At 65.5% G+C, this 113,457-nt stretch carries 107 protein-coding genes and 1 pseudogene (2 of these 108 only partly in view); 68 read left to right on the forward strand and 40 right to left on the reverse strand.

Annotated elements, in window-relative coordinates; genetic code table 11:
* Positions 1 to 351, forward strand: partial view of an Obg family GTPase CgtA gene (gene cgtA / locus ACOOHP_RS09205; protein ID WP_420466146.1) — the final stretch only. It extends 756 nt beyond the left edge of the window; only the last 351 of its 1,107 coding nucleotides appear in the window; the start codon falls outside the window, past its left edge; the stop codon is at positions 349 to 351.
* A 16-nt stretch (positions 352 to 367) separates the two neighbouring features.
* Positions 368 to 1,492: a glutamate 5-kinase gene (gene proB / locus ACOOHP_RS09210; protein WP_420466147.1), complete on the forward strand. Its 1,125-nt coding sequence runs from the start codon at positions 368 to 370 to the stop codon at positions 1,490 to 1,492.
* A 79-nt stretch (positions 1,493 to 1,571) separates the two neighbouring features.
* Here proB and rpsT read toward each other — a convergent pair whose 3' ends face one another.
* Positions 1,572 to 1,835: a 30S ribosomal protein S20 gene (gene rpsT, locus ACOOHP_RS09215; protein WP_420466148.1), complete on the reverse strand. Its 264-nt coding sequence runs from the start codon at positions 1,833 to 1,835 to the stop codon at positions 1,572 to 1,574.
* Between the two features lie 316 nt (positions 1,836 to 2,151).
* Between rpsT and murJ the strand changes: the two genes are divergently transcribed.
* The 6 genes from murJ to gyrA all read left to right on the forward strand — a co-directional run bounded on the left by murJ (position 2,152) and on the right by gyrA (position 11,885).
* A complete protein-coding gene (gene murJ, locus ACOOHP_RS09220; protein ID WP_420466149.1) occupies positions 2,152 to 3,702 on the forward strand; it encodes a murein biosynthesis integral membrane protein MurJ in 1,551 nt (516 codons plus the stop codon).
* 58 nt (positions 3,703 to 3,760) lie between these two features.
* Positions 3,761 to 4,702, forward strand: a complete 942-nt coding sequence (locus tag ACOOHP_RS09225; RefSeq protein ID WP_420466150.1) for a bifunctional riboflavin kinase/FAD synthetase — start codon at positions 3,761 to 3,763, stop codon at positions 4,700 to 4,702.
* A gap of 59 nt (positions 4,703 to 4,761) precedes the next feature.
* Positions 4,762 to 7,533: an isoleucine--tRNA ligase gene (gene ileS / locus ACOOHP_RS09230; protein WP_420466964.1), complete on the forward strand. Its 2,772-nt coding sequence runs from the start codon at positions 4,762 to 4,764 to the stop codon at positions 7,531 to 7,533.
* Positions 7,534 to 7,544: 11 nt separating this feature from the next.
* On the forward strand, positions 7,545 to 8,060 hold the full coding sequence (gene lspA, locus ACOOHP_RS09235; RefSeq protein WP_420466151.1) for a signal peptidase II: 516 nt from the start codon (positions 7,545 to 7,547) through the stop codon (positions 8,058 to 8,060).
* A gap of 1 nt (position 8,061) precedes the next feature.
* Complete coding sequence (gene ispH, locus ACOOHP_RS09240; protein WP_420466152.1) at positions 8,062 to 9,009, forward strand: 4-hydroxy-3-methylbut-2-enyl diphosphate reductase; 948 nt, start codon at positions 8,062 to 8,064, stop codon at positions 9,007 to 9,009.
* A gap of 182 nt (positions 9,010 to 9,191) precedes the next feature.
* Complete coding sequence (gyrA, locus tag ACOOHP_RS09245; RefSeq protein WP_420466153.1) at positions 9,192 to 11,885, forward strand: DNA gyrase subunit A; 2,694 nt, start codon at positions 9,192 to 9,194, stop codon at positions 11,883 to 11,885.
* A 63-nt stretch (positions 11,886 to 11,948) separates the two neighbouring features.
* Here the strand turns inward: gyrA and ACOOHP_RS09250 are convergent, their stop codons facing one another.
* A complete protein-coding gene (locus tag ACOOHP_RS09250; RefSeq protein ID WP_420466154.1) occupies positions 11,949 to 12,326 on the reverse strand; it encodes a limonene-1,2-epoxide hydrolase family protein in 378 nt (125 codons plus the stop codon).
* A gap of 274 nt (positions 12,327 to 12,600) precedes the next feature.
* Here ACOOHP_RS09250 and ACOOHP_RS09255 point away from each other — a divergent pair, with 274 nt between their 5' ends.
* The 15 genes from ACOOHP_RS09255 to ACOOHP_RS09325 all read left to right on the forward strand — a co-directional run bounded on the left by ACOOHP_RS09255 (position 12,601) and on the right by ACOOHP_RS09325 (position 26,804).
* Entirely contained in the window at positions 12,601 to 12,789 is a 189-nt protein-coding gene (locus ACOOHP_RS09255) for a CopG family transcriptional regulator (RefSeq protein WP_420466155.1), read from the forward strand.
* A gap of 35 nt (positions 12,790 to 12,824) precedes the next feature.
* Entirely contained in the window at positions 12,825 to 13,235 is a 411-nt protein-coding gene (locus ACOOHP_RS09260; RefSeq protein ID WP_420466156.1) for a type II toxin-antitoxin system VapC family toxin, read from the forward strand.
* Positions 13,236 to 13,267: 32 nt separating this feature from the next.
* Entirely contained in the window at positions 13,268 to 14,350 is a 1,083-nt protein-coding gene (gene serC, locus ACOOHP_RS09265) for a 3-phosphoserine/phosphohydroxythreonine transaminase (protein WP_420466157.1), read from the forward strand.
* A gap of 99 nt (positions 14,351 to 14,449) precedes the next feature.
* Positions 14,450 to 15,625 carry a phosphoglycerate dehydrogenase gene (locus ACOOHP_RS09270; protein WP_420466158.1) on the forward strand — a complete coding sequence of 392 codons (1,176 nt, stop codon included), beginning with the start codon at positions 14,450 to 14,452 and terminating at the stop codon, positions 15,623 to 15,625.
* A gap of 286 nt (positions 15,626 to 15,911) precedes the next feature.
* Positions 15,912 to 17,003 carry a prephenate dehydratase gene (pheA, locus tag ACOOHP_RS09275; protein ID WP_420466159.1) on the forward strand — a complete coding sequence of 364 codons (1,092 nt, stop codon included), beginning with the start codon at positions 15,912 to 15,914 and terminating at the stop codon, positions 17,001 to 17,003.
* Positions 17,003 to 18,160, forward strand: coding sequence for a histidinol-phosphate transaminase (gene hisC / locus ACOOHP_RS09280; RefSeq protein WP_420466160.1), 1,158 nt, complete (start codon positions 17,003 to 17,005; stop codon positions 18,158 to 18,160). Before pheA ends, hisC begins: the two co-directional genes overlap by 1 nt.
* Positions 18,157 to 19,020 (forward strand): prephenate dehydrogenase, encoded by an 864-nt coding sequence (locus ACOOHP_RS09285; RefSeq protein WP_420466161.1) that lies wholly within the window; start codon positions 18,157 to 18,159, stop codon positions 19,018 to 19,020. Before hisC ends, ACOOHP_RS09285 begins: the two co-directional genes overlap by 4 nt.
* A gap of 7 nt (positions 19,021 to 19,027) precedes the next feature.
* The gene (locus ACOOHP_RS09290; RefSeq protein WP_420466162.1) at positions 19,028 to 19,792 is read left to right on the forward strand and encodes a TerC family protein; all 765 of its coding nucleotides are present in this window, start codon (positions 19,028 to 19,030) and stop codon (positions 19,790 to 19,792) included.
* A gap of 14 nt (positions 19,793 to 19,806) precedes the next feature.
* Positions 19,807 to 21,099: a 3-phosphoshikimate 1-carboxyvinyltransferase gene (gene aroA / locus ACOOHP_RS09295; RefSeq protein WP_420466163.1), complete on the forward strand. Its 1,293-nt coding sequence runs from the start codon at positions 19,807 to 19,809 to the stop codon at positions 21,097 to 21,099.
* Between the two features lie 399 nt (positions 21,100 to 21,498).
* Positions 21,499 to 22,188, forward strand: a complete 690-nt coding sequence (cmk, locus tag ACOOHP_RS09300) for a (d)CMP kinase (RefSeq protein WP_420466164.1) — start codon at positions 21,499 to 21,501, stop codon at positions 22,186 to 22,188.
* Between the two features lie 126 nt (positions 22,189 to 22,314).
* Positions 22,315 to 23,994, forward strand: a complete 1,680-nt coding sequence (gene rpsA / locus ACOOHP_RS09305; RefSeq protein ID WP_420466165.1) for a 30S ribosomal protein S1 — start codon at positions 22,315 to 22,317, stop codon at positions 23,992 to 23,994.
* Between the two features lie 118 nt (positions 23,995 to 24,112).
* Positions 24,113 to 24,418, forward strand: a complete 306-nt coding sequence (locus ACOOHP_RS09310; RefSeq protein ID WP_420466166.1) for an integration host factor subunit beta — start codon at positions 24,113 to 24,115, stop codon at positions 24,416 to 24,418.
* 1 nt (position 24,419) lies between these two features.
* The gene (locus tag ACOOHP_RS09315) at positions 24,420 to 24,713 is read left to right on the forward strand and encodes a LapA family protein (RefSeq protein WP_420466167.1); all 294 of its coding nucleotides are present in this window, start codon (positions 24,420 to 24,422) and stop codon (positions 24,711 to 24,713) included.
* On the forward strand, positions 24,706 to 25,881 hold the full coding sequence (locus ACOOHP_RS09320; protein ID WP_420466168.1) for a tetratricopeptide repeat protein: 1,176 nt from the start codon (positions 24,706 to 24,708) through the stop codon (positions 25,879 to 25,881). The genes ACOOHP_RS09315 and ACOOHP_RS09320 overlap by 8 nt, the downstream gene beginning before the upstream one ends.
* 539 nt (positions 25,882 to 26,420) lie before the next feature.
* On the forward strand, positions 26,421 to 26,804 hold the full coding sequence (locus tag ACOOHP_RS09325) for a YMGG-like glycine zipper-containing protein (protein WP_420466965.1): 384 nt from the start codon (positions 26,421 to 26,423) through the stop codon (positions 26,802 to 26,804).
* Between the two features lie 292 nt (positions 26,805 to 27,096).
* On the opposite strand, the gene acnA is transcribed toward ACOOHP_RS09325, so the two are convergent.
* From acnA to ACOOHP_RS09340, 3 genes are all read right to left on the reverse strand, one after another.
* Entirely contained in the window at positions 27,097 to 29,757 is a 2,661-nt protein-coding gene (gene acnA / locus ACOOHP_RS09330) for an aconitate hydratase AcnA (RefSeq protein ID WP_420466169.1), read from the reverse strand.
* 402 nt (positions 29,758 to 30,159) lie between these two features.
* Positions 30,160 to 31,041 carry a hypothetical protein gene (locus ACOOHP_RS09335; RefSeq protein WP_420466170.1) on the reverse strand — a complete coding sequence of 294 codons (882 nt, stop codon included), beginning with the start codon at positions 31,039 to 31,041 and terminating at the stop codon, positions 30,160 to 30,162.
* 378 nt (positions 31,042 to 31,419) lie between these two features.
* Entirely contained in the window at positions 31,420 to 31,872 is a 453-nt protein-coding gene (locus ACOOHP_RS09340) for a DUF6918 family protein (RefSeq protein ID WP_420466171.1), read from the reverse strand.
* A 16-nt stretch (positions 31,873 to 31,888) separates the two neighbouring features.
* Between ACOOHP_RS09340 and ACOOHP_RS09345 the strand changes: the two genes are divergently transcribed.
* Positions 31,889 to 33,280: an ABC1 kinase family protein gene (locus tag ACOOHP_RS09345; protein ID WP_420466172.1), complete on the forward strand. Its 1,392-nt coding sequence runs from the start codon at positions 31,889 to 31,891 to the stop codon at positions 33,278 to 33,280.
* Between the two features lie 3 nt (positions 33,281 to 33,283).
* On the opposite strand, the gene ACOOHP_RS09350 is transcribed toward ACOOHP_RS09345, so the two are convergent.
* A complete protein-coding gene (locus tag ACOOHP_RS09350; protein ID WP_420466173.1) occupies positions 33,284 to 33,574 on the reverse strand; it encodes a hypothetical protein in 291 nt (96 codons plus the stop codon).
* An 11-nt stretch (positions 33,575 to 33,585) separates the two neighbouring features.
* A complete protein-coding gene (locus ACOOHP_RS09355) occupies positions 33,586 to 33,783 on the reverse strand; it encodes a DUF4169 family protein (RefSeq protein ID WP_420466174.1) in 198 nt (65 codons plus the stop codon).
* A gap of 112 nt (positions 33,784 to 33,895) precedes the next feature.
* Here ACOOHP_RS09355 and ACOOHP_RS09360 point away from each other — a divergent pair, with 112 nt between their 5' ends.
* A complete protein-coding gene (locus ACOOHP_RS09360) occupies positions 33,896 to 34,780 on the forward strand; it encodes a DMT family transporter (RefSeq protein ID WP_420466175.1) in 885 nt (294 codons plus the stop codon).
* Between the two features lie 10 nt (positions 34,781 to 34,790).
* Here the strand turns inward: ACOOHP_RS09360 and ACOOHP_RS09365 are convergent, their stop codons facing one another.
* Positions 34,791 to 35,477 carry a glutathione binding-like protein gene (locus ACOOHP_RS09365; protein ID WP_420466176.1) on the reverse strand — a complete coding sequence of 229 codons (687 nt, stop codon included), beginning with the start codon at positions 35,475 to 35,477 and terminating at the stop codon, positions 34,791 to 34,793.
* Between the two features lie 161 nt (positions 35,478 to 35,638).
* Between ACOOHP_RS09365 and ACOOHP_RS09370 the strand changes: the two genes are divergently transcribed.
* The 6 genes from ACOOHP_RS09370 (at position 35,639) to ACOOHP_RS09395 (ending at position 41,959) form a co-directional block, all read left to right on the forward strand.
* Positions 35,639 to 36,226 carry a TetR/AcrR family transcriptional regulator gene (locus tag ACOOHP_RS09370; protein WP_420466177.1) on the forward strand — a complete coding sequence of 196 codons (588 nt, stop codon included), beginning with the start codon at positions 35,639 to 35,641 and terminating at the stop codon, positions 36,224 to 36,226.
* A gap of 22 nt (positions 36,227 to 36,248) precedes the next feature.
* On the forward strand, positions 36,249 to 37,097 hold the full coding sequence (locus ACOOHP_RS09375; protein WP_420466178.1) for a redoxin domain-containing protein: 849 nt from the start codon (positions 36,249 to 36,251) through the stop codon (positions 37,095 to 37,097).
* A gap of 59 nt (positions 37,098 to 37,156) precedes the next feature.
* Entirely contained in the window at positions 37,157 to 37,843 is a 687-nt protein-coding gene (locus ACOOHP_RS09380) for a glutathione S-transferase family protein (RefSeq protein ID WP_420466179.1), read from the forward strand.
* Positions 37,844 to 37,861: 18 nt separating this feature from the next.
* Entirely contained in the window at positions 37,862 to 38,461 is a 600-nt protein-coding gene (locus ACOOHP_RS09385; RefSeq protein WP_420466180.1) for an LON peptidase substrate-binding domain-containing protein, read from the forward strand.
* 5 nt (positions 38,462 to 38,466) lie between these two features.
* Complete coding sequence (locus tag ACOOHP_RS09390) at positions 38,467 to 40,515, forward strand: site-specific recombinase (RefSeq protein ID WP_420466181.1); 2,049 nt, start codon at positions 38,467 to 38,469, stop codon at positions 40,513 to 40,515.
* 88 nt (positions 40,516 to 40,603) lie between these two features.
* Positions 40,604 to 41,959: a WS/DGAT/MGAT family O-acyltransferase gene (locus ACOOHP_RS09395; RefSeq protein ID WP_420466182.1), complete on the forward strand. Its 1,356-nt coding sequence runs from the start codon at positions 40,604 to 40,606 to the stop codon at positions 41,957 to 41,959.
* Between the two features lie 79 nt (positions 41,960 to 42,038).
* On the opposite strand, the gene ACOOHP_RS09400 is transcribed toward ACOOHP_RS09395, so the two are convergent.
* The 12 genes from ACOOHP_RS09400 to gspG all read right to left on the reverse strand — a co-directional run bounded on the left by ACOOHP_RS09400 (position 42,039) and on the right by gspG (position 51,231).
* Positions 42,039 to 42,821 (reverse strand): SDR family oxidoreductase, encoded by a 783-nt coding sequence (locus ACOOHP_RS09400; protein ID WP_420466183.1) that lies wholly within the window; start codon positions 42,819 to 42,821, stop codon positions 42,039 to 42,041.
* Positions 42,818 to 43,681, reverse strand: a complete 864-nt coding sequence (locus tag ACOOHP_RS09405; RefSeq protein ID WP_420466184.1) for an alpha/beta hydrolase — start codon at positions 43,679 to 43,681, stop codon at positions 42,818 to 42,820. Before ACOOHP_RS09405 ends, ACOOHP_RS09400 begins: the two co-directional genes overlap by 4 nt.
* Positions 43,682 to 43,766: 85 nt before the next feature.
* Positions 43,767 to 44,837 carry a tRNA 2-thiouridine(34) synthase MnmA gene (gene mnmA / locus ACOOHP_RS09410; RefSeq protein ID WP_420466185.1) on the reverse strand — a complete coding sequence of 357 codons (1,071 nt, stop codon included), beginning with the start codon at positions 44,835 to 44,837 and terminating at the stop codon, positions 43,767 to 43,769.
* 12 nt (positions 44,838 to 44,849) lie between these two features.
* Positions 44,850 to 45,305: an NUDIX hydrolase gene (locus ACOOHP_RS09415; protein WP_420466186.1), complete on the reverse strand. Its 456-nt coding sequence runs from the start codon at positions 45,303 to 45,305 to the stop codon at positions 44,850 to 44,852.
* Positions 45,302 to 46,075: a type II secretion system protein N gene (locus ACOOHP_RS09420; RefSeq protein WP_420466966.1), complete on the reverse strand. Its 774-nt coding sequence runs from the start codon at positions 46,073 to 46,075 to the stop codon at positions 45,302 to 45,304. Before ACOOHP_RS09420 ends, ACOOHP_RS09415 begins: the two co-directional genes overlap by 4 nt.
* A complete protein-coding gene (gene gspM, locus ACOOHP_RS09425) occupies positions 46,075 to 46,620 on the reverse strand; it encodes a type II secretion system protein GspM (protein WP_420466187.1) in 546 nt (181 codons plus the stop codon). Before gspM ends, ACOOHP_RS09420 begins: the two co-directional genes overlap by 1 nt.
* Entirely contained in the window at positions 46,617 to 47,816 is a 1,200-nt protein-coding gene (gspL, locus tag ACOOHP_RS09430) for a type II secretion system protein GspL (protein WP_420466188.1), read from the reverse strand. The genes gspM and gspL overlap by 4 nt, the downstream gene beginning before the upstream one ends.
* 28 nt (positions 47,817 to 47,844) lie before the next feature.
* Positions 47,845 to 48,870, reverse strand: a complete 1,026-nt coding sequence (gspK, locus tag ACOOHP_RS09435; RefSeq protein WP_420466189.1) for a type II secretion system minor pseudopilin GspK — start codon at positions 48,868 to 48,870, stop codon at positions 47,845 to 47,847.
* Positions 48,867 to 49,721, reverse strand: coding sequence for a type II secretion system minor pseudopilin GspJ (gene gspJ / locus ACOOHP_RS09440; protein ID WP_420466190.1), 855 nt, complete (start codon positions 49,719 to 49,721; stop codon positions 48,867 to 48,869). The genes gspK and gspJ overlap by 4 nt, the downstream gene beginning before the upstream one ends.
* Positions 49,718 to 50,098 (reverse strand): type II secretion system minor pseudopilin GspI, encoded by a 381-nt coding sequence (gene gspI / locus ACOOHP_RS09445; RefSeq protein WP_420466191.1) that lies wholly within the window; start codon positions 50,096 to 50,098, stop codon positions 49,718 to 49,720. The genes gspJ and gspI overlap by 4 nt, the downstream gene beginning before the upstream one ends.
* The gene (gene gspH, locus ACOOHP_RS09450) at positions 50,095 to 50,682 is read right to left on the reverse strand and encodes a type II secretion system minor pseudopilin GspH (protein ID WP_420466192.1); all 588 of its coding nucleotides are present in this window, start codon (positions 50,680 to 50,682) and stop codon (positions 50,095 to 50,097) included. The genes gspI and gspH overlap by 4 nt, the downstream gene beginning before the upstream one ends.
* 96 nt (positions 50,683 to 50,778) lie before the next feature.
* Positions 50,779 to 51,231: a type II secretion system major pseudopilin GspG gene (gene gspG, locus ACOOHP_RS09455; RefSeq protein WP_420466193.1), complete on the reverse strand. Its 453-nt coding sequence runs from the start codon at positions 51,229 to 51,231 to the stop codon at positions 50,779 to 50,781.
* Positions 51,232 to 51,291: 60 nt separating this feature from the next.
* On the opposite strand from gspG, the gene rrtA reads away from it, so the two are divergent.
* The 11 genes from rrtA (at position 51,292) to ACOOHP_RS09510 (ending at position 60,349) form a co-directional block, all read left to right on the forward strand.
* The gene (rrtA, locus tag ACOOHP_RS09460) at positions 51,292 to 51,876 is read left to right on the forward strand and encodes a rhombosortase (protein ID WP_420466194.1); all 585 of its coding nucleotides are present in this window, start codon (positions 51,292 to 51,294) and stop codon (positions 51,874 to 51,876) included.
* Positions 51,873 to 52,799, forward strand: a complete 927-nt coding sequence (gene fabD / locus ACOOHP_RS09465; protein ID WP_420466195.1) for an ACP S-malonyltransferase — start codon at positions 51,873 to 51,875, stop codon at positions 52,797 to 52,799. The genes rrtA and fabD overlap by 4 nt, the downstream gene beginning before the upstream one ends.
* Positions 52,800 to 52,811: 12 nt before the next feature.
* Positions 52,812 to 53,549 (forward strand): 3-oxoacyl-ACP reductase FabG, encoded by a 738-nt coding sequence (fabG, locus tag ACOOHP_RS09470; protein ID WP_420466196.1) that lies wholly within the window; start codon positions 52,812 to 52,814, stop codon positions 53,547 to 53,549.
* Positions 53,550 to 53,664: 115 nt separating this feature from the next.
* On the forward strand, positions 53,665 to 53,907 hold the full coding sequence (acpP, locus tag ACOOHP_RS09475; RefSeq protein ID WP_420466197.1) for an acyl carrier protein: 243 nt from the start codon (positions 53,665 to 53,667) through the stop codon (positions 53,905 to 53,907).
* A 35-nt stretch (positions 53,908 to 53,942) separates the two neighbouring features.
* Entirely contained in the window at positions 53,943 to 55,187 is a 1,245-nt protein-coding gene (gene fabF / locus ACOOHP_RS09480) for a beta-ketoacyl-ACP synthase II (protein ID WP_420466198.1), read from the forward strand.
* A 13-nt stretch (positions 55,188 to 55,200) separates the two neighbouring features.
* Positions 55,201 to 56,511: an aminodeoxychorismate synthase component I gene (locus tag ACOOHP_RS09485; RefSeq protein WP_420466199.1), complete on the forward strand. Its 1,311-nt coding sequence runs from the start codon at positions 55,201 to 55,203 to the stop codon at positions 56,509 to 56,511.
* The gene (gene pabC, locus ACOOHP_RS09490; RefSeq protein WP_420466200.1) at positions 56,508 to 57,326 is read left to right on the forward strand and encodes an aminodeoxychorismate lyase; all 819 of its coding nucleotides are present in this window, start codon (positions 56,508 to 56,510) and stop codon (positions 57,324 to 57,326) included. The genes ACOOHP_RS09485 and pabC overlap by 4 nt, the downstream gene beginning before the upstream one ends.
* Entirely contained in the window at positions 57,323 to 58,342 is a 1,020-nt protein-coding gene (gene mltG, locus ACOOHP_RS09495; RefSeq protein ID WP_420466201.1) for an endolytic transglycosylase MltG, read from the forward strand. The genes pabC and mltG overlap by 4 nt, the downstream gene beginning before the upstream one ends.
* Positions 58,339 to 58,962, forward strand: a complete 624-nt coding sequence (tmk, locus tag ACOOHP_RS09500) for a dTMP kinase (RefSeq protein ID WP_420466202.1) — start codon at positions 58,339 to 58,341, stop codon at positions 58,960 to 58,962. The genes mltG and tmk overlap by 4 nt, the downstream gene beginning before the upstream one ends.
* 2 nt (positions 58,963 to 58,964) lie before the next feature.
* On the forward strand, positions 58,965 to 59,987 hold the full coding sequence (gene holB, locus ACOOHP_RS09505; RefSeq protein WP_420466203.1) for a DNA polymerase III subunit delta': 1,023 nt from the start codon (positions 58,965 to 58,967) through the stop codon (positions 59,985 to 59,987).
* Positions 59,984 to 60,349 carry a PilZ domain-containing protein gene (locus ACOOHP_RS09510; RefSeq protein WP_420466204.1) on the forward strand — a complete coding sequence of 122 codons (366 nt, stop codon included), beginning with the start codon at positions 59,984 to 59,986 and terminating at the stop codon, positions 60,347 to 60,349. The genes holB and ACOOHP_RS09510 overlap by 4 nt, the downstream gene beginning before the upstream one ends.
* A gap of 13 nt (positions 60,350 to 60,362) precedes the next feature.
* Here the strand turns inward: ACOOHP_RS09510 and ACOOHP_RS09515 are convergent, their stop codons facing one another.
* Positions 60,363 to 61,424, reverse strand: coding sequence for a cyclic nucleotide-binding domain-containing protein (locus tag ACOOHP_RS09515; protein ID WP_420466205.1), 1,062 nt, complete (start codon positions 61,422 to 61,424; stop codon positions 60,363 to 60,365).
* A gap of 168 nt (positions 61,425 to 61,592) precedes the next feature.
* Here ACOOHP_RS09515 and dksA point away from each other — a divergent pair, with 168 nt between their 5' ends.
* Positions 61,593 to 62,447, forward strand: a complete 855-nt coding sequence (dksA, locus tag ACOOHP_RS09520) for an RNA polymerase-binding protein DksA (RefSeq protein WP_420466206.1) — start codon at positions 61,593 to 61,595, stop codon at positions 62,445 to 62,447.
* Between the two features lie 180 nt (positions 62,448 to 62,627).
* Here the strand turns inward: dksA and ACOOHP_RS09525 are convergent, their stop codons facing one another.
* Complete coding sequence (locus ACOOHP_RS09525; RefSeq protein WP_420466207.1) at positions 62,628 to 63,530, reverse strand: LysR family transcriptional regulator; 903 nt, start codon at positions 63,528 to 63,530, stop codon at positions 62,628 to 62,630.
* Positions 63,531 to 63,649: 119 nt separating this feature from the next.
* On the opposite strand from ACOOHP_RS09525, the gene ilvD reads away from it, so the two are divergent.
* Complete coding sequence (gene ilvD / locus ACOOHP_RS09530; RefSeq protein ID WP_420466208.1) at positions 63,650 to 65,506, forward strand: dihydroxy-acid dehydratase; 1,857 nt, start codon at positions 63,650 to 63,652, stop codon at positions 65,504 to 65,506.
* Between the two features lie 187 nt (positions 65,507 to 65,693).
* Complete coding sequence (locus ACOOHP_RS09535) at positions 65,694 to 66,995, forward strand: acyl-CoA dehydrogenase family protein (protein WP_420466209.1); 1,302 nt, start codon at positions 65,694 to 65,696, stop codon at positions 66,993 to 66,995.
* Here the strand turns inward: ACOOHP_RS09535 and ACOOHP_RS09540 are convergent.
* Both ACOOHP_RS09540 and ilvB read right to left on the reverse strand, forming a co-directional pair.
* The gene (locus tag ACOOHP_RS09540) at positions 66,992 to 67,786 is read right to left on the reverse strand and encodes an enoyl-CoA hydratase (RefSeq protein ID WP_420466210.1); all 795 of its coding nucleotides are present in this window, start codon (positions 67,784 to 67,786) and stop codon (positions 66,992 to 66,994) included. The two genes, ACOOHP_RS09535 and ACOOHP_RS09540, sit on opposite strands and share 4 nt — an antisense overlap.
* A gap of 78 nt (positions 67,787 to 67,864) precedes the next feature.
* Complete coding sequence (gene ilvB / locus ACOOHP_RS09545; RefSeq protein WP_420466211.1) at positions 67,865 to 69,706, reverse strand: biosynthetic-type acetolactate synthase large subunit; 1,842 nt, start codon at positions 69,704 to 69,706, stop codon at positions 67,865 to 67,867.
* 199 nt (positions 69,707 to 69,905) lie between these two features.
* Between ilvB and ilvN the strand changes: the two genes are divergently transcribed.
* The 4 genes from ilvN (at position 69,906) to pssA (ending at position 72,944) form a co-directional block, all read left to right on the forward strand.
* Positions 69,906 to 70,400 (forward strand): acetolactate synthase small subunit, encoded by a 495-nt coding sequence (gene ilvN, locus ACOOHP_RS09550; RefSeq protein ID WP_420466212.1) that lies wholly within the window; start codon positions 69,906 to 69,908, stop codon positions 70,398 to 70,400.
* 63 nt (positions 70,401 to 70,463) lie between these two features.
* Complete coding sequence (ilvC, locus tag ACOOHP_RS09555) at positions 70,464 to 71,480, forward strand: ketol-acid reductoisomerase (RefSeq protein ID WP_420466967.1); 1,017 nt, start codon at positions 70,464 to 70,466, stop codon at positions 71,478 to 71,480.
* 79 nt (positions 71,481 to 71,559) lie between these two features.
* Positions 71,560 to 72,171: a hypothetical protein gene (locus ACOOHP_RS09560; protein WP_420466213.1), complete on the forward strand. Its 612-nt coding sequence runs from the start codon at positions 71,560 to 71,562 to the stop codon at positions 72,169 to 72,171.
* Positions 72,172 to 72,173: 2 nt separating this feature from the next.
* On the forward strand, positions 72,174 to 72,944 hold the full coding sequence (gene pssA / locus ACOOHP_RS09565; RefSeq protein ID WP_420466214.1) for a CDP-diacylglycerol--serine O-phosphatidyltransferase: 771 nt from the start codon (positions 72,174 to 72,176) through the stop codon (positions 72,942 to 72,944).
* Between the two features lie 82 nt (positions 72,945 to 73,026).
* Here the strand turns inward: pssA and ACOOHP_RS09570 are convergent, their stop codons facing one another.
* Positions 73,027 to 74,181, reverse strand: coding sequence for a formylglycine-generating enzyme family protein (locus tag ACOOHP_RS09570; RefSeq protein ID WP_420466215.1), 1,155 nt, complete (start codon positions 74,179 to 74,181; stop codon positions 73,027 to 73,029).
* Positions 74,182 to 74,284: 103 nt separating this feature from the next.
* Positions 74,285 to 75,871 carry a serine/threonine protein kinase gene (locus ACOOHP_RS09575; RefSeq protein WP_420466216.1) on the reverse strand — a complete coding sequence of 529 codons (1,587 nt, stop codon included), beginning with the start codon at positions 75,869 to 75,871 and terminating at the stop codon, positions 74,285 to 74,287.
* Positions 75,872 to 76,366: 495 nt separating this feature from the next.
* On the opposite strand from ACOOHP_RS09575, the gene leuA reads away from it, so the two are divergent.
* The 5 genes from leuA (at position 76,367) to ACOOHP_RS09600 (ending at position 81,388) form a co-directional block, all read left to right on the forward strand.
* Positions 76,367 to 78,070 carry a 2-isopropylmalate synthase gene (gene leuA / locus ACOOHP_RS09580; protein WP_420466968.1) on the forward strand — a complete coding sequence of 568 codons (1,704 nt, stop codon included), beginning with the start codon at positions 76,367 to 76,369 and terminating at the stop codon, positions 78,068 to 78,070.
* A 43-nt stretch (positions 78,071 to 78,113) separates the two neighbouring features.
* Positions 78,114 to 78,656, forward strand: a complete 543-nt coding sequence (locus ACOOHP_RS09585; RefSeq protein WP_420466217.1) for a GNAT family N-acetyltransferase — start codon at positions 78,114 to 78,116, stop codon at positions 78,654 to 78,656.
* A 72-nt stretch (positions 78,657 to 78,728) separates the two neighbouring features.
* On the forward strand, positions 78,729 to 79,577 hold the full coding sequence (locus tag ACOOHP_RS09590) for a uracil-DNA glycosylase (protein WP_420466218.1): 849 nt from the start codon (positions 78,729 to 78,731) through the stop codon (positions 79,575 to 79,577).
* Between the two features lie 8 nt (positions 79,578 to 79,585).
* The gene (gene rimI / locus ACOOHP_RS09595) at positions 79,586 to 80,053 is read left to right on the forward strand and encodes a ribosomal protein S18-alanine N-acetyltransferase (protein WP_420466219.1); all 468 of its coding nucleotides are present in this window, start codon (positions 79,586 to 79,588) and stop codon (positions 80,051 to 80,053) included.
* Positions 80,054 to 80,134: 81 nt separating this feature from the next.
* The gene (locus tag ACOOHP_RS09600; RefSeq protein WP_420466220.1) at positions 80,135 to 81,388 is read left to right on the forward strand and encodes an MFS transporter; all 1,254 of its coding nucleotides are present in this window, start codon (positions 80,135 to 80,137) and stop codon (positions 81,386 to 81,388) included.
* Here ACOOHP_RS09600 and ACOOHP_RS09605 read toward each other — a convergent pair.
* From ACOOHP_RS09605 to ACOOHP_RS09615, 3 genes are all read right to left on the reverse strand, one after another.
* Positions 81,363 to 83,327, reverse strand: a complete 1,965-nt coding sequence (locus tag ACOOHP_RS09605) for a transglutaminase TgpA family protein (RefSeq protein ID WP_420466221.1) — start codon at positions 83,325 to 83,327, stop codon at positions 81,363 to 81,365. The genes ACOOHP_RS09600 and ACOOHP_RS09605 overlap by 26 nt on opposite strands.
* Positions 83,324 to 84,352, reverse strand: coding sequence for a DUF58 domain-containing protein (locus ACOOHP_RS09610; protein ID WP_420466222.1), 1,029 nt, complete (start codon positions 84,350 to 84,352; stop codon positions 83,324 to 83,326). The genes ACOOHP_RS09605 and ACOOHP_RS09610 overlap by 4 nt, the downstream gene beginning before the upstream one ends.
* A 97-nt stretch (positions 84,353 to 84,449) precedes the next feature.
* Positions 84,450 to 85,361, reverse strand: a complete 912-nt coding sequence (locus ACOOHP_RS09615; RefSeq protein ID WP_420466223.1) for an AAA family ATPase — start codon at positions 85,359 to 85,361, stop codon at positions 84,450 to 84,452.
* A 122-nt stretch (positions 85,362 to 85,483) separates the two neighbouring features.
* Here ACOOHP_RS09615 and ACOOHP_RS09620 point away from each other — a divergent pair, with 122 nt between their 5' ends.
* Together ACOOHP_RS09620 and ACOOHP_RS09625 are read left to right on the forward strand one after the other, a co-directional pair.
* Positions 85,484 to 87,043, forward strand: a complete 1,560-nt coding sequence (locus tag ACOOHP_RS09620; protein WP_420466224.1) for a DUF3336 domain-containing protein — start codon at positions 85,484 to 85,486, stop codon at positions 87,041 to 87,043.
* Entirely contained in the window at positions 87,040 to 87,480 is a 441-nt protein-coding gene (locus ACOOHP_RS09625) for a hypothetical protein (protein WP_420466225.1), read from the forward strand. Before ACOOHP_RS09620 ends, ACOOHP_RS09625 begins: the two co-directional genes overlap by 4 nt.
* Before the next feature lie 14 nt (positions 87,481 to 87,494).
* Here the strand turns inward: ACOOHP_RS09625 and ACOOHP_RS09630 are convergent, their stop codons facing one another.
* The gene (locus tag ACOOHP_RS09630) at positions 87,495 to 90,458 is read right to left on the reverse strand and encodes a valine--tRNA ligase (RefSeq protein ID WP_420466226.1); all 2,964 of its coding nucleotides are present in this window, start codon (positions 90,456 to 90,458) and stop codon (positions 87,495 to 87,497) included.
* Between the two features lie 243 nt (positions 90,459 to 90,701).
* Between ACOOHP_RS09630 and ACOOHP_RS09635 the strand changes: the two genes are divergently transcribed.
* Positions 90,702 to 91,391, forward strand: a complete 690-nt coding sequence (locus ACOOHP_RS09635; protein ID WP_420466227.1) for a phosphoadenylyl-sulfate reductase — start codon at positions 90,702 to 90,704, stop codon at positions 91,389 to 91,391.
* Positions 91,392 to 91,451: 60 nt separating this feature from the next.
* Here the strand turns inward: ACOOHP_RS09635 and ACOOHP_RS09640 are convergent, their stop codons facing one another.
* Positions 91,452 to 91,829: a rhodanese-like domain-containing protein gene (locus ACOOHP_RS09640; protein ID WP_420466228.1), complete on the reverse strand. Its 378-nt coding sequence runs from the start codon at positions 91,827 to 91,829 to the stop codon at positions 91,452 to 91,454.
* A 109-nt stretch (positions 91,830 to 91,938) separates the two neighbouring features.
* Here ACOOHP_RS09640 and ACOOHP_RS09645 point away from each other — a divergent pair, with 109 nt between their 5' ends.
* The 7 genes from ACOOHP_RS09645 (at position 91,939) to ACOOHP_RS09675 (ending at position 98,916) form a co-directional block, all read left to right on the forward strand.
* Positions 91,939 to 92,706 (forward strand): DUF3450 domain-containing protein, encoded by a 768-nt coding sequence (locus tag ACOOHP_RS09645; RefSeq protein ID WP_420466229.1) that lies wholly within the window; start codon positions 91,939 to 91,941, stop codon positions 92,704 to 92,706.
* Positions 92,707 to 92,776: 70 nt separating this feature from the next.
* On the forward strand, positions 92,777 to 94,177 hold the full coding sequence (locus ACOOHP_RS09650; protein WP_420466230.1) for a MotA/TolQ/ExbB proton channel family protein: 1,401 nt from the start codon (positions 92,777 to 92,779) through the stop codon (positions 94,175 to 94,177).
* On the forward strand, positions 94,170 to 94,709 hold the full coding sequence (locus tag ACOOHP_RS09655) for a MotA/TolQ/ExbB proton channel family protein (protein ID WP_420466231.1): 540 nt from the start codon (positions 94,170 to 94,172) through the stop codon (positions 94,707 to 94,709). The genes ACOOHP_RS09650 and ACOOHP_RS09655 overlap by 8 nt, the downstream gene beginning before the upstream one ends.
* A 4-nt stretch (positions 94,710 to 94,713) precedes the next feature.
* On the forward strand, positions 94,714 to 95,118 hold the full coding sequence (locus ACOOHP_RS09660; protein ID WP_420466232.1) for an ExbD/TolR family protein: 405 nt from the start codon (positions 94,714 to 94,716) through the stop codon (positions 95,116 to 95,118).
* Positions 95,119 to 95,233: 115 nt separating this feature from the next.
* Positions 95,234 to 95,968, forward strand: coding sequence for an energy transducer TonB (locus ACOOHP_RS09665; protein ID WP_420466233.1), 735 nt, complete (start codon positions 95,234 to 95,236; stop codon positions 95,966 to 95,968).
* A 15-nt stretch (positions 95,969 to 95,983) separates the two neighbouring features.
* Complete coding sequence (locus ACOOHP_RS09670) at positions 95,984 to 96,280, forward strand: excalibur calcium-binding domain-containing protein (RefSeq protein WP_420466234.1); 297 nt, start codon at positions 95,984 to 95,986, stop codon at positions 96,278 to 96,280.
* A gap of 80 nt (positions 96,281 to 96,360) precedes the next feature.
* Positions 96,361 to 98,916: a DUF1329 domain-containing protein gene (locus tag ACOOHP_RS09675; RefSeq protein ID WP_420466235.1), complete on the forward strand. Its 2,556-nt coding sequence runs from the start codon at positions 96,361 to 96,363 to the stop codon at positions 98,914 to 98,916.
* Between the two features lie 13 nt (positions 98,917 to 98,929).
* Here the strand turns inward: ACOOHP_RS09675 and ACOOHP_RS09680 are convergent, their stop codons facing one another.
* The 6 genes from ACOOHP_RS09680 to ACOOHP_RS09705 all read right to left on the reverse strand — a co-directional run bounded on the left by ACOOHP_RS09680 (position 98,930) and on the right by ACOOHP_RS09705 (position 105,871).
* Complete coding sequence (locus ACOOHP_RS09680; protein ID WP_420466236.1) at positions 98,930 to 100,159, reverse strand: diguanylate cyclase; 1,230 nt, start codon at positions 100,157 to 100,159, stop codon at positions 98,930 to 98,932.
* Between the two features lie 344 nt (positions 100,160 to 100,503).
* Entirely contained in the window at positions 100,504 to 101,691 is a 1,188-nt protein-coding gene (locus ACOOHP_RS09685) for an ABC transporter permease (protein ID WP_420466237.1), read from the reverse strand.
* On the reverse strand, positions 101,691 to 102,854 hold the full coding sequence (locus ACOOHP_RS09690) for an ABC transporter permease (RefSeq protein ID WP_420466238.1): 1,164 nt from the start codon (positions 102,852 to 102,854) through the stop codon (positions 101,691 to 101,693). Before ACOOHP_RS09690 ends, ACOOHP_RS09685 begins: the two co-directional genes overlap by 1 nt.
* Positions 102,855 to 102,981: 127 nt before the next feature.
* Positions 102,982 to 103,668, reverse strand: a complete 687-nt coding sequence (locus tag ACOOHP_RS09695) for an ABC transporter ATP-binding protein (RefSeq protein ID WP_420466239.1) — start codon at positions 103,666 to 103,668, stop codon at positions 102,982 to 102,984.
* A gap of 10 nt (positions 103,669 to 103,678) precedes the next feature.
* Positions 103,679 to 104,905, reverse strand: a complete 1,227-nt coding sequence (locus ACOOHP_RS09700; protein ID WP_420466240.1) for an efflux RND transporter periplasmic adaptor subunit — start codon at positions 104,903 to 104,905, stop codon at positions 103,679 to 103,681.
* Between the two features lie 111 nt (positions 104,906 to 105,016).
* Positions 105,017 to 105,871 (reverse strand): DUF4382 domain-containing protein, encoded by an 855-nt coding sequence (locus ACOOHP_RS09705; RefSeq protein ID WP_420466241.1) that lies wholly within the window; start codon positions 105,869 to 105,871, stop codon positions 105,017 to 105,019.
* A 191-nt stretch (positions 105,872 to 106,062) separates the two neighbouring features.
* Here ACOOHP_RS09705 and ACOOHP_RS09710 point away from each other — a divergent pair, with 191 nt between their 5' ends.
* Positions 106,063 to 107,382: a hemolysin family protein gene (locus ACOOHP_RS09710; protein WP_420466242.1), complete on the forward strand. Its 1,320-nt coding sequence runs from the start codon at positions 106,063 to 106,065 to the stop codon at positions 107,380 to 107,382.
* Between the two features lie 148 nt (positions 107,383 to 107,530).
* On the opposite strand, the gene hisD is transcribed toward ACOOHP_RS09710, so the two are convergent.
* Both hisD and hisG read right to left on the reverse strand, forming a co-directional pair.
* Positions 107,531 to 108,829, reverse strand: a complete 1,299-nt coding sequence (hisD, locus tag ACOOHP_RS09715) for a histidinol dehydrogenase (RefSeq protein WP_420466243.1) — start codon at positions 108,827 to 108,829, stop codon at positions 107,531 to 107,533.
* A gap of 60 nt (positions 108,830 to 108,889) precedes the next feature.
* Positions 108,890 to 109,531: an ATP phosphoribosyltransferase gene (gene hisG, locus ACOOHP_RS09720; protein WP_420466244.1), complete on the reverse strand. Its 642-nt coding sequence runs from the start codon at positions 109,529 to 109,531 to the stop codon at positions 108,890 to 108,892.
* A gap of 245 nt (positions 109,532 to 109,776) precedes the next feature.
* Between hisG and ACOOHP_RS09725 the strand changes: the two genes are divergently transcribed.
* Positions 109,777 to 110,589, forward strand: a complete 813-nt coding sequence (locus tag ACOOHP_RS09725) for an NUDIX hydrolase (RefSeq protein ID WP_420466245.1) — start codon at positions 109,777 to 109,779, stop codon at positions 110,587 to 110,589.
* A 496-nt stretch (positions 110,590 to 111,085) separates the two neighbouring features.
* Here ACOOHP_RS09725 and ACOOHP_RS09730 read toward each other — a convergent pair whose 3' ends face one another.
* Positions 111,086 to 111,994, reverse strand: a complete 909-nt coding sequence (locus ACOOHP_RS09730; protein WP_420466246.1) for a DNA-binding protein — start codon at positions 111,992 to 111,994, stop codon at positions 111,086 to 111,088.
* Positions 111,995 to 112,117: 123 nt separating this feature from the next.
* Here ACOOHP_RS09730 and ACOOHP_RS09735 point away from each other — a divergent pair, with 123 nt between their 5' ends.
* Positions 112,118 to 113,221: a site-specific integrase gene (locus ACOOHP_RS09735; protein ID WP_420466247.1), complete on the forward strand. Its 1,104-nt coding sequence runs from the start codon at positions 112,118 to 112,120 to the stop codon at positions 113,219 to 113,221.
* Positions 113,222 to 113,384: 163 nt separating this feature from the next.
* Positions 113,385 to 113,457 (forward strand): annotated as a pseudogene (locus tag ACOOHP_RS09740) (transposase) (its annotated part continues 282 nt past the right edge of the window); the annotation flags it as partial.

The following is a 113,457-nucleotide window of genomic DNA, read 5'->3' on the forward strand; positions in this document are numbered from 1 at the left end:
GCGCCGCTGGCGCAACAGATTCGCACCATCCAGGACGAGTTGCGCGCCTTCAGCTCAGAGGTGGCGCAGCGCGAACAGTGGCTGGTCTTCAACAAGTGCGATCTGATCCCTGCCGACGAAATCGAAGCCGTCGTCGCCGCGGTGCTGGGCGATCTGGACTGGCACGGCCGGCACTTCGTGATCTCTGCGGTGACCCGCGCGGGCTGCGAAGCTCTGTGCGCGCAGGCCATGCGCTGGATCGAATCGCAGGCGCCGCGTTCCGAGCAGGACCTGATGGACGATGAAATTTCCGCCGCGGCTGCGGCGGCACCGGATGCCGAGGCCGGTGACGAGGACCACCGCCCGGCCTGAATCGTCGACTGCAGACATGAATCGCCAACGTCTGATCGCTGCGCGCCGCTGGGTGGTGAAGATCGGTAGCTCCCTGGTCACGGCCAAGGGCCGGGGCCTGGACCACGAGGCGATCCGCGACTGGTGTCAGCAGATCGCCGAGCTGCGTTCGGGAGGGCGGCAGATCGTTCTGGTGTCCTCGGGAGCGGTCGCCGAGGGTATGGCCCGACTGGGCCTGTCCAAGCGTCCCGGCGTGCTGCCCGAACTGCAAGCCGCGGCCGCGGTTGGCCAGATGGGTCTGGTGCGAGCCTGGGAACTGGGCTTTGAATCCCATGGCCTGCGCGCCGCGCAGGTCTTGTTGACGCACGAGGATGTGGCCGATCGCGAGCGTTATCTCAATGCGCGGGCGACGCTCAAGGCGATCCTGGATTTCGGCGCCATCCCGGTCGTCAACGAAAACGACACCGTTTCCACCGACGAGATCCGCCTGGGCGACAACGACACCTTGGGGGCGATGACCACCAATCTGATCGAGGCCGAGCTACTGGTCATCCTCACCGATCAGGACGGCTTGTTCGAAGCCGATCCGCGTCTGAATCCGCACGCGAAGCTGGTTTCGGAGATCGAATTATCCGCGCCACAGCTCAGCGCCATGGCCGGCGAAAGCAAGGGTGAGCTGGGCCGCGGCGGCATGCGTACCAAGCTGTCGGCCGCGCGTATTGCCGCGCGGTCCGGGGCCTGTACCGCCATCGCGCACGGTCGCGCGTCCAAGGTGCTGGCTCGACTGGCGGCGGGAGAATCGATCGGCAGTCTGCTGTTGCCGGACATCGGCGTGATGGCGGCGCGCAAGCGCTGGATCGCCGGTCAGCTGCAAGCCCGTGGCCGCTTGAAACTGGATGCAGGTGCCGCCGAGGTGCTGCGTCAGAACAATGGGCGCAGCCTGCTGCCGGTCGGCGTGACGCAGGTGGAAGGCGAATTCGAACGCGGGGACCTGGTGATCTGTCTGGACCCGCAAGGCGTGGAGGTGGCGCGCGGTCTGAGCAACTACGCGTCGTCCGAGGCGCGGCGCATCCTGGGCGCAAAACGCGGGGAGATTCTCGGTCGGCTGGGCTATCCGGGCGCCGAGGAGCTGATCCACCGCGACAACATGACGGTGGTTTGAGCAGCGCAGGAAAAGCTGCCCGACTGCGTCCACAAAAAAGCGCGGGGGCGACCCGCGCTTCTCAACGCCGTCGGACCACTCAGGCGAGCGCGACGATACGCGCGGTCAGGCGGCTCTTGTGACGAGCGGCCTTGTTCTTGTGGATCATGCCGCGATTGGCGTAGCGGTCCAGTACCGGAACCATTTCCGCATAAGCGGTCTGGGCGGCGGCCTTGTCATTAGCGTCTAGCGCTTTGACGACCTTCTTGATGGTGGTGCGGATCATCGAGCGCTGTCCGGCATTGCGCGCGCGGGCCTTGACGGCTTGGCGGGCGCGCTTCTTTGCGCTGGCGGTGTTGGCCAAAACTGACTCCTGAAATCGGTTGAGCGAAGCGGGTTACGAAGGGCGAAGCAAACCGGCTGCGAATGGCGCGGGCAATCGGGTCACGTCACTGACAAAAAAATAGCGCGGCAGTATTGTATCCGGCCCAATGCTTGTCAACGCTGCGCTGCCCTTGGCGACCGCCAGGAAGGTTCGCAGGATTCGTCAGGCTCCGCGTTGCCAGAGACCTCTTTTTCGGCTCTTGAGCGGCCGCTAAAGAAGACCGTCGCCGTGCCCTGGGTGACAATCGCAGCTCACGAATACTCACTTTCTCCCGCACGGCCCCGCCCATCGGTTCATGTCTTCCTCGCGGCTACTCAAATCGACCGGTGTGGTGGGCCTGATGACGCTGATCTCGCGCGTACTGGGCTTCGTCCGCGACATCCTCTTCGCCGCCTTCTTCGGCGCGGGCCCGGTCATGGACGTGTTCCTGCTGGCGCTGAAGATCCCCAATTTCGGTCGCCGCGTGTTCGCCGAGGGGGCGCTGTCGCAAGCCTTTGTGCCGGTCTTTACCGAGGTCAAGGCCAATGGCCAGCCCGAGGACGTGCGCGATCTGTTCAACGCGGTGGCGGGCACCCTCGGCGGGGTGCTGGCGATGATCACCTTGGTCGGCTGTCTGGCGGCACCGCTGCTGGTGTGGCTGTTTGCGCCGGGGATCGCCGCGGACGCCAGCCGCCATGAACTGGCCAGCGACCTGCTGCGCTGGACCTTCCCTTACTTGATGCTGATCTCGCTCACCGCGCTGGCCGGCGCGGTCCTGAATACCTACGGACGCTTCGCGGTGCCGGCGGGCACGCCCATCATCCTCAACCTGTGCCTGATCGGCGCCGCGTTCGTGGACTCCGAATCGGTGCGGGTGCTGGCCATTGCGGTGTTCGTGGCTGGTGTGGTCCAGCTCGGATTTCAGCTGCCCTGGCTGGCGCGCATCGGTCTGTGGCCGCGACCTCGCTGGGGCGGCCGCGATCTGCGGGTGCGTCGCGTCGTGCGGCTGATGGGGCCGATCGTGTTCGGCTCTTCGGTGGCGCAGGTGAGCCTGCTGCTGGACACGATTATCGCGTCGCTACTGTTCGCCGGGAGCCTGAGCTGGCTGTATTTCGCCGATCGTCTGATGGAGTTTCCGCTGGGCATCTTTTCGCTGGCGGTCGCCACCGTGATTCTGCCCAGCCTTTCGGCCGAACACGTGGCGCAATCGCCGCAGCGCTTCAGCGCTACCATCGATTGGGCGTTGCGCGTCCTGCTGCTGCTGGCGGTGCCGGCTACCGCAGGCCTGCTCCTGCTTTCGGGGCCGTTGGTGAGCACCCTGTTCCAACACGGCCAGTTCGGCGCTCGTGACCTGGACATGACGCGCTGGGCGCTGATGGCATATGCCTTTGCCTTCCTCGGCATCTCGCTGGTGAAGGTGTTGGTTCCCGCGTTCTACGCGCGCCAGCAGACCATGGTGCCGGTGCGCTACGGGGTGATTGCGCTCAGCGCCGGCATGGCGTTGAGCCTGGCTCTGGTCGGGCTGTGTCTTTGGAAAGACCTGCCTGCGCCGCATGTCGCGCTGGCGGCGGCGACCTCGGCCAGTTCGCTATTCAACGCCGTGCTGCTGCTAAGGCGCCTGCGGCGCGATGGCATTTATCTGCCGGTGCCGGGCTGGGGCGCTTACCTGCTCAAACTGGCGACGGCGGTGATGGTGATGAGTGTGGTGGTGATCTGGTTATCGGGCCCCTTGTCGGCCTGGAGTGCAGCAGACCTGTCGGACCGGGTGCTGCGGCTGCTGGGCATGATCGTTGCCGCGATCCTGTCCTATTTCGGCGTTTTGGCGCTGCTCGGCATGCGTCCGTCGCACCTGCGCATGAGTGCATGAGCGCGGCCGCGTTGTTGCGCCGCGGCATGCGGTGGTCGCGCGCCGATATACTTTGTCGATGACCGAGCCCCTGCGTATCGAACTGGTCCGTGGCCTGCACAACCTGCGCGCACGTCACCACGGCTGCGTGATGACGGTGGGCAAGTTCGATGGGCTGCACCGCGGTCATCAGGAGTTGCTCGAACAGACCGCCAGCCATGCCCGGGCGTCGGGGCTGCCAGCGGTGGTGATGAGCTTCGATCCGTCGCCGCGAGAGTTCTTCTCGCCCGAGCAGGCTCACCCGCGAATCAGCACCCTGCGCGACAAACTGCTGGCGTTGCAGCGGCACGGCATCGAACGGTTGGTGCTGGTGCGTTTCGATCGCCGCATTGCCGACATTCCGCCCAAGGCCTTTCTCGAAGAGATCCTGCTCGACCGCTTCGGCGCCCGCGCCCTGATCGTGGGTGACGACCTGCGCTTCGGCCGCGCCCGTGCGGGCGACATCCGCTATCTGCAGAGCCGGGCGGACGAACTGGGTTACACCGTGGTGGCGGTCGACACGATCACCGTGCAAGGCGAACGATCCAGCTCCAGCGCCTTGCGCGAGGCCTTGCAGGCCTGCGACTTTGCGCGCGCCGAGCGCTTACTGGGGCACGCCTACCGCATCACCGGGCGCGTGCGCAAAGGCCTGCAACTGGGCCGCAAGCTGGACATGCCGACCGCCAACATCGCCATCCATCGCACCTTGGCGTTGCCGCTGGGCGTTTATGCCGTGCGCGCCAACTGCGATGGTCAGCGTTGGGACGGTGTTGCAAGTCTGGGTATCCGCCCCACCCTGGGACTGACGCAGTGCCTGCTGGAGACTCACCTGTTCGACGTCCAGGTCGATCTGTACGGCCGCGTGCTGGAAGTCGAATTTGCCCACCACCTGCGCCCCGAGCTGCGCTTCGAATCGGTCGACGCGCTCAAGCTGCAAATGCACGAGGACGCCGCCGTCGCGCGGCGCCTGCTGAACTCCTGAACATCCGAAATCCAGTGGACTACAAGCAAACCCTCAACCTGCCGGAAACCGCGTTTCCGATGCAGGCCAACCTGGCCAAGCGCGAACCGGAGTTCCTGGCTCGCTGGCAAGCCGAAAACCTGTACCGGCAGATCCAGGATGCGACGCGCGATGGTGCGCCGTATCGCTTTGTCGACGGACCGCCTTACGCCAATGGCGATATCCATATCGGGCACGCGGTCAACAAGGTGCTCAAGGACATCATCGTCAAGTCGCGCCGGCTGGCCGGCCGCCACGCGCCGTTTGTGCCCGGCTGGGATTGCCACGGCCTGCCGATCGAGCTGCAGGTCGAGAAAAAGCACGGCAAGGTCGGCGACAAGCTGGACGCGGCGGCATTCCGCGCCAAGTGCCGCGAATACGCGCAGCAGCAGATCGACAGCCAGCGACAGGACTTCAAGCGCCTGGGCGTGCTGGCCGATTGGGATCGGCCCTACCTGACCATGGACCCGCGCTTCGAGGCCGAGCAGTTGCGCTGCCTGGCGCAGATCGTCCAGCGCGGTCACGTCGTGCGCGGATTCAAACCGGTGCATTGGTGCCTGGACTGCGGCTCCTCGCTGGCCGAAGCCGAGGTCGAGTACGAGGACAAGAAGTCGTTCGCGATCGACGTGCGGTTCGACAGTGCGGACCCCGCCGATCTGGCACGGCGGTTTGGGGTGCGCGATGCAACCGGTGCCGGCTTCGTCATCTGGACGACGACCCCCTGGACGTTGCCGGCCAATCAGGCGATCGCCGTCAACCGTGCGCTGCGCTACGCGCTGGTGCGGATGGAGCGGGGGGGGCTGGTGGTGCTGGCGGCCGAACTGGTCGAAGGCGTCGCGCGCCGCTGGGACGACACTGCACAGGTGCTGGCAACCACTGAAGGCGCCGCGCTGGAGGGTGCGCACGCCCAGCATCCGTTTGCCGACCGCGTCGTTCCGCTCGTCTGCGGCGACCATGTCACCACCGAAGCCGGTACCGGCCTGGTGCATACGGCGCCCGCGCACGGCGTGGAGGACTATGTTGTCGGGTTGGAATATCGGCTGCCGGTGAACAACCCGGTACAGTCCAATGGCGTTTTCGCCGCCGACGCACCGCTGGTGGCCGGGATGCACGTGCGCAAGGTCGACGAATTCATCCTGCAGGCGCTGGAAACGCGTGGCGCCCTGGTGAAGCGCGCGGCGCTGACGCACAGCTTTCCGCATTGCTGGCGTCACAAGACGCCGCTGATCTTTCGCGCCACGCCACAGTGGTTCGTATCCATGGACACCAAGGGTCTGCGGCCGCAGGCGCTCGAGTCGATCGCCGCAACCCAGTGGATCCCGGCCTGGGGCGAGGCGCGTATCCGCGAGATGGTGGCCAATCGTCCGGACTGGTGCATCTCTCGGCAGCGCACCTGGGGGGTGCCGATGGCGGTGTTCGTACATCGTCAGAAGCAGGAGTTGCATCCCGACACCGTGTCGCTGCTTGCGCGCATCGCCGACCGGGTGGAACGCGACGGGTTGGAAGCCTGGTTCGGCTCGGCGCCCAGCGACTGGGGCGTGGACGAAGCCCAGTTCGAGAAGTGCACCGACACCCTCGACGTCTGGTTCGATTCGGGTGTGGTGCACCAGTGCTGGTTCAAGGCTCTGGAGCCGGAGTTGCTCGACGAGCACGGCGCGGCGCCGATCGGCGATCTGTATCTGGAAGGCTCGGACCAGCACCGCGGCTGGTTCCAGTCGTCCTTGCTCACCAGCACCGCCATGCACGGCCGCGCGCCGTATCGCGCGGTGCTCACCCACGGCTTCACCGTGGACGAGCAGGGTCGCAAGATGTCCAAGTCCATGGGCAACGTGGTGGCGCCGCAGCAGGTCACCAAGACCCTCGGCGCGGACGTGCTACGCCTGTGGGTGGCCGCCAGCGATTATTCCGGCGAGATCGCCATCTCCGACAAGCTGCTCACGCGCATGGCGGACGCTTATCGGCGCATCCGCAACACCGCGCGCTTTCTGCTCGGGAATCTGCACGGATTCGATCCGGCCGCCGATGCGCTACCGGCATCCGAACTGGTTGCGATCGACGGCTGGGCACTGGCACAGGCGGCTGCGATGCAGGCCGAGCTGGCCAAGGCCTATGAAGACTGCGCGTTTCACGTGGTCTACCAGAAACTGCACAACTACTGCGTGGTGGACCTGGGCGGCTGCTATCTGGACATCCTCAAGGACCGCCTCTACACCACCGGGACCAAGAGCCTGCCGCGACGCTCGGCGCAGACCGCGATGTGGCACATCCTGGAGGCGCTCGTGCGCTGGATCGCCCCGGTGCTTTCGTTCACCGCCGACGAGATCTGGCAGCTCGTTCCTGGTCCGCGCAAGGGTCCGGTGTTCGCCCAGCGCTGGCACGACCTGCCGAGCGGGAACGGCGCCAACGCACTGGACTGGGCGCGACTGCTGTCCGCCCGCGAGGCCGTGCGCAAGGCGCTGGAGGGTCTGCGCGTTGACGGCAGGATTGGCTCCGGCCTGTCGGCAGATTTGCATCTGTATGCCGACGGCGAGTTGGGTGCGGCGCTGCGCCGCCCCGGCGACGAGCTGAAGTTCTGGTTCCTGACCTCCGCGGTCGGCGTCCACGCCGTGGCAGAGGCGCCGCCGGAGGCGCAGCGGCACGAGCTCGATGACGGCTCGATCCTGCTGCTGGTTGCCAGCGCGACACCCCACGCCAAGTGCGAGCGTTGCTGGCACCAGTGCGCCGACGTCGGCGCGCATCCGAATCACCCGAAGCTGTGCGGTCGCTGCGTGGTCAACGTCGACGGCCCCGGCGAAACGCGGCGCTATCTCTAGGGACGGCCGACATGACCTTCCGTTACGCGAATGTGCACTGGTTGTGGTTGTCGGCGGCGATCATGCTCGCCGACCAGATCACCAAGCAGATGGTGATTATCGGCATCCAGCGTTTCGAGAGCGTTGCGATACTGCCGGTGCTGAACCTGGTTCATCTGCAGAATCGCGGCGCTGCGTTTTCCATGATGAGCCAGATGCCGCCGTGGTTCTTCGTGCTGCTGGGCGTGGCGGTGGCGGTTGGAATCCTGATCTGGCTGCGGCGCCACCCGACGGGAGAGCGCATGGTGGCCTGTGGGCTGGCGCTGATCCTGGGCGGTGCGCTGGGCAATGTGATCGACCGCGTGCGGTTGGGCTACGTGACCGACTTCATCGATTTTCATCTCGGCGGCTGGCACTTTGCAGCGTTCAACATCGCCGATGTGGCCATCACCGTGGGGGCCGGCCTGCTGCTGCTGGACATGCTGCTGCAGACCTTGCGCGAACGCGCGCAGGCGCGCAGCGCGGGTCGGGACGAGGAAGCGGGCTGAGATGGACATCCTGCTCGCCAATCCACGCGGCTTCTGTGCCGGCGTGGACCGCGCGATCGAGATCGTGGAGCGGGCGCTGGAGGTGCTGGGCGCGCCCATCTATGTGCGCCATGAGGTGGTCCACAACCGCTTCGTGGTCGACGATCTGCGCGCCAAGGGCGCGGTGTTCGTCGAGGAGATCGACGAAATCCCTGCTGGCGCGACGTGCATCTTTTCCGCGCACGGGGTCTCCCAGGCCGTGCGTGCGGCTGCGCAAACGCGGGCCCTGACCGTGTTCGACGCCACCTGCCCGCTGGTGACCAAGGTGCATATCGAGGTCAAGCGCTATTCGCGCGAAGGTCGTGAGGTGGTGTTGATCGGGCATGCCGGACACCCCGAGGTGGAGGGCACCATGGGCCAGTTCGACGCCACCCAGGGCGGCGCCATCCATCTGGTGGAAACCGCGGCCGACGTGGCCGCGCTGCCGGTGGCGAACCCGGCGCACCTGGCCTATGTGACCCAGACCACCTTGTCCATGGACGACACGGCCAGGGTGATCGACGCCCTGCGGGCCCGCTTTCCGCTGATCCAGGGGCCGCGCAAGGACGACATCTGCTACGCCACCACCAACCGTCAGGACGCGGTGAAGGAACTGGCGGCTCGCTGCGAGGTGTTGCTGGTGGTGGGTTCGCGCAACAGTTCCAATTCCAACCGTCTGCGTGAACTGGCGGAGTCGCGTGGCACGCCGGCCTATCTGATCGACGGCCCCCAGGACATCGACCCGCAGTGGATTGCCGGGCGCCGCAACGTCGGCGTCACCGCCGGGGCCAGTGCCCCGGAAGTGCTGGTGCAACAGGTGGTGGCGCGCCTGCAGGATCTGGGTGGTACGGCTCCGAGCGAGCTGTCGGGGCAAACCGAGTCCATCGTGTTTGCGCTGCCCCCAGCGTTGCGGCGGGCGGTCGGTAGCTGATCGTCGGCGGGTGCCGGGGCGGGCATGCCGCGGCCGTTGCACCGACAATGTTCACGGGCCCTGGAACATTGCCCGAAATTCCGCTTTCAAGGCGGTCTATGTGCTAGAATTCTTTCAGTTTTAGCCCCCAAAAAGCACCATAGACCGGGCCGCCCTGCGGGCGCGGCCCAAAGGGCCTGTTGATGAGCGATTTTGCGAAGGAAGTCCTCAGCGTCAATCTCGAGGACGAGATGCGCCGTTCCTACCTCGATTACGCCATGAGCGTGATCGTGGGTCGTGCCCTGCCGGACGCGCGCGACGGCCTCAAGCCGGTGCACCGACGCATCCTGTATGCGATGAGCCAGCTCAACAACACCTGGAACCGTCCATACATCAAGTGCGCACGTGTGGTCGGCGACGTCATCGGCAAATACCACCCGCACGGCGACAACGCCGCGTATGACGCGCTGGTGCGCATGGCGCAGGATTTCTCGCTTCGCTATCCGCTGGTGGACGGGCAGGGCAACTTCGGCAGCGTCGACGGCGACCCGCCGGCGGCCATGCGCTACACCGAGTGCCGCATGGCACGTCTGGCCTCCGAGCTGCTGGCCGACATCGACTCCGATACCGTCGATTTCGTCCCCAATTACGACGAGAAGGACGTCGAGCCGCTGGTTCTGCCCACGCGCATTCCACAGTTGCTGGTCAACGGATCGGCCGGTATCGCGGTGGGCCTGGCCACCAACATTCCGCCGCACAATCTGGGTGAGGTCATCGACGGCTGCGTCGCACTGGTCGACAACCCGGCCATCGACATTGCCGGGCTGATGAAACTGATCCCGGCGCCGGATTTTCCCACCGCCGGTTTGTTGCTGGATGCCCATGGCCTGATCGACGCCTACAACACCGGCCGCGGCCGCATCGTGCTGCGTGCACGTACGCATTTCGAGGACGTTTCCGCCGACAAGCAGGCGATCATCGTCACCGAGCTGCCCTACCAGGTGAACAAGGCGCGCCTGCAGGAGCGCATCGCCGAGCTGGTCAAGGAAAAGAAGATCGAGGGCATCACCGCGATCCAGGACGAGTCGGATCGCGACGGCATGCGCGTGGTCATCGAGCTCAAGCGAAACGAGAATGCCGAGGTGGTGCTGAACAATCTGTTCCAGCAGACCGGCCTGCAGGTGACGTTCGGCATCAACATCGTGGCGCTGGAGGGCGGTCAGCCACGCACGCTGAACCTGAAGGAACTGCTGGAAATCTTTGTGCGCCATCGCCGCGAGGTGGTGACTCGGCGCACGCGCTACCTGCTGCGCGAGGCGCGCAAGAAGGCGCACATCCTGGAAGGCCTTGCGGTGGCACTGGCCAACATCGATGCCATGATCGAGTTGATCAAGCGTTCGCCGAATACTGCGGAGGCCAAGGCCGGTTTGATGGGTCGGGTGTGGGACGCCGGTCTGGTCACCACGCTGCTCGCCCGCGCCGACGCGCAGGCCTCGCGACCCGAGGATCTGGCCGACGAGTTCGGCATTGTCGACGGCGGTTATCGGCTGTCCGACGCGCAAGCCCAGGCGATTCTGGACATGCGCCTGTTCAAGCTCACCGCGCTGGAGTCGGACAAGATCCACGACGAATTCAGGGAACTGCTGACGGCAATCATCGATTACCTCGACATTCTCGCTTCGGAGCCGCGGCTGCTGTCGGTGATCCGCGCCGAGCTTCTGGCGGTCAAGGAGCAATACGGCGACGAGCGCCGCACCGAGATTACCGAGCTGGCCCTCAACATTGCGCGCGAGGACCTGATTCCGCCGCAGGACATGGTGGTCACCCTGTCGCACGAAGGCTATGTCAAGGCGGTGCCGCTGGCCGAATACCAGGCACAGAAGCGCGGCGGCCGCGGCAGGCTGGCGGCGGGCACCAAGGAAGAGGATTTCATCGACCGCATCTGGTCGGCGCATTCGCACGACTGGCTGCTGTGCTTCGGCTCTACCGGCAAGGTCTACAAGCTGCGCGTGTTCGAATTGCCGGCAGGATCGCGCGGTTCGCGCGGGCGCCCATTCGTCAACCTGCTGCCGCTGGAACCTGGCGAGCGCATCAGCGCGGTGCTGCCGATCAAGTCCTTCGACGACCCCGGCAAGTTCATCTTCATGGCGACCCGTCTGGGCACGGTGAAAAAAACCGAGCTGACTGCTTTCGGCAACATTCGCTCCAACGGTCTTATCGCGGTGGACCTGCGGGTGGACGATGCCTTGGTGGGCGTGGCCCTGACCGACGGCAGCAACGACGTACTGCTGTTCAGCGACGCCGGCCGCGTGATCCGTTTCAACGAGGGTGACGTTCGCAGCATGGGCCGCACTGCGACCGGTGTGCGCGGCATGCGCCTGCTCAAACGAGGGGAGGGCAGCGTGGACGACGCCGCCGCCGACGAGGCCGCAGACCGCGATACCGATACCGACGAGCAGGGCGCGGACGATGCCCCAGCGCCGGTGGCGGCCGGTGGTGCCACGGTCATCGCGCTGATCGTGGCCGACGGCGGCGAGATCCTCACCGTGTCCGAATACGGCTACGGCAAGCGCACGCCCATCGATCAGTTTCCGCGCCGTGGCCGCGGCGGGCAGGGCGTGATCGCGCAGGCGCTATCCGACAAGACCGGCGACCTCGTGGGCGCGATCGAGGTCGACGATGGACATCAGGTCATGCTGATTTCCGAGGCCGGCATCCTGATCCGCTTCAAGACCACCGACGTGCGCAGCATGAGCCGCAATACCCAAGGTGTGAGGCTGATGCGTCCCACCGACGGCGACCGGCTGGTGGGTCTGGACCGGATCGAGTCCGAGGACGGCGACGCGGTGGAAGATGATGACGGGGCCGCACCGGATCCGGGCAACGGGGAAGGCTGAACAGGGCGCGGCGACGGTCCAGGGGGCGACCTGCCCCCCGGTACCGGTGTTCCAGCTGGTTCGCTAACCTTTGAACGGCGCGGTGTCGAAGTAATCGCGCCATGCAGCGATCTTGCCGTCTCGCACCTCGAGTACGCCCATCACCCGCAGCGCCAGGCGCTTGGTGCCCTGGCTGTCGTAGAGATCGTCGATCCGTTCGGTCAGCACCGTATTGCCGACCGCAGCAATGGCCAGCATCTCGACCGTCAGACGATCGAAGTCCATCTGGTCGACAAACCCTTGCATCACCGCCAGCGCCTCCGCCGGGCTGTTGGCCAGGGTCAGGCCGACGTTCTCGTACACGCAGTCGGGCGTCATGTACTCAGGAATGGCCTTGCGAAAACCCTGGGATGTTTCCCAGCCCTGGAAGAACTTCTGCACGGTTTGTATTGGGTCAGACATGGAGACTCCTGTAAGCATGGGCGGTGGCCGCGTGGGCCGGTTCGATCTTACCGGGCAATCCCGCAGATGATCCCGTCGATGCCCTGGAAGTCCGGATTGAAGTCGGAGCGAATGCGGCGATGGCACGCGCTTCGCGCGCAAGGCGCTCGAAGCTCCCCCACTGCGAATTTTGCGGCGGCGCACGAGCCGGCCGCTTGCTCCGGCAGAGCCCGGAAGCACATCAACAGACCATTGCAGGCCCTGACTAACAGCACCTGTTATGCGATTATGGGCGATGAATTTCAGCGTTCATTTCGACGCCGAGACCTTGGCGCGCCTCAACACGGCGGTGGAGCGCGGCGGGGTGACGCGCAACCGGGTCATCGTCCGCGCGGTGCAGGAATGGCTGACTCGCAACGAAGCCGAAATCTGGCCCGATTTTCTGTTGGAGCACCTGCGGAATCCCGCACCCGACCTCGATTAGGGCGCGGTCGAATTTCAGCTTTGGAAGCCGGCCCGATGAGATATCTGCTGGATGGCGGCACCCTGGCGGCGGCGGTCAAGGGCCGCCTGCCGGTGGTGCTGCGACTGGCACAGTTGTCGCCGCGCGAGGTGGCGATGTCGGTGATCGGCCGGATGCAGGTGGAGATCGGGCTACGCGCCCAGCCGCGGGCGCAGGCCCGTCACGGTCGGTTGCTGCGTGAGTTTTCGCAAAGCCTGCACGTGATCGACTTCGGTGACCTCGAATCCAGGCAAGCGGCCACCGTCGGGGCTTATCTGGCGGCGGCCGGAGAGTCCATCGGGGCACTGCAACTGATGCTGGCAGCCCAGGCCATGACCCACCGCTGCACCCTGGTCTGCGACGATATTGAGCCCTATCGCATGGTGGCGGGCCTGGATGTGGAAAACTGGCTCGATCAGAATCAATAAATTACATTAAGAATATCGGAAAAATAATTGATATGAATAGAATAATTAACTTCAGCGCCGGTCCAGCTACGTTGCCGCTACCGGTGCTCGAACAGGTCCGGCAAGACCTGCTCGACTGGAACGGGTCCGGCATGTCTGTGATGGAAATGTCCCATAGAGACAAAGAGTTCATGAGCATTGCTCAAGAATCTGAAAAGATACTCAGAAGGATCGCTGAAATTCCTGATAATTATAAAGTTCTGTTCATGCAGGGCGGCGCCACGGCGCAGTTCGCCCTGATTCCGTTGAATCTGCTGCGGGGCAAGGCCGGTGCCGATTACGTCGTCACCGGGGACTGGGGCAAGAAGGCGCTCAAGGAGTGCGGCAAGTACGGCAAGGCCCGGGTGGCGGCCAGTTCCGAGGCGGACAAGTTCACGCTTATCCCAGACCGCACAGGCTGGGCGCTCGATCCTGATGCAGCCTATGTGCACATCACGCCCAACGAAACCATCCACGGCGTGGAATTTCACTATGTGCCCGATACCGGCAGTGTCCCGCTGGTGGCGGACATGTCGTCCAACATCCTGTCGCGGCCGCTGGAGGTTTCCAAGTACGGGCTCATCTATGGCGGGGCGCAGAAGAACATCGGCCCGGCTGGCCTCACGCTGGTCATCGTGCGCGAGGATCTGATCGGCCACGCCGCGCCGGTCACTCCCGGGGTGTTCGACTACAAGGCGGTGGCCGACAACGAGTCCATGCTCAACACCCCATCCTGCTTTGCCTGGTACGTGTCGGGGCTGGTGTTCAAGTGGATCGACTCGCAAGGAGGACTCGCTGTCGTCGGCGAGCGCAATGCGCGCAAGGCCGCGCTGCTGTACGACTACCTCGACAGCCAGGATTTCTACAGCAACCCGGTGGCCCGGAAGGACCGGTCGTGGATGAATGTGCCATTTACCCTCGCCAATCCGGACCTCGACGCCGAGTTCCTGAAAGGCTCGGTCGCGGCGGGCATGCGCGGCCTGAAGGGACATCGCGCAGTAGGCGGCATGCGTGCTTCGATCTACAACGCCATGCCGGAAACGGGCGTGGCGACGCTGGTCGAATACATGAAGGAGTTTGTGCGGATGCGCGGGTGAATCCGTGAGGCGTGAGGGGTCAGGCGTGACGCAAAGTCACCTTCACCTCTTCTGTGTCTCGCTGCTGCGCCTATCTCCTTACGCCTCACGGACTAACCCATGTTCAAAATCCAGACCCTCAACAACATCTCTGTCCTTGGTCTCGAGCGCCTGCCGCGCGAGCACTACGAAGTGGCGTCGGATATCGGCCATCCCGATGCGGTGATGGTGCGCTCGGCCGACATGTACAAGCTGGAGATTTCCAGTTCGGTCAAAGCCATCGGCCGCGCCGGCGCCGGCACCAACAACATTCCGGTGGCCGCGATGAGCAAGCGCGGCGTGCCGGTGTTCAACGCCCCGGGCGCCAACGCCAACGCGGTCAAGGAACTGGTCATCGCCGGCCTGCTGTTGGCGGCACGCAACATCGCCCCGGCGCTGGATTTCGTGCGCAAACTGGAGGGCGACGACAAGGCGCTGCACGAGGCGGTGGAAGCCGGCAAGAAGAAGTTTGTCGGCTTCGAACTGCCGGGACGCAGCCTGGGCGTGATCGGTCTGGGCGCCATCGGTGTCAAGGTCGCCAATGCGGCGATCGAGATGGGCATGGAAGTCTGGGGCTTCGATCCGGCCATGACCGTCAACAACGCCTGGAAGCTCGACGCGCGGGTGCGGCAGGCGCTGTCGGTGGACGACCTGATGGCGCGCTCGCAATGCGTGTCGGTTCACGTACCGCTGCTGGAAGCCACCCGCGGTCTGGTCAACGCTGAGCGGCTCAAGCTGCTGAAAAAGCAAGGGGTGATCCTCAACTTTGCGCGCGAGGCCATCGTCGACGAAGCGGCCGTGATCGAGTCACTGAACAGCGGCTCGCTGCATGCCTATGTCTGCGACTTTCCCTCCAACGCGCTCAAGGGACATCCCAGAGTGATCGCGACGCCGCACCTGGGCGCCTCGACCGGCGAGGCGGAGGACAACTGCGCGGTGATGATCGCCGACCAGCTCCGCGAATTTCTGGAGCGCGGCAACATCTCCAACTCGGTGAATTTTCCGGAGGCCGTATTACCTCTGTTGCCGGGCAAGACGCGCCTGTGCATCTCCAACGCCAACGTACCCAACATGGTCGGTCAGATTTCCACCACCCTGGCCAAGCACCAGCTCAACATCGCCGACCTGCTCAACAAGTCGCGCGGCGACATCGCCTACACCCTGGTCGACGTCGATTCCGCGGTGCCGGCGGCGGCGGCCGAGGCGATTGCGCGGATCGAGGGCGTGCTCAACGTGCGGATGATCCCCGGCGTGTAGGGGTCTACAATCGGTGTCGTTTCGGCCTGGGAGATTGCGTTCAAACACGCCGCCAGCGAGCTGGCGCTACCGAAGTCTGTCGAAGATTTTGTCGGCGAGGGGAGGACCGTTTTCAAGCTTGAGGCGTCGGTGTTCGACGAGCGCTGCGCCTGTCACCTCCATCGCCTGCCCCAGGCTCACCGCGCCCGCTTCGACTGGATGCCGATCTGCCAGGCGATCAAGTGCGACCTTACCTCTTTATGCCAGCTCCGATGATTCGCAAATCCCCAATCAAGACCCTCTGGCAATGAAGACCCTGGCCGAAGCCCGCGATGCCATCGATGCCCTGGATCAGCACATCCAGCGTCTGATCTCCGACCGCGCGCGCATCGCCCAGCAGGTGGCGCGCATCAAGCAGAAGCAGGGCGACACCGGCGATCACTACCGTCCCTCGCGCGAAGCCGAGGTGCTGCGCCGCGCAATGGAGCGCAACCGCGGTCCGGGGGGCGGGCCGCTGACCGACGAGGTCATCGCGCGCCTGATGCGCGAGATCATGTCGGCCTGCCTCTCGCTGGAGTCGCCGCTGACGGTGGCCTATCTGGGTCCCGAGGGCACCTACACGCAGTCGGCTGCGCTCAAGCATTTCGGCGACGCCGTCACCGTGCGTCCGCTCACCGCCGTGGATGAGATTTTCCGTGATGTGGAATCCGGCGCCGCCGACTACGGCGTGGTGCCGGTGGAGAACTCCATCGGCGGCGTGGTCACCCACACGCTCGACGCGCTGGTGCACACCAAACTGCGTATCTGCGGCGAGGTCATGCTGCCGGTGCACCATCACCTGCTGTCGCGCGAGACCTCGCTGACCGCGGTAAACACCGTCTATGCGCATCCGCAGTCGTTCGCCCAGACCCGCAAATGGCTGGACTCGCGCCTGCCCCGGGCCGAGCGCGAACAGGTTTCCAGCAACGGCGAGGCCGCGCGCATCGCCGGCGAACGAGGCGGCGCCGCCATCGCCGGGCTGCCCGCCGCGCGTCTGTACGGCCTCAATATCCTGGCTTCCAATATCGAGGACGATCCGGGCAACACCACGCGCTTCCTGATCATCGGCAAACATGATCCCAGTGCCACCGGCAGCGACCTGACCTCTTTCGTGGCCACCGCGCACCGCAACCAACCGGGAGCCCTGTTCACCCTGCTCAAGCCCTTGGCCGATGCGCAGATCGACATGACCCGTATCGAATCGCGTCCGGTGCGAGGCTCGCCGGTACCGGACTACTACTTCTTCATCGACTTTGGTGGACACAGCAGCGACCACGCGGCTCGTGCCGTGCTCGACCAAGTGCGCGCCAATGCCGCGTTCTTCAAAATACTGGGCTCCTATCCCAAGGCCGTGATGTGATGACAGCGCCCAACCCGCCATTCGATTTCGACCCGCTGACCCGCAATGCGCTGCCCGGCGTGCTCCGCATCCAGGCCTATACCCCGGGCATGCCCATCGACGAACTGCAGCGCCGGCTGGGTCTGGCCGACGTGGTCAAGCTCGCCTCCAACGAAAACCCCCTTGGGGCCAGTCCGCGCGTACAACAGACGCTGGCGAATGCTGCCCACAGCGACAATCTGGCGCTGTATCCCGACGGCAGCGGCTTCCGCTTGAAGCGCAAGATTGGGGAGTACCACGGCATCGCGCCTGAACGCGTCACTCTGGGCAACGGCAGCAACGACCTGTTGGAATTCCTGTCGCGCATCTACGCTGGCCCCGGACGTGCCGTGATGTACTCGGACTTCGCATTCGCGGTCTATGCACTGGCTGCGCAGGCGCAGAACGCCGACAGCGTGGTGGTGCCGGCTTACCCGGCAGACCATCCGATGGCATACGGACATGATCTGGAAGCTTTTGCACATGGCCTGCGGCAGCGCCCGGATGTGAGCCTGGTCTTCATCGCCAATCCCAACAACCCGACCGGCACCTGGAATGCGCCGCAGGAGATTCTGGGTTTTCTGGAACAGGTACCGCCGCATGTCATCGTCGCGTTGGACGAGGCTTACTGGGATTACCAGGACCCGGCGTTGCGCCCGGATGCACGGCCCTGGCTGGAGCGCTTTCCCAACCTGGTGATCACCCGAACCTTCTCCAAGATCTACGGCATCGCCTCGCTGCGCGTGGGCTATGCACTGTCGCATCCGACGGTGGCCGATCTGCTCAATCGCGTACGGCAGCCATTCAACAACAACAGCTTTGCGCTGCTGGCGGCGGAGGCGGCACTCGACGATCAGGACCACGTACGGCACTCCATTGCGCTCAACACACAGCAGCGAGCGTCGCTGGAGACCAGGCTGCGCGAGCGCCGACTGACCGTCCTGCCGTCGCAAGCCAACTTTCTGACCGTGGGTTTCGGTCGCGATGCGCGAGACATCCATCAAGGCCTGCTGGAACGCGGCGTCATCGTGCGGCCGATGGGGTCCTACGGCTTGCCGGAGTTTCTGCGCGTCACCGTCGGCACTGCTGAGCAGAATGAGCGTTTCCTCGACGCGCTGGACCCAGCGCGATCCGCGTGACGCGGCTGGCGGTCATCGGATTGGGTTTGATCGGCGGCTCCCTGGCGCGGGCGCTGCGCGCCACCCACGGCGTCTCGCACATCGCCGCCTACGATCCGGACCGCGAACAGGCCCGACGCGGAATCGAGCTGGGCGTGATCGATGTCGCCGCCCCTAGCGCTGCCGAAGCCGCGCACCGCGCCGACGTGGTTGTACTCGCTGTGCCGGTCCTGCACACCGCAGAAGCCGCGAGTGCGGTGAAGGCGGGTTTGGCGCCCGATGCGATCCTCACCGACGTTGGCAGCACCAAGGTTTCGGTGCTCGAAGACCTGACCCGGGTGTTCGACGGGCTGCCACCGCGCTTTGTCGCGGCACATCCGATCGCCGGCACCGAGAAGAGCGGGGTGGCAGCGGCCCGCGCAGACCTGTTTCGCGGTCATCGCGTCGTGCTCACACCGCATGCTTCTCAGGACGCTCAAGCGCTCGCCACGGTGCGCGGCCTGTGGGAGTCGGTAGGCGCGCGTGTGGTGGAGATGGACGCCCACTGCCACGACGCCATCTTCGCCGCAACCTCGCACCTGCCGCACGTTTTGGCATACGCCTTCGTCGACATGCTCACGCGACTGGACAACGCCGCCGATATCTTTCCCAACGCGGGCGGCGGCTTTCGCGATTTCACCCGCATCGCCAGTTCCAGCCCGGAAATGTGGCACGACATCGTGCGCGCCAACCGCGTCGAGGTGACCGGGCTGCTGGAGCGGCAGATCGGCGAACTGCAGGAACTGCTGGCGCTGATGCGCGATGAGCGCTGGTCCGAACTCAAGCAGCGCTTCGCACGTGCGCGTGCAGCGCGCGAGCGCTACCTCCCCCATATCGAGTGAACGTCGCATGATGGAATTACTGGCCAGTCCCGACGCCTGGATCGCGTTCTTCACCCTGACGATGCTGGAGCTGATCCTGGGCATCGACAACATCGTGTTCATCAGCATCCTCGTGGACAAGCTGCCGGCGCACCAGCGCGATCTGGCGCGACGGATCGGGCTGGGTGCGGCCATGGTGATGCGCGTCGGTCTGCTGTTCGTACTGACCTGGATCATCGGCCTGACCCAGCCCTGGTTCGAGGTGATGGGGCAGGGCATTTCGGGCCGCGACCTAGTCCTGATCGTGGGCGGCCTGTTCCTGTTGTGGAAGGCCACCATGGAGATCCATGAACTGCTCGAAGGCGTCGAGGGTCACGCGTCATCCAGAGTGGCACCCACCTTCACCGCCGTGATCGTGCAGATCATGCTCATCGACATGGTGTTTTCACTGGACTCGATCATCACCGCGGTCGGCATGGTCGACGAGATCGAGATCATGATCGCCGCGGTCATCGCCTCGGTGACGCTGATGATGCTGTTCGCCGGACCCATCGGCCGCTTCGTCTCGGCACGCCCGACCATCAAGATGCTGGCACTGTCGTTCCTGTTCCTGATCGGCGCGGTGCTGATCGCCGGCGGTTTCGATCACGAGGTCCCGAAGGGCTACATCTACTTTGCGATGGCATTTTCCATCGTGGTGGAGATGCTCAACATCCGTTTGCGCAAGCGCTCGGTGGCACCGGTGCAGTTGCATCAGCCCTACAGCACGCACGAAGAAGGCAAGAGCACGTGAGCAGCACGAATCCGGTGAACTGGACCGTCTCCCCAGGGGGCGTGCCGCGCGGCACCCTGAGGGTGCCGGGCGACAAATCGATCTCGCATCGCTCGGTGATGCTCGGCTCGCTGGCCGAAGGTGTCACCGACGTAACCGGCTTTCTCGACGGCGAGGATTGCCTGTGCACCATGAAGGCCTTTCAGGCCATGGGCGTGCGCATCGAGCGCCTCGGCGACACCCGCTTGCGTGTGCATGGCGTGGGGTTGCGCGGTCTGAAAGCAGTGGGCGGGGCGCTGGACCTGGGCAACTCCGGCACGTCGATGCGGCTGATGTCCGGCCTGATGGCGGCGCAGAATTTTGGAACCGTGATGGTCGGCGACGCCTCGCTGTCGCGACGCCCGATGAGGCGTGTGATCGAGCCGTTGACGCGCATGGGCGCGCACATCGACTCGAACGACGGCAAGGCGCCGCTGCACCTGCACCCGGTCGACCGCCTGTGCGGTATCGAACACGTGTCCGCCGTGGCCAGCGCCCAGGTCAAGAGCTGTGTCCTGCTGGCCGGTCTTTATGCCCAGGGAGACACCACGGTGATCGAGCCAGAGGCCTCGCGCGACCATACCGAACGCATGCTGCAGGCGTTCGGCGTGCGGCTGCAGGTCGCGCCCGGCCGGGTCCGCATTCACGATGGGCAGGTCCTCCATGGCACTGCCATCCCAGTACCGGCCGACATCTCTTCCGCCGCATTCTTCATGCTGGCCGCGGCGCTGGTTCCCGGTTCTGACCTCATCCTGCAGGACGTCGGAATCAACCCCACCCGCACCGGTGTCATCGATATCCTGCGGGCAATGGGTGCGAGCATCGAGATGTCCGATGAGCGCACCTTCGGTGGCGAGCCGGTGGCCGATCTGCGCGTGCGTGGGCAGGGCCTGCGCGGCGTCGCCGTGGATCCAACGCTGGTGGCCTCGGCCATCGATGAGTTCCCTGCGGTTTTCGTCGCTGCCGCTTGCGCGGAGGGCGAGACGCTGGTGACGGGTGCGGAGGAATTGCGGGTGAAGGAATCGGACCGGATTCAGTCCATGGTCGACGGCTTGGTGGCGCTTGGCATCGAAGCGGTGGCCACACCGGACGGCGCGCGCATTCGCGGCGGACAGTTCAGGTCCGGCCAGATCGATTCGCACGGGGACCATCGTGTTGCCATGTCGTTCGCGATGGGGGCGCTGCGCGCCAAGGGCGATATCCGCATTGCCGACGTCGCCAACGTCAGCACCTCTTTCCCAGGCTTCGCCCGCTTGGCGACGCAGGCGGGGCTGCGAATTCGCCTCTGAGCCAGGGTCAGTCGCGAAGGACACGCATAGCCGCAGTGGCGTTCGTGCGCGAACCAAATCTCATCACCAGCGCGTCCCGGGACGGATGCCAAACCGAGCGACGACCAAGCGCCCAGGAACCAACGCGTTCCCGTTAGACTTGCAGCGCAAACATGTTCTGCATGCCCCAGGGTCTATTGCATGGCGCCACTTTTTACTCCGCTAAGGATCGCTATCGGACCGGGGCTGCCTGTTCCCTCCGCTCGGCGGTATAAAACGACAACTTCTGCATCGTACGCGTTGGCGAAATGCTGGAGGACGTGACTGCCAGCCATCACCCGCTGCTGTCCGTCGCGGCCGACGGGCCGCTTTCTGCTCGGGCCGGAGTCGTGGGGCAAGCCTTGTGAAGCCAATCTTGCAATGGCGTTGAACCTTGTACCCGTGGTGACCGTGGACGGTCCGTCCGGCGTGGGCAAGGGAATGGTCGTGCGCGCACTGGCTGCCAGATTGGGCTGGCATCGGCTGGACAGCGGTGCGCTGTATCGAATCTTGGCGGTGGCCGCGCAAGACCGGGGCATCGCGTTGGAGGACACGCAGGCGGTTGCGGCTCTGGCCGCCGATCTCGAAATTCGGTTCGAAGGGCGGACCGAAGAGGACGAGGTGATCCTGGTTGACGGAGTCGATCGGGTTGATCAGGTACGTTCGGAAGCCGCGGGTGGCCTGGCCTCCAGGATTGCCGCGGCACCGCCGGTCCGGGCCGCGCTGATGCAGCGCCAGCGCGATTTTCGTCGACTGCCCGGTCTGGTTGCCGACGGTCGCGATATGGGCACGGTGGTGTTCCCGGATGCGACGCTCAAGCTGTTTCTGAACGCCAGCGCCGAGGAACGCGCGCGCCGCCGCGCCGCACAGTTGAGCGGCCGCGGGCAAGCCGTTATCCTCCACGACCTTTTTGCGGAAATCCGCGCGCGCGACGAGCGTGATCGGAACCGGTCGGTGGCGCCTCTGGCGCCAGCTCCCGATGCCGTCGAGATCGACACCAGTTTCCTGAGTCCTGCTCAAGTACTTGAACGGATTGACGAACTTCTGAAGACCCGAGGCTTTATCCGCTGACGCCCCAGGGCGTCAGTTTTGTTTTTGACGCGGTATTCGCGGTACGAGGGCCGAACCGGAGCGGCCTTTCGACTATCCATAACCTGCCTCTCCGGCTCGCGGCAGATCAGACGTGAGCGATTTTTAATGAGCGAAAGTTTTGCGGAGCTGTTCGAACAAAGCCTGAGCGGCGGCCAGTCCATGCAACCCGGCACCATCGTCAACGCGATCGTGCTCGAAGTGAAGCCGGACGTGGTCATCGTCGACGCCGGACTCAAGTCCGAAGGTGTGATCCAGCTGTCCGAGTTTGCAGTGGATGGCGAGATCACCGTTGCAGTTGGCGATCAAGTGGAGGTCGCACTCGAACAGATCGAGAACGGCTTCGGCGAAACCATCTTCAGCAAGGAAAAAGCCGAGCGGATCAAGACCTGGGAACGCCTGAACAAGGCCTTCGAGGGCAAGGAAACCGTCATCGGCATCATGACCGGCAAGGTCAAGGGCGGCTTCACGGTGGACATCGGCACGGTCCGCGCCTTCCTCCCCGGTTCGCTCGTTGATGTGCGTCCGGTGCGCGACACCAGCTACCTCGAGGGCAAGCCGCTCGAGTTCAAGGTCATCAAGCTCGATCGCCTGCGCAATAACGTGGTCGTGTCGCGCCGCGAAGTGCTGGAGGCCGAGTACAGCGCCGAGCGGGATTCTCTGCTGCAGAACCTGCAGGAAGGCATCGTCCTCAAGGGCGTGGTCAAGAACCTTGTCGAGTACGGCGCGTTCGTGGACCTCGGTGGCATCGACGGCCTGCTGCACATCACCGACATGACCTGGAAGCGGATCAAGGATCCGGCCGAAGTCGTACAGGTCGGCACCGAAATCGAGGTCAAGGTCCTCAAGTACGACCGCGAGCGCCGCCGCGTGTCGCTGGGCCTCAAGCAGCTGGGTGCCGACCCCTGGGTCGACATCGCGCGTCGCTATCCCGAGAAGACCCGCATGTTCGGCAAGGTCACCAACATCACCGATTACGGCGCGTTCGTGGAGATCGAGCCCGGCGTCGAGGGCCTGGTCCATGTGTCCGAAATGGACTGGACCAACAAGAACATCAACCCCGGCAAGGCGGTCGTGATCGGGCAGGAAGTCGAAGTGATGATCCTCGATATCGACGAGGAACGCCGCCGCATCTCGCTGGGCATGAAGCAGTGCGTGCCCAATCCCTGGGAGGAGTTTGCTCAGAACTTCCAGAAGGGCGACAAGGTGTCGGGCCAGATCAAATCGATCACCGATTTCGGCATCTTCATCGGCCTCAACGGCGGCATCGACGGCTTGGTGCACCTGTCCGATCTGGACTGGAACGACGATGGCGCCAATGCCGTGCGTCGCTATTCCAAGGGCATGGACGTGGACGCAGTGGTGCTGGCGATCGACGCGGCCCGCGAGCGCATCTCGCTGGGCGTCAAGCAGGTGGCGCAGGATCCGCTCACGCAATTCATTGCCGAGAACACCAAGGGCAACATCGTCAAGGGTACGGTCAAGAGCGTCGAAGCCCGTGGGGCCGTGATCGACCTGGGCAATGGTGTCGAGGGTTACATCCGCGCCAACGATCTTTCGCGCGAGCGTGTCGAAGATGCACGGACGGTGCTCAAGGATGGCGATTCGCTGGAAGCGCGGTTTATCGGCGTCGACCGCAAGAACCGGGTCATCAGCCTGTCGGTGCGTGAAAAGGAAATCCAGGAAGAAGCCGAGATCGTTACCGAGTACAGCCGCAACGCCTCCACCGGCCGCACCAGCCTGGGCGATCTGCTCAAGCAGCAGATCGGCGGATCGGATTCTAACTAACGTCTGTATCTTTCCGAAAACAAAAGAAAAAATTCGGGGCCGCGCTTGCGCGGCCCTTTTTTTTGCCCTATCGTCTGTGGACTTTCGCAGCGCAATCGAGTCCGACAGGGCCCTTTTCATGACCAAGTCCGAACTGATCGAGCGCCTTGCGGCGCGCCAGACCCATCTGATGCACAAAGATGTTGAGCTCGCCGTCAAACATATCCTGGATCGCGTCAGCTTGGCGCTGGCACGTCAGGATCGTGTTGAAATCCGTGGGTTTGGCAGTTTTGCGCTGCATCACCGGCCGAGCCGCGTCGGTCGCAATCCGAAGACCGGCGAGCCGGTGACCATTCCGGCGAAGCACGTGCCGCATTTCAAGCCGGGCAAGGAAATGCGGGAACGGGTCAACTCCGGAGCGGCTTTCGGACCCTCAGGGGATTAGTTTGATCCTACGCATCCTCGCCCTGCTGGCGCTCGCGATCTTTCTGGTGCTAGGCGCATCGGTGGGATATTTCAACGCCCAGACTGTGGAGTTCGATTACCTCGCCGGCAAAATCGAACTGCCGCTGATCGCGCTGGTGATCGGTGAGTTCGTGCTGGCGGTACTGCTCACCCTGCTGATCTGCATGGGGCGCATGCTGGCGCTCAAGAACGAAGTCCGGCGCCTGCGCAAACAGATCCTGAACACCGACGCCGAACTGAAAGCCCTGCGCGAACTGCCGCTCAAGGATGCTTGACAGCACGCTAGGCTGGATCCTGTTTCCGCTTGGGACGGCGCTGGGATGGTATCTGGCCCGCCGCGCGCCGGGCGGCAATTACCCGACGCGACCGACGCAGAACGGCCCGCTGGAAGGCATCAGCACTCTCGCCAACGACGACCCCGACCAGGCGGTCGCGGCCCTGCTCGGAGTGGACGAGCTGACCGAGGAAGCGGTGGAGCTGCAGCTCACCCTCGGCAGCCTGTTCCGGCGCCGAGGGCAGGTGGATCGCGCGTTGCGGGTGCACGAGGGATTGCTGTCGCGCGACACGCTGACCCCGCAACAGCGCAATCGTACCGAGTTCGAGCTGGCCGAGGACTACCACAAGGCCGGCGTGCTGGACCGGGCCGAGCGCATCTACAGCGGCTTGGCCGACCGCGGGTTCAAACTGCTGGCCTGCCTCGAGGCTCTGGTCGCGATTCACGAAAGCTCGCACGACTGGCCCAGTGCGATCGAGGTGAACCGTCGCCTGGAAGCCGCCAGCGGCGAGTCCCGGAGGTTTGTGGTCGCGCAATGCCGTTGCGAGATGGCCGAAGACGCCCGTCGCGCCCAGCGCCCCGACGAGGCGCTGGCATTGGCCAGGCAAGCATTGAATACCGACAAGAGCTGCGCACGCGCCAGCCTGCTGATTGGACGCCTGTGCGCAGAGCGCGGCGACTGGTCCGCCGCGACCGACGCCTACGCACGCGCGGCGCAGCAGGAGCCCAAACTACTGGCCGAAGTCGTCAGGCCCTTGTGGCTGTGCTGTCGCGATTGGGGGCGCCCAGAGTACTTCGTGCAATGGATGGACGACCTGCCGCCAGACCGAAAGGGTGGCGCGACCGACGTAGTGCGTGCCGAACTGCTGCGCGAAACGGCTATGGACGCCGACGACTACCTGCTCGATGCGTTCGAGCAGACGCCGACTTGGAGCGTGCTCGAACAGATCGCGACGCTCGAAACCGAGGTCCCCGAACTGCAGATGCGCCGTTCGCAGGTTTTGCGCAGTGCGGTCAAGACCATCAATGCCTCGCGACAGAAATACCAATGTCAAAGCTGCGGCATGAAGCCTGCGCAGCTGTTCTGGCATTGTCCGAGTTGCAAGCAGTGGGGCACGGTCTTTCCAATGACCGATCAGCTGGACATACAGAGCAGCCCGCTACCGTGATGCAACCGGAAACGGACCGGCGCTAGTCGCAAGATTCCGTCCGACCCGCGTCGCCACAGAGGCGAGCCCAGGCCTGACGCGCGCTGCGCGTATTGGTCTGCGGCTGATCCAGAAAATGGACCAGCGAAGTGCCGCTGGAAAAGCAGTACATCCGCCCCTGCCCATCGCGCCAATTGAGGGAGCAGTCTGCGCGAATCCGCTTTCCGGCAATCAGGCCGACCGGGTCGTGGCTGTCGAACTCGCCCACGGCGTCCGCGGGCACGAAGGCCTTCCAGATTCCAGTGTGAGTGGCGCTACCCGCTGCATGGACACCCCCGACCGCTGCGCCCCAGCTGAACAACGCCCACATCGATGTCCGGAAATCTCTCACGGCAGCCCTCCATTGCCTCACACCGTAGCGTCCCGATGATACGCCGGAGGCGTCGGGTCGCCGCCGAGGTCGCGTCGGCTGAAAGTCGGTTCAGATCGCGTTCACTGGAGCAATCGTAATTTCGTACGCGTCGAGTATCGGAAGGAGTGCGAAGATGAACAAATCGGTGATGCTCTTGGTGGCGGTCTTCGGCTTGGGCCTTGGTGTCCCGGCCATCGCAGACGATCGAGGCGATGCCGCCATCGGCAGCGCTCTGGGTGGAGTCCTAGGCGCCGTTGTAGGCAATGGCATGGGTGGCCAGAGCGGCGCTGTCATGGGCGCGGTGATCGGTGCAACTGCAGGAGCGTATATTGCCGTCGACGACGACGATGATCGCCGGCGTCATTATCGGAGCGACCGATACCGGGGTGATCGCGATCACCATCGCGACTACCGCCGACAGCCGCAGTACGTGCACTACGACAACCGGCATCGCCGATACGACAAGCATCGGGGCCGCGGCTGGAAGGGCGATCACCATCGCCGCCACGGTCACGGCCGCAGAGACGACTGAACACCCACTCAAAGCAGGCCATTGGCCTGCTTTTTTTTGCGGCGATTCCAGTCAGCGCCGAACCGTAGACCAAGTCGCGGTTGCGTAGCGTGGTCGCCGGGACCTCACCGTCGAAATGCTTGCTGCCAAAGCCGGGGGCGGATCGCACCTCCGCGGATTTCGCCCGGCCGTCGATCCTCTCGGGTGCGATCTCCCCCGTACGACTCGACGGTTTGGCGCCGCGCTGTCAGCGCAGCGTTCCCTTGCCGTCGATCCCCGCTGTGCGCTTACAACCTCGTCTTGCGGTTCAGGCTCAGGCCGCCATCTGCCTCAACATGTACTGCAGGACGCCACCGTGCTTGTAGTAGGACCACTCCATGGGAGTATTGATGCGCACGCGCGCCTTGAAGGTCTTGAAGGTGCCGTCTGCCTTCTTGGCGTGCACGACCACCTCGGTCGCGCCATCGGCCAGACCATCAAAGTCAAACACCTCGGTTCCGTCCAGGCCCAGGGATGTCGCGCTCTGCCCATCGACGAAGTTCAGCGGCAGCACGCCCATGCCGACCAGGTTGGCGCGGTGGATACGTTCGAAGCTCTCGGAGATCACCGCCTTGACCCCAAGCAGGATCGTGCCTTTGGCGGCCCAGTCACGGCTGGAGCCGGTGCCGTACTCCTTGCCGGCCAGCACCACCAACGGGATGTTCTTCTGGCCATACTTCATGGCCACGTCGTAGATCGGCTCCACCGGTCCGGCGGCGCCGTTGATGTAGCGGCTCACGCCGCCTTCTACGCCGGGGGTCATTGCGTTCTTGATGCGGGTGTTGGCGAAAGTGCCGCGCATCATGATCTGGTGATTGCCGCGACGGGAGCCGAAGCTGTTGAAGTCGGCTCGCTGCACCCCGTGCTCTTCCAGGTACTTGCCGGCAGGGCCGTCCTTCTTGATGTCGCCTGCAGGGCTGATGTGATCGGTGGTGATGGAGTCACCCAGTAGCGCCAGCACGCGCGCGCCCTTGATCGGCTGGATGCCCGGCGGGGTCATCGTCATGCCGTCGAAGTAGGGCGGGTTCTGGATGTAGGTGCTCCTGGAATCCCAGGGATAGGTTTCCGACTGCGTCACCTTGATGCTCTGCCAGCGTGCATCGCCCTTGAGCACGTTGGCATAGCTGGCCTTGAACAGATCAGCGGTGACGCTCTTGGCGACTTCGGACTGGATCTCCTGATTGGTCGGCCAGATGTCCTTGAGAAAGACGTCCTTGCCATCCTTGGACTTGCCGATGGGCTCGGAGGTGAGGTCGAGGTCGGTGCTGCCGGCGATGGCATAGGCAACAACCAGCGGCGGCGAGGCCAGGTAATTCATGCGCACGTCCTGATGCACGCGGCCTTCGAAGTTGCGGTTGCCCGAGAGCACCGCAGACACACTCAGTGTGTTTTCCTGGATCGCCTTGCCGACCGGCTCGCCCAGCGGACCGGAGTTGCCGATGCAGGTGGTGCAGCCGTAGGCGACGACGTGGAAACCCAGGTATTCCAGATCGTCGATCAGGCCCGCCTTGTTCAGATACTCGGTGACGGCCAACGATCCCGGTGCCAGTGAGGTCTTCACCCAGGGCTGGGTCTTGAGGCCCAGCGCTCGCGCCTTGCGCGCCAGCAGGCCGGCGCCGATCAACACGCTCGGGTTCGAGGTGTTGGTGCACGAGGTGATGGCGGCGATGACCACCGCGCCGTCCTTGAGCTGGAAGTTTTCACCCTTGTAGGTGACGTCGGCCGGCCCTTTGGAGGGGCGCAGTTTCTGCTCGCCTTCGAAGGCCTTGCGGAAATTGGCCTTGACGTCAGTCAGCAGCACGCGGTCTTGCGGACGCTTGGGTCCTGCCAGGGACGGCAGAATGCTGGCCAGATCCAGGTGCATGACATCGGTGTACTCGGCTTCCGGCGCCTCCGGCGTCCACCACATGCCTTGCGCCTTGGCATAGGCCTCGACGACCGCAATCTGCTCGTCAGAGCGCCCTGTCAAGCGCAGGTAACTCAGGGTTTCGGTATCGATGGGGAAGATGCCGCAGGTGGCGCCGTACTCGGGCGCCATATTGGCGATGGTGTTGCGGTCCGAAGCGGACAGATTTCCGACACCGGGCCCGAAGAATTCGACAAACTTCTCCACCACGCCGCGCTTGCGCAGCATCTCGGTGACGGTGAGCACCAGGTCGGTGGCGGTCGCGCCTTCGGCCAGCTTGCCGGTCACGCGCACGCCGATCACGTCGGGAATCAGCATGGACGAAGGCTGGCCCAGCATCGCCGCCTCGGCCTCGATACCCCCCACGCCCCAACCCAGCACACCGATGCCGTTGACCATGGTGGTGTGGCTATCGGTGCCGAAGCAGCTGTCGGGATACAAGACGCCCTGTTCGTTTTCGAATACGACGCGGGCCAAGTATTCAATGTTGACCTGGTGCACGATGCCGGTATCCGGAGGCACCGCCTTGAAGTTCTTCAGAGCTTCCTGGCCCCAGCGCAGGAAGGTGTAGCGCTCCTCGTTACGCTGAAATTCGACCTTGGCGTTCAGGTCCAGCGCATCCTTCGAGCCGTAGTGGTCGATCATCACCGAGTGATCGATGACCAGCTCCACCGGACACAAGGGATTGACCTTTGCGGCATTGCCGCCCAGCTTGGTGATCGCATCGCGCATCGCCGCCAGGTCCACCACGCAGGGCACGCCGGTGAAGTCCTGCAGAATCACCCGCGCCGGAGTGAAATTGATGTCCTTGGCCGGCAGATTCTTGAAGTCGGCGCCGGCCAGTGCCTCCACGTCCGCCGCGGTGGTGTTCTCGCCATCTTCGTGGCGCAGCAGGTTTTCCAGCAGCACCTTGATGGAGTACGGCAGGCGCGCGAGGTCATACTTCGGCTCCAGCGCTTTGAGGTTGTAGTACGAGTAGGTCTTGGACCCGACCTTGAGGCTGGCTTTGGACTTGAAGCTGTCCGACATGGCTGGAACTCCCGGATACCTGGCGATGGATGGACGCGCGCGCCGCGCGGCCGGCAATTATAGCGGGCCACGCGCACCGGTTTGCGGGCATTCTGGTGCGACCTTGACTGTTTGTGCGCAGCACGCGCCGAGACGGCAACTGACAATTTGCCGCGCCGGTGGCTCCAGGCGTCACGCCCTCGCGCAGGGTAGTGCGCTTCTGCCTATTGTTCGCTTCGGCGCGGTGCGCAGCATCGACGAGCGGACGCTGCGCACCGCTTCAGGCATGGCCGCCGCTCACGGACCGCACCCTGACGCCGGGGCACCTCGATTCCCGGCGTATCGAGTTCCTGTCGTCGACCTCTCCTGTTCGAGAGTCGGGCCGCGGCCCGCAGCGATCGGGCGCTCGAGCTGGGCCCCGGGTTATCGGCCGAACAGCTTGTCCATGGCCTTGTCCATCAAGCCGTCAACCGCCTCATCGGTGGCTTGATCGGCTTCCCCTTCCACGCGCTGCTCCACCCGCTGCTGCTGGCGCTCGGCCTTGTTGCCAAACAGGCCGCCGAAAGCCTGGCCCAGCCCGCCGCCACCAGAGGCACCGGCTTCGGCGTTGGCGTTGGCGTTCGCCGCGCCACCGCCGCCGAGCAAGCCGCCCAGATTCGGCATCTGGGTGGGCTCAGCCGGAAGCTCGAAACGCGACGCCGCAGGCGTCTGGTCGCTGAGGCTCACCACTCGAAAATCGTCGCCGTAACGCAGCACGCCAAAATCCCGATAGGCCTCTGCCAAGCGTTTTTCTTCTGCAGTTTCGGGCCGGTTGACCGCTGCCCGCATCTGGCTGCTCATCAGTTCCATCGCTTCGCGCATCTCGCGCGCCCGCGGGTCTTTGCTGAGAACCATCTGCTCGGTGGTCAGCTTGCCGTCGCCGTCTTCGTACTTGACTTCGAACACCTCGCCCGAGATGCCGGCAACCGTCTCGCCGCGTCCAGTGCGGGTGAGACTGACAAAGCGACCGACGTCATCCGGCCCCGATCCCGGGGTGTTGTTCATCATCGAGCCACCGAGCTGGCTCATCATGGCGCCGAGTTCCATCACCATGCCACCGGCAACGGTGTAGATCTTGCCGTCGCGCACGATCATGGTGCCGTCTTCGCTGCTCTGGGGTTGCATTCGCAGCAGCCCGGGGCGGTATTCCAGATTCATTCGCGCGCTGTCCTTGCCGGACCCGGCCTCGATCACCGCAGTCCCTGCCCACGAGATGTGGAAAGCACTAGCGGCGAAGACTGCCGCAACAACAATTAGTTGACGCATAACGATCTCCCTGAATTGGGGGTTGATTGGCTGTATAACCGCGAATCGGGGTCAGAACATATCGGGCTCACGCAGAAATCGCGAGCCTGTTCTGGGACGTGGGTCACGTCCATCGACACCAATGACACTCGCGGCCGTCGATTGCCACCACGCCTCGACCGCTCGGGTCGATTCCTTGCGCCCATATGCGCTGCGAATCTTTGGCGACATCTAGCAACACGATCGCGGACGCCATGGCCGCTTCGTGTCCGCTGATCGATACCGAAATCGCCATCACGCGCGCTGTTCGAAGGCGCCAGTACCGCCGAGATTGGGCAGAAAACGCGTCTATCGCTCTTCACGGTGCAGCCGGTATCGCAGATCCCCGCAGCGTCTTTTCTAGCGCATACCACCCAGCGGCATCGACAACAGTTCGGCGAGTGCCGGCAGCACTGCGCGAACTTCATCAACGGCGCCGGGACGCAGCCTGCGGTAAGCCATACGGATCGCACCGTTGGCGGATTGCGCGGCACATGCGTCGGCCACACCGAGCAGGGCGGCCACCGCCTGCTCCGAATGCGTCTGCAGGAACGGGCTAAACTGCGTCTGATTCGACTCCAGAAAACGCTGATACAAGGGCTCGAGAGCTTGCGTGAAATCCGGCAGCAGGCGACTCACGATGTCTCGCAAGCCCTGTGGCCGGATCGATTCGAGCAGAGACACAGCAGTCTGGAGTGGGATGCGGCTCAGGACACCGCGATCCGCGATCCTCTGTTGAATCAGCCCCACACACTGCGTGACCAGAAACTCGTGACGAACTTCAAGTTGCAGAGCATCGGCCAGGGTCGGCATACCGGGAACCACCAAGGTGAGTGACAACAACAGTGACAAGAACGCCGGCAAGCCTGGGTTGGCCAGCCTGCGCACGCGGCCGTTCGAACGCAACTTCGCGCTGACCAAGCTTGGCCTGGGCGCCGGGTCGCAGATCGTTGCGCATTCCATCGCCAATCTGTTTCGCGGTGAAGTCTCCCGCACCGAAGCGGACCGCGAGTTCTACCGCCGCCAAGCCGAAGTGCTGCGCGACGAACTCGGTCAGCTCAAGGGCAGCGTGATGAAAGCCGGCCAAATGCTGTCGCTGTATGGACAGTACTTCCTGCCCGAAGAGGCCGTCACCGTTTTGTCGCAATTGCAGGACGACACCCCCGCGGTGCATTGGCGCGTGGTGCAGCCGGTTCTGGAGCGTGCACTGGGCCGCTCGCGACTGGCGGAGCTGGAGGTCGACGAAAGGCCGCTGGCGGCGGCATCGCTGGGACAGGCGCATCGCGCCACCCGCAAGAGCGACGGCCTGCAACTGGTGGTCAAGATCCAGTATCCCGGCGTGGCGGACGCCATCGAGAGCGACATCCGCACCCTGGCACGGCTGATTTCGATGACGCGCATGGCGCCCAAGGGCCTGGACCTGGCACCGATCTTCGCCGAACTGCGCGAGATGCTGCACCGCGAGGTCGACTATTCGGCCGAGCGCAGCTTCACCCAGAGCTTCGGCGAGCGCCTGGCCGACGACCCGCGGTTCGTGGTCCCCGGCGTGCTCACCGAGTACTGCAGCGATCAGGTCATCACCACAACTTACGAGTACGGCCACCACGTCAAGGACGTGGCGGTGCAAGGACTGTCGCAGGAGCGGCGTAACGCGCTCGGTCGCGCCTTCGTGCAGCTGTTCGTGACCGAGCTGTTCGGCTGGGGGATGGTGCAGACCGATCCGCACTTCGGCAATTACCGTATCCGTCCCGATGCGGACGGACAGGATCGCATCGTGCTGCTCGACTTCGGTGCCACCCGCGTGTTCGGTCGCGGCTTCGTCGATCACTACGCGAACATCGTGCGCGGTGGCGTAGACCGCGATCGCGACCAGATCGTGCACGGCGCTGTCGGCATCGGCCTGATGGACGCGCAGTTCCCGAAATCGGTGCTCGACGCGTTCTGCGACATGTGCGAGATGATCACCGAGCCCTTTGCCGGCAACGACACCGGCCGCGTGCCGGCGCGGCTGCTCAATGCGCAGGGGGAGTACAAGTGGGGCGACAGCGACCTGCCCATGCGTGCTGGCCAGCTCGCCGCGAAGAACGCCTTTTCCAAGCACTTCCGCCTGCCACCGCGCGAGATCGTGTTCCTGCACCGCCGGCTGTCCGGCGTCTTCATCATGCTCGCGACCCTGCACGCCGAAGTCGACGCACGGCCGCTGTTGCTGGATGTGCTCTGAGGTTCAGGACCCGCTAAGTGCGCGGCGCATGGCGCCGAAGCGACGGCGGTACTGTGCGGGCGTCAGGTTCGGGCGGAGCTTGAACAGGTGTCCGAAGAAGCCGGCGTCCTCGTAGCCGACCTCGTCGGCGATAGTCTCGGTCGGCGCGACGCAGGACTCCAGAATCCGCGTGGCCTCCCGCATGCGCAGCGTGCGTGCGCGCGCCGGCGACACGGCGTCCGGAACAGCGGGTGCGGGAGCCGCCACACTGGCGGCCGCACCCGCGCTTCGCGTCGGCTCGACGTGCGACTGCATCCCGGCCTGCACTAGGGTTCTTCGGAATTCGCCGGAGTTTCGCGCCGCAGTGCGTCGAGACGACGTCGCGCTTCCTCGTCCTGCGCTGATTGGAGCGCCTTCTGCGCCTTGCTGCGTCCGAACTTCTCGCGATTCCCGGCCGCCAGAACGGCCGCCTGCTCGCGGGCCTTCTGCTTGCGGAAGCGGTTGAGGTTGACGACCTTGGCCATGGACAAAAAGCTGACAATCCGTTGTAGGGCGCACCCATACCAACCCGTTCGGGGGTGCCGCGTAACGCTCCAGGAACTTACCATGCGCGCCCCTCGTACATGACCTTCCGGCATGAACTCCACGGCCGCCGCTGTTCCGCAGTCCTCGGTAGATCTTGCCGGAGGCCTGCTGTTCGTCTTCCTGTGGAGCACCGGCTACATCGCGGCCGTGTACGGGCTCGACGGCAGCGGGCCCTACACCCTGGCGGTGGTGCGGTTCCTGGGGACCGCGACGCTGATCGGTGCGTGGGTGCTGGTGCTGCGCCTGCGGTGGCCAGCATTGCGGGCGACGCTGCAGGTCGGCGTGGCCGGCATCCTGCTACAGGGTGGCTTCTTCGGTTTCGCCTATGCCGGCATGCAGGCAGGATGTCCGCCGGCGGTGGCGGGCCTGATCTGCGGCCTGATGCCGCTGACCACCGCGCTCGGCGCAGCGGTGATCCTGGGCGAGCGTATGCACCGAAGCGCCGTCGTGGGATTGGGGCTAGGCTTGGCCGGCGTATTGCTGGTGGTCGGCCCCGGGTTGGTGGAGCCTGGAACCGCGCTGGGATACGGCTTCATGTTCCTGGCCCTGACCACCTTGAGCCTGGGCACCGTGTTTCAGAAACGCCAGGCTGGCAAGCTCGATGCGCGATTGGCGCTGGTGATCCAGGTGCTGGCGGCGTCCCTGGTGATGATCCCGGTGGCGTGGTGGCGGGAAGGCCTGCAGTTCACGCCCACCGGCGCCACGCTCGGCGGCATGGCCTGGGTGATTCTGGTCAACTCCTGCGCCGGTGTGCTGCTTTACCTGTGGCTGTTGCGCCGCGGCGCGGCCGGCCGCGTGGCGAGCGTGTTCTTTCTGGTGCCGCCGGTCACTGCCGTACTCGCCGCGGTGATGCTCGGTGCCCGCTTCGATCTGATCGATGCCGCAGGTTTCGGGCTGGCTGCGGCCGGCGTTTGGCTGGGACAGCGAACCGCTTAGCACCACTCGATCAGCGCTGCCCCGGTCCGAACAAGGTCTTGCGCGCCTGATCGTCGAGCTGGCTGAGGCGCAGTTCCTTGCCGAGCGCCAAGCCGCGCTGTACGGCGTCGCGACGCAGGATCTGCGTGTACCAGCGATGCAGGGACGGAAAGCGGTTCAGATCGATCTGCTGCGCCTTGTGAATGCGAACCCAGGCGAAGCTCGCGATATCGGCAATCGAATAATCACCGGCCAGATAATCGCCAGCCAGCTCCAGCCGGCGATCCAGGACGCCGTACAGCCGCAGCACTTCGCGTCCATAGCGATCCAGCGCGTACGGAATTTTTTCCGGCGCGTACAGTTTGAAGTGCCCGTTCTGTCCGGCCATAGGGCCCAGGCCACCCATCTGCCACATCAGCCATTCCATGACGGCTTTGCGCGCCCGCAGCCCGGCAGGAAAGAACTTTCCGGTCTTGTCGCCCAGATAGACCAGGATGGCGCCGGTCTCGAATACCGACAACGGTGCACCGCCGTCGGAAGGCTGGCGATCGACGATGGCGGGAATGCGGTTGTTGGGACTGATGGCCAGAAAGTCCGGTTGGAACTGCTCGCCGCGCCCGATGTTCACCGGGATCAAGCGATAGGGCAGACCGCACTCCTCCAGCATGATGGAGATTTTCCACCCGTTGGGGGTGGGCCAGTAATGCAGGTCGATCATCGGGGCGCTCCAGGCCGTGGGCTGTGGCTGCCAGCCTAACCGCCGCCCGGAAGATCTTTTGGCCGTCATTGTCGGAGGAGCCAGAGCCCGAGGGAGCACCCTGCATTGACATGTACTGCGTACGCGCAGATTCTGGAACGGTCATTCCAGAACAAACTTCCATGGCGCGTCCGCGCGAATTCGACGAACAGCTTGCGGTGGAAAAGGCCATGCAGCTGTTCTGGAGGCGCGGCTATCAGGCGGCGTCGCTCAACGAACTGCTCGACGCCATGGATCTCAGCCGCAGCAGCTTCTACGAGACCTGGGGCACCAAGCGCGAGGCCTTGATCGAGGCGCTGAACCGCTACGCGCAGTCCGGCATGGCCGGGCTGATCGAACCACTGACCCGGGCCGACGCCGGTAGAGCGCAGATCGAGCAGACGTTTCACGGCATGGTGCGACGTGCGCTGAGCGACGGCGGCGCCAAAGGCTGCCTGGTCAACAACTGCCTGGCGGAGTTGGCAGGGCAGGATGCCAAGCTGTTGCAGCAGTTGCAGGACATTCGCAAAGGGCTGGAACGTCTGCTGGCGCGGGCGATCCGCAAGGGACAGATCGACGGAACTATCGATCCGACCCAGAGCGCAACGACCTTGGCGCGCTTTCTCGCCAGCACGTTCTCGGGCCTGAACCTGACGGCCAGGGCGCAGCCCGGCAAGGCCGTGCTCAACGACATCGTGCGTACCGCGTTACGCGCCTTGGATCCCAGATAACCCCCAGGGGAGACCCCGCACCATGAACATGATCAAGTCGCTTTACGTGTCCGCGTTTCTGGCCGGCGGATTCGCCGGCTTCGCCTATTCGCTGTACCGGGTCGTTCAGGAGGGACTGGCGTCCCCCTGGTTGGGTGCCGCCATCGCCTGTGCCGGACCGGCGCTTTTCTTCGGACGTTTGTTCGTTGCGCCGGCGGCGCGAACTTCGCGCAATCTGCCGTGGATGTTCGTCGCCGGATTCGTGGGGCTGGGCGTGAGCCTGATTCCGGGCGCGATATCCGCCGCAAGCGTGGTGGCTTTGTCGGTCGGCGTGATCGGCGTGGCCTTGTACGTGTTCTGGTACTCGAAGTTCGATGCGCGCGAAGCCCCGGTAATCCAGATCGGGCAGACCCTGCCGGCGTTCACGATCTACGAGGGCGACGCGGCGCGGCCCAGCACCGAGCTGATGCAAACGCCCGCATTGTGGATTTTCTATCGCGGAAACTGGTGCCCGCTGTGCATGGCACAGATCAAGGAAGTTGCCGCGCAATACCGGGAACTGGCGCAGCGAGGCGTCGAGGTCTACCTGATCAGCCCGCAGCCGGAAAGCCATAGCGCGGCATTGGCCAAGCGCATGGATGCGCCGATGCGGTTCATGACCGATCGCAACAATTCGGCCGCCCGCATCCTGGGCGTGATCGAGCCCAACGGTCTGCCTGCCGGCATGCAAGTGCTCGGCTACGACTCCGATGTGCCGCGACCCACCGTCTTCGTCACCGCGACCGGCGGCAAGGTGATCTACTGCGATCTCACCGAAAACTATCGCGTCCGTCCCGAGCCGTCGGCCTGGATGGCCGTACTGGACGGCGAGGCGACGCGACCGGCGCACTGACGTCAAGCGCCCGCACTTGACCCATTCCCACGACAACCCATCTTTCGGAGAACAAGCTGATGATTGACCTGTACACCTCGGCCACACCCAACGGCTGGAAAGCCTCGATTCTGCTCGAAGAGCTGGGCGTGCCGTACACGCTGCATGCGATCTCGCTGTCCAAGGGCGACCAGAAGACGCCGGACTTCCTCAAGATCAATCCCAATGGACGCATCCCGGCCATCGTTGATCGGGAAGAGGGTGACTTCGCCGTGTTCGAGTCCGGCGCCATCATGATCTACCTGGCGGAAAAGTACGGCCGCTTTCTGCCGACGGACCGCAAGGGACGTTCGCAGGTCATCCAGTGGGTGATGTTCCAGATGGGCGGTATCGGGCCGATGCAGGGTCAGGCCAATGTGTTCTTCCGCTATGCGCCGGAAAAGATTCCCTATGCGATCGACCGCTATCAGACCGAGACCAAGCGCCTGTACCGGGTGCTGGAATCGCGGCTGGCCGATCACGAATATCTGGCCGGCGACTATTCGATTGCCGACATCGCCAACTGGTCATGGGTATCGCTGCACTACTGGGCTGGCGTGGACGTGGACGACCTGCCGCACGTGCAACGCTGGATGAAAGCGGTGTCCTCGCGACCCGCAGTGCAGCGCGGCATCGTGATTCCCGAGCCGCTGGTGCTGGACGACGGCGGCGAAGCGGTGAAGAAAATGGCGCGTTCGATGCTGGTGGGCGGCGACAAGAAGGATTGATCGCGCCAAACTGGTGCGATGAACGCACCCGTCGAGATTCCGATCTTCCCGCTCAACACCGTCCTGTTTCCGGGCGGACGCCTGCCACTGCGCATCTTCGAGATGCGCTATGTGGACATGACCAAGGCCTGCATCCGCGACGATGCGGTCTTTGGCGTGTGCCAGATCCTGGAAGGACGCGAGGCCGGCGAGGCCGCGGTACCGGTCCCGATCGGCTGTACCGCGCGCATCGCCGAGTGGGAGGTGCCGACACCCGGCCTGTTCAATCTCGACACCCGTGGCGAACAGGTCTTCCGCATCCTCGATCAGCGCGTTGAGCGTGACGGCCTGATCCGCGCGCAAGTGGTGCTGGAGCCGGCGCCCGTGGCGCAGGCATTGCCAACCAGCCAGGAGTTGTTGGGGCGGATGCTGAGCGAGATCATCGACAAGGTCGGCGCCAAACATTTTCCTCAACCGGTCCAGCTCGGCGATGCCACCTGGGTGGCCTATCGCCTGGCCGAGATCCTGCCGATTTCCGTCGATCAGAAGCTGGCCTGGCTGCAGTACAACGATCCCGTCCGGATTCTCGCGGAAATTGAAGCCACCGTCTTCGGTGAAGAAGATTCCGGGACCGAGTAGCGGCCATGGCCCGGCGTTCCGGAGTCCGCGCCAAGGATTTATCGCCTGACCGGCGCCTGAGAGTTGCGCTGGAGCGCGTGCAGGTGGCGACCGCAGAGGAGCGCATCGACGCGCTGGCGCGACTGGTTCGCTGTATCCGACCGGCCAAGCCAGATCGGCTGCCCGAAGCGGAAGAACGGCTGGAGGCGCTGATCAAGTTGCTGCGAGAAAACACTCCGCTGCGAGACGGCATGCGTGACTGCCTGCTGGGCCTGCTGTCCGACAAGCAACCCCTGCGTCTGTTCACCGATTCCGGCGTGCTCGCACACGAAGGCTTTTTCGGCGGGCTGCAACGACGAGTGGCGCAGAAGATCCTGCCTGAAGAGCACCACACGGAGTCACTGCGCGGTGTGCTCAATCTGCTGTTTCCGCTCGCCTCCGATTACCGCTGGGTATGTGGTCTTTCCGAGGACCTGTGGATCCGCTTGCTGGATGCATTGGATCTGCCTGCGGCACGCTTCGACGGCGGCCCGATGCAGCACAAGATTGTCGAAGCCCTGCAGGTGCTGTCCTACCGGATCGCGGCGATGGGCCTGGAGACCGAACTGGTCCGAAATCATCCGGACATCGAGCGCTACGAGTCGCCCTTCCTTCGCCAGAACGTCGAATTGCGGGACTTCATCGAGTCGCGACAGGCCGCTCCCGACGCGCCTGAGCAGCCGGTGCTGGACGACAAGCATCTGCTGGTTCTGCTCGATCAATGCAGTGAAATACTGGCGCGCGTACGCAAGCAGGCCAGCCGCGGCGGCGCCAGTGTCACCCTGACGCACTTGCTGGTGCGCTTGCGCCAGAGCTCGCGCCGGCTCAAGACCCTGCTGCGTCTGCTGGAGGACCGGCCTGCGCACGAACTCAACGTGGATCGCGTGCGCCTTTTTCAGGAATTGGTGAGCGCGGAGAATCAGCGGCTGTCGCTGTCGCGGTTCTGGTCGCAGAACCTGGAACTGCTTTCAGCCAGCATCGTCGGTAATGCCAGTCGCACGGGCGAGCACTACATCACCGCCACGCGCAGCGAATACTTCGGCATGCTGCGCTCGGCCCTCGGTGCCGGGTTCATCGTCGCCTTCATGGCCCTGCTCAAGATCAACCTGGGCGGTGAAGCGCACGCGCCCCTGGTGGAAGCCGTGTTGTACAGCCTCAACTACGGCCTGGGTTTCGTGCTGATCTATCTGCTGCACTTCACCATCGCCACCAAGCAGCCGGCGATGACCGCTTCGCACATCGCCGCCAGTCTGCAGAAGCGCGAACAAGGCCATCGCCTGGATGGCCTGGTGGAACTGCTGGTGCGTGTCGCCCGCAGCCAGTTCATCGCCATCGTCGGCAACGTGGTCATGGCATTCGCGATCCCGGTCTTGATTGCCATGCTGATGGTCCGTTATGGCGGCGCTGCGCCGCTGGATGCTGCCCATGCGCAGGCGCTGCTGGACGACCAGAATCCCTTGATCAGCCTCGCCTGGTTTCACGCCGCCATTGCCGGCGTGTTCCTGTTTCTGTCCGGGCTGATCTCCGGCTACTTCGACAACAAGGCCGCCTACGATCGCATTCCGCAGCGGCTGCGCCAGTTGTACGGCCTGCGGCGTCTGCTCGGCGAGCGCGGCGCCAATCGCCTGGCCGACTACGTGGGCAACAATCTGGGCGGACTGGCCGGCAATTTCTTCTTCGGCTGCATGCTCGGGTCGATGGGCGCCATCGGCCTGATTCTGGGCCTGCCGCTGGACATCCGCCACATCACGTTTTCCACCGCTTACCTGGGCTATGGATTCGTTGCGCTCGACTGGGCGCTGCAACCGCGGACCTACGCGATCCTGGCCATCGGCGTTGCCGGCATCGGCGTGATCAATCTGGCGGTGAGTTTCGGCCTGGCCCTCGCGGTGGCGATGCGCGCACAGCAGGTGCGCTTTGGCGAGGGCGGCGAATTGCTCAAGCGTCTGCTGCACTGGTTCCTGCGTCGGCCACAGGATTTCTTCTGGCCACCCGCGGATCGCGAAGAGACCAAAGCGGTGGCCACGGAGCCCTGATAGCGCGGCAGCACAGTCTTTGCTTTCAAGCCGGCTGCGCGTCAGGCTAAATGCTCGAACAGACGGCCCCAGGCCGCAGGGGGAGCGCGTGAAAGCACTGAGTCCGCTGGACCAGGTGTTCCTGATGCTGGAGCGGCGCAATCAGCCGATGCACGTCGGCAGCCTGATGCTGTTCCAGCCGCCCCCGGGGTCCAAGGCCGAGGACATCCGCGGCATGGTAGAACTGATGCGCCGGCAGGATCAGCCGCAGCCGCCATTCAACCAACGCCTCACGCGCAAGCTCGGCGTGCCGTTCTGGACCGAGGACAAGGAGTTCGATCTCGCCCACCATTTCCGCCACCTGGCCCTGCCGCGACCCGGACGCATCCGCGAGCTGCTGGCGATGGTGTCCAACATGCACTCGGCGCTGCTGGATCGTGAATTTCCCCTGTGGGAGTGCAGCTTCATCGAAGGCGTGGCCGACGGCCGTTTCGCGCTGTACAGCAAGATGCACCACGCCATGATCGATGGCGTCGCCAGCATGCGGCTGCTGGAGTCGCTGATGTCCACCGAGCCTGCGGCCAAGGCGATGGCCCCGCCATGGGCGTTCCGGCGCACGCCGCGCAAGCGCGAGGGCCAGCTCGCCGCGCCGTCGTCGGTGCTGGGTTCGGTACTGGGCCAGGCCAAGTCGCAGGCCAAAGCCTTGCCGGTGGTGACACAAGCCCTGCTCAGCACGTGGCAGCAGGCACGGCGTGAACCCGAGTTCGGCGATCTGTTCCGCGCGCCGCGCACCCTGTTCAACCGCCGTATCGGCAATGCCCGGCGGTTCGCCGCGCAGTCGTGGTCCTTGTCGCGCATCCGCGGCGTCGGCAAGAAGGTGGGCGGCACGCTCAATGATGTCGTGCTGGGCATGTGCGCCTATGCGCTGCGACGTTACCTGCAGGACCAGAACGCGCTGCCAAACAAGCCGCTGATCACCATGATGCCGATGAGCCTGCGTCGCGATGACAGCGATTCGGGCAATCAGGTGGGCATGGTGCTGGCCAACCTGGGCACCCACATTGCCGATCCGGCCGAGCGGATGGGCGTGATCCGGCGCAGCGTGCAGGCCTCCAAGCAGCGGCTGTCGCAGATGACGCCGACCGAGATCATGAACTACACCGCGCTGATCTCCGGCCCTGCCGGCTTGAACCTGGCGACCGGTATCGCGCCGCAGAAGCAGCTCTATAACGTGGTCATCTCCAACGTACCGGGTCCCAAGCAGCCTCTGTACTGGAACGGTGCGCTGCTGGAGGGCATGTACCCGGTGTCCATTCCGGTGGACGGCATGGCGCTCAACATCACGCTGGTGTCCTATGCCGACCAGCTCAGCTTCGGGCTGATCGCCTGCCGCCGATCGGTGCCGCATGTGCAGCGCATGCTGGCGTATCTGGAGCAGGGTCTGGCGGAACTTGAAGCGCTGTAGGTCGGCCTTCAGGCCGACCACCGCTGCCTGATGAAACTCGCGTTGTCGCCCTCGCAGGGGACCTGCATTCGTTTTCCGGTCAATGTCCGGACAGACTTGCAGTCACCGCGCGATTGAGCGCATCGGGCAGGAAGCAGGCCGCGCGATAGATCAGGTGCGTCTGCGCGCCGACCCGCCAGTGCACACGCCGGCTGCGGCGTGTCGCCGCCTTCCAGACCGTGTTGGCGATGTCCTCGGCGGTGAGGTGTACGCCCATCGCGCTCAGCGAGCCGGTACTCAGCTTCTCGACCATTGGGGTCTGCACGAAGATCGGCCAGATATCGCAGACGCGGATGCCAAGCTTGCGCCACTCCAGGTCCAGTGCCTCGGTCAGGCCGCGTACCGCGAACTTCGTTGCCGAATAGCTGGCGAGATCGGCCGCGCCGTAGATCGCCGAAGCAGACGCGAGATTGATCAGGCGCGAACCCTGCGTGCGGCGCAGATAGTCGAAGCCGGCGTGGCAGCCATTGATGACGCCCTTGAGATTGACGTCGACGATGGCGTGGTGCGCGGCCAGCGGAATGTCCTGGAACGGCCCGGACTTCGCGATGCCGGCGTTGTTGAGCAACACGTCGAGATGTCCGCCGGCCGTGGTCCAGAACCGTTCGAGCGCGCCTGCCCACGCCACTGCGTCGGTGACGTCCAGAACTTCGGCGATGCAGCGGTCCGCGCCGAGTTGAGCGCGCAGCGTGTCCAGCGCCTGAGCGTTGACGTCGTAAAGACCGACGAACCAGCCCTCGCGGGCGAAGCGTTCAGCCGTGGCCTTGCCAATGCCTTGCGCCGCACCGGTGATGAAAATCGTCTTGCCGGGGCGGTTGCTCATGGGCGTATCCAATGGTGGTCGAGAAAGTTGGAGATGCGCGCGATAGCAGCGTCCGACGCATCGAGCATGCGCGCGTGAACCTGAAAGTCGTGCCAGTAGCCGGCTTCGATTTCGAGTGTCACCTCCACCCCTGCCGCCTTCGCGCATTCGGCGAGTCGACGCGCATCGTCCAGCAGAATCTCGTCGCTGCCGACCTGGATCAGGGTCGGCGGCAGGCCGCGCAGATCGGCGAACAGCGGCGAGACCTGCGTGTCGTTCGGTGCGACCGTCCCGCGGTAAGCCTCGGCGGCGCGCGTGAGCCAGTCCCGGCTGAGCAAGGGATCGTGTTGCGCTTGCGTCTCGACGCTCGCGCCGGAGAGCGTCAGATCGACCCAGGGTGAGATCAGCAGCAGTGCAGCCGGAGCCGGCAGGCCCGCGTCACGCAGGGCCAGAACAGTACTGAGCGCCAGCCCGCCGCCAGCGGAATCGCCGCCGATCCCAATCCGGCGTGCGGGAAATCGGTCGAGCAGCGCGCGATAGGCGCTGATCGCATCTTCCATCGCCGCGGGGTAGGGATGTTCCGGCGCCAGCCGATAATCCGGCGCCAGCACTTCACAGTCAGCGACGGCGGCGAAGTGCGTCGTCAAGACCTTGTGCGTGTTCGGCGAGCCGAGCGTATAGCCGCCGCCATGAAGATAAAGCAGCGCGCGCCCGGGCTGCGCATCGCGCCGCGTGACGCGTTCGCCAATGACGCCCCAGACGCCGCGTTCACGGTGCGTTCCGCGGGCTGGCAGGGTGGTGGCGGTGACGATCTCCATCCAGATGCGCGCGAGGCGCACGGGGATCGGCCGACCGATCACGCCCTTGAACAGCGCGCGCAAAGCACCGCGCAGGGTCGCGCGCAGGAGACGCTGCATGATCAAGCTCCGGGAAGCGGGGGACGGATTGTCGCGCAGCGCAGCGCACTCAGGACACGGAATTCTCGATTTCCCCGCCACCCAGGCAGCGCTCACCGTCGTACAGCACGCAGTACTGCCCGGGCGAGACGGCCCGCTGCGGCTGCTCGAACCGCACCTCGACACTGCCGTCCGGCAGCGCTTCGGCGCTACAGGCCTGCAAGGCCTGTCGATGGCGGATGCGCGCGTGCAGCGGACATGAAAATTCAGTCGGGCGCTCGATCCACGAGAAGCCGCACGTGCGCAGTCGTGTGCTCATCAGCAGCGGATGGTGGGCGTCCTGCGTCACCACCAGCGTGTTGTCGGCGAGCCGCTTGGCGGCGACGTACCACGGAGCCTGCCTGGCCCCGCGACGGCCGCCGATGCTCAGACCGCGCCGCTGACCCAGCGTGTAGAACATCAAGCCCTGATGCTCGCCGATGTACGTGCCAGCGTCGTCCACCATCGGGCCCGGGTTCGGCTGCAGGTAATGCTGCAGAAATTCGCGGAACGGCCGCTCGCCGATGAAACAGATGCCGGTGGAATCCTTGCGCCGATGATTCGGCAAGCCTGCTTTGCGCGCGAGCTCGCGTACCTCCGGCTTGGCCAGATCGCCGATCGGAAACAGCACGCGCTCGAAATGTTCGCGCGCCACCAGCGCCAGGAAATAGGTCTGGTCCTTGTCCTCGGTCACCGAGCGCAGCAGCGCACCGTCGTGCAGGCGCGCGTAGTGACCGGTGGCGACGAAGTCCGCGCCCAGTCGCAGCGCGTGTTCGCGGAACGGTTGGAACTTGACCTCGCGGTTGCACAGCAGGTCCGGATTGGGCGTGCGGCCCGCACGGTAATCATCGAGAAAGTGCGCGAACACGCGCTCGCGGTATTCGGCGGAGAAATCCACGCGGTGCAGCGGGATACTCAGTTCCTCGGCCACCGCGCGCGCCGACTGGAAGTCCTCCGCCGCGGTGCAGTAACCCTGCTCGTCCTCGGTCCAGTTCTGCATGAACAGGCCGGACACCCGATAACCCTGATCCTTCAGGCGCCAGGCGGCGACGGCGGAATCGACCCCGCCGGACAGGCCGACGATGACATGCGGTGCGCTCACGATGCGACGGCTTCAGAGCAGGTGTCGCACCACGTCCAGCGGCAGGATGCGGCCGGCGCGATGGTCTTCGACGCACTGCAGGACCGCGGGGCCGCGGTGCAGCTCCCGACACGCCAGCAGCTCGTCCAGGCTCATCCAGCGTGCGCGCAGGATGCCGGCGTCGAGTTGGCGTTCGGGCTCGTGCGTCAACGCCTGGGCGACGAATGCAAAGCGCACGAAGGCGTAGGGCAGGGTGTCGGGCTGCCACACGTAGGTGCCGAGAAAACCGGTCGGCTGCACCTGCCACGCGGACTCTTCCAGAGTTTCGCGGACCACGCCTTGCACCAGCGTTTCGTCGGCCTCCCAGTGTCCGGCCGGCTGGTTGATGCGCAGTTCGCCGTCGATCAGCTCTTCCACCATCAGGTAGCGGCCTTCGCGCTCCACCACCGCGGCGACCACGATGTGCGGCTGCCAGGACGAAGTGCTCACGGCGTGGTCCCCGCGGCGCTGCCCTGACGACGCAGGTGATACCAGCCCTGGGCGTCGGGCTGACCCAGATTGCGCACCAAGTTGCCGACCAGCGGCGGGGCATCCGGCTTGGGCTTCATCTGCAGGTGCAACGCGTATCGACGGTCATGTCCCAGTTGCGCTTCACCGGTGACGTCGAGCGCGCCTGCCAGGGTGCTGAACGTCGCCTTGATGCCGGCGGTTTCGCTCTCGATCAGGGCCTGGTAGTCGCCCAGAACCACCGGGTCGCGACCGAGCTTCCAGCCCAGGCCGCGCACGGTCGCGGTGGCCTGCGCGCGATCCGGCCACTGCTTGCGCAGGCGCAGGGTTTCGATCTGCAACCCAGCCTGTCCTTGCAAGGGCAGGTTGGCCTGACCCGCCAGCGCGGCCAGCGCCGCCACCGGCGTAGAGAACCGCAGATCGCTCAGGGTCATGGTCCCTGACGGCACCAGCGCGACCTTGCCGTCCAGCAGCGTGCCCCGGCTGCCGCCGTTGAGGTGAAAGCTGGCGCGCCCCAGCAGCAGGTGCAGCGGGCGCAAGGTCCAGGCCAAATCGTTCAGTGCCGGCTGGTTGCGCACCTGGACGCTGGCGGCACTACCCGCAGACACCGTGCCGTCCAGGCCGTAAAGCTGCACAGGACTTTGCATCAGCGCGGGCGCGAACCAGCCGTAAACGCGATCCACCGGCGCATGCAGCAGCACCGTCAGTGCGAACACTGCCACCCCAAACAGCAGCAGCCGCGCATGCTTCATCACGAGGCACGCACCAGCGACAGCCGTACGTCGACCCGGCCCGGCGTGGCTTGCGGCTCGATATCGAAGGTCTGCACGCTCACCCCATAACCCGTCTGCAGTTTCGCCAGCCAGCGCACCAGCCCGTCGAAGGCGACGTCTTCGAACCAGACGCGCACTTCGGTATCGCCTTCGGGCTGGATACGCGACGGGCTTTTGCCCAGGCTGCCCTGCTTGCTGGCCTGATCCACTGCCGCCATCAGCGACATTCCGCGTCCGGCCGCCGCCGCCGGCGCATTGCCCTGACTCCGATGGACCTGCACCGCGGCCTGTTCCAGCTTGATCGCGACGGCACGCGCGGCCTCCAGGCCAGCCATGCGCTGCTGGCGCGACTGCATCATCGGCTCCCACATCAGCAGGTAGAGCAGGGTGACGAGCAGCGCCGCGGCGCCCACCGTCACCAGCCAGCGCTCGCGCATCTGCAGGGCCAGGAACCGTTCGCGCGACTGCGTCCAGGCCTGGTTCCAGGTCTGGGCGAGTGCGGGCGGTAGCGCGGGCGTCTTCATGCGGGATTGAGGCGGGCGCGAATCTGCACGCTGCCGGATTCGGCGTTGGCAGACTGCACTTCCAGGGTGGCGGCACGCTGGCCGGCAAACCAGTTGCGCAGGTTCTCCAACACTTGCAGGTCGGATGCGGTCATGGACAGGAACAGCGCGCCGTCGCGATATTGCATGCCGCCCAGCTTGAGACCGGGGCTGGCCTTGAGGGCCTGGCTCAGCACCTCGATCAGTACCAGCGGGCCGCCCGCGGCGCCGCCGCCCAGCGCACGCAACTGCTGATCGAGCTGCGCCTCCAGGTTGACCACCCGCGTCTGACTCGGAAACAGTTGCTGGAAGCGCTGCAGATTGGCCTGATCCTGCGCCTGCAGCGCTGCAGCCAGGCGCGCGTTGTCCACGGTCACGCCGACCAACAGGACCAGCAGCCACAGGGCCAGCAAGGCCGCCGATACCCGCCACGGCTTCCAGAATTTCTGCAGGTCCTGCTGCTGCGAATAAACCCCTTGCAGCAGGTTGATGGCGTGTTCGTCGCGCCAGTGCACTGCCAGTGCCGACAGCGCGTCGCCGTGTCCGGGCAGCAGGTGCAGCGGCCAGTCCAGTTGCGTCCAGTCGGCTGCGGAGTCGCCGCAGACCAGCAGGCGCAGCGGTGGCTTGCCGTCGCCCGCAGCGATGTGCAGGTAGCCGGGCAGATCGCCGACGTGGCAGGCGAAGCCGGACCAGCTGCCAGTGCGCACGACGACGTACTCGCCGTCGGCCAGGCCGCTCCAGGATTCGCCGCCGGGGTCGACCGGCAGCGCCAGCACTTCGGGGGTCAGCACGTCGGGCCGCAGGCCGTGTTCGCGCAGCGGCGCCAGCCAGCTCTGCAGACGCGTGTGCGACACGATCGCCACCGGATAGCGGCCGTCGGCCTGACGCGGGCCGAGCGAGAAGTGCAGGGTGTCGATGTCCTCCGCAACCTGGTCCTCCAGGGCGTAGGGCAGCGCCTGCAATACCTTGGCCACCTGCCGGGCCGGCACCGCCACCGCGGTCAGGCGCACGTCTGCGGCGGGGGCGAACACCACCACTCGGCGGCCCGCAGCCAGTGCAGCGGCCTGGTGCAAGGAGCCGTTGCGAACTTCCAGGCTGCGCGCCTCGGCGGTGCCGGTGGCGAACCGGACGTCGTCTGCAGGCGTGGCGCCCAGCCGGATGTAAAGAGTTTCGCGCACGCCGGGGTAAGGGCCGCTGAAGAAGGGTTTATTCGGTATCCGTGCTGCGCACGAGGACCACGGGCGTGCCGCGGTCGGATCGATATATCAGGCTATATAGTGCCACACGACCATTGCCGACCACCGCTTCCAGCTGCAGGCGGAACAGGCGGGTGGATACGGTCAGCATGGAGGGGTCGGCGTCGCCGCCGATCAACTCCAGTTTCTCGCTGATCTGCGCCGGATTCTCCAGCGGCTGCTCTTCCCGCAACTCGGAAAATTCGCGCAGGCGCGCGTTGCCGCCGGGCTTGGCGCTGAGCGCCATCAGCAGCTCGGGTGTGGCGGTGTTGACGTTGATCGGCGTCACGCCGTCCACCGGCAGTGCGGTGACGTGCGGCAGCAGCAGACGGTACACCTTGCGCGCGTCGTCGGAGCGCGCGTCGTACATCGCGTCGAGCACGCTGCGCAATTCGGTGACGCTGGCCATCGGGCGGTTGGCGGCGCGGCGCGGAGGGTCCAGCGACAGGTAGTCGTTGTCCTCGCGACCGCTGCCGGTGGGATTCTGATCCGCGTCGATCCAATCGCGGATGGACTGCGCCAGGACCAGCGGGTCCGGGATCAGGCTGGTGCCGCCTTCGATGTTTTCGATCAGGCGCGCGAACAGGCGGACCTGGCGCTGGAACTCGGTGTCGGGCTGGCCGCTGGTGCCGAGGTTGGTGCTGTCGTCTGCCAGGCCCAGGTTGTTGAGGTTGTACTGCGCGGTGGCGTCGGTGATGCGGCCCTGGATCACGCCGTTTTCCACCGGCAGGCTTTGCGGCGTGGCCCAGGCATCGTCGAGCGCGTCGTAGTCGTTGTCCTCGGCGTCGCGCTCCAGCACCGTGCGCACCCAGTCCTCGGCGCCGCTGGCATAACCCCAGGCGCGCGCCGAATCCTGCAGGGTGGAAGTTCGCTGGATGGCGAAGTGGCCCGCGTCGAGCACTGCGGTGGCGGCGATGACCGCGATGGATACGATCAGGACCGCGGTGATCAGCGCGACGCCGCGCTGGCGCCCGGGATGAGTACGGGCGGGGTTCACGACTCGGCCTGCTCCGCGGTGTCGCCGCCGTCCGCCGGGCTTGGCTCTGTCGGCGCCGGTTCGGCCTCGGCTTCCGGCTCCGGTGTCTGCTCCTGCTCCTGCGCTCCGGGCTGCACCGGTGCCTGCCCACCGATCAGCCGCCCGGGCAGCAGGCCCTGCCTGGTCAGCAGACCGCCGCCACTGCCGGCACCGGCGACGGCGCCCAATTGCGACAGCGGCGTGCGGAACAGGTAGCGCAGCTCGCCCCAGTCGGAGGTGACCAGGACGAGTTCCACCGCCACCGGCGGCGGCACGGTGGCGAGGCTGGCGCGGTCGCCGCTCTGTTGGTCGCGCGGTGGCCACGCTTCCTGCCACTGCAGCGCAGTGTCCAGAAAGCGCCAGCGAACTTCGTCGATATCGCTCAGCAAGGGCAGGTCGACCGGCTCGGCATCCTGCGGCAGGTCCAGCATGGGATAGCTGCTGCGGCGCAACTCGCCGTCCTCCAGACGGTAGCTGACGCGCTCCATGCTGGAGCGCCCGCTATCGAGCGGACTGCGCCAGCCGCCGCGGACCAGACTCAGGACCTCGTCCTGTGTGTAGGAAAATGCCGGCTCGGGGTCGCCGAAGCTGTCGCGTAGCGGGCGGTCGCGCAGGTTGTGGAAGTCTGTGCGCAAGCGCAGGAAGGCGCGCTGGAAATCCGCAGTGCGGTCCATCGAATTCTCGATGCCGACGCGCGTCTTGAGCACGCTGTTGAGTCCGCCGTATGCCATCGCCGCCATGATCGAGAACACCAGCACGACGACGATGATTTCCAGCAGGGTGAATCCCCGCTGTCGCGCGACCGCCGCGCCTGCGCTGCGTCGCCGGCTCATCGCCGTGCCGGCAGAAAGCCGGTCAGGCTGGCCAGCGCGGCGTCTTCCCGACCAGGGCCGTAGACCTCGATGTCGACGCGATTGAGATACGGGTCCTCGGTGCCGGCGACTTGCGCCCGCCACACCCACTCGACACCGCTCATCTGCGCTTTGCCGTTGCTGCGACCGGTGCCGGGCCGCTCGGCCTCCAGCTGGAACTCGGTCAGGCGGTTGTGCGCCACCCACAAGGCCAGGGTCTTCTGGCGCAGATAGCCGGCGTTGTTGGCCTGCTGCGCCATCGCGCCGATCACCGCCGACAGCGCGATGGCCAGCACCGCCACCGCAACCAGCACTTCGACCAGGGTGAATCCGCGTGACGGAAGTCGCGTGCGGATCATGACGCGCCGCGTTCCAGGCGCTCGTAGCTGAACTGTCCCAGGGCGGTGCCCTCGACGCGGTAGTACGCGGCGTTGTCGGGCAAAACCACGTCCAGCGTGAAGGCGGTGACCTCGCCGCTGGACAGGATCAGCACCTGCGGCTCGGTCGTGGTGTCCTCGTTCAACGCCAGGCGGCCATCGTCGGAGATCCTGGCTTCGGGATCTTCGATCGGCGCCGGCTTCTGCAGGCGACCATCGATACGCAGTTCGAGCTCGAACGGCTGCGGAATCTCGCGCGGCCGGAACAGGCCTTCTTCGACGACCGACCACTGCCCGGACAGGCCGTCCGGCACCAGAAACTCGATACCGGCCTGAGTCACGCGAAAGCCGAACTCCAGCCCCTTGGCCTGGGCTTCGTCGGACGCCAGTTGCAGCAGCTGCTCCAGCCGCCGCGATTCCGCCTGCATGCGATCGTCCACCGCCCGGCCGGAGACGGTCAGGCTCACCAAAGTCGCCAGCACGCCGATGATCACCATCACCACCAGCAACTCCAGCAGGGTGAAGCCGAGGTCGGGCCGGTCGCGGGCGAGGGCGGTGCGCGGCATGGGCGTCAGCGCCCGACCGGGTCGACCGATCGGACCGAATCGGCGCGACCGCTCACCCGGTCCGGATCACCCGGTCCGCGAGCGCCCACCCCGTGATCACCCACTCATGTTCCAGTTGCCGATGTCGGCCGCCGCACCCTCGCCGCCGGGCCGGTTATCGGCCCCCAGCGAGAAGATGTCGATTTCGCCCTGTACCCCGGGCGACAGGTACTGGTAGGGATTGCCCCAGGGGTCCTTGGGAAGCTGGCCGATATAGCCGCCGGGTTTCCAGTTCTTGGCCGCGGGCTCGCCGGACGGCTGGGTGACCAGGGCTTCGATACCCTGCTGCGTGCTGGGATAGTAGAAATTGTCCAGCTTGTAGAGATTGAGCGCGGCTTCCAGAGCGCGCACGTCCTGCTTGGCGCGGGCGATACGGGCGTCGTCGGGTCGGTCCATGATGCGCGGCACCACCACGGCGGCCAGAATGCCCAGGATGACCACCACCACCATGATCTCGATCAGCGTGAAACCGCGGTGCGCACGCAGGCCGCGGCGGCCTTGAATATTCATGTTGCGTAGCTTCGGGAGTCGGACGCGACAATGCGTCAAGCGATGATAACAGCGGGCAGTTTGCGAAGTTCCCTGCGTGCGCTGTGGCCGCCGCTGACCCTGGCCTTGCTGATGCTGGCTCTCGCCGCAGGCGACCAACCGCTGCGCGACGCGCTGGCACTGACCCGCGAGGGACTGCAAGGCGGTCAGGTGTGGCGTCTGCTCACCGGTCACTTGGTTCATCTGGGCTGGTATCACTGCATGCTCAACCTGCTTGGACTGGCGGTGCTGCTGTGGCTGTGCCCGCAGCCGCTGCGCCCGGCCGAGTGGGTGCGCCGCGTCCTGCTGCTGTCGCTGGCGGTGTCGGCGTCCTTGTACGCGCTGATGCCGGCTCTGGCGTGGTATGTCGGATTCTCCGGCGTATTGCATGGCCTGTTCGTGTTGGGCCTGGTACCGCAGGCGCGCGCGGGCGATCGCATCGCCCTGGTCTGTCTGGCCTATCTGGCCGGCAAGCTGTTGTGGGAAGTGCTGGTGGGCGCGCCGCTGTCGGATGAACAGGCCATCGGCGGTCGCGTAGTGACGCAAGCCCACTTGTTCGGCACACTCGCCGCCCTGGCCTATGGCCTGATCTTCAAAACCTTCCCGCCAGGAGAACGCGATCTGTGAGTTACGCTTTGCTGTTTCCGGGCCAGGGCTCTCAAGCGGTCGGCATGCTGGGCGCGCACGCAGCGCCCGTCATCGACGCCACCTTGCGCGAAGCTTCGGAGGTGCTGGGCTGGGATCTGGCCGGCCTGGTGCGCAACGGGCCGGTCGAAGAACTGAATCGGACCGATCGGACCCAGCCCGCCCTGCTCGCCGCCAGCGTCGCACTGTGGCGACTGTGGCAGTCGCAGAATCTGCCGGCACCCGCCGCGCTGGCGGGCCATAGCCTGGGTGAGTATTCGGCACTGGTCGCCGCCGGCAGCCTCGGCTTCTCCGATGCGCTCAGGCTGGTGGAATTGCGCGGGCAGCTGATGCAGGCCGCCGTTCCCGCCGGTACCGGCGGCATGACCGCCATCGTCGGGCTGGATGACGAGGCGGTGGCGCGCCTGTGTGCGGAATGCCCGGACGGGGTGCTGGAGCCGGCCAATTTCAACGCGCCGGGCCAAGTGGTGGTGGCCGGCGAGATCGGCGCGCTGGACTGGCTGGACGCCAACGGCAAGGCCAGCGGCGCACGCATGGTCAAGCGCCTGGCGATGTCGGTGCCCTCGCATTGCTCGCTGATGCGGGGTGCTGCGCAAATGCTGGCCGCGGCACTGGAAAAAATCGACATCGTGCCGCCGTCGATCCGTGTGCTGCACAACCTGGACGCGGCGCCGCGCGCGGACGCCGCCGGCATCCGCGCCGCCCTGGCCGCGCAATTGCACCAGCCGGTGCGTTGGACGCAGACGGTGCAGGCACTGCAGGCGACGGGGATTGCACGATTGTTCGAATGCGGTCCCGGCAAGGTGCTGGTGGGTCTGAACAAGCGTATCGCCGAAGGCTTGACCTCGGTGGCGCTGGAAGACCCGGCCGGGCTGTCGCAGGCGGCTGCCACCCTGAACGCTTAGGAGATTTGCACGATGAAGTTGCAGGGAGAGATCGCCCTGGTCACTGGCGCCAGCCGCGGTATCGGTCGCGCCATCGCCGAGCGCCTGGCACAGGATGGTGCCACTGTGATCGGCACCGCCACCAGCGAGGCCGGGCGTGACGCCATTGCGCAGTGGCTGGCGCCGCTGGGCGGACAGGCAAGAGTAGTTGACGTCACCAGCGCCGGCGCCTGCGAAAGCGCCGTCGAGGAGATCGGCAAGGGTGTCGGCGCCGTCTCCATTCTGGTCAACAACGCCGGTGTCACCCGCGACACGCTGCTGTTGCGCATGAAGGATGAGGACTGGGACACCGTGATCGCCACCGACCTGACATCGGTATTCCGGCTGTCGCGGGCGGTGCTGCGCGGCATGATGAAGGCCCGCAAGGGTCGGATCGTGTCGATCGGCTCGGTGGTCGGCGCGATCGGCAATCCCGGGCAGGCCAACTACTGCGCGGCCAAGGCCGGGCTGGTCGGCTTCTCCAAGTCGCTGGCGCGCGAGATCGGCTCGCGCGGCATCACCGTCAACGTGGTGGCGCCGGGCTTCATCGACACCGACATGACCAAGGGCCTCGGCGAACAGGCGCACGCCGCGCTGCTGGCACAGGTTCCTGCAGGACGGCTCGGATTGCCTCAGGATATCGCCGCCGCGGTGGCCTTCCTGGCCTCGGCGGAAGCCGGCTACATCACCGGCGAAACCCTCCACGTCAACGGCGGCATGCACATGGGTTGACCCCCGTCCCACACGTCCCGTACGCCCATCGAAATTTTGGAATGTTGTTTGCTGGCCTTGCCCTAGGCTCGCCATTACAATGCCGCGGCTTTAATCAACCCCCAGGGGAGTTTTCATGAGCAGTCTCGAAGAGAAGGTCAAAAAAATCATCGCCGAACAGCTTTCGGTGGCCGAAGATCAGATCAGCCCGAACGCCTCGTTCGTGGAGGACCTGGGCGCCGATTCGCTGGACACCGTCGAACTGGTGATGGCGCTGGAAGAAGAGTTTGAAATCGACATCCCCGACGAAGAGGCCGAGAAGATCGTGACCTTCCAGGATGTGCTGAACTACATCAAGACCCACACCAACCAGGCCTGATCGGGGCCCGTTCAGAGGATCGAGCAGCCGACATGATGAGTAGCCGGCGCGTCGTCATTACCGGCCTGGGCATTGTGTCCCCGGTCGGCTCCAGTCTGGACCTGGCGTGGTCCAACATCCTGGCCGGCAAGTCCGGCATCGGCCCCATCGAGAAATACGACGTGTCGCTGTACACCACCCGGTTCGCCGGGCTGGTGTCTTCGGATTTCAAGCCCGAAGACGCGATGGGACCCAAGGAACTGCGCAAGACCGACCACTTCATTCATTACGGGGTGGCCGCCTGCAAGCAGGCCGTGCACGACGCGGGGCTGGAGATCACCGATGCCAATCGCGAGCGCATCGGGGTCATCGTCGGTTCCGGCATCGGCGGCATCGGCAAGATCGAAGACGAGATCCGCGAACTGCACAAGGTAGGGCCCAAGCGGGTGTCGCCTTTCTTCGTGCCGGGTTCGATCATCAACATGGTGTCCGGCTACGCCTCGATCGAACTGGGAATCGCCGGGCCCAGCTTTGCCACGGTGAGCGCCTGCACCACCGCGGCGCACAGCATCGGCATGGGCGCACGCATGATCCAGGCCGGCGATTGCGACGTGTGCCTGACCGGCGGCGCCGAAGCCGGTTCCAGCCCGGCCGGCATGGCCGGCTTCTGCCAGGCCCGCGCGCTGTCCACGCGCAACGACGACCCCCAACGAGCCAGCCGCCCCTGGGACCGCGATCGCGATGGCTTCGTGCTCGGTGACGGTGCCGGCGTGCTGGTGCTGGAAGAGTACGAACAAGCCAAGGCCAGGGGCGCGCGCATCTACGCCGAGCTGACCGGCTTCGGTATGTCCAGCGACGCCTATCACATCACCTTGCCTCCGGACGACGGCAACGGCGCCTGCCGCGCCATGGTCAACGCCCTGCGCGACGCCGGGATCAACCCCGAGCAGGTCGATTACATCAATGCTCACGGCACTTCCACACCGGCGGGCGACAAGGCCGAGACCACCGCGATCAAGCGCGGCTTCGGCGATCACGCCCGCAAGCTGGCAGTGAGCTCCACCAAGTCGATGACCGGCCATCTGCTCGGTGCGGCCGGCGGTATCGAGGCGGTGTTCTGCTGCCTGGCCCTGCGCGATCAGGTGATTCCGCCGACGATCAATCTCGACAATCCGAGCGAAGACTGCGATCTGGACTACGTGCCGCACAGCGCGCGACAGGCCAGACTGGATGTGGTGCTGTCCAACTCCTTCGGCTTCGGCGGCACCAACGGCAGTCTGGTATTTTCCAGGTTGAAGTAATTCCTCCGGCCGCATGAAGTTGCGCGCCGAACTACCGGGTTCTATTGATCTTTTGGAAGTGCACCGGCAAGCGCCGGAGCGCTACCCCTTCCTGCTGCAAAGCGCTGCCGGGCATCCGCAATCGGGACGCTACGACCTGCTGTTCGGCTTTCCCGGCCAGCGCTTGTCGGGTCGTGACGGTTTCGCCCGTTTGACGGCTGAATGGTCGAACGCACGCTGTGAGCCCGATCCCGAACTGCCGTTCCTGGGTGGCTGGTTTCTGCTGCTCGGATACGAAGCGGCCACCGACCTGGAACCGCGTCTGCGCCTGCCACCGTCGCCGTATCGCCTGCCGGATTTCCTCGCGGTGCGTTGCACGGCGGTCATGATCCACGACCGTGAGCTGAGCCTGACGCACCTGTTTGCCGAGGATGATCCTTCGCAGCTGGAGGCCATGCGAAACGCCTGGTCGAGCGCATCATCGTTGGCACCTCCCGGGGAGCCGCCCGCCGTGCTGGTCGAGGCGCTGCAGGAGGACCTCCCCTCGGCCTTTCTGCAGGGGGTCGGGCGGATTCAGGACTATCTGCTGGCGGGCGACTGCTTCCAGGTCAATCTTTCGCGTGGCTGGCGCGGCCGGCTACGGCCGGGCATCGACGCGACCACCGTCTACCGCGCGTTGCGTCGGCACAACCCCGCACCTTTTGCCGGGCTCGCGCAGGTGGACGGCGTCAGCGTGCTCAGCTCCTCGCCCGAACGGCTGGTCCAGGTTTGCGGCGACCGCGTGCAGACCCGGCCTATTGCCGGCACGCGACCGCGAGGGCAAGGCGACAACGATCAGGCGCTGCGTGTCCAGTTGATCGGCAGCCTCAAGGAGCGCGCCGAGCACGTCATGCTGATCGATCTGGAACGCAACGATCTCGGCCGCGTGTGCCGGCCGGGCAGCGTCGAGGTCAGCGAACTGATGGACCTGGAAAGTTACGCCCACGTCCATCACATCGTCTCCAACGTGCGCGGGCGTTTGCGTGACGGTGTCGGTCCGGGCGACATTCTGGCGGCCGTTTTTCCCGGCGGCACCATCACCGGCTGCCCCAAGGTCCGCTCCATGGAAATCATCGCCGAACTCGAGCGTGTCGGCCGCGGCCCGTATACCGGCTCGATGGGCTATCTGTCGCGCTGTGGGCGTCTGGACAGCAACATCCTCATCCGCAGCCTGGTGATCCAGGACGGCCAGGTCAGCCTGCGCGCCGGGGCGGGCATCGTGGCGGACTCGGTGGCGGAACTGGAATTGGCGGAAACCCGGATCAAGGCCCGCGGCCTGTTGCTGGCACTGGGGGCAGGCGTATGAGCACCTGGTTTAACGGCGGTGCGGTGGCGGGTGCCTGGACCGGGACCCGCGCGCTGCATTACGGCGACGGCGTGTTCCGCACCGCGCTGGTGCTCGACGGCCGGGTGGTGGATCGCGATCGCCAGTTGGCAAGGCTGCTGCGCGATGCCGAGGCGCTGAGTCTGCAGGCGACGGACACGGCACTGCTGGGCACGGAGGCCGACGCGCTCGCGCAAACCGCCATGCAGGGCGTGCTGCGAATCACCTTGAGTCGCACCGATTCCGGACGCGGCTACACCGCGCTCAGCGATGCCTGCGACCGTCTGCTGCAGTTGCGGCCGTTGCCGGCGCATGCAGCGGCCAGTTGGATCGAAGGCGTGAATCTGCAATGGAGTCCGGTGCTGCTCGGCATTCAGCGGCGTCTGGCCGGAATCAAGCACCTCAACCGGCTGGAGCAGGTGCTGGCCAGCCGCGACTGGCAGGCCGATCAGCAAGAGGCATTGATGTGCGATGCCGAGGGGCGCGTGGTCTGCGGGACGCGCAGCAACGTGTTCTTCGTCATCGATGGCGTCCTGGTCACACCCGAGCTGTCGTCTGCGGGTGTCGCCGGCATGATGCGCGACAAGCTAATCGAACTGGCCTGCACCCGCGGACCGGGTTGCGAGATCGGTACCATCTCTCCCGACGAGGTGCGGCATGCCAGCGAAGCCTTCGTCAGCAACAGCCTGATCGGCCTGTGGCCGGTGCGCCGCATCGGCCGGCTGGACCTGCCTGCGCCCGGCCCGGTGACGCGGCAAATGGCGGCACTGCTGGACCACCCCTGGAGCGGTTCTTGATCCGAATTCTCAAATTTCTGCTGCTGACGATGCTGTTGACGGCACTGGCCGCGGCCGCGCTGGTGTGGGACGGCCGCCGACAACTGCGTGCGCCGCTGGCGATCAGCGAGCACCGCAGCTTCGAACTGCAGCCTGGCAGCCGGTTGCGCGACGCGGTGCTGCAGATGCGCCGCGAAAATCTGTTCACGCACGTGCGCCAGGCGCTGTACCTGGAAGCCTGGGGCCGGATATCGGGCGAAGCCGCCAACATCAAGGCCGGCGAGTACAGCCTGGACCCGGGCCTGTCCAGCCTGGATCTGCTGTCGCTGTGGGTGGGCGGCAAGACGGTGCTACACGAGGTGCGCATCATCGAGGGCATGCGTTTCGACCAGGCGCTGAAGATCGTGCTGGAACATCCGGAGATCCTGCGCACCCTCGCCGATACGCGCGCCGAAACCGTGATGACCGCACTGCAAAGACCCGGCCTGCATCCCGAGGGCCGCCTGTTTCCGGACACCTACCGCTTCCCCAAGGGCACCACCGACGTCGCGCTGCTCAAGCAATCCTTCGATGCCATGGAGCGGATCGTGCAGCAGACCTGGGCCCAGCGGCGCCCCGACTTGCCGTACGCGCGCACCGAGGACATGGTGACCATGGCGTCGATCATCGAAAAGGAAACCGCTCTGGCATCGGAGCGCGAGCGCATCGCCGGGGTCTTCGTGCGTCGCCTGCAGATGGGGATGCGACTGCAGACCGACCCCACCGTGATCTACGGCCTCGGCGAGCTGTTCGACGGCAATCTGCGCAAACGCGATCTGCTCGCCGACGGGCCCTACAACACCTACGCGCGTGCCGGCCTGCCGCCGACGCCGATCTGCCTGCCGGGGCGTGCCTCGCTGGAAGCTGCGGTCAACCCCGCCGCGGGCACCGAGCTGTTCTTCGTGTCGCGCGGCGATGGCTCGCATCAGTTTTCCGCCACCCTGGCCGAGCACGAGGCTGCGGTGCGCAAGTACCAGTTGGGAGGTCGCGGCGGATGAGCGCAGGTGGCCGCTTGATCGCGCTCGAAGGCGGCGAGGGCGCCGGCAAATCGACTCACGCTGTGCAGGTGGTGAACTGGCTGCAGGCGCGGGGCAGACGGGTACTGCGCACCCGCGAGCCGGGCGGATCGCCGCTGGCCGAGGCCATTCGCGGCGTGGTGCTCGACGATTGGGCCGAAGGCGTCACCCCGCTGACCGAAGTGCTGCTGATGTTCGCCGCGCGCGCCGCGCACCTGGCGGCCACCATCGCCCCGGCACTGGCGCGTGGCGAGGACGTGGTCTGCGATCGTTTCGTCGACGCGAGCTGGGCCTACCAGAGCGCCGGACGCGGCCTGGCGCCAGAGGTGCTGTCCGCGCTCGAGGGCTTCGTGCTTGGCGACCTGCGGCCGAACCTGGTGCTGCTGTTCGACGTGGCACCCGAGGTCGGCCTGTTGCGGGCCAGGTCGCGTGGCGACGCGAACCGTTTCGAGGCCGAGAATCTGGCCTTCATGGAACGCGTGCGCCGGTGCTATCTGCAGCGCGCCGCCGCCGAACCCGCGCGCTATGCCGTGCTGGACGCGTCGGCTGCGCTGCCCGCAGTGCAGGCTGCATTGCTGACGGTGCTGGAGCAGCGCCTGTGAGCATGGCCGACGTCGAACCGCTGCCTTGGCAGGACGCCGTGTGGCAGCGCGTGCAGGACAGCTTGCGCGCAGGCAAGCTCGGCCACGCGCTATTGCTGTGCGGTATGGCGGGCGTGGGCAAGCGTAGGTTCGCGCGCCGCCTGGCTGCCAGCCTGTTGTGCGAGGCACGTCCCGCGGACGGCCAGGCTTGCGGCAGCTGTCGCGGCTGCAAGCAGTTCGCCGCCGGCACCCATCCCAATCTGAGCTGGCTCAGCCGCGAGTTCAACGACCGGACCGACAAGGAAAAGCGCGACATCTCGCTGGAGCAGTTGCGCGAGATGATGGAAAGCCTCGCTCTGGTCAGCCATTACGGGCAGGCGAGGGTGATCGTGATCGACCCTGCGGATGCGATGAACATCGGGGGCGTCAACGCCGTGCTCAAGACTCTGGAAGAGCCGCCAGCGGGCTGCTACCTGCTGCTGATCACCGAACGCGTGATGGCGCTGGCGCCGACCTTGCGCAGCCGCTGCCAGCGTCTGCAGTTCGGCCTGCCCGACACCGCGCTGGCGCGGGCCTGGCTGGCGCAGCAGCCCGGGCAGTTCGATGCCGACGCGGCGTTGGCCGAGGCCCAGGGTGCGCCGCTGGCGGCGCTGGAAGATCAGCAGTCCGGTCTTGCCACACAGCGGCGCGCGTGGCTGGAGGCGCTACTGGCCCTGGCACAACGGCGGATCGATCCGCTGGCCGCCGCGGCACAGGTGGACAAGGATCGGGTGGCGACATGGCTGGCCGTGTTCCAGCGGGCTTTGCAGCGCGTACTGCGGGCATCCGGCGGGATCGATTCCGAGCCGGGTTGGCGCGCGCTGGCCGGCCATCTGGGTGCGCTGCAGATCGAGCGCCTGCTGGCAGAGGCGGTCGAGTCGCGACGCAAGCTGCAGTCCAATGCCAACCCGCAGCTGTTGGTCGAATCTCTTATGATTCTGTGGTGGCATTTGTCGGCACCCGCCGATACCCGGATCGATCACAGAAGGACGTCATCCAGCGCATGAGCACGATCCCGCCGCGCCCGGGCGGTCCGCAGCCGGGCATCCTGACCCTGAACATCAAGGACAAGAGCGCCTTGTTCTCGGCCTACATGCCGTTCGTCAAGAACGGCGGGCTGTTCATTCCGACCAGCAAGGAATATCGGCTCGGCGACGAGGTGTTCATCCTGCTCACCCTGATGGACAGCACGGAGCGCCTGCCGGTCGCCGGCAAGGTGGTGTGGGTGACCCCGCGCGCAGCGCAGGGCAAGCGCGTGCAGGGCATCGGCGTGCAGTTCAGCGTGCAGGACGGCGGCGCCACGCAGCAGAAGATCGAGTCCCAGCTTGCCGGTACTGCGACTCTGGACCGGCCGACGCAGACGATGTAAGCGCTCCCCGGCGTCAGTTCGCCGGCGGCATGCCCTGGGCCAGGATGTAGGCATCGTAGCCCCGGTGCATCAGCAGAAAGGAGGCGACCGAGCTGCGGCGCCCGGTATCGCACACGCAGATCCAGCTCAGCTGCGGGTCCAGTTGGTTCAGGCGCATCCGCAGCAGATACAGCGGCAGGTTGAGGCTGCCGGGCAGGCTGCGATTGTGAAATTCGCTGGGCAGACGCACGTCGACCAAGCGGGCCCGGCCCTGCTCGACCATGTGCTCAGCCTCGGTCCAGGACAGGCGGCGCGCCAGCGGTTCGTTCAACAACTGGCGAAAGTCCTGTTTGGACAGGCGCTTGAGCGTGCCGCGCGTAAGCATGGTGACGGTGGCGTTACGTGGTGCATCGGAAATCAGCGCTTCTTCGCCGAAGCAGGCACCAACCTCAAGCTGAGCCAGCTGGATGGGACGGTTCGGCGGCTGCTGACGGGTGACGATGCAACGACCGTGGGTGATCACGTAGAAGTAGTCGCCCTCTTCATCCTGGCGCAGGATGACCTGACCGGCGACGGCCTCCACCGTCTGCATGCGCATGAACATCGCCTGCAGGTGGGCGGGCGGAATCATCAGGAAGGCCGGTGTCTGCAGCAGACGCAGCATCCAGTCGTCATCGGCCTCGTCAGCCTCTTCGACGCGCGCTTCGGTGTTTGCGCCCGCTGCCGCCGCGCTCTGCTCCCAGGTCAGCAGCATGTCGATCAGCTGGCGGTCGATGGCGATGCAGCGCACCGGCGTCACACAGCGCGCATCGAACTCGGCGGTGGGGGATGCCGGAATGCGGTGCAGCGACTCGGCAGTGCCGGACTGCAGCAGCCGGCCAGGCGCACCGCCGTGCCGACTCAGCTCGATCTGACCGGACTCCAGGAACAAGGCCTGGCCCAGCGCTTCGCCCGACTTGAACAGGAAAGCGCCAGCGGGCCGTTCGATCCAATGGGTCTTGCGTGTCAGCTCCTCGCGGGTGTCGGGTCCCAACGACCCCAGAGGTACCCAACGAGCGAGGAATTCGGGCGTAATGGGCGGGATGGCGGTCGTCATCGGGTGCTCGCAGACATTGAACTTATGCAAGAATCGCGGCTTGGCCATCGCCAGCCCAGGCGATGGCGTCCATCGAAGGACGATACACCCAGCCGGCCGGACTTGCGCAAGTGCCGAACAGGATCGCGGAGGGCGGCGGGCCGCTGGATTTTCACGGAGAGCATGCCAATGGCGCAGTTGAAGGCGAAGAAGTCCGCCACTACACCCAAGAAGAAGAGCGCGACCCAGAGCGCTACAAAAAAAGCCGTCGCCAAGCCGGTCGGCAAGAGCGCTGCCAGGAAGGGTCCGGCCAAGACCGCGAAACCGGCAGTCGTCAAAAAGAAAAAGCCGGCAGCGAAAGCTGCGGGTGCCAAGCCGGTCAAACCGGCAGCGAAAAAGCCGGCAGCCAAGGCGTCCCCCAAGAAAGCGACCGCCAAACCCGTCACCCGGGCAGCCGCCAAGCCCGCACGGAAGATCGCCGCGGCGCCCAAGCCCGGTAAGCCCAAAGCCCCGCGCAGGGCGGTAGCCGCCAGCCACCGGCCGCAGTCGGCAGCGGTGGCGGTGCAGCCGCGTCCGGCCAAGGCCGCCGCGGCGGGGACGCCGAGCAAGCGCAAGACGCCCGCGCCGCAGACCGGGCCGCTGACCGAGGAGATGCTGCGCAAGGCGCCGGAGTCGGATTACATGAGCGATGCCCAGCTCAGCTTCTTCCAGGAGCGCCTGTTGCAGATGCGCAACGAGGTTCTCACCCGGGAACTGGACGTGAAGGAGCGCCTGCACCAGCGGGAAGTGTTCGCCGATCCGGCCGACCGCGCCAGCGCCGAGGAAGAGCACTGGCTGGACCTGCGCCTGCGCGAGCGCGAGTCGCTGCTGCTGAAGAAGATCGACGACTCGCTGCGGCGTATCCGCGACAAGGAGTACGGTTACTGCGAGAAAACCGGCGAAGCCATCGGCATCGCGCGCCTGCTGGCGCGACCGACTGCGACGGTCTGCGTGGACATCAAGGGCCAGAACGAGCGTGCCGAGTCGCAATACCGGGACCGCTAGGCGCCAGTCCCCCGCAGCAAATCAGGCCGGCATGTTGCCGGCCTGATAGTTTCCGCCGGCGTTGTGCGCCGGAACCGCCCGTCGTCTTGCCCGCCGACCCGCTGCCGATCGATCGCCGGCATGCTGATCGCGCCCGACTCGACCGGTCCGGTTCGGCCCTCTTCGCCGCGGCTACGATCATCACCGCCGGGCCCGGAACTCCGCCGCCGCCTGCCTCAATACCGTTGCGAGGTTGTCTGCCAGCACGCTGCGCCGGTCACGAGCGCGCAAGATGCCGATTTCGATCGTCGCGCGGCCACCGCGCAGGCGACGGTACTGCGCCCCGGTCCGTTCGAGCTTGCGCACCGACGACGGCACCAGCGCAAACCCCATGCCGCAAGCGACCAGACTGATGACGGTCTGCATCTGTCGCGCCTGTTGGGTGACGCGCGGGGCGAAGCCGGCGTCGCGACAACGATCAAGGATGAGGTCGTGCAGACCCGGCGCGATCTCCCTCGGTGGCAGTACAAAGCTCTCCTGCGCAAGGCTCGCCAGGTCCACCGGCCGGTCGCCCGCGATCAGCCGGTGTCCGGCAGGTGCGGCCAGGATCAGCTCCTCGGTTTGCACCCGCTCGAAATCCAGATCCGGTTCGCGTAGCGGTCCCAGCGCGATTCCCACGTCCAGCCGGGCGGACCGCAGTTCCCTGACCTGGGCGTCCGTGGTCAGCTCGTGCAGTTGCAGGTCGACCGCCGGGTAGCGAGACCGGAATGCCTTTACGGTCGACGGCAGGATGCCGTAGTCGGCGATCGATACGAAGCCGATGCTCAACGTGCCGATGTCGCCACGACCGGCCTGCACAGCCTTGTGCCTGGCCAGATCCAGCCGTGCCAGCATCGCCCGCGCCTCGTCATAAAAGACCTCGCCCGCAGCGGTGAGGGCCACGCCGCGGGGACTGCGCTCGAACAGCCGGGTGCCGATCTCCTGTTCGAGGGACTTGATCTGGGTCGACAGCGGCGGTTGCGAAATATGCAACCGCAGCGCGGCGGCCGAGAAGCTGCGCGCCTCGGCCACGGCGACGAAATACTTCAGCTGCCGCAGTTCCACTATCTGATATCCATATAGAGACCTAACGAATATAGTATTAGGCGATATACCCGGGGCGCTACACACTGCAGGTCTGGTGGCGCCCCGCTGGCGCCTCGCAACCCTCCAGGAGCGCGCCCATGCCCACCCTGCGTTCGTACACCAGTACCGCCGGCCGTAACATGGCCGGGGCCCGCGCGCTGTGGCGTGCCACCGGCATGAAGGATGCCGATTTCGGCAAGCCCATCATCGCCGTCGCCAATTCCTTCACCCAGTTCGTGCCCGGCCATGTACATCTGCAGCCCCTGGGGCAGTTGATCGTCGAGGAGATCGAGCGCGCCGGCGGCGTCGGCAAGGAGTTCAACACCATCGCGGTGGACGACGGCATCGCCATGGGACACGACGGCATGCTCTACAGCCTGCCGTCGCGAGACCTGATCGCCGACAGCGTGGAGTTCATGTGCAATGCGCACACGGTCGACGCCCTGGTGTGCATCTCCAACTGCGACAAGATCACCCCGGGCATGCTGATGGCGGCGATGCGCCTGAACATCCCGACCGTGTTCGTCTCCGGTGGTCCGATGGAAGCCGGCCGTACCCGGCAAGGGAGCGACACGATAACCCTGGACCTGGTGGATGCCATCGTGGCGGCTGCCGATCAAGGGGTGAGCGATGCCGAGGTGGATCGGATCGAGCGCTCGGCCTGTCCAACCTGCGGGTCCTGCTCGGGCATGTTCACCGCCAATTCGATGAACTGCCTGACCGAGGCGCTGGGTCTCGCACTGCCGGGAAACGGCTCGCTGCTGGCGACCCACGCCGACCGCGAGCACCTGTTCCGGCGCGCCGGTCGCGAGGTCGTCGAGCTTGCCCGGCGCTACTACCGCGACGGCGACCGGCGCGCCTTGCCGCGCGACATCGCCTGCAAGGCCGCATTCGAGAACGCCATGTCGCTGGACATCGCGATGGGCGGATCGAGCAACACGGTGCTGCACCTGCTGGCCGCAGCACAGGAAGGGGAGATCGATTTCCGGCTGGCGGATATCGACCGTCTGTCCCGCCGGGTACCGACGCTGTGCAAGGTGGCGCCGTCCAGCAATTTTCATCTGGAGGACGTGCATCGCGCCGGTGGCGTGATGGCCATCCTGGGCGAACTGGACCGCGCCGGCTTGCTGGATACCCGCGTGCCGACCGTACACAGCGCCAGCCTGGCGGACGCGCTGCAGGCCTGGGACGTGTTGCGCACAGCGGATCCGCAAGTGCAGCAGTTCTATCGGGCGGCTCCGGCCGGCGTGGCCAGCCAGCGGGCGTTCTCGCAGGAGTGCCGCTACCCGCAGCTCGACAAGGACCGCGCGGGCGGCTGTATCCGTTCGGTTGCGTCCGCCTACAGTCCCGACGGCGGGCTGGCGGTGTTGCACGGCAACCTCGCCGAGCGCGGCTGCATCGTGAAGACTGCGGGAATCCAGGCAGAGCTGCTCCGCTTTCGCGGCCCGGCGGTGATATTCGAGAGCCAGGAGGCAGCCGTCGCGGGAATACTTGACGGCAAGGTCAAGGCGGGCGATGTGGTGATCGTGCGCTACGAAGGTCCACGGGGCGGGCCGGGCATGCAGGAAATGCTGTATCCCACCAGCTACCTGAAATCGAAGGGCCTGCACAGGTGCTGCGCACTGATCACCGACGGACGCTTTTCCGGCGGCAGTGCGGGCCTGTCGATAGGCCACGTCTCGCCTGAAGCCGCCGAGGGCGGCGACATTGCACTGATCGAGTGCGGCGATCTCATCCTGATCGACATCCCGGCGCGCACGATCCGCATCGAGGTCGACGACGCGGAGCTGATGCGTCGGCGCCGGGTCCGTGGCGCCGGCCCGTGGCGGCCGGCCATCGCACGTCCGCGGCGGGTCAGCGCAGCCTTGCAGGCCTACGCTGTGCTTGCCACCAGCGCCGACCGCGGCGCGGTACGCGACTGCCAAAGCCTGCGCGCTGCATTCGGAAGCAACTGATTCGGCGCCTGCCGATGCCGCCATCGCCAATCCCCTGGTAGCCGGATCGGACGCCGGTCTCAGCCGTTCATGCGTGCGGTATCGCGCAATCAGGGTGACCCCGCAGCGGGGTCCTGCAGAGTCCGGCTTGTGAGGTGGCTGCGACATCGCGACCATGTCGGTCTGCCCTGCACACGAGCTCCCAGCGATGTTCGATATTTCCCCCCGTGTCCGCGAATACCAGCACCGGCTGCAGGATTTCATGGCGGCGCACATCTATCCCAACGAGCGGCGTTACTACCGCGAGTCGGAAATCCACGGTCCCTGGGGCGTGCAGCCGGTGGTGGAGGAACTCAAGCCGCTGGCGCGCGAGCACGGGCTGTGGAACCTGTTCTACAGCCATGAATCCGGGCTCAACAATTTCGAATACGCACCCTTGTGCGAAATCATGGGCCGATCCCTGCTGGCACCGGAAGTATTCAACTGCTCGGCGCCCGACACCGGCAACATGGAGACCCTCGCGCGCTTTGGTACGCCGGAGCAGAAAGCACGCTGGTTGCAGCCGCTGCTGGCTGGCGAGATCCGTTCCTCGTTCGCTATGACCGAGCCCGATGTGGCGTCATCGGACGCCACCAATATCGGCAGCCATATCCGCCGCGACGGCGACGAGTACGTCATCAACGGCCGCAAGTGGTATACCACCGGCGCCACCGACCCGCGCTGCCAGATCATCATCTTCATGGGCAAGACCGATCCCGACAGCGCCGACAAGCATCGGCAGCAATCGATGATCCTGGTGCCCAAGGACACCCCGGGCATCCGCGTGCTGCGACCGCTGCCGGTGTTCGGGTTCTACGGCGTGCCGGATCGGGCTTCCGAGGTGGTGTTCGAGAACGTGCGGGTGCCGGTGTCCAACGTGCTGCTGGGCGAGGGGCGTGGTTTCGAGATTGCCCAGGGTCGTCTGGGGCCCGGCCGCATCCATCACTGCATGCGCCTGATCGGCATGTGCGAACGGGTGCTGGAGCGACTGTGCCGGCGTGCCGAATCGCGCTCCGCCTTCGGCCGAGCGGTGGCGCAGCAGACGGTGACCCTGGAACGCATCGCCGAGGCCCGCATCGCCATCGAGCAGACCCGTCTGCTCACGCTCAAGGCGGCCTATATGATGGACACCGTCGGCAACAAGGAAGCGAAAGCCGAGATCGCCATGATCAAGGTCGCTGCGCCGCTGACGGCTTGCAGGATCGTCGACTGGGCGATGCAGGTGTTCGGCGGCGGCGGCACCAGCAACGATCATTTCCTGACTGCCGCCTATGCCACCGCACGCCTGCTGCGCCTGGCCGACGGCCCCGACGAAGTGCACCGCAACCAGATCGGCAAGCTGGAACTACGGCGCCATGCACAGACCGACCCTGCCTACACCGGCGGTGGCGGCGAGGTGTTGTCGGCCGATCAGGCCGAGCTCGAGTACGCCCATCTGCGGCCGGGCAGCGCGAGCTACCTCTGGGGCTAGCTGAACCTGGAGAAGTCCGGTTTGCGCTTCTGCAGAAAGGCGCCGATGGCCTCCTGCGCCTCGGGCTGCGACAACATCGGCACGAAGTGAAAGGCCTCCAGCGGGATCGCCTCGGCAACAGTGCTGTCGGTCCAGCGCTTCATCAGGCGCTTGGTGGTGCGCAGGGCCTTGGGCGGTTGCTGGGCCAGGCGTTGCGCGCGCTCCAGCGCACGCGCCTCGACCGCGTCGTCATCCAGCACCTCGTTGACCAGACCGCACTCGCGAGCGTGCCTGGCGGTGAACGGCTCGCCGAACAGCACCAGTTCCATTGCCTTGGAATGACCCATGATGCGCGGCATCAGATACGTCGAGGCGTATTCCGGCACGATGCCGATGTTGACGAAGGGCAGGGTGAAGCGTGCGCCCTCACTGGCGTAAATGAGGTCGCAGTGCAGCAGCATCGTTACGCCCACGCCGATGGCCAGTCCATTCACCGCGGCCACTGCGGGTTTGGGGAACGCAGCCAGCGCATTCATGAAACGGATCACCGCCGAGTCGCCGCCACCGCCGCCGGTGCTGGCCACTTTCATGAAATCCACCATGTCGTTGCCGGCACAGAACGCCCCCGGCACTCCGGCGATCAGCAGCACGCGCACCGCCGGATCGTCAGCCGCAGCGTTGATGGAATCCGCCAGGCGGCTGTACATGGCCTGGGTCAGCGCGTTCTTCTTTTCGGCGCGGTTGAGACGCAGGGTAAGAACGCCGTGGTCGCGGGAGATCAGCAGGGTGGAATCAGCCGTTGCTTCGGACATGCGTTTACCGGTGGGGTGGAGGACCCGCCGATTCTAGCGAAGCTGCAGGGGTAATCCCGGTAGCCGGGCGCCGGACCTTCAGAACAGGTCGGCCTTGTCAGTCTTGTCGGCTGCCTTGGACGTGCGTCCCGCAATCCATTCGCCGGTGATCATCTGGTCGTAGCTCATGCCGGGACCGACCATGGGGTAGACCGAGGCCATGGGATCGATCACCACTTCCAGGAAAGCCGGACCGGGGAAATCGATGAAGGCTTTGACCACAGCGGCCAGCTCGGCCCTGTCGGCGACGCGACGGGCAAACTCGAAACCGTCGGCCTCGGCCGCCTTGACGAAGTCCTTGCGGTGCAAGCTCTTGTCGGATCCCGAATAGCGCGAATCGAAGAACAGCCGCTGCCACTGCTTGACCATGCCGTCGCCGAAGTTGTTCAGCACCACGATCTTGACCGGCAGGTTGTAGGTGGTGGCGGTTTCCAGCTCGCCCAGATTCATGCGGATCGAGGCATCGCCGTCGATATCGATGACGATGCGGTCCTTGCGGGCGAAGGCGGCGCCGATCGCCGCCGGCAGGCCGAAACCCATGGTGCCCATCGACCCCGAGGTCAGCCACAGGCGCGGCTCGGCAAAGTCGAAATACTGGCAGGCCCACATCTGATGCTGGCCCACGCCGGTCGAGACCACCGCTTTGCCCCGGGTGAGCTGGTTGATCTCCTGGATGACGGCGTGCGGCTGAATCGATTGCCCACCGCGCTCGTAGTTCATCGCATGCGTCTGCTTGAGCTGCGCGATATGGGCGTGCCATTCGGCGTAATCGGGCTTGAAGCCGCGATTGTGCAGGTAGTCGGACAGCGCGGTCAGGGCCTGATTCAGGTCGCCCAGGTGGTGCCAGTCGACGCGCTTGACCTTGCCGATCTCGGCCGGGTCGACGTCGAAATGGGCGATGTGCCGAGCATTGGGCGCGAACTTGGCCGGCACCCCGGCGACGCGATCGTCGAAGCGCGCGCCGACCGCGATCAGGAAATCGCAGTCTTCCACCGCGTAATTGGCGAACGCGGTCCCGTGCATGCCCAGCATCTGCAGCGATAAGCGATCGGTGGTGTCGACCGCGCCGATGCCCATCAGGGTGGTGGTGACCGGAATGCCGAAACTTTGCGCCAATGTGCGCAGCGCATCCGACGCATTGCCGTTGATGACCCCGCCACCCGCGTAGATCAGCGGTCGCCTGGCCTGCAGCAGCAGCTCGTAGAACTGACCGGTGCCGGCGGGTCCAAGGCGGTTGGACTCCAGTTGGCGCAGGCGTGCCCGGTAACCGGGCAGGGGCAGCGTGCCGTGACCGGCATAACGGCCGGACCAGTTCTGCACGTCCTTGGGAATATCCACCACCACCGGCCCGGGGCGGCCGCTGCGCGCGATCTCGAACGCCGAACGCATCGTCGCTTCCAGCTTGCTGGCGTCGGTGACCAGAAACACGTGTTTCGCGGCCGCGCCCATGATGGTGCTGACCGGGGCTTCCTGGAACCCGTCGGAGCCGATGGCCGCGGTGGGCACCTGCCCGCAGATCACCACGATGGGAATCGAATCGGCCATGCAGTCGCGGACCGGGGTCACCGTGTTGGTGGCACCGGGGCCGGAGGTCACCAGACAGACGCCCACCTTGCCTGACGCGCGCGCGTAACCCGCGGCCATGAAGCCCGCCGCCTGTTCGTTGGCTGGCACGATCAGCGGCATCGGATCGGCTCCGTCGGCGCTGCGGTGCGCGTTGTTATGACGGAACACGGCGTCGTAGGTCGGCAGGATGGCGCCGCCGGAATAGCCGAAAATGACGTCGACTCCTTCGTCCGCCAGGACCTGCACCACGATCTCCGCGCCCGTGAGCGTGGTACCGGCGAAGGAGGAGATCGGAGTGGGGTTGGCAGCGTTCATGGTGCTTCGGACGTCGGGAGATTCGGAAAAGACGCGCCTTATAGCACATCGCCTCCGGCGTACGGCGGCGGGGTGGGGTCCGCTCCGCGCGCCCGGCTGTGGGTACCCGCCGGCCATCAAGGACGAATGCCCGGGTTGCCTGCGACCGCCGTCGCCATTAAAGTCGCGCGCCTTTCCACCCCCAAGACGACCGCCGCGCTTGCGCCACATCATTTCCATCCTGCTGCAGAACGAGGCCGGCGCCCTGGCACGGGTGGCGAACATGTTTGCAGCCCGCGGCTACAACATCGATTCGCTGTCGGTGGCGCCGACCCACGACCCTTCGGTGTCGCGCCTGACCCTGGTCACCAACGGCTCGGACGAGGTGGTGAACCAGATCGTGCAGCAGACTCGCAAGCTGATTGACGTGGTGGAGATTGCCGATCTGGCCAGCGCCGATCACCTCGAGTGCGAACTGGTCATGCTCAAGGTGGAAGCCCGCAACGGCGCGGCCCGTGCCATCGTCGATTGTGCGCGCCGTCATCGTGCCCTGATCCTCGACGAATCCGAAAGCACCCGTACCATCCAGCTCGCCGGCAGCGGCACCGAAGTCGACGCGCTGGTCGCCGAGATGTCGCGCATCGCCAAGGTGCTGGAAGTGGTGCGCAGCGGCGTGGCTGCGCTTTCGCGCGGCCATCAGGTGATGAGTATCTAGATCGTTGCTGTCAACCGGGGCCCGCCGGCCCCGCTCTCGAATTTCTCCGGAGCCCCCATGTCCATCACCGTTTATTACGACAAAGACGCCGACCTTTCGATCATCCAGTCGAAGAAGGTCACCATTCTCGGTTACGGCTCGCAGGGTCATGCCCATGCGCTGAACCTCAAGGACTCCGGCGTCGACGTGACGGTGGCGCTACGCAAAAGCTCCAAGAGCTGGAGCAAGGCGCAGAGCGCCGGACTGCAGGTCAAGGAAGTGGCCGATGCGGTCAAGGGCGCCGACCTGGTGATGATCCTGGCGCCCGACGAGGACCAGCGAAAGATCTACGAAGAACAGGTAGCGCCCAATATCAAGCAGGGTGCGACGCTGGCGTTCGCCCATGGCTTCAATATCCACTTCGGCCTGATCGAACCGCGTGAAGATCTGGATGTGGTCATGATCGCGCCCAAGGGGCCCGGCCATACGGTGCGCAGCACCTACACCCAGGGCGGCGGCGTGCCCAGTCTGATCGCGATCCAGCAGGATGCCAGCGGCATGGCCAAGCAGATCGCGCTGTCCTACGCCTCGGCCAACGGCGGCGGTCGTGCCGGCATCATCGAGACCAATTTCCGCGAGGAAACCGAAACCGACCTGTTCGGCGAACAGGCGGTGCTGTGCGGCGGCGCAACGGCACTGGTGCAGGCCGGTTTCGAGACGCTGGTGGAAGCCGGCTACGCGCCGGAGATGGCCTACTTCGAGTGCCTGCACGAGCTCAAGCTGATCGTCGACCTGATGTATGAGGGGGGCATGGCCAACATGCGCTACTCGATCAGCAACACCGCCGAATACGGCGACTATGTGACCGGCCCGCGCATCATCACCGAAGAGACCAAGAAGGAGATGAAGCGCGTCCTCACCGACATCCAGACCGGCAAGTTCGCACGCGATTTCGTACTGGAAAACCAGGCCGGCCGGCCCACCTTGAAGGCCAAGCGCCGGATTGGCGGCGAGCACCAGATCGAGGAGGTTGGCGCCAAGCTGCGCGCGATGATGCCCTGGATCGCCAAGAACAAACTGGTAGACAAGACGCGGAACTGAAGACCGCAAGCTTCGCGGCCGGCCACGTCGGCCGCCGAAGCGAGCGGTCCTCCCATAACGCCCGGCCGGATATCTTCTGTTGCTCCGCCCTTACGAGCCGCTGCTGAGCATCGTCCCCGAAGGTTGGGGCGCCATCGTCGCGCTGGGCAGCGCAGCCGCCCTGCTGTTCGCCGGCGGTGCGGTAGTCCCCTCGGTAGCGCTGGCGGCGGTGGTGCCGGCTGCCGCCGGCTTCTGGGCGGACCGCCGGCACGGCGTGTCCTGCAAGCCGCGTGGTGTTCTGTCGCCGGTCAACGGCACGGTGATCCATCGGCGCGAATGTCACGACCCAGTGCTCGGTCGCGAGGCCATCCGCATCGTGATCCGGACTTCGCTCTGGGGCAGTTACTGCCTGCGTGCACCGGTGAGCGGGCAGGTCTGCCTGCTGCCGCAAGGCAGCGCCACGCAGGTGTCGCGAATCCGCCTAGACGACAACGATGACGTCCTGGTTGCCGCCAGTGGCGGCCTGCTGGGCGCGCGGCCGGTCATGGTGGCAGTGGGTGATCGCGTGGGACAGGGCCGACGCTGCGGCCTGCGCAGGCTGGCGCGGCAGATCGAAATCACCATTCCGGCAGGCGCGCGCTTGGAAGTTGCGCTGGGTAGCCGCGTAAGATCGGGGGAGACCCTGCTCGCCACCCTGCTGCGCAAACCCTGACCATGGACGAACCGTCGGCGTTGCCGCCACGCCGCAAGGGCATCTACCTGCTGCCCAATCTGTTTACCACCGTCACTCTGTTCGGCGGCTTCTACGCCGTGGTCATGGCCATGTCGGGCCGTTTCGACAACGCGGCGCTCGGCATCCTGGCCGCGATGATCGCCGACGCCCTGGACGGGCGAATCGCACGGATGACCAATACCGCCACCGACTTCGGCAAGGAGTACGACTCCCTGTGCGACATGGTGGCCTTCGGCGTCGCGGCCAGTCTGGTGATGTTTTCGTTCAGCCTGGAATACCTGTCCGAGTACCGCTGGCTGGGCGGGCGCCTGGGCTGGGTGGTCGCTTTTACCTATACCGCCTGTGCCGCGCTGCGGCTGGCACGCTTCAACGTGCTGACCAATATCGCAGGCGGCAGCAAGGACTTCTTCGGGCTGCCCAGCCCTGCCGCAGCCGGACTGGTGACGTTCTTCGTATGGGCTGCGCACAACGCCGGCTATGCCGGGCAGGACGTGCTGTGGCTGGCGGCGCCGCTGACGCTGGCCGCCGGACTGCTGATGGTTTCGAGCGTGCGTTACAACAGCTTCAAGAAGCTCGACCTTGGCGGTCGCCTGCGATTCGTGCCGTTCGCGGCCGTGGTCGGCGTGCTGGTGCTGGTGATGATCGATCCGCCGCGTATTCTGTTTCTGGTGTTTCTGGTCTACGCGCTGTCAGGACCGGTGATGGCACTGGCACGGCGGTTCCAGCGCCCGGCGACCTCTCCCGAGGAGTAAGTGCCCGGTACGCTGTCGTGGGTTTCTTCGACGACGGCGGCAACGGGACCTCACTTCACCGGCATCCCCATCACTTGGTCACTCAGTCGCTGCGTGCCAGTCGCAGTCCCAGATCGTAGTAGCGGGCCGAGGCCGTGTCGCTGCCCCGGAACGCCGACCGCAGCCAGTCCGGGCTGCTGCTCCAGCCGCCGCCGCGATACATGCGACGCTCGCAGTCCCCGCTGGTTCTGGCGCGGGCGTCCGCGGGCGCATCGGCGTAACTGGCATTGCGGCAGTCTTCCACCCACTCCCAGACATTGCCGTGCAAGTCGTGCAGACCCCAGGGATTGGCGGCAAAGCTGCCCACGGGCAGGGTCTTCTGGCGGGTGCCGCAGGTACCGTCGGCGTGCCCGTAGTGGGCCTGATTGCAGTTCACGCTGTCGCCGAAGCTGTACTTGGCCTTGGTGCCCGCGCGCGCCACGAACTCCCACTCCGCCTCGCTCAGCAGCCGGTAGCGCTTGCCGGTGAGGTTGCTTAGCCACAGGACGTACTGCTGGGCCTGGTTCCAACTCACGTTGATCACGGGCAGCCGGTCGCGCCCCCAGCCGTGGTCGGCGGGCTTGTAGTTGCTGCAGCCGCCGCCTGCCACGCAGGCATCCCACTGCGCGAAGGTCACCTCGTATTTGCCCACCGCAAAACTGGCCACTTTCACCGTGCGCACCGGGCCTTCGTCATTTTTGGAGTCGGCGCCGCCCAGGGCGCCGCGCAACGCCTGAAACACCCGACCGGGCAGTGCGGCTGCACCGGCCTGCGTACTCAAATCGCCCATGCTGAACGAGCCGGCAGGAATCCGGACCATCTCCGGGCACTCCGGACAATCGCGAAACAGCCCGAACGGGGCAAGACTGGCCTCCAGCGCCGCCCGCTCGGCAGCGGCTTTTTCCGCAGCTTCGGCCTGCGCCGCGCGCAGCGCTGCGGTGGCCTCGTCAGCGGCTTTTCTGCGCTCTGCGGCGGCCCGGGCGGCGGCCCGTTTGCGCGCCTCGGCTTCGGCAGCGGCATTGCCTTGCGCCGCCTGTCGTTCGGCCTCGGCCTTCTCCTTGGCCTCCTGAATCATCAGCTCGAGTTTCTGACGTCGCTCTTCCGGGGTCAGCTGGCCGTCTGCTTGCGCCCAGGCGGCACCGGTGATCGCTGCGCTCCAGCACACCGCGAGGATCAGTCCAGCGACCGTACCGGCCGCCTGTGCCCTTGTCCCGAACATGCCTACTCCCAATTGCGCCCCGAAATCCGAAGGCGATAGATGGTAAGCCGGACGAAGCGAAAAATCGTGACGGGGCGTCCGGCCCGTGATGCGGAAGCCGGAGTTACTGAAAACCCTTGAGCAGATCGACGACGTCGTCGCCGCGAGCCAGGGCGCGCTCCGCTGCCGACACGTCGCCGGCTTGCATGTTGATCTCGGCGGCCGACAGATGCGCGTCGCGCTGCTTTTCCAGGAACGTCACCGTCACCTGCCTGATCTGCGTCCGGCCCTGCTCGAACCAGGACTGCGCGGCTTCCAGATTACCGTCGGCTAACGCGGCGCGACCGGCATCGACGGTGGTGCTGGCGGTCAGCAGCGCGCTGGCCGGGCCATCCTCTGCCGCGAACGCCGCCTCGGCCCGCTGCAACAAGGCACCGACTTCGGCTTCGAGGTCACGCACCGCCTGCGTGGCTTGTTCTTCCACCACTGCCTGTTCGGTGCCCCCCGAATTCAGCAACAGGACGCCGCCGATGGCTGCAGCAATCAACAGCAAGGCCCCAACGATCAGCCCAGGCTTTACCAGCGAGCGACGCTCCGACGGTCCCGACGGAGGTGCCGGCGGCGGCACCGGAGCGGGCGCCGAGGTCTCTGCCGGTGCGTCTTCGCGCAAACCACGACCGCTGCGATCAATCACCACCGTGGCATCGTCATCGATGACGACGGACGGCTTGGATACCGTCATGGTGCTGCGCGGCGGAGCCGGCTTGACGCCCAGCAGACAGTCGCGCAGTGCCGCCACCGTTTGCGGGCGGTTGATTGCGGCGATCTCCAGGCCCCAGTCGATGCCGGCCAGCAGGGCTGCGCTGTAAGCGGTCTCGCGCTCCGGCGTCAGCGCCGGCTCCATCGGATCGAGCCGGCCGCTGTGGGATTCGATCGCCCGCAGCGAGGATTCCGGCGGCGCCTTGCCCGTCACGCAGTGGTAGAGCGTGGCGCAGAACGCGTAGAGATCGGTATGCGGATCGTGGCGGTTTTCCTGGGCGGCGCGCGCGTACTGTTCGATCGGCGCATAACCGGGCGTGTAGGCCACCAGTTCGGACATCCGCGTGTACTGGTTGGCTTCATTGGCCGCGCTGACGCGCGCGGCGCCGAAATCGATCAGCACCGGTCGCAGGGTGCCCTCGCGGATCATGATGTTGTCGGGCTTGATGTCGCGATGGACCATGCCGACGCGATGTGCCTCTTCCAGACCGTCCAGCACCGGCAGGATGTACTTCTCGATTTCCTTCTGGCTCAGCCGGCCACGCACTTTCAGCACATCGCGCAGGGACTTGCCCTGCAGATAGGGCATCACGAAGTAGGCCGTGCCATTGCTCTGGAACACACGGTAAATGCGTACGATGGCCGGGTGATCCAGTCGCGCGATGGCCTGGGCTTCGCGCAGAAAGGCCTTCATGGCGCCGGTGAAAGCGTTCTCCGATCCATCGTCCTGGGTCGGGATGACGCGCGAATTGTCACCGCGCCAGGCGATCCCCTGGGGAAAGAATTCCTTGATCGCGACCTCGCGCAATATCGACGGTTCGCTGCTGCCGGACGCCGTGGGGGCAAACTCCGTGGCCAGGTAGGTCACGCCGAAACCACCGCGCCCCAGCTGACGGCGGATCTCGAAATTTTCGAGACGCGTACCTTCGGCAAGTGGCAAAGCGGGATTCATCATGCAAACCGTGCGGGGACCGGGGAACCAATATCGCTAGCGTAAGGAAACTGCGTCGCCGCCGCCACGTCGGCGTCGTTATCCATGGCTCGTCGCTGTGACCGGCTTCTCAAACCCCGCCGACATCACGCGCAGGCCGTTCGCACCGCCATTTTTCCGGATTGCATCGCCGGCCAGCCGAGCGGATGGCGCGACGCGCGAGGCCTCGGCCGACTTGGCAAGCTCCGGACGCTCGGCTAAATTGCGCGCTCCATGACGATCCGACGCACCACCGCCACCCACGCTGCTGCCGCCGACGCGGTCCGCATGCCGGTGCGTGCGCTGCTGCTTCTGCTGCCCTGAGGGGCACCTAACGATCGCGGCCGCACGGGGCCATACACCGTGCAAATCCTCCAGCAACCCATTCAAGCCATCACCGGCCAGCTGCGCGACAATGCGCGCCCGTAACGCCGGTCCCCGCGCCGGCGCCGATCCGGCAAGGAATCCGTCATGAGCATGCTCGAAAACCCCGCCTCCAAGTACCGTGCCTTTGCGCCCATCGCGCTCAAAGACCGCACCTGGCCCGACCGGATCATCACGCGCCCGCCGATCTGGTGCAGCGTGGATCTGCGCGACGGCAACCAGGCGCTGATCGAACCCATGGACCGAACGCGCAAGCTGCGCATGTTCGAGATGCTGTGCCGGATCGGCTTCAAGGAGATCGAGGTCGGATTCCCGTCCGCGAGCCAGACCGATTTCGATTTCGTGCGCTGCCTGATCGAGGAAAACCGCATCCCGGACGACGTGACCATCCAGGTGCTCACCCAGGCCCGCGAGCCATTGATCGTGCGCACCTTCGAGTCGCTCAAGGGCGCGCGCCGGGCGATCGTCCACTATTACAACGCGGTGGCGCCGGTGATGCGCCGGGTGGTGTTCAAGCTGTCCCAGGCCGAGGTCATCGCGCAGCTCGCGGTCGAGCACGCCAGGATCGTCAAGGAACTTGCGGCGGGGCAGGAGGGGACCGACTGGGTATTCCAGTACTCGCCCGAGATGTTCTCCGGCGCGGAGCTGGAGTTCTCGCGCGACTGCGTCGATGCGGTGACCGAGGTGTGGCAGCCGACGGCAGAGCGGCCCTGCATCATCAACCTGCCGGCAACCATCGAACATTCCACGCCGAACATCTTTGCCGACATGATCGAATGGATGCACCGCAACCTGCAGCGGCGCGAAGCGATCGTGCTGTCCGCCCATCCGCACAACGATCGCGGTACCGGCACTGCCGCCGCCGAGTTCGCGATGATGGCCGGCTGCGATCGCGTCGAGGGCTGCCTGTTCGGCAATGGCGAGCGCACCGGCAACGTCGACGTGGTGAACCTGGCGCTCAACATGTACTCGCAGGGGGTGCATCCGGGCCTGGATTTTTCGGACATCGACGAGGTGCGCCGTGCGGTCGAGTTCTGCAACCAGTTGCCGGTGCACCCGCGCCACCCGTACGTCGGCGATCTGGTGTTCACCTCGTTCTCCGGTTCCCATCAGGACGCAATCAAAAAAGCGTTTTCCGCACGCAAACCCGACGACATCTGGGAGATGCCTTACCTGCCGATCGATCCGCTCGATCTCGGCCGCTCCTACGAGGCGGTGATTCGCGTGAACTCGCAGTCCGGCAAAGGCGGCATCTCCTATCTGCTGGAGGCGGAGTACGGGCTCAGCATGCCGCGCCGTCTGCAGATCGAGTTCAGTCAGGTGGTGCAGGAGGTCACCGACACCACCGGCAAGGAAGTGACAGCCGCCGATATCTGGAACATCTTCTCCTCCGAATATCTGAAAGAGACGCAGCCGTTCGGCTACGTCGCGCACTTCCTGGTGGAGGATTCCACCCGCGACGAGGTGGAGCTGACCGCCGAGATCGTATGGCGCAGCCAGCCGCGCAAACTCAGTGGCAAGGGCAACGGCCCTATCGACGCCTTCGTCAATGCGGTGTCGCGATTGACCGGCGAGCGCTTCGCGGTGGCCGATTACCACGAACACGCCATCTCCAAGGGGGCCGACGCCAAGGCGGTGACGTATATCGAACTCAAGGTCGGCGACGAGCGGCCTCTGTTTGGCGTGGGCATCGACTCCAACATCGTGACCGCCTCGCTCAAGGCCATCCTGTCGGGCCTCAATCGCAACGCGCGTTCGCAAGACAAGGCGATCGGGCAGGCCCGTGCAGTGGCCTAGGCGACGCGCCCGCGACCTGCAGGCCGGGGCTCCATCGACGACGGTGGAGCCCCGACCGTCCGAGCTGTTCACGGCCCGATTGAGGCTGCGTCCGCTGCAGGTCGAAGATGTCGACGCGCTGCACCGCCTGTGGTCGGCTCCCACCGTGCGGCGCTTCCTGTGGGACGGTCACGTGTTGGGGCTCGAACAGACTCGCGACCTGGCCATGCAGAGCGCGTATCTGTTCGAGGAACGTGGCTGCGGCTTGTGGGTGGCCCTCGACGAGCGGCAGACGCTGGTCGGTTTCTGCGGGTACTGGTTGTTCCGCGAGGCCCACGAGCTGGAATTGCTCTACGGCGTCGACGAGTCGCGCTGGTTGCAGGGCTACGCGCGCGAAATGGCCGCGGCGCTGGTGAGCTATGGATTCGAGCACCTGCACCTGGAGGAAATCCGCGCCAGCACCGATCTGCACAACCTGGCTTCGCAACGCACCTTGTTGCGTTTGGGATTCATCCCGGAGGCGCAGTCGGCAAATCCGGACAAGCGCAAATTCCGCATGCCCCGGCAGCGGCGCGAAGTCGGCGAAGACGGCTGGCAGGCGGCCTGAGTTGCGCGATCTTGGGCGATAACAGCGTGCTATCGTCCAGTCGCTTTCCTTCAACTTCCTTATTCTGACGACGTGGATTCTGCGCGGCGCAAGCACTATCTCAAGGCCATCGGCATCGACTGCTGGGTGCCGCGCGCGGCGGCCACGAGTCACGCCGATGCAGCAATCGAAGTCGGTGTCTCGATCTCCGCGGCAGGGGCGCCGGACGGCGTGGCTCCGGTCGCTCCGCTCGAACCCGCTTCCGAGTCCGAAGCAATCCAGGCGACACCCGCCATGCCCAGAGCACCTCGCCCCCGTCAGCGAGCTGACGACATTCCCGTCTCGCCGGCCGCCGTCGCATTACCCCGAGAGGTTCCGCAGGACTGGGACGGCCTGCGCGCGGCGGTCAGCGATTGCCAGGCCTGCAAGCTGTGCGCTACCCGCACGCAGACGGTATTCGGCGTCGGGCCGCAGGACGCACCGCTGATGATCGTCGGCGAAGGCCCTGGCGCTGACGAGGACGCCCAGGGCGAGCCCTTCGTCGGCCGCGCCGGCAAGCTGTTGGACGAGATGCTCGCGGCGATCGGCCGTTCGCGCCGCAACGACACCTTCATCGCCAACGTCGTGAAGTGTCGCCCGCCTGGCAATCGCGACCCCGAGAGCTCCGAAGTGGAGGCCTGCCGCCCCTACCTGGAGCAGCAGATCCGTCTGCTGCAACCGCGCCTGATCGTGGCGTTGGGGCGGGTCGCGGCACAGCGTCTGCTGGCCACCGACCAGCCGCTGTCAAAGCTGCGGGGACCGCTGCATCGATACGGAGATACGCAGACACCGTTGTTCATCACCTATCACCCCGCTTATCTGCTGCGCAGCCCCCGCGAGAAAGCCAAATCCTGGGAAGACCTGAAGAAGGTCTGGCGCTACCTGCGCGATCACGCGCGCTGAGACCGATCATGAGCGCGCTACCCCAGATACCGTGGCGGTTGTCGCCCCTGCACGAGAGCCATCTGCCGCAAGTGATGGAACTGGAACACCGTGCCTACCCGTTTCCCTGGACCGAGGGGATTTTCCGCGACTGTATCAAGGCCGGCTATGCGGGCTGGGTGGTTGGCGATCGCAGTGCGGTCATGCGCGGCTACGCGGTGATGAGCATGGCCGTGGGCGAGGCGCACATTCTGAATCTGGCCGTGGACCCGATGATCCGGCGCCAGGGTCTGGGTCGTTTCCTGCTCGCGCACCTGATTCAGATCGCGCGCGCAGCGCACAGTACCATCATGCTGCTGGAGGTGCGACGGTCCAACAAAGCGGCGATCCGCCTGTACCAGGCGGCCGGCTTTCGCCATATCGGCACCCGCCGCGGCTACTATCCGGGGCACGAGCAACGCGAGGATGCCTACGTGCTGGCCCTGGATCTGGAATGACACTCAAGCCGTGGGCAGGGCACCGGTCTATCCGTGTTCGTCCGTGGAATCCGTGGCAAGGGTTTTCATGAGCACCCCCGAATGATCAACCGCACGCAGTTCTCCTGGGCCTGCTACGACTGGGCCAATTCGGCGTTTGCCACCACGGTGCTGGTAGGCCTGTTCCCGGTGCTGTTCAACAGCTATTACGCGGTCGGCGTCGATCCCGGCATGAGCACGTTCTATCTGGGCGCGTTCGGCAATTCCGCCTCGGCATTGGTGGTGATGCTGCTGGCGCCGACGCTGGGGGTGATCGCCGACCGGCGCGGCTGGAAGAAGCGCTTCCTGGCGATATTCACGTTGCTCGGCGTGGGTGCGACCGCCGCGCTGTTCTTTGTCGGCGAAGGCAACTGGGGGCTGGCGATCGCGCTGTTCTCGCTGGCCGCCGTCGGATTCTTCGGCGGACTCGGATTTTACGATGCCTTGCTGGTGCAGGTGGCAAACCGCGACCAGCGCGATCGCGTTTCGGCGCTGGGTTACAGCCTGGGCTATCTGGGCGGCGGCATCCTGTTCCTGCTCAACGTGGCGATGGTGCTCAAACCGCAAGTGTTCGGCATCACCGATCAGGCCACTGCGGTCAAATGGGCCTTCGTCAGCGTTGCAGTCTGGTGGCTGCTGTTCGCGCTGCCGTTGTTCCGCAACGTACCGGAGCCACCTGCCACCGCGGCCGGTCAGGCGATGGGCTGGCAGGAGTTGCTGATCACGCTCAAGCGCATCCTGGGCCTCAAGCCGGTGCTGATGTTCCTGCTCGCGTACTGGCTTTACATCGACGCCGTGGGCACAGTCGCGCAGATGGCGGTGGATTTCGGCATGAAGCTGGGCTTCGCCTCGGACTCGCTGATCAAGGCGATCCTGATCGTGCAGTTCGTCAGCTTTCCTGCGGCGCTCGCGTTCGGCTGGATCGGCCAGCGTTTCGGCGCTCGGCGCGGCATCTATCTGGCGCTCGCCGTGTACACCGCGCTGACCGCATCGGCCTGGCTGATGCAGACGGAAACCCATTTCTACCTGTTGGCGGCAGTGGTCGGTCTGGTGCAGGGCGGCGTGCAGTCGCTGTCGCGCAGCTATTTCTCGCAGCTCATCCCGCAGGAATCGGCCGGGCAGTTCTTCGGCTTCTACAACATGCTGGGCAAGTTCGCCGCGGTACTGGGGCCGCTGGTGGTCGGTGTGACCGCCGCGCTGACGGGCGAACCGCGCTTGGCCTTGTTCATGCTGATCTTCTTTTTCATCGCTGGCGCATTCCTGCTGTCGCGGGTGCAGGAACCGGCCAGTCTCAGGACGGGCGTCGCAGCCGCTTGATCGCAGCGACGATCTTTCGCTCCAGCGTGGGGTCCTGCTCACCGGCATAACGCAGGCGCAGATAGGCGTCCAGGATCTGCTCCAACGGCGACGTCAGTACCGGCTCGCGCTGGCTCACCCGCTGCACGAAATCGCGCGGACCTTCGTCCGGCCGCTGTTGGAAACCCAAGCTTCGCAGACGACCGGTGGCACGCCGCCACAACAACAGCGCGCGCTCGGTGACCGCCGGTGCCTGCGCCCGCCGCAGGCTCGCCAATCCGATCCAGGCGAGTACTGCGGTCACGCCCACTGTCAGCGCCAGAATCATGTTGCGAACGTTCTCCAGGCCGAAGAAGGACAGGAACAGTTGCTGCACCTCCGGGCCGTACCCCAGCACCCAACCGTTCCAGTAGGCGTTGACCATGTCCCAGCTGTCCTGCAGCTGCTCGCGCCAGTTGCCGTAGCTGGAGAAGAATCCGGGCAGCCCCTGCGCCGCTCGCAGGGTTTCGCGCATGCCGCGCTCGATACGCTCCGGCGCCACCGCCGCGGTGGGATCGACGCGCACCCAGCCGCGATCCTGCAGCCAAACCTCGGCCCAGGCATGGGCATCGGACTGACGAACGACGTGATAATCGCTGAAAGCGTTGGCCTCCATGCCCTGATAGCCGGTCACCACGCGCGCCGGCACGGCGGCTGCGCGCATCAGCAGTACGAAGGCGCTGGTGTAGTGCTCACAGAAGCCGCGCCGCGTGTCGAACAGGAATTCGTCGACCGAATGGCGCCCCAAGGTCGGCGGCTCCAGGGTGTAGATGAATGCCTGCTCGCGAAACAGGCGCAACGCGGCATCGATCACTCCGGCGTCGTCCAGACCCTGTGCCCGCCACTGCGTCGCCAATGCCTGCGCACGCGGATTGGACCAGGGCGGAAAGCGCGTGTCCTGCGCGCGCGCGACGTCGCCCAGTTGCGCGTCCAGCCGGTAGCGCGTGTACGACACCCCGCGGATCAAGCGCCGTTCGATGAGCGGACGGTCCATCACCAGCGACCCGTTACGGTCCAGCCGCGCGCGTTCCGGCAGCACACGCGTATCCGGCATGTCCAGCGCCAGCAGCCAGCGACTGCGCATCGGCTCCAGGGTCAGCTCGTAGCGCACTTCGCCGCCCAGACGTTCGATCGAGGCCGAAGTCCGGCCGGAGAGATCGACCGAAGATGCGGTCCAGGTGCGGCCATTGAATCCGGTGAACACCGGGCCGCGCCAGTACAGGTTCTGCGGCGGTGGCGGCGGGCCTTCGAAGCGCACGCGGAAGGCCACTTCGTCCGACAGAATGAGTTGCGAGATGTCGCCCGGAGACATCGAGTCCGACAAGCCCGAGCGCGTCGGCCCGGCATCGCTGGGCAGGCCCCACAAGGGGCCGGGAATGCGCGGGAACAACACGAAGAACAGCAGCATCAGCGGCAGCGACTGCAGGATCATGCGCCCACCCATACGCAGGGACTGCCGCAGCGGCAGTGGCTCGCCGGGATGATGGGCGTCGATCAGCACCGCGGTGATCGCCACGCTGCTGGCAAACAGGTACAGCACGGTCCACAGCTCCTGCGAATACAGAAAGTGCGTCACCAGCAGGAAGTACATCAGGAACACCACCACCATCACGTCGCGGCGCGAACGCATCTCGGTGAGCTTGAGCGACAGCATCAGCACCAGCAGCGCGATGCCGGCGTTCTGCCCGGTGACGCGCCCGTAGGCGGCGTACACCGCGGCGAATGCAGCGGTCGCCAGAACCAGCTTGAGCCATCGCGGCGGCAGCGCCCATTGCCGCGCCGAGGCCAGCGCACGCCAGGCGAGCAGACCGGCGACCGCCAGACTTTCCCACCAGGGCAGGTGCAGGGCGTGCGGCGCCGTCACCAGCACCAGCACCGCGAGCAGACGCAGCAGCGAGCGATGGGGCAGGTAGTCGGTCATGCCGGTGCTCGATCGAACAGCGCCAGCGCCTTCAGGCACTCGAAGCGATGCGATTCGCCCTGGCCTGGGGCGATCCGGATGCCCGGCAGATCCAAACCGTAGAAACGTCCCTCGGCATCCGCATCCAGTACCCAGCGGCATAGGCGCGACAGCTTTTCCTCGGTGCCGTGTCCCGGGGTCAGGTTCCAGTCCAGCCACACCGAGTGCGCCACGCTCTCGCTGAACTGCTTGACCATCGGCACCGCGGTCTTGGGCAGGCTCTTCCAGTGGATGCTGCGCAGTGCATCGCCGCGCTGGTAGTTGCGCAGGCCGGAAAACTCATCCTGGCCGCTACGGGATTGACCGGACGCGCCGGCCTCTCCGGGGGGCAGCGGCGGTGGCACACCCGCGGCGCCGGGCTGCGGAAACACCAGGCAGCGCGCGTCCAGATGCACCCAGGTCCAGGCGTGAAACAACCCCAGCGGAAATTCGGTGCTGATCTCGACGATACCGACCTCCAGCCAGCCACGCCGCGTCGTCTCGACGCTCAGAGTGCAGCCGGCAAAGCTGTGCGCGGGCACATCCACTGCCACGCCTTGCGGCGCAGCGCGCGACCAGGCGCAAGCCAGCGCGTAGCGTGGATGCGCAGCGGGATTGTCGATCAGCCACTCGAAGTGTGCCGCCTCGCCGGCATACACCGGCCGGGCACGGCCGATGCGCAACAGCACATGCACCAGGTTGGCGTGGGTGTGATGCATGCACACCAGGCCCAGACCACCGAGCAGAAAGGTGAGTGCAAACGCCATGCTGTTGGAATAGTTCATCGCGCCGAGCAGCATCACCAGCAGCATCAGCGCAAAGCCCCATCCGAAACGCGTCGGCACGATGTAGACGCGATTGCGCGCCACCTCTACCGGACCCGCCTGCTTGCGCACGCGGCCCAGCACCCAGGCGTCGATGCGCGCGCGCGCCCAACGCAGGGGATGCGCAGGAAGCGCCGTGAGGCGTGAGGCGTCGGGCGTCAGGCGTGGCGACGCGGTGCTCATCGTAGCTGGACCTTCTGCTGAACCGATTCGCGGCTCAGGGATCGTTCTGGGGTGTCGACGAGCCTGAGCCCCGGCCACCACCAAGGCCTTCCCGATTTCACGGAATCGCCACCTGCGCCAGTAGCTCTTCGGCGGTCGGCGCACCGCCATCGGCCTCGGTCGCGGGCATCAGACGATGTGCCACGCAGGGCACGAACACCGCCTGCACGTCTTCCGGAATCACGGCGCTGCGCCCCTCGATCAGGGCATAGGCCTGCGCCGCACGGCGCAGCGACAGGCCGGCCCGGGGTGACAGGCCCTGGCGCAGACCGGGGTGCTCGCGGGTGGCCCTGAGCAGCGCCAGGATGTAGTCGATCAGTGCCGGGGCGGTGCGAACCTCGCGCGCCGCAGCCTGCAGGTCCAACAGGTCCTGAGGCTGCAAGCTGGGCATCAGTTCGGTCAGCAGATCGCGCCGTTCGCGCTCCAGCAGCAGGGCGCGCTCCGCAGCAACTGGCGGATAGCCCAACGACAGGCGCATGAGAAAGCGGTCGAGCTGCGATTCCGGTAGCGGAAACACGCCGATCTGCTGCGCCGGGTTCTGAGTGGCGATCACAAAAAACGGATCGGGCAGGGGACGGGTGTCTCCTTCGGCGGTGACCTGGCGTTCTTCCATCGCCTCGAGCAGCGCGGATTGCGTCTTGGGACTGGCGCGGTTGACCTCGTCGGCCAGAACCATCTGCGAAAAGATCGGCCCGGGATGAAACCGGAAGCCGCTGCTGGATTGCTCGAAGATGGAAACCCCGAGAATGTCGGCCGGCAGAAGGTCGGAGGTGAACTGCACGCGCTGGAAGTGCAGGCCGAGCACGCGCGCCAGAGCCAGTGCCAGCGTGGTCTTGCCCACACCCGGGATGTCCTCGATCAACAGATGGCCACGTGCGATCAGACAGGTCAGCGCCAGCTTGAGCTGAACCTGCTTGCCAAGAATGATGCCGTTGAGGGCGGACAGAGCGGCGTGGAGCGCAGGGTTCATGCGGGAGTGAAGCTGGAGATGAAGGGATATGGGCAGTGTAGCGGGAGGCTGAACGGAGTCGCCGCCGCGACAGTAATCGGTACGCCGTATTACCAGAAGGGTCGCGTGACGCGTCACGGGTTGTGGCGGGGCGCGCTCATCGTCGACCATGGGATTCTTTCGACGCTTGGGGAAAACGATTGGACCGCAAAGCCCGTGAAGCGCGTACGGCCATGGCCGCTGCCTCGGACTACGGCACGTGGCGCGAAGCCGCGGAAATGCTGGACAGCCTGGAAGATGGCGACGAGTGGAAGGCGCGCGACACCAGCAGCCTGTTCGACTGGCGATTGATCCGGTCGCGCCTGCGGCAGATTCGCAGCCTGCGCGCGGCTGGCTCGATGCACGCGCTGGCGCACCACCTCAGACAGGGCCTGCACTGGAACCTCGGTAACATCGGCAACCCGCATCTTTACGGACGCGCCTGCGTCGGCACCAAGCAGTTGATCGCCGATTACGTCACCGAAGTGTGCGCGGCGCTGGAAGAAATCTGCGACTGCATCGAAAGCACCGAATTTCCGCTGGGAGAGAAGCTGCGCTTCTTCCGCGAGACCGCGCAATCGTATGGCCGCTCGGCGCTGATGTTGTCGGGCGGCGCCACCCTGGGGCTGTTCCACGTCGGAGTGGTCAAGGCGCTGTACCGCGAAAACCTCATGCCGGTGGTGATGTCCGGTTCCAGCGCAGGCAGTGTGGTGGCCGCCACGGTGGGCACGCGGCCCCTCGAAGAAGTCGAACAACTGCTCGACCCCGAGGCGGCTTACTACAACTTCTGGCGCGTGCTCAAGCCGCTGCAGATGTGGCGTCGCGGCGCCATCATGGACCAGAGCCAGCTGCGGCGTGCGATCGCCAAGAACGTTCGCGACCTCAGCTTTGACGAGGCGTACCGGACCTCCGGCCGTATCGTGAACATCACGGTGTCGCCAGCGGGACAGAACCAGCCGCCGCGACTCCTCAACCACATCACCTTTCCCTACCTGTACCTGCGCGAAGCCGTACTCGCCAGTTGCGCGGTGCCGGTGATCTTTCCGCCGGTGATGCTGATGACGCGTAACGAGGCTGGCGAGCGGGAGCCGTGGATGCCGCTGCTGCGCTGGAACGATGGCTCGCTCAAGTCCGATCTGCCGATGCTGCGGCTGCGTCGCCTGCACAACGTCAATCACTTCATCGTCAGTCAGACCAACCCGCATGTGATCCCGTTCGTATCGCGCAGCGAGCCGGGTACCCGCGGCCTGTTCCACGGAGCCAGGACCTACGCCGGCGCCACCTTGCGCTCACAGGCCAGCGGACTGCTCAAGCTGGCGCGCGCAGCGGTGCCGATTCGGCGTCTGGGACATTCGATCGACGCTGCAACCAGCATCCTGGATCAGGACTACCGCGGCAACATCAACATCTTTCCGGAGAACAGCTTGTGGCGTTTCGCCAACGTCACGCGCAACCCGAATCTGGCCGACGTACAACGCTTCATGCTGGAGGGTGAGCGCGCCGCCTGGCCGCGCATCGAGATGATCCGCACGCAGACCGCGATTGCCCAGACCCTGGATCGCTGCGTCGAGCGGCTGGAGGGGCGCAAGCTCGCCACGCAGGCGCCGTTGGGCACGCGGCGCTTCGGCCTGCGACTGGTGCGGCGCGGTCAGGACGCGGCGTGAACGCCGAAACGCTGTGCCTGCTCGCCGCCGGCATTTTCTTCCTGAGCGGCCTGCTGACCGGAGCGTGGAAGTACGCACACATTCACGCCTCGGCCGAGGCACAGGCGCCGGCGTACGTGGACATCGCCCACCGCGCCAGCCTGCTGTACGCCTTCGCAGCCATCCTGATCCGCGAATTCGTACCGTATTCGCCGCTGGGTGCGACCGGCACCTTATGGGCGGTGGGCGTGCCGCTGCTGTTCTTCGCCTCGGCCATCGTCATGTACGTGATCCATGGCCTGCTGCGCGATACCGACAACCAGTTACGCAAGCCCCATGTCCTGGGTCGGCGCCACATGCCCGGCTGGATGATTGCTGGCTACATGGTGGCGTTGACCGTGGGCGAAATTGGCGGATTCGCCGTGCTGTTCTACGGCTTTGTCGTCGCTACGTTCTGAACTTTTAGGCAGGCCTACAGGGCGGCGATCTTCGCCGACTGCTCTTGCAAGGCCGCCAGATCGCGCTGCTGTTTTTCGGCCAGTTCCCGCGCCTGCTGCTGCACCGCCGCCGGGGCTTTGCCGAAATTGGGATTGGAGATGCGCGTCGTCACCTTCTCCACGTCGCTGCGCAGCTTTTCGATCTGGCGCGCCAAACGCGCCAGCTCCGCGTCCTTGTCGATCAGCCCGGCCATGGGTACGAGCAGGCGCATGTTGCCGAGCAGCGCGCTCGCCGACTGCGGTGCCACCTCGTCCGCGCCAAGCACGCGCAGCGATTCCACGCGCGCCAGGAACTCGATGCTGCCGCGCAAGCGCTCGATGCGTTCCAGATCGGTTGCAGAGGCGTTCTGCACCAGCACCGGCAGCGCCTTCGCGGGCGATATATCCATCTCGCCGCGGATCTGGCGCAGGCCCAGGATGAAGCCCTTGAGCCACTCGATCTCGGCCTCGGCGGTCTCATCGACCTTCTCGGCTTGCGCCACCGGGTAGCGCTGCAGCATCAGGGTTGCGCCCTCAACGCCGGCGAGCGGCGCAACTCTTTGCCAGACCTCCTCAGTGATGAAGGGCATCAGCGGATGCAACAGGCGCAGCCAGGTTTCCAGCACGCGCACCAGTGTGCGGCGCGTGCCGCGCTGCTGCTCCGGCGCGCCGTTCTGCAACGCGGGCTTGGACAGTTCCAGATACCAGTCGCAGTACTCGTTCCAGATGAATTGGTAGAGCGCGGTGCTGAGCAGGTCGAAGCGGTAGGTCCGGAAGTGATCGGTGCACTCGGTCTCCAGCTTCTGGAGGCGCGAGACGATCCAGCGGTCGGCGACGGAGAGTTCGAACGGCAGTTCCCCCTCTCCCGCAAGCGGGAGAGGGGGAACTGCACCCCCGTTCTCCGCGAGCCCCTCGCCCGACGCTGTGGCACCACCTTCCACCGCTTGCGGGAGAGGGGAAACATTCATCAGCACGTAGCGCGCCGCATTCCAGATCTTGTTGCAGAAATTGCGATAGCCCGCCGCGCGCGCGGCGTCGAAGCGGATGTCGCGGCCCTGCGTGGCGAGTGCGGCAAAGGTGAAGCGCAGCGCATCGGTGCCCACGGCCTCGATGCCCTTGGGATAATCCTTGCGCGTCTTGGCCTCGATCTTCGGTGCCATTTCCGGCTTCATGAGGCCAGTGGTGCGCACTTTCACCAGATCTTCGAGCGTGATGCCGTCGATCACGTCCAGGGGATCGAGGACATTGCCCTTGGACTTGGACATCTTGTTGCCTTCCGGGTCACGCACCAGGCCGGTGATGTAGACCTCGCGGAACGGCACGTCGCCCATGAAGTACTGGCCCATCATCACCATGCGGGCGACCCAGAAGAAGATGATGTCGAAGCCGGTGACGAGCACGCTGGTCGGGTAGTACTTCTTCAGCGCCGCGTTGTCGCTGGGCCAGTTCAGGGTGGCGAAGGGCCAGATGTCGGAAGAGAACCAGGTGTCGAACACATCCTCGTCCTGCTTGAGCGCAACGCTGTCGTTCAGGCCGTGCTTCGTACGCACCTCGGCCTCGCTGCGGCCGACATAGACCTTGCCCTCCGCGTCGTACCAGGCCGGGATGCGATGGCCCCACCAGAGCTGGCGCGAGATGCACCAGTCCTGAATGTTGTCCAGCCACTGGCGATAGGTATTGATCCAGTTGTCCGGCACGAACTTGATGCGGCCGTCGGCGAACACGTCGAGCGCGGGTTGGGTGACCTTCGTCCAGCCGCCATCCGGGGTCTTGCGCGTGAGATCGACGAACCACTGGTCGGTGAGATAAGGCTCCAGCACCGCGCCGCTGCGATCGCCGCGCGGCACCTTCAGCTTGTGGTCTTCGATCTTGTCGACGAGGCCCAGGGCTTCGAGGTCGGCGACGATCTGCTTGCGGGCGACGTAGCGGTCCAGACCGCGGTACGACACCGGAATCGCCTCGTAGTCGAGTTCGCCAATCCACGCAGATGCTGTTTGTATTCCAGGCGCCTGCTCTCCGCGTCGCTTCGCTTCTTCAAGCAGGCCATCGTGAAATGGTGACGAGATGATGTGCGCCGTCTTGGTCAGGACATTGAAAACGGGCAGCCCATGCCGCTGCCCGACCTGATAGTCGTTGAAATCATGCGCCGGCGTGATCTTCACCACACCCGTGCCGAACTCGCGATCCACGTAGTCGTCGGCTATGACCGGAATCTCGCGATCCGCCAACGGCAGACGCACGGTCTTGCCGATGAGATGCCTGTAGCGCTCGTCCTCGGGATGCACGGCCACCGCGGTATCGCCGAGCATGGTTTCCGGTCGCGTGGTCGCAACCACGAGGTGCCCCGAGTCGTCGGCGAGCGGATAGCGGAAATGCCAGAGCTTGCCGTTCTCCTCTTCCTGCGCGACTTCCAGGTCCGAGATCGCGGTCTGCAAAACCGGGTCCCAGTTGACGAGGCGCTTGCCGCGGTAGATCAACCCGGCCTCGTGCAGCTTCACGAAATGCTCGACCACAGACTTGGAATACCCCTCGTCCATGGTGAAGCGGTTGCGGCTCCAGTCCACCGAGCTGCCGAGTCGCTTGATCTGCTGCTCGATGATGCCGCCGGAATGCGCCTTCCACTCCCAGACTTTCTCGACGAACTTCTCGCGGCCGAGGTCGTGGCGGTTGACGCCCTCGAGCTTGAGATTGCGCTCCACCACCATCTGCGTCGCGATGCCCGCGTGGTCGGTGCCTGGCTGCCAGAGCGTGTCCTTGCCGCTCATGCGCGCGTGGCGGATCAGCGCGTCCATGATGGTGTGCTGGAACGCGTGGCCCATGTGCAGGGTGCCGGTCACGTTCGGCGGCGGAATCATGATGCTGTAGGGCTCACCGGACCCGGACGGCGCATAGCAGCCCTGTTCTTCCCAGTACGCACGCCAGCGGGCTTCGATAGGGCCAGGTTCGAAAGTCTTGTCCATACGGGATCGTTGGTGGCGGCGCGCCGCAAAAGACCGTCATTGTAACGACTGGCCGCCTGGAACCTCGCCTGCCGATGGCCGCCTGGACGCTCGGCGGACCGGCATGCACCCAGGCATTTACTTATACCGATTCACGCAACAGGCACGGTTTCGATTGAGGGAATGGAAATAAGGTCCATAGACTGGCGTATCGCGGATTTCCGCTGCCAGTCGACGGCCAGAGCCGTCATTCGTGCCATGACCATGGAAAAAGCCTCCACCTTCGCCGGCCTCAGCGAAGCCCAGATCGAGACGCTGAACGCCGCCTATGCGCCGCTCAACTTCGAGCAGCGCCTGGCGCGCCTGTACCAGGACTTCGATCCGGGCAAGGTCATGGTGACGTCCTCCTTCGCGGCCACCTCGGCGTACTTCCTGCACATCATCTCGCGGGTGCGACCCGAGCAGGTCGTGCACTTCATCGACACCGGCTACCACTTTCCGGAGACGATCACCTACCGCCAGTACCTGATCGATCTGTTTCAGCTCAAGGTGGAGGACATCCGCGCGGAGGACTGGAAACACCAGTTCACCCGCGATGAGCAGACCTATCTGAAGGACCCGGATTTCTGCTGCTCGGTGAACAAGGTCGAACCCTTGGAGGCGATCAAGCCCAACTTCCATGTTTGGGTGTCCAGCCTGATGCACTGGCAGACCGACCATCGCGCCGACCTGCCTATCTTCGAAATCCGCCGCGGCATGATCAAGTTCAACCCCATGATCGACGTCACTCGCGAGGAGCGCGACGAGTACATCCGCGAACATCATCTGCCGTTCCACCCGCTGGTGAATCGCGGCTATTCGTCGATCGGCTGCACCCACTGCACCGTGCCCGGTGAAGGCCGCAGCGGGCGCTGGGTGGGCAAACCGAAGACCGAGTGCGGGCTGCATCTGTAGGGCGGGCCGTGCACGCCAGCCGGTCAATGTGTCCGGCGCGGGCGGCGGCCATGGGCCGCCCTACGGCGCCGTCGGCAGCAGGTCCTTCAGCGCCTTCCAGCCGCCGTCCACGCTGGTGACCTGCGTGTAGCCCATCTGCTGAATGGCCTGGGCGGCGAGGGCGGAGCGGTAGCCACCCCCGCAGTAGAGGTACAGGCGCTGATCCTTGTCCGGATGACGCGCTTCGATATCGCGCTCGATCACGCCCTTGCCGATGTGCTCGGCACCCACGAGATGCCCCGCGGCAAATTCCGACTCTTCGCGCACGTCGATCAGCGCAGCGCCCGGCCGTGCGCGCAGTTCGTCCGCCAGCGATGCGGCGGAAATTTCTCTTACCTGCCGTCTCGCCTGATCGACCAGCGCAACGAAGCCAGGCGCGTGAACAGTCTGGGTCGGCATTGAATCTCCTGACATCCGGATCGGTCCGAGTGGCGCTGGATTTTAACGGTGCCTGCTGCGCAAGATGCGGCGCTGAGCGGGAAGACCCTAACGAGGAGACAAGTCCGGCATGATCAACGGACAAGGCAGGTGGCTGGCACTGCTGGGACTGGGACTGGGACTGGGACTGATGGTCCCGGTGTCGGCGCAGGACGACGTAAGAAAGGCGATTGACGCCACCGAGCAGGCCACGCGCGCGGCCGCGGCCTCGCAGGCCCGTGTCGACAAGCTCGACGACCAGACCAAGTCGATGCTGGAACGCTATCGCTCGGCGAGCTGGCAGGCACAGCAGCTGACGGTGTACGCCGATCAGCTCGAGGAACTGGTGGGCGCCCAGGAGGCCGAGAAAGCCTCGCTGAATCGCCAGATCGAGGAAATGGAGCGTACCGAGCGCGAGCTGCTGCCCTTGATGCTGCGCATGGTCGAAGGGCTGGAGAAATTCATCGAACTGGATCTGCCGTTCCTGGCCACCGAGCGCAATGAGCGCCTGGCCTCGCTGCAGAAGCTGATGGCGGACCCCGAGGCGAACAATGCAGAAAAGTTCGGCCGCATCCTCGAAGCCTGGCAGATCGAGGCCGAGTACGGGCGCACACTCGGCGCCGAGCGCGGCGAAGTCGAGGGTCGCAGCGTGGAGATTCTGCGTGTGGGCCGCACTGGTCTCTACTATTTGAGTGTGGACGGCAAGCAGGCCGGCCTGTGGAATACCGCCAGCGGCCAATGGCAGAGCCTGCCGACTTCCCGGATCAGTGAAGTGCGCCACGGCCTGCGCATGGCGCGCGACACCGCGGCGCCCGACCTGCTGCGCCTGCCGGTTGCGGTGTCGGGGCCGGGACCATGAGCTGGACAGCCAAAAGAATCACGCAACGGCGCAAAGAGAAAAAGACGCAGAGCACGCGAAGGAAACGAACATGAAAGCGTTCTCTCTCTTTGCATCTCTGCGCCTGTCTCTGCCATCGCAGCTCCACTCGCTGCTCTATGGCCTGATTCTTGCCGCTTTCGCAACACCACCCGCCCATGCCCAGACCGGCATGGACGAACTGTTGCAGCAGATCCAGCAAGGCTCGCAGGCGGCGGCCAAGCTCAACGCCGAGCGCGAGCAGCGGTTCCTGCGCAACAAGAACGAACAGGCTGCGCTGTTGGCCAAGGCGGAGGCGGATTTTGCGGCGGCCAACGCGCGGGCCGATCAGGCCAAGGCGCGCTTTGCCGTGGGGCAGGGCGAGATTGCGGAGTTGAAGCGGCGTCTGACCGAACGCGTGGGCGATACCGGCCAGATGTATGCCGCCATTGCGCAGGCGGCGGGGGAGTTTCGCAGCCAGATCGCCGGGTCCCTGGTGACCGCGCAGTTCCCCGACCGCATCGCGTTTCTGGACCGGCTTGCGCAGGGCGGCGAAATTCCGGGTGTCGATGACCTGGAGCAGTTGTGGTTTCTCTACGCACAGGAAGCTGCGGAGAGCGGCAAGGTCGCGCGCTTTGAAGCCCAGGTCATCGACGGCGTGGGCGCCAAATCCGCCGTGGAGGTGACGCGCGCGGGCGCGTTCGCCGCCTTTGACGAAGACGGCTATCTGAGCTTCGACGCCGCCAGCGGCCAGCTATCGGTGTTGCCGCGACAACCCAGGGATGCGCTGAAGCTGGCGCGCGCTTTCGGTGCCGACGAGCGCGAAGCGACCTCGACCTTGTTGCTGGACCCGTCGCGCGGCGAGTTGCTGCGCCTGATGGCGGAGCGGCCGACCGTGCTGGATCGCGTGCATCAGGGCGGCCTGGTGGGCTACGTCATCATCGCCATCGGCGTGGTCGGTGCGATCCTGGCGACCTACCAGCTTCTGTACCTCACCGGCGTCGGCGTCAAGGTCAGGCGGCAGTTGGGTCAGGTCACCGAGCCGCGGACTGACAACCCCCTCGGTCGTGTGCTGGCCAGCCTCAGCAACGACACCACGCAGGACCCGGAAGTGCTGGAGACGCGACTGTCGGAGGCGGTGCTGCGCGAAACGCCGCGGCTGGAACGTTTCCAGTCGCTGCTGCGGATGATCGTGGCTGCAGGCCCGCTGCTGGGCCTGCTGGGGACGGTGGTGGGCATGATCATCACCTTTCAGGTCATCACCGAAGTCGGCTCGGGCGATCCCAAGCTGATGGCGGGCGGTATCTCGCAGGCGATGGTGGCGACGGTGCTGGGCCTGATCATCGCCATCCCGCTGCTGTTCGTGAACAGTTTCCTGATGAGCCGCTCGCGCATGCTCACCCAGATTCTCGACGAGCAGGCGGCGGGCCTATTGGCGCAGCGGCTGGAAGCGCAGGGCGGTCGCGATGCTTGAGCTGATCACCCAGCAATTCCTGCTGCAGTACGACACTCTCGGCGCGTTTCTGGATTCCGGCGGCTGGGTCACCCGCTGGATCCTTGCCGCCTGTGCGGTGCTGATCACGGTGGCGCTGGAGCGCAGCTGGTATCTGTGGCGTATCTACCCTCGCGTGCGTGCGGCAGCCCTGGCGCAGTGGAACGCGCGCAGCGAGCACCATTCCTGGGCCGCGCAGCGCATCCGCCTGGCGCTGATCTCGCAGTTGCGTCTGGGGCTGGAGGCGGGTCTGCCGGTGATCAAGGTGATGGTGCCGATGGCGCCGCTGCTGGGCCTGTTGGGCACGGTGATGGGCATGCTGCAGGTGTTCGACGCGCTGGCGTTTTCGCGCGGCGGCGACACCCGCGCGATGGCCGATGGCATCTCCCACGCCATGATCGCCACCATGACCGGGCTGGTGGTCAGCGTGCTGGGCCTGTTCTTCAGCCATCTGCTGGGCTCGCGCGTACGGGCCGAGGCCGAGCGGCTCAACGATCTGATCGCGCCGGGATGAGCCGATGAAATTCCGCCGCCACAATCCGCCGCCCGAAGACACCGGCATCGACCTGGCGCCGATGCTGGACTTCGTGATGAACCTGCTGATCTTCTTCATCATCGCGGCGGCGTTCGTGCAGGAGAGCGGCATCCGGGTGAACAAGCCGGCCGCCAGCACTGCACAGCAGGAGGACAAGACCAGCATCTTCGTCGCCATTTCGGCCGACAACGAGATCTGGATCAATCGCGAGCGCGTCGACATCCGACGCCTGCGCACCGAGATCGAACGCATGCGCCGCGACAAGCCGCAGGCCATCGTAGTGGTGCAGGCCGACCAGGACGCCCGCGCCGGCTTGATGGTCGAAGTCATGGATCAGGCGCGTCTGGCTGGAGTGCCGGACGTGTCGATCGCGGCGACGCCGCGATGAACCAGCGTTTGCCACGGATGCACGCCGATGAACACGGTTCGAAGCCGAAGCGCGTTGTGGATCGTTGTATTCACGTTCATCCGTGCGATGCGTGGCAAAGATTGTGTCAGCGCCGATGAATGAGATTCGCACCGTGGAGCGATCCGGCCGCTGGATCGTTCTGCCTTCGATCGGCCTGCTGCTCACCGCGCTGCTGTTCCTGCTGCTGGGCTGGATCATCCGCGGGCCGGAGCACGAGGGCCTGGGCCCAGCACGCACCCTGGACGCCATTGACCTGGTGCGTGCGCCGCCGCCTTCGCAGCCGCCGGCCGATCCGCTGCAAACCCTGGAGAACTCTCCGCCGCCGCCGCCCGCGGCGCCGCCCGCCTTGGGGCGTCCGGATCTGCCGGCGTTGGACATACCGAGCCTGTCGGTCGACACGGTGGAGGTCAGCAACATTGCAGTACCTGTAGCCCTGGGCGTGCGCGGACTGAGCCTGGGCAAGTCGGGCTCCTTCGGCGGCTTCGGCGCGGGGGTGGGCGGCAGCGGCAGCGGGGCCGGTACCGGCGGCACGGGAACCGGCGGCGGCTGGAAAGGCAAGCCGCTGGTGCCGCTTTCCACCGCGCGCCCGCAGATGCCGGACTGGGCCTGCGCGCAGAAGCTGGACGGTTGGGTCGAGGCGATCTTCACCGTCATGCCCAACGGACGCGTGCAGGACGTGAAGATCGTGGATGCCGATCCGCGTGGCGTGTTCGAGGCCGCCGCGGTGGAGAGCATCGCCAACTGGATCTACGAACCCACCGGCAAGGCTGCCGAGGTCAAGCAGCGCGTGCCGATGAAGCATGAAGATTGTGCGTACAACTGGCGTTGAGCGGGCACTCGACCCATGAAGAACGTGCTGTTGCTCGTACTCATCACCGCCATTGGCTGGGGTGCCTACGACCATTTTCAGGACCGTTCGGAAGACGGCAATGATGCTGAGGATACTTACTTAGAGGCGGCGTTCGAGGATCAGCCCGTTTATACGGAATCAACGAACGAACAGTATGCCTGTGATGGTCGTACGCACTGCTCTCACATGCGTTCATGTGAGGAAGCGACTTACTTCATCCACAACTGCCCGGGCACGCAGATGGACGGCGACAACGACGGCGTGCCCTGCGAGTCGCAATGGTGCAGGTGAGCACCCGTAGCTTCGGGTGGGCATCGCAGCGCGTGCCCACCGCGCTCCGGCTCGCGCGTAGGCACGCGGCTTACGCAGCGATGCCTGGCCTGCTGTTCGCCTTCGCGGTACAGGCCCAGCAGTACCGCAGCGAAGTGCGCGAAGTTGCGCCGCCGGCCGAACAGCAAAAGGCGGTCGACCCGGCGACGCTGCTCAAGTCCACCACCGATCCCTACGCGCGGGCATTGTTGTTGCGGGACCTGGCTTCGTCTGCCGTGGAGAGGAAGGATTACAAAGAAGCACAGCGGCTGCTGCAGGAAGCATTGAAGCTGGGCGCGCTGTCCGGGCCGGCTGCGCAGATCATGAAGCAGGATCTGGCCGCACTGGCGCTGGCCACCGGCGATCTCAAGGACCAGGTGCCGCAGCTCGAAGCACTGGTCAAGGCTGGCAACGCCACGGCCGAAGTGATGGTGGCGCTGGGCGCCGCTTACCTTGAGAACCGGCGTTACAAGGAGGCCGTCCCGCTGTTGCAGAAAGGGATCGCCGCCGTCGAAAAACCGGACCCGAGCTGGAGGCAGGCGCTGGTGGCTGCCCACATCGGCGCTGGCCAGTTCTCCGCAGCCGCCAAGCTCCTGGAGCTGTCGCTGCGCGAAGACCCGGCGCAGAAAGACGCCTGGCTGCAGTTGTCGGCGCTTTACCTCAAAGCCAACCAGCGACCGCGCGCGCAGGCGACGATGGAGATCGCCAGTCGTCTCGGTTACCTGGACACCGCACAGGACCGGCTGCGTCTGGTGGCACTGACCGGCCAGATCGGGGCGCCGTTCGAGGCAGCGTCGGTCCTGCAGGGCTGGATGCAGAATGGGCAGGTCCCGCGCAACGTCGAGAACCGCAAGCTGCTCGCGGCCCTATGGGTGCGCGCGCGCGAAACCGCGCTGGCGCTGCAGGTGTTCAACGAACTGGTCCGGGTACAGCCCAGCCGCGCGCTGTACGAGCAGATGGCGCAGTTGTACCTGGAACGCGAGGATTACGGGCGCGCCGCCCAGGCCCTGGCCCAGGCGCTGCAGATGGGCGAGCAGAGCGGCCCGCTGCTGATGAGCTTGGGACTGGCGCGTTACCAGCTCGCCGACGTCGATGGCGCGCTGGGGGCGTTTCGCCAAGCCTCGCGGTTCGCGCCGCAGTCGGAACTGGCCGGCGACTGGATCGCCTACCTGGAGTCGGGCCGCGCACGCGAGCAGGCGCTGGCCGCTGCGGCGCAGGCCGTGCGTCAGCGCGCCGACGAGGTGGTTCTCAGCCAGCGGCTGCTGGGCGACAGCGTCGACTTCAGCGGGCCGGCGCAAGCGGCGGACTCGGCGGTGAGCGCTGGCGCCGAAGTGGCGAGTGCGCGCAGCGCCAGCGCCGAACTCACGCCGATCGGTGCCGAACGCGACGGCAACGCCGACGCCAGCATCCCGCCCTGGACCGGTGGGCTGACGCGCTCGCAATGGCCGGCCGCGTTCAAGCCTGGCGGGCAGCTGGTCGACCCCTATCCCAATGATCGTCCCCTGTTCACCATCAGTCCCGCCAACGCCGCCGAGCACCGGGCGCGCTTGTCGGTGGGCCACCGCGAACTGCTGGCCAAGTACCCCAGCTACCGCATGCCGGTGTACACCACGCGCCGCGGCGCGGCGTATCCGCAAGCGATCTACGACGCCACCCAGGCCAACGATGGTCGCGCCAAGCTGCTGGGATCCGATGCGCTGGAGGGTGCCAAGCTGGGGTTTCCGTTTCCGCGGCCGCAATCGGGTGTGGAGATCATGTGGAATCACCGCGTGCGCTACCGCGGCGATTCGGCCGATGCCCAGAGCCAGCAGGTGGTGATCGGCGCCGATGGCAGGGAGAGTCTGCGCGTACGTCTCAACGAGCGGGTGCTGTATCGCTACGGCAACATCGCCGACCCGGTGGACATCTCCAACCGCAACATCCTGCTGTACTACCTGCTGCGCTTTACCGGCGTCGGCCTCAACAATCTGGTGGCGCTGGCGCACGAGACCGCCAATTCGGAGAAGGATGCGCGCGCGATTTGGGTGATGCCGCCCGGCACCGGCCGCATGTTCCGCATTCCTCCGGTGGGCTACGACCAGCCCTTTCCGGCCACCGAGGGCATGTACTTCGTCGACATGATCGACATGTACAACGGCGCCTTCGACCGCTACGTCTGGAAGCTGGTGGGCAAGCGCGAACTGTATCTGCCGTACAACGGCTACCGGTTGTCCGATGGCAGCCGCAAATATTCGGATCTGCTCACGCCCAAGCACCTGAATCCGGACGGGACGCGTTACGAGCTGCACCGCGTGTGGGTGATCGAAGCCAACGAACGCGGCGGCAAGAAACACAGCTTCGGCCTGCGCGTGTTCTATGTGGATGAGGACACCTGGAACGTGGTGCTGGCGGAAAATTACGATCGCAAGGGCAAGCTCTGGCGCTTCCAGGAAGGCCACCTGTTGCCGCTGTACGACTCGCAGTCCGCCAATGCGCTGCCGGTGGTGACCTACGACCTGCAGGACGGCCGCTATTTCGCCAGCCGCCTGATTGCCGAAGAGCCGCCCGCACAATTCAACATCGAGATCGGCGAGGGCGAGTTCCTGCCCGCCGCGGTGCGCGCACGCTACGGGCGTTGAGCGGACCGGCGCCTCAGCTCGCCTTGGGCGTCACCAGCGTCAAGGTCGGCACCGACTTGTGGTCGGTCCATTCGCGCACGCAGTCGCGCTGGTCGTGCTTGGCACGGTACAAGGCGACATCGGCCTGACCGACCATGGTTTCCATGGTCACCGAATCCAGCGGCGTCGCGGTGGCTACGCCAACGCTGATCGACACCCGGGCTTGGCCCGGCAGGTCCAGATTGCGGATCGCCTCGCGCAGATCCTCGGCGCGCGACAATGCACTGGCGCGGTTGGCGTCGTAGAGAAACACCGCGAATTCCTCGCCGCCGAGCCGGCCGGCCATGTCCAGCGGACGGCGCGCGTGATCGGCCACCTGTTGGGCCACCTGGCGCAGACATTCGTCGCCGGCCAGATGGCCGTAGAGATCGTTGAAGCGCTTGAAGAGGTCGATATCGACGCCGAGAACCGCCACGTAGCGGCCCTCGCGACGGGCGTGGCGGATCAGTCGATCGCCACGCGAGTAGAACGCGCGGTGATTGAACAGATGGGTCAGGGGATCGCGTTCCGACATCTGCCGCAGCAGTTGTTCGGTGAGCCATGAGCGTCGCTGCGAGCGTTCCTGCACATAGCATCCGATACTGCCCAGCACGGCGGTGGCGGTGATGAAGAAGGTGTAGTTGAACACCTGGCCGGGCGGTTGCCCGAGCGCCATCATCAGCAGCGGCGCAAACGTCGCCGTGATCAGTGCCAACCAATTGGCCTGCGACCACAGCAAACCCAGCAGGAAGAAGTCGTACAGCAACTGGATGATGAGGAATTCGTACCAGCCTTCGCCGTTGCGGCTGGCGCTGATGGCGCTGACCAGCAGCATGCCGGCGGTATGAAACAAAGCGCCCACGCGCGCGATCGCCAGGGTGTAACGCCAGGGTTCGTGCAGGAAGGTGGCAACGAACAGAGCAGTGTTGCCGGGAATGGCAAACGCCAGCAGCGTCCCCCAGATCACCGGATCCATGTAATAGCGGTCGGTGACGGCGTCACGCCAGAAGTACAGCGCATACAGCAGCGCGCCGATGAGCATGGCCAGGCGTTGCAGAATCAGCACCGATTCGGCCCGATGGCGCAGGAATGGCGCTTCCAGTTCGGGCTCGAATGCCAGTGCCAGTCGCGGCCAGTAGCCCCACCGGCCACGGTCGAGCTGATCCAGCGCACCTTGCAGGCGTGCCGGATCGAACGACTGATCGGTGAGCGTTTCGCTACGCATGTCTCCCTGGCCCATTGATGTTCCGAGCTTCTTTGGCGCCGCGGTCTGCCCTCGCTGTGGGGACCGATTGAACTGTAGCGACTTGCCGAGCGCGTGCACCTCACTCGAATATGTGATGCATGCCACTGATCGAGCGAGACATTGTTCGATTATTCGGCGCGCGGACAGACCTCACCCAGCTGTTCTGGGGCACGCAGGCACCAAAATCCGGCCATTGCGTGAGAACCGCGTCACGTTTTTCGGATACTTGCGCGGAACAGCAACAGCCGTCAGTGCCCGCTGGCGTCCCTTGCCGCCTCCGAGTGCATTGCTGGCGCGGGTACGCCGGGCTGGCCTTTGCGTCTTCAGGCCGAGCGCAGCGCCTCGGCTACGGGTAGTCGTGCCGCGCGCACCGCGGGAAAAAGGCCACCGATCAAGCCGATCAGGCAGGCGATGGCGATGCCCTCGGCCAGCAGACCTGGAGTTACCCGGAAAGCAAACGCCACCTGACTGAAGGTCTGGAAATTGAGCGTAGAGACGGTGTAGCCGTTGAACAGCACGTAGGCCACTGCGGCGCCCAGAGCAGCACCGACGAACGCCAGGAACACCGCCTCGATCAGCACGGACATCACCACCGGGGTGGCGTGGAAGCCGATCGCGCGCAAGGTGGCGATCTCCACGCTGCGCGTGGACACCGCGGCATACATGGTGTTGAGCGCGCCGAACACGGCGCCGATGCCCATGATCGTCGCCACCGAGTAACCCAGGATGGTGATGAATTTCTGCAGCGCCACCGCACGCGAAGCGTAGTAGTCGGGCTCGCGCTGCACGCTCACTTTGAGGCGCGGGTCCGCCGCGATCCGATCCTTGAACGCCTGCAGGGTCGCCTCCGAGGCATCCTGCAGCTGCACGGTTACGGTGGCGTAGAACGGCGTCCGCAGCGCCTGGTGCAGGCTGGTCACGTCGACCCACAACTCGGATTCGTGGACGTCACCGCCCGACTCGAACACGCCGACGATGGGCCAGGCGCCATCCCGGACCTCGACCCGCTGGCCGATCTGCATGTCCGCGTACTGGTCCAGCGCGCCACGCCCCACCACCACCTCGCGCTTGCCGCGCTCGAACATGCGACCGGCGACGATGCGGGCTTCCGGGCGCACGCGGAACACGTCCGGGCTGGTGCCGCGCACCACCACGTTGGCACCGGTTTGCGCACCGCGCTTGCGAACGTCCGACAGAATGTAGCGCTCGGCGATGGCGATGGGCTCGCCGGCGATGTCGCGACGGATGCCGGGCAGGTCGCGCACGATATTCCACACCTCGATGTTGAGGATGCTGGCCAGCTCGTCGTTGGACCCCGCACGCATCACCAGGGCACGGTCGGCGCGACCGGTGGAGGCCAGCGTGGTCTTGAAACCTTCGGCCATCGCCAGCAGCGCGATCAGCACGCCGACCACGCCGCCGATCCCCACCACGATCACCAGGGAGCTGCCCAGGCGCGAGGGAATGGCGCGCAGATTGAGCAGGGTGATGGCGAGCGTCTGCGCGAGCATCAGTGGCCTCCCAGTGCCTGCACGATATCCAGGCGCATGGCTCGCAAAGCCGGTGGCATACCGACCAGGACCGCCAGCAGCGCCGACAGCCCCAGCGCCTGGGTCAGCACCTGCGGGTCCAGGCTCATACCGGAAAAGCCGCCCGGCAGGTGCGGGACCATCGCCGGGATCAACACCGCAGCCATTGCCACGCCCAGCGCCGCCGACACGCCGCACAGCACGCCGGCTTCGGCCAGCACCAGCCCCAGCACCTGACCGTCGGAAAAGCCGATGGTCTTGAGCACTGCCAGTTCGGGAATGCGCTCGCGCACGCTCTGCATCATGGTGTTGCCGGTAAGCATCAGCAGCGTGAACAGCACCGCCCCCATGATGGCGGTGATGATGAAACCGATGTCGCCGAGTTGCTTGACGAAGGCCTGGTTGAACGCCTTTTCGGTCTGACTCTTGGTGGGGAAGGGCGAGTTGGCGAACAGCGCATCGATGCGCTGCGCCACCGTCGCGGCGTTGGCTCCGCGCTGCACCTCGGCCAGATACCAACCCACCGTGCCCTTGCCGAACAGGCGCGCCTCGTCGAAATAGGTGTAGGGGAGCAGCATCATCTCGAACTGGCCGCGCTCGGCCACCGTGCGCGTATCGAAAATGCCGATCAGCTCGAATTCCCAGGCATCGCTGCGGTCTGCCCGCGCCCAGATCGTGGCCTGAATGGGAATGCGGTCGCCGACCTTCCAGCCGAAGCGGTCGGCCAGGGTCTTGGCCGCGATGGCTCCCGAACGGTTCAGTCGCACCGCCTCGCGCTGCTCCGGCGGCAGCAGAATTTCCGGATACAGGTCGAGATAGACCTCGATGTCGGTGGCGAACTGCGGAAAGAAGTTGCGCTCGTTCTGGTAGACGCCGCCGAACCACGACGCGTGCGCCACCTTGGAGATCCCCTCGACGTTGAGGATCTGCTGAAAGTGTCCGTACGGCAGCACCTGGGTCAGCGAATACTTTCCGGTGGTGACCAGACGCTCGTTGCCCGACAACGCCACACCGGCGTTGAGTGCCTGGTTGAACGCGATCAGCAACCCGAACAGCAGGAACGACACCGCGATCGACAGGCCGGTGAAGATCGTGCGCGGCTTGCGCCGCCACAGCGCGGCCCAGAGCAGGGGCAGATATTTCATCTCGTTGGCGAGGCGTGAGGCGCGAGGCGTGGGGCGGTCTGGTTGTTCTCCGCGGAGAGCGGGTGCACGCCAGCAAGGCGCTGCTGCCTTGATCGACTCAGCCGAATCACGCTTGTCGCCTCACGCCTCACGCCTCCCCCCTCACGAGCTGTCCCTTGTCCAGGTGCAGCTGATGGCTGGCGTACTCCGCGGCTTTGGGATCGTGCGTGACCATCACGATGGTCTTGCCGTGCTCGCGGTTCAGTTCCTGCAGCAGGCCCAGGATCTCGTCGGCGGTCTTGCGGTCCAGGTCGCCGGTGGGTTCGTCGCACACCAGCAGGGCGGGGTCCGCCACCAGGGCGCGGGCGATGGCCACCCGCTGTGCCTGGCCGCCGGACAGTTCCGCGGGTTTGTGCCGCGCGCGGTCGGACAGCCCGACAATCGCCAGCGCCGCCGCCACGTGACGGGCACGTTGCGCGGCGTTGAGGCGGGTCAGCAGCAGGGGCAGTTCCACGTTGCGCGCGGCGCTGAGCACCGGCAGCAGGTTGTAGAACTGAAACACGAAGCCGACGTGGCGGGCACGCCAGGCGGCCAGTCCGCCGGAACTGAGCGCTTCCAGCGCTTGCCCGGCGACGATCACGCTGCCGCTGCTGACGCGATCCAGCCCGCCGATCAGGTTCAGCAGGGTGGTTTTACCGGAGCCGGAGGGGCCCATCAGCGCCAGAAAATCGCCGGCCTGGATGTCCATGCTCAGCGCGTGCAGCACGTCGACCTGCTGGGCGCCGCGGCGATAGTGCTTGGACACTTGCCGCAATTCGATCAGCGGCGCGCTCATGCGCGGCCCGTCATTCGACCACCACCCGCCGGCCGTCACGCAGCGCATCCAGGCCGCTGGCCGCAAGCACTTCGTCGCCCTCCAGGCCGGCGAGGATCTCGACATCGGTACCGCGTGCTTCACCCCGTTCCACCGTGCGTCGCATCGCGCGACCCTCAGCGATGATATACACCACGTCCTCGTCGCCTTCGCGCGCGATCGCGGCGGCGGCGACCAGCACCCGCGCGGCCTCGTCGCTGGCGGGCTGTGCTTGTTGCGGCGCCAGAAAACTCACCCGGGCGCCCATCTCCGGCAGCACACGCGCATCGTCGACCTGCAGGCCGATGCGGACCTTGACCGTGGCCTTGCTGCGATCGGCGGTGGGGATCACCGCAATCACCTGCGAGGGGATCTTCCAGTCCGGGTAGGCGTTAAGCACGGTCTGGGCGGTCTGGCCGGCCTGCACGCGCTTGATGAAGTTTTCGTTGACGTCGACCTCCACCTCCAGCGAGTCCATGTCCACCAGGGTGCCGATGCCGGTGCGGGTGCCGTCGCCGCCAGCCGACAGCGGCGAGATCATCTCGCCGGGCTGCGCATTCTTCACGGTGACGACGCCGGCAAACGGTGCGCGCACGACCGTGTCGTCGAGCTGTTGGGCCTGCACCGCCACGCTGCGGTCGGCCACCGTCGCGTTCTGGCGCATGCTGCGCAGACGAGCGCGCAGCGCGTCGACATTGGCCTGGGCGGTATCCAGCGCCGACTCGCTGAGCAGTTGCCTGGTGGCCAGTTCGCGCGTCCGGCGCAGGTTGCGCTCGGCTTCGGCCAATTGCACCTCCACTTCGCCGAGCTGCGCACGCGCCGCGTCGGCTTGCGCACGCGCCAGATCGAGCTGGGTACGAATGTTGGAATCGTCGATGCGCGCCAGCACGGCGCCTTCTTCGACCCGCGACCCTTCTTCGATCAGCAGCTCCACCACCTTGCCGGTGATCTTGGACGACACGGTGGCCTGGCGTCGCGCCACCACATAGCCCGAAGCATCCAGCACCGAGCTGCCGGCTGTCGGCGCGCCCCCTTCGCTGCGGGCGGTGACAGTACTGATCTCGACCGCCGCGCCGGGACCCAGCCGGTAGACCATCCATCCCAGCAACGCGACGACGACCGCCAGCGTCACCCAGCGCCACGGCCGTCGCGGCTCGCGCTCGGGCGTGGCATCGCGGTCGATCCTGAGGCTGCGCAACAGCGCCGATTTATCTTCCATCAGAGGGTTCGTAACGACTCCGCCGGAGCCGACGGCGGCAAGCTTGGCAGTTTCCGGCGCCGGTTCAAGCGGCCGTAGCGCCGGCAGATCGAACACCGGCCGATCATGCGATCAGGGCGGCAGGTTGAACACGCGCTGTTCGGTGCGCAGCAGCTCCAGGTTGTACCGGGCGATGAAGTTGATTTCGGGATCGGCGACGTCCAGGCCGTCCTCCAACTCGCCGTCGCAGGTCAGCGCCAGGGTGTAGGGGCCTTCGGCCAGCACGCCCAGTCGATACGCCGGTACGGCGTTGAAAGGATCGTTGCGCACGGCTGCCGTGGCTACCGGCTCGACCCCGGCGCCGTCTCGCTCGTCGGGCTCCACATCCAGGCCTTCGAACAGGTACACCGCGGCGCCGAGCGCGCAACTGGCATCGTTGAGCAGACCACCGCCGACTACGCCGCGAACCTCTGCGCCATCGCCCGCCGGCACCGCACGCAGCACCGGCGCCAGCCGGTAGCGGTCGTCGGTCCGCTGCGACAGCGACAAGCGCAGGTCCAATGCCAGGTCGATCGCCACGCTGCTGTCCTCGTCGACCGAGAACGCCACATCGGCAAACGGCGTACTGGCCGCCAGATCGATGGGGAAAAGGCCGCCGTCCAGCCGCTGCAGCTCGGCACCGTCGGCATCGACCAGCAGCTGCACGCTGCGATAACTGCCCTCGGCCAGTTCGGCATTGGCGATCAGCAGATAGGGGTTGTCCAGATCGAACAGCAGCAGGTCCACGTCCACCGGATCGTCCAGGCGCAGGCTGCGGCTCTGGCCATCGCTGGTCTGCACGGCAAGTCCTTCCAGCGGCAGGGTGACGCGTTGCAGGTTGTCGATGGGGTCGGCCGACAGCCTGGCGTCGAACGAGGATTCGCAGGCGGCAAGACACAGCGCCGTCACCGTCAGGACGGCGGGCAACAGCGGCGAACGGAGATTCATGCGGTACGGGCCGGTTATGATCACTGGGTCGCCTGAGGGTAACAGGCCGCCATCCACGTATTCATGGACTCCAGCTGTCGTCGATGCATCGCCTGTTCTCCGTTCCACCGGCGCCGGGCCGAGCCTGAACCCCGGTTCGCGCCGCATCGTAATGCGCCGCGCTGCGCGGCCGGACAGGGGATGAGGCCGCCGTGGAAACCCTGATCCTGCTGAGCCTGATCCTGCTCAACGGGGTGTTCGCCATGTCGGAGATCGCCGTGGTGACGGCGCGCAAGGCAAGGCTCGAAGCCAGAGTGGCGCAGGGCGATCGCGCTGCGCGGGTGGCGCTCAAGCTGGCGGAGAACCCGACCGGGTTCTTGTCCACGGTTCAGATCGGCATCACCTCCATCGGCATCCTCAACGGCATTGTCGGCGAGGCGGTGCTGGCGAAGCCCCTGGCGCAGGCGCTGCTCGCCGCTGGCACGCCGGCCGAACTCGCGCACATCGGTGCAACGACGCTGGTGGTGGCCGTGGTCACCTACGTTTCGATCGTGGTAGGAGAGCTGGTGCCCAAGCGCTGGGCGCAGATACACGCCGAGAGCATCGCCTGCCTGGTGGCCAGACCCATGCGCTGGCTGGCCGCAATCACCCGTCCTTTCGTGTGGCTGTTGTCGGTGTCCACCCGGGTGCTGATGCACCTGCTCAGGATCCGCGAAAGCGACCAGCCCGGCGTGACCGAGGCCGAGATCCATGCCGTGCTCAGCGAAGGCTCCCACTCCGGTGCCATCGAGCGTCACGAACACCAGATGGTGCGCAACGTGCTGCGTCTGGACCAGCGCCGCCTGGGCTCGATCATGACGCCGCGCTCGGACATCGTGTATCTGGACACCACCCTGTCGGCGCCCGCCAATCTCAAGCGCATGCTGGCATCGGAGCACTCGCGTTTTCCGGTGTGTCGCGGCGGCCTGGACCGCCTGATCGGCGTCGTCGACGCCAAGCAGGTGCTTGGCACCGTGGCGGCGGGCAAATCGCTGGCGTTCGATGCCACGCTGGATAACTGCGCGTTCATGCTGGAAACACTCACCGTGCTGGAGCTGCTGGAGCAGTTCCGCACCCATCATCTGCAGTCGGTGTTTGTGGTGGACGAGTACGGCGAGATCGAAGGTCTGGTCACACCGGACGATCTGCTGCAGGCGATGACCGGCGATCTGCATCCACGCAACCTTGAAGACGTGGGCGCGGTGCGTCAACAGGACGGCGCCTGGCTGCTCAACGGCGCCATCGCCTTGCCCGAGCTGATGGACCGGTTGCAATTACGCTCGTTACCGGAAGCCGATGGCGGCCGCTTCAACACCCTCAGTGGCATGATCATGGCGCTGCTCGATCATGTCCCCACGGTTGGCGACAGCGTCGAGCTCGAAGGCTGGCGCCTGGAGATCGCGACCATGGACGGCCGCCGCATCGTCCGCGTGCTGGCGACCCAACTCACCCCCCAGCCACCGCCGGAAGAAGACGGCGACAACGACGGTTGAGTGCGGCGGGGCGGCGTCCCCGAGCCAGCCGGTTCGGACGCCAAAGCCGGCCAGCGCGATGCGAGGGGCTGCGGCCGTCGAGCGCCCACCATGCGGCTTTCCGCGGCCCGCGGCCCGCGGCCCGCGGACGCGGACAGCGCAGGGCCTCCTAAGGATCGAGCCGGTCGCGTGCCGACGCTGCGTGCGCCTGCAAACCTTCGGCATCGGCGATCACGCCGGCGATGCCGGCCAGCACCCGCGCACCTTCGGGCGTGCATTCGATCAGGCTGCTGCGCTTCTGGAATTCGTAGACACCCAGCGGATTGGAGAAGCGTGCCGCGCGCGAGGTGGGCAGCACGTGATTGGGCCCGGCGCAATAGTCGCCGAAGGCTTCCGGCGCGTAGCGGCCGAGGAAAATGGCGCCGGCGTGGCGGATGTGCGTCACCAACGCGCGCGGGTCCGCCACCGCGAGTTCCAGATGCTCCGGGGCGATGCGATTGGCGATCTCGGCAGCCTGTTGCAGGTCGCGCACACGGATCAGCGCGCCGCGGTCGGTCAGGGCGGCGCGCACGATGTCGGCGCGTGGCAATTCCGCGATGCGCTGGTCCATGGCGAGGGCCACACGCTCGAGCAGATCAGCGTCAGGACTGATGAGGATCGATTGCGCGTCCTCGTCATGCTCGGCCTGGCTGAACAGGTCCATCGCCAGCCAGCGCGGATCGGAATCGCCGTCGGCGATCACCACGATTTCGGACGGCCCGGCGATGGAATCGATGCCGACGCGGCCGAACACCGCGCGCTTGGCCGCCGCCACATAGGCGTTGCCGGGGCCGACGATCTTGTCGACCGCCGGTACCGTCGAAGTGCCCCAGGCCAGGGCGGCGATGGCCTGCGCACCGCCGATGCGAAACACGCGGTCCACCCCGGCCAGGTGCGCCGCACCCAATACCGCGGCATGGGTCTCGCCGCGAGGCGTCGGCACCATCATCACCACCTCGTGCACGCCGGCGACCTTGGCCGGGATGGTGTTCATCAACACCGAAGACGGGTAGGCGGCCTTGCCGCCGGGGACATAGATTCCGACGCGATCCAGCGGTGTGACGCGCTGTCCCAAACGGTTGCCGTGCACATCCGAGAACTCCCAGTCCTCCAGGCGCTGACGCTCGGCATAGGTGCGAATGCGCACATACGCCTGTTCCAGCGCCCGCCGGAGGTCCAGCGGCAGGCTGACCCAGGCGGCTTCCAGCACCGCCTTGGGCAGTTCCAGGTCCTGCGCGGATTTCCAGTCGGAGGCGTCGAAGCGGTTGGTGTATTCCAGCAGCGCTGCATCGCCGCGTTTGCGCACGTCGGCAACGATGTCCACCACCGTTGCGGCCACGCGCGCATCCTGTTCGGGTGCGCGGTCCAGCAGCGATTCCAGCCGACTGTCGAAGTCGGTGCTGGTGGTGTCGAGTCGGGCGATGTTCATCGCGATCGGTTGTTCCCCGGCGCCGTGCGCCATCCGGTGAAGCGGAAACGTCGTTTCATCCTAAGCCTTCATGGTCTGGATGCGCGCCAGCAAATCCTGCAGCGCCGCGTGCTTCATCTTCATGGAGGCCTTGTTGACCACCACACGCGAACTGACCTGGGTCAGGACTTCGGTTTCGACCAACCCGTTGGCGCGCAGCGTGTTGCCGGTGTCCACCAGATCGACGATGACGTCGGCCAGGCCCACCAGCGGCGCCAACTCCATCGAACCGTACAGCTTGATGATCTCCACCTGTTCGCCACGCTGCGCAAAGTGGCGTCGGGTGATCTCCGGATACTTGGTGGCCACCCGCACGCGGCGGCCGCTGGACCAGCCGGCCGGGTCGGCGTAAGGCGAACCCTTGACCGCAGCGATGGACAGCCGGCAGCGCGCAATATCCAGGTCCAGGGGCTCGTACAAGGCCGAGCCGCCGTGCTCCATCAGCACATCCTTGCCGACCACGCCAAGATCCGCCGCGCCGTGCTCGACGTAAGTTGGCACGTCGGCCGGGCGGATGATCAGCAGATGCACGCCCGGGTCCTCCGAAGGCACGCGGAGCAGGCGATCGATATCGCCGGCCGGCCCCAGTCCCAGGCGGGTCAGCATGGGCAGGCTGTCTTCGAGGATGCGCCCTTTGGACAGGGCGAGCGTGATCGGACTCATGATGGGCAAGGGCAGGGAAGGGTCGGCTTTCCGCGAAACGGCGAGCGACAGTTCGGGTTTCAGGTCCGCGCCGTCGGCAGCACAAAAGCGGGCCATTTTAGCAAGCGCCGCCATCCTCGCGTCCGGCCTCGCGCGTCGAAGGCGGTCGACGATTGCAACGGCGTTATCCGACGGGCCGTCACCCGCATCGGCAAGACGTGATGAAATTCGCGCGTCCACTCCCGATCAATCCCCGGAACCACGCAATGACTTCAACCGGTAATCCCGCTGCGCCTGCCGCCGCCGTTCGCCTGGCCGCGACCATCCTACTGCTGCGAGAAGGACCCGACGGCATGGAAGTGTTCATGGTGGTGCGCCACCAGCAGATCGATTTTGCCTCCGGCGCGTTGGTGTTCCCCGGCGGCAAGCTGGCACCCGGCGATACCGATCCGCGGGTACTGGCGCGTTGCCGCGGCGCCGAAGGGCTTTCACCGGAACAGGTGGCGCTCAGAGTCGGCGCCATTCGCGAAGCATTCGAAGAATGTGGCGTGTTGTTGGCCAGCGATGGCAGCACTCACACGCCGATCGCACCTGCGCGCCTGGCCGCACTGGGCGAGCGCTATCGACAGCCGCTGGACCGCGGCGAACTCGGCGTCGCCGACATGCTGCAGGCCGAGGACCTGTTCCTGAACTGCGACGAACTGGTGCCTTTCGCGCACTGGGTCACCCCCAGCTTCATGCCCAAGCGCTTCGATACCTATTTCTACCTCGCGGTGGCGCCGTCCGAGCAGGTCGCGCTGCACGACGGCCGCGAAACCGTCGATTCAGTTTGGATCAGACCTGCCGACGTGCTGACTCAAGCCGCCGACGGTCGCCGCACCGTGGTGCCGGCCACCTTGCTGAACGTGGAGAAACTCGGCTTCAGCATCAGCACAGAAGCGGCACTGGCGGCAGCACGATCGGCGCCGGTGGTGACCGTGCAACCGCAAGTCATCCAGCGCCCCGAAGGGATGTGGCTGAGTATTCCCGCCGAAGCCGGATATGCAGTGACCGAATTCGCCGCACCTGCAGCGCGCTGAAATGCTAACTAGCTACAAAAAATATCGATTAAAAACAAGGATATAGACCAATTACCATGTGTCCGACAATGCCATTTGTCGGACACATAAAGACCGCCAGTGCAGACACTCGTGGTAATCCCCACTCGACAGCACGAATCAGCCGACCAAGTGAACTTGATGAAAATTGGTCAGCGATCGCCTGGGGATTTTAAGCAACAGCATGGAATCGTCGTTTTAACCAAGGGATGTTCAGGGACGGTCATGACCGCGGTCTGAAAGCGGTCTGAAACCTGCCCTCCAGACATGTGGGAGAAGAACTGGACTCGTCGCGCTCGCGTAGGCCCTGGACCGTGCGCAAGGCCCCCGGGTTTACGCCGAGACCGCCGCTCTCGGTTACCTCCACCAGTGACAATGCGTCGATCCTGTCCCGAAGCGCGGGCCCGTTTGACCGCAGATCGATCAGCTCGTGGCCGCGCTGCTTCCACGTGGACACCAGGGTCGGCATTAGTGAGCCCTAGGATTGCCCGGGATTCTTCGTGGTCTTGACGATCCGACGCCGATGAGCTTTCGGTGAACCCAGACGCGCATTCAAGCCCTGAAGGGCGGCAGCGGTAGCTTTACTAGTCGCCTCGGCCGCGATTCTTGCTTCCCGCTCCTTCGCCCGGGCGGCGTCGGCGCGAACCAAATCCGCGTCCAATCGAAGCCTTCCCTTGAGTGCTCTCGCCAGGCTTGCTTGCACTTCCTTGAGCTGTGTCTGCAGCGCTTTGACGGCCGCCGCGTGTTCCGCGCGAGAACGCTTCGCGTCTTCTCTCATGTGAACAATTTCGTTCAACCAGCGCTTCTCATTGCCTTCCCATTGATCCCGGACACGTTGAATTTCCGCCTTGTGCTTCCCCTGCGCGGCTTCCAGTGCGGATCTACTGGCCATGGCGGACGCGGTGGCCTCGGCTGCGATCGAATTGATCCGTCCAACCTCACCTTGCAGGTTCGCTTTCTCACCCGCGAGGACCTCGTTTCGTTCGCGCAGGGACGTCAGTTCGGCGGCAAGCTTTTCGCCGGCAGCGGCGATACCGGCTCGCTCAAGCAGTAGGGCGTTTTTCTGGGCCTCTAAGTCGGTCAACGCGACATTTAGCCGATCTTCCGCAAGGGTGACGTCGGCCTGGGCCTCTACACGCGCTTGTTCCCGGACGCCCTCGTACAGTCGGCCGCAAAGCTCCAACAGCGAAGCCGGCAGCGTCGAGCGACTTCGCCCCTGCACTCGCTGGGCCAGTGACGTCCACCAAGCATCGAGGTGGCGGTTGACGGTGTTGGGCGAACCACGGCCCAGTTTCTGGCGCACGCGTTCGATCGTCGGGCGCTCTCCGCGCGCGAGCAGCGCGTCGGCTGCCTCCAGAACATCTGCTTCCGAGATTCCGCGTGCCATGAGGCCTCCGATGTTGCAGCGCCCTGCCCTTGTTTCAATACCAACGATAGGTGATGCTTATCGTGCTAATGATCAACGTTCTGTTATATTTACTACAGCATACATATCACATAGGTGAGATTCGTGACCACGCAGCGACTGGCGAAACGGACGAAATCCCAGGCAGTAGCCCTACTCGCCCCCGCGGCTTCGGTGCTCTCGCCCACGGCCCTGGGCGATCAGGCCCGCAAAGCCGCCGAAGAAATCCTGATCGCGGGCCAAGCTGAGAACACTCTGCGCAGCTACCGCAGCGCCATGCGTTACTGGTGTGCCTGGTACCAGGCCCGTTATGCCGGCGTCCTGAGCCTGCCGGTGACGGCCCCGGTTGTGGTCCAGTTCATCGTCGACCATCTGGCGCGCGGATCGGTTGATGTCCCCGTCTGCGAACTACCCAAGGATATTGACCGGCTGCTGGTCGAGAGCGGCTTCAAAGGTCATCTCGGCCCCATGAAGATGAACACGGTGATCCACCGGATCGCCGTGCTCTCCAAGCTGCATCAGCTTCGGCGAATGGCGAATCCCTGTGAGGATCCGCAGGTCCGTCATCTGATGTCGCGCGCACGTCGGACATCCGCGAAACGTGGCGAGACGATCACCAAGAAGACGGCAGCCACTCGAGAGCCTCTGGAGGCGATGCTCGCGACCTGCGATGACACCCTTGAGGGAAAGCGCGACCGTGCCCTGCTCCTCCTTGCCTGGGCCAGCGGCGGACGTCGGCGATCGGAGGTTGCCAGCGCGAGAGTCGATCAGCTGACCAAAGTTGATGACCGTGGCTACCTACTGCGCCTCGGCGTGACGAAGACGAATCAGGACGGCGATAACCGGCGCGGCGCCCTCCCCGACAAGCCGATCCGTGGCGTCGCGGCCGAAGCGCTCGGCGTTTGGCTGGCTTCTGCGGAGATCAGCGAAGGTGCGATCTTTCGCCGTCTATGGAAGACCACCGTCGGGCCCGCACTGTCGCCAGCGGCTGTTGGGGAAATTGTTCGCAAGCGTGCCTTACTCGCAGGGCTCGAAGGTGACTGGGCGGGGCACAGCCTGCGTTCTGGCTTCGTGACTGAGGCCGGCCGCCGAAACATCCCTATTGGCGATGTCATGGCAATGACCGAGCATCGCAAGGTTGATACCGTGCTCGGTTATTACCGGTCTGGAGAACTCGGTGTAACCATTGTGAGCAATCTCTTGGACTGAAACAGGACAAACCCATGCTGTCGCAAATGCCGCCCGCTCAGCAATTGACAGAAGTCGACGAACTTCTGCGGTCTATGCCCCCCGATCCCGTCGTTCGAAACGCCGGGCCCAGACTGTTGGCGCGCGCTGAAAACTGACCAGCTGGTCAACTGTCAACGCGCGACAACAGTCCGCAGTCATTGCGCTGTGCTTGCGGCAAGCCAGCGCGCGGTCTGTGGCAGAAGAAGTGGGCGTGT

This window comes from Panacagrimonas sp., from assembly GCF_965216805.1.
Classification (GTDB): domain Bacteria; phylum Pseudomonadota; class Gammaproteobacteria; order Nevskiales; family Nevskiaceae; genus Panacagrimonas.

Bases quoted from the DNA above. Each gene is read 5' to 3' on its own strand.
- ACOOHP_RS09725 (WP_420466245.1), top strand. From the start codon at position 109,777: ATGACTTCAACCGGTAATCCCGCTGCGCCTGCCGCCGCCGTTCGCCTG.
- proB (WP_420466147.1), top strand. From the start codon at position 368: ATGAATCGCCAACGTCTGATCGCTGCGCGCCGCTGGGTGGTGAAGATC.
- serC (WP_420466157.1), top strand. From the start codon at position 13,268: ATGAATAGAATAATTAACTTCAGCGCCGGTCCAGCTACGTTGCCGCTA.
- ilvB (WP_420466211.1), bottom strand. From the start codon at position 69,706: ATGAACGCTGCCAACCCCACTCCGATCTCCTCCTTCGCCGGTACCACG.
- ACOOHP_RS09350 (WP_420466173.1), bottom strand. From the start codon at position 33,574: ATGCAGTCGCACGTCGAGCCGACGCGAAGCGCGGGTGCGGCCGCCAGT.
- ACOOHP_RS09325 (WP_420466965.1), top strand. From the start codon at position 26,421: ATGCTCTTGGTGGCGGTCTTCGGCTTGGGCCTTGGTGTCCCGGCCATC.
- ACOOHP_RS09695 (WP_420466239.1), bottom strand. From the start codon at position 103,668: ATGAGCGCGCCGCTGATCGAATTGCGGCAAGTGTCCAAGCACTATCGC.
- ACOOHP_RS09515 (WP_420466205.1), bottom strand. From the start codon at position 61,424: ATGACGACCGCCATCCCGCCCATTACGCCCGAATTCCTCGCTCGTTGG.
- rpsA (WP_420466165.1), top strand. From the start codon at position 22,315: ATGAGCGAAAGTTTTGCGGAGCTGTTCGAACAAAGCCTGAGCGGCGGC.
- gspH (WP_420466192.1), bottom strand. From the start codon at position 50,682: ATGCCGCGCACCGCCCTCGCCCGCGACCGGCCCGACCTCGGCTTCACC.
- ACOOHP_RS09250 (WP_420466154.1), bottom strand. From the start codon at position 12,326: ATGTCTGACCCAATACAAACCGTGCAGAAGTTCTTCCAGGGCTGGGAA.
- ACOOHP_RS09290 (WP_420466162.1), top strand. From the start codon at position 19,028: ATGATGGAATTACTGGCCAGTCCCGACGCCTGGATCGCGTTCTTCACC.
- ACOOHP_RS09600 (WP_420466220.1), top strand. From the start codon at position 80,135: ATGATCAACCGCACGCAGTTCTCCTGGGCCTGCTACGACTGGGCCAAT.
- ACOOHP_RS09640 (WP_420466228.1), bottom strand. From the start codon at position 91,829: ATGCCGACCCAGACTGTTCACGCGCCTGGCTTCGTTGCGCTGGTCGAT.
- leuA (WP_420466968.1), top strand. From the start codon at position 76,367: ATGCTCGAAAACCCCGCCTCCAAGTACCGTGCCTTTGCGCCCATCGCG.
- ACOOHP_RS09540 (WP_420466210.1), bottom strand. From the start codon at position 67,786: ATGTCCGAAGCAACGGCTGATTCCACCCTGCTGATCTCCCGCGACCAC.
- acnA (WP_420466169.1), bottom strand. From the start codon at position 29,757: ATGTCGGACAGCTTCAAGTCCAAAGCCAGCCTCAAGGTCGGGTCCAAG.
- ACOOHP_RS09355 (WP_420466174.1), bottom strand. From the start codon at position 33,783: ATGGCCAAGGTCGTCAACCTCAACCGCTTCCGCAAGCAGAAGGCCCGC.
- ACOOHP_RS09680 (WP_420466236.1), bottom strand. From the start codon at position 100,159: ATGCGTAGCGAAACGCTCACCGATCAGTCGTTCGATCCGGCACGCCTG.
- gspG (WP_420466193.1), bottom strand. From the start codon at position 51,231: ATGAATATTCAAGGCCGCCGCGGCCTGCGTGCGCACCGCGGTTTCACG.
- rimI (WP_420466219.1), top strand. From the start codon at position 79,586: ATGAGCGCGCTACCCCAGATACCGTGGCGGTTGTCGCCCCTGCACGAG.
- ACOOHP_RS09375 (WP_420466178.1), top strand. From the start codon at position 36,249: ATGAACATGATCAAGTCGCTTTACGTGTCCGCGTTTCTGGCCGGCGGA.
- ACOOHP_RS09605 (WP_420466221.1), bottom strand. From the start codon at position 83,327: ATGACCGACTACCTGCCCCATCGCTCGCTGCTGCGTCTGCTCGCGGTG.
- ACOOHP_RS09685 (WP_420466237.1), bottom strand. From the start codon at position 101,691: ATGCTCGCGCAGACGCTCGCCATCACCCTGCTCAATCTGCGCGCCATT.
- ACOOHP_RS09255 (WP_420466155.1), top strand. From the start codon at position 12,601: ATGAATTTCAGCGTTCATTTCGACGCCGAGACCTTGGCGCGCCTCAAC.
- dksA (WP_420466206.1), top strand. From the start codon at position 61,593: ATGGCGCAGTTGAAGGCGAAGAAGTCCGCCACTACACCCAAGAAGAAG.
- murJ (WP_420466149.1), top strand. From the start codon at position 2,152: ATGTCTTCCTCGCGGCTACTCAAATCGACCGGTGTGGTGGGCCTGATG.
- ACOOHP_RS09645 (WP_420466229.1), top strand. From the start codon at position 91,939: ATGATCAACGGACAAGGCAGGTGGCTGGCACTGCTGGGACTGGGACTG.
- ACOOHP_RS09650 (WP_420466230.1), top strand. From the start codon at position 92,777: ATGAAAGCGTTCTCTCTCTTTGCATCTCTGCGCCTGTCTCTGCCATCG.
- ACOOHP_RS09615 (WP_420466223.1), bottom strand. From the start codon at position 85,361: ATGAACCCTGCGCTCCACGCCGCTCTGTCCGCCCTCAACGGCATCATT.
- fabF (WP_420466198.1), top strand. From the start codon at position 53,943: ATGAGTAGCCGGCGCGTCGTCATTACCGGCCTGGGCATTGTGTCCCCG.
- cmk (WP_420466164.1), top strand. From the start codon at position 21,499: ATGGCGTTGAACCTTGTACCCGTGGTGACCGTGGACGGTCCGTCCGGC.
- ACOOHP_RS09260 (WP_420466156.1), top strand. From the start codon at position 12,825: ATGAGATATCTGCTGGATGGCGGCACCCTGGCGGCGGCGGTCAAGGGC.
- pssA (WP_420466214.1), top strand. From the start codon at position 72,174: ATGGACGAACCGTCGGCGTTGCCGCCACGCCGCAAGGGCATCTACCTG.
- ACOOHP_RS09570 (WP_420466215.1), bottom strand. From the start codon at position 74,181: ATGTTCGGGACAAGGGCACAGGCGGCCGGTACGGTCGCTGGACTGATC.
- ACOOHP_RS09340 (WP_420466171.1), bottom strand. From the start codon at position 31,872: ATGCCGACCCTGGCCGATGCTCTGCAACTTGAAGTTCGTCACGAGTTT.
- pheA (WP_420466159.1), top strand. From the start codon at position 15,912: ATGAAGACCCTGGCCGAAGCCCGCGATGCCATCGATGCCCTGGATCAG.
- ACOOHP_RS09510 (WP_420466204.1), top strand. From the start codon at position 59,984: ATGAGCACGATCCCGCCGCGCCCGGGCGGTCCGCAGCCGGGCATCCTG.
- ACOOHP_RS09705 (WP_420466241.1), bottom strand. From the start codon at position 105,871: ATGAATCTCCGTTCGCCGCTGTTGCCCGCCGTCCTGACGGTGACGGCG.
- acpP (WP_420466197.1), top strand. From the start codon at position 53,665: ATGAGCAGTCTCGAAGAGAAGGTCAAAAAAATCATCGCCGAACAGCTT.
- ACOOHP_RS09390 (WP_420466181.1), top strand. From the start codon at position 38,467: ATGGCCCGGCGTTCCGGAGTCCGCGCCAAGGATTTATCGCCTGACCGG.
- ACOOHP_RS09310 (WP_420466166.1), top strand. From the start codon at position 24,113: ATGACCAAGTCCGAACTGATCGAGCGCCTTGCGGCGCGCCAGACCCAT.
- ACOOHP_RS09665 (WP_420466233.1), top strand. From the start codon at position 95,234: ATGAATGAGATTCGCACCGTGGAGCGATCCGGCCGCTGGATCGTTCTG.
- ACOOHP_RS09535 (WP_420466209.1), top strand. From the start codon at position 65,694: ATGTTCGATATTTCCCCCCGTGTCCGCGAATACCAGCACCGGCTGCAG.
- tmk (WP_420466202.1), top strand. From the start codon at position 58,339: ATGAGCGCAGGTGGCCGCTTGATCGCGCTCGAAGGCGGCGAGGGCGCC.
- ACOOHP_RS09690 (WP_420466238.1), bottom strand. From the start codon at position 102,854: ATGAAATATCTGCCCCTGCTCTGGGCCGCGCTGTGGCGGCGCAAGCCG.
- gspI (WP_420466191.1), bottom strand. From the start codon at position 50,098: ATGATCCGCACGCGACTTCCGTCACGCGGATTCACCCTGGTCGAAGTG.
- ACOOHP_RS09700 (WP_420466240.1), bottom strand. From the start codon at position 104,905: ATGGAAGATAAATCGGCGCTGTTGCGCAGCCTCAGGATCGACCGCGAT.
- ACOOHP_RS09225 (WP_420466150.1), top strand. From the start codon at position 3,761: ATGACCGAGCCCCTGCGTATCGAACTGGTCCGTGGCCTGCACAACCTG.
- ACOOHP_RS09655 (WP_420466231.1), top strand. From the start codon at position 94,170: ATGCTTGAGCTGATCACCCAGCAATTCCTGCTGCAGTACGACACTCTC.
- ACOOHP_RS09270 (WP_420466158.1), top strand. From the start codon at position 14,450: ATGTTCAAAATCCAGACCCTCAACAACATCTCTGTCCTTGGTCTCGAG.
- ACOOHP_RS09400 (WP_420466183.1), bottom strand. From the start codon at position 42,821: ATGAGCAACCGCCCCGGCAAGACGATTTTCATCACCGGTGCGGCGCAA.
- lspA (WP_420466151.1), top strand. From the start codon at position 7,545: ATGACCTTCCGTTACGCGAATGTGCACTGGTTGTGGTTGTCGGCGGCG.
- ACOOHP_RS09630 (WP_420466226.1), bottom strand. From the start codon at position 90,458: ATGGACAAGACTTTCGAACCTGGCCCTATCGAAGCCCGCTGGCGTGCG.
- fabG (WP_420466196.1), top strand. From the start codon at position 52,812: ATGAAGTTGCAGGGAGAGATCGCCCTGGTCACTGGCGCCAGCCGCGGT.
- ispH (WP_420466152.1), top strand. From the start codon at position 8,062: ATGGACATCCTGCTCGCCAATCCACGCGGCTTCTGTGCCGGCGTGGAC.
- ACOOHP_RS09320 (WP_420466168.1), top strand. From the start codon at position 24,706: ATGCTTGACAGCACGCTAGGCTGGATCCTGTTTCCGCTTGGGACGGCG.
- ACOOHP_RS09610 (WP_420466222.1), bottom strand. From the start codon at position 84,352: ATGAGCACCGCGTCGCCACGCCTGACGCCCGACGCCTCACGCCTCACG.
- gyrA (WP_420466153.1), top strand. From the start codon at position 9,192: ATGAGCGATTTTGCGAAGGAAGTCCTCAGCGTCAATCTCGAGGACGAG.
- hisD (WP_420466243.1), bottom strand. From the start codon at position 108,829: ATGAACATCGCCCGACTCGACACCACCAGCACCGACTTCGACAGTCGG.
- gspM (WP_420466187.1), bottom strand. From the start codon at position 46,620: ATGAAGACGCCCGCGCTACCGCCCGCACTCGCCCAGACCTGGAACCAG.
- ACOOHP_RS09380 (WP_420466179.1), top strand. From the start codon at position 37,157: ATGATTGACCTGTACACCTCGGCCACACCCAACGGCTGGAAAGCCTCG.
- ACOOHP_RS09370 (WP_420466177.1), top strand. From the start codon at position 35,639: ATGGCGCGTCCGCGCGAATTCGACGAACAGCTTGCGGTGGAAAAGGCC.
- gspJ (WP_420466190.1), bottom strand. From the start codon at position 49,721: ATGAGCCGGCGACGCAGCGCAGGCGCGGCGGTCGCGCGACAGCGGGGA.
- ileS (WP_420466964.1), top strand. From the start codon at position 4,762: ATGCAGGCCAACCTGGCCAAGCGCGAACCGGAGTTCCTGGCTCGCTGG.
- ACOOHP_RS09660 (WP_420466232.1), top strand. From the start codon at position 94,714: ATGAAATTCCGCCGCCACAATCCGCCGCCCGAAGACACCGGCATCGAC.
- ACOOHP_RS09670 (WP_420466234.1), top strand. From the start codon at position 95,984: ATGAAGAACGTGCTGTTGCTCGTACTCATCACCGCCATTGGCTGGGGT.
- hisC (WP_420466160.1), top strand. From the start codon at position 17,003: ATGACAGCGCCCAACCCGCCATTCGATTTCGACCCGCTGACCCGCAAT.
- ACOOHP_RS09635 (WP_420466227.1), top strand. From the start codon at position 90,702: ATGGAAAAAGCCTCCACCTTCGCCGGCCTCAGCGAAGCCCAGATCGAG.
- ACOOHP_RS09365 (WP_420466176.1), bottom strand. From the start codon at position 35,477: ATGATCGACCTGCATTACTGGCCCACCCCCAACGGGTGGAAAATCTCC.
- pabC (WP_420466200.1), top strand. From the start codon at position 56,508: ATGAGCACCTGGTTTAACGGCGGTGCGGTGGCGGGTGCCTGGACCGGG.
- ACOOHP_RS09730 (WP_420466246.1), bottom strand. From the start codon at position 111,994: ATGGCACGCGGAATCTCGGAAGCAGATGTTCTGGAGGCAGCCGACGCG.
- ACOOHP_RS09575 (WP_420466216.1), bottom strand. From the start codon at position 75,871: ATGAATCCCGCTTTGCCACTTGCCGAAGGTACGCGTCTCGAAAATTTC.
- ACOOHP_RS09335 (WP_420466170.1), bottom strand. From the start codon at position 31,041: ATGCGTCAACTAATTGTTGTTGCGGCAGTCTTCGCCGCTAGTGCTTTC.
- ACOOHP_RS09420 (WP_420466966.1), bottom strand. From the start codon at position 46,075: ATGAAGCATGCGCGGCTGCTGCTGTTTGGGGTGGCAGTGTTCGCACTG.
- ACOOHP_RS09675 (WP_420466235.1), top strand. From the start codon at position 96,361: ATGCCTGGCCTGCTGTTCGCCTTCGCGGTACAGGCCCAGCAGTACCGC.
- holB (WP_420466203.1), top strand. From the start codon at position 58,965: ATGGCCGACGTCGAACCGCTGCCTTGGCAGGACGCCGTGTGGCAGCGC.
- ACOOHP_RS09385 (WP_420466180.1), top strand. From the start codon at position 37,862: ATGAACGCACCCGTCGAGATTCCGATCTTCCCGCTCAACACCGTCCTG.
- ACOOHP_RS09485 (WP_420466199.1), top strand. From the start codon at position 55,201: ATGAAGTTGCGCGCCGAACTACCGGGTTCTATTGATCTTTTGGAAGTG.
- hisG (WP_420466244.1), bottom strand. From the start codon at position 109,531: ATGAGTCCGATCACGCTCGCCCTGTCCAAAGGGCGCATCCTCGAAGAC.
- ilvD (WP_420466208.1), top strand. From the start codon at position 63,650: ATGCCCACCCTGCGTTCGTACACCAGTACCGCCGGCCGTAACATGGCC.
- ACOOHP_RS09360 (WP_420466175.1), top strand. From the start codon at position 33,896: ATGAACTCCACGGCCGCCGCTGTTCCGCAGTCCTCGGTAGATCTTGCC.